The organism is Agromyces sp. P2_B3, from assembly GCF_056404815.1.
In genome coordinates, this window is record NZ_JBFUDH010000002.1 from 57,672 (window position 1) to 172,743 (window position 115,072).

Genomic DNA, 115,072 nt, shown 5'->3' on the forward strand with positions numbered 1-115,072 from the left:
GCGCCGTCGGCACCGGCACCCACGGATCGGGCGACGGCATCGGCTCGCTCGCCACCGCCGTGCGCGGCATCGGGTTCATCACGCCGAACGGCGAGTCCCGCACCCTCGTGCGCGGCGACGCCGACTTCGCCGGGGCCATCGTGCACCTCGGCGCCCTCGGCGTAGTCACGGGGCTCGAGCTCGACGTCGAGCCGACCTACGACGTCGCGCAGACCGTGTACGAGGCGCCCGCGTGGGATGCGATCCTCGCCGACCTCGACGCGGTGACCTCGCTCGGCACGAGCGTGAGCATCTTCACCCGGTGGTCGCGCACCGACGTCGCCGACCAGCTCTGGGTCAAGCAGCGCCTGCCGTTCGACGCGGATGCCGCGGAGCGGCGTCGTGCGGTCGTCGAACGACTCGGCGCCCACGCGGCGACCCAGGCGCGGCATCCGATCATCGGGCTGCCGGCCGACGCGTGCACGGAGCAGCTCGGGGCGCCGGGCCCGTGGTTCGAACGACTGCCGCACTTCAGGCTCGAGTTCACGCCGTCGGCGGGGGAGGAGCTGCAGTCGGAGTACCTCGTTCCGAGGGCCGATGCGGTGGCGGCGCTCGAGGCCGTGCGGGGCCTCGCCGACCGCATCGCGCCGCTGCTGCAGGTGTGCGAGGTGCGCACGGTCCGCGCCGACGACCTGTGGCTGAGCGGGGCGTACGGCACCGACGTGGTCGGCCTCCACTTCACGTGGGTGCGCGACGAGGCGGCGGTCACGGCCCTGCTGCCCGCGATCGAGGCGGCGCTCCCCAACACCGCTCGTCCCCACTGGGGCAAGGTGTTCACGCTGCCGGGCGACGAGGTGCGCCGCCGCTACCCCCGCTGGGACGACTTCGCCGCGCTGCGCGCCCGCTTCGACCCCGAGCGCCGTTTCGCCAACGCCTACCTGGAGCGACTCGGCCTCTGACTCAACGCGCGGACTGCTCCGGCACCTGCGCCTCGACGAGCTGCAGCACGCGGGCGGCGACGCTCACGGCGATCGCGGCGGGCTCCTTCGAGCGGATGCCCTCGATGCCGATCGGCGTGGACACGCGGGCGAGGTCCTCCTCGGTGACGCCCGCCGCGAGCAGCTGCCCCCGGAACCGCGCCCACTTCGACCGCGACCCGATGAGTCCGATCGAACCGATGCCCGGCGTGCGCAGCGCGGCTTCCACGATCGCGAGGTCCTCGACGTGATCGTGCGTCATGACGAGCACGTGTGCTCCGGTCGGCAGGTCGGCGAGCGCCGCCTCGGGCACGGGCAGGTGCCGGACGACGACGGTCGCGACCGCGTCGGCGAGCGGGCCCGAGCCGGTGCCGCCTGTGGCTCCAGCGCCACTGGAGCCGCCCGAGCCTCCCGCCGCGCCCAATCGCTCGGGCGCCAGCATCTCGGCTCGCGAGTCGACGAGGGTGAGCTCGATCGGCTGCCGCGCGAGGATGCGGGCGAGTTCGAGCCCGACGTGGCCGAGCCCGAACACGGCGACGGCCGGCACGACCGGCACGGGTTCCAGCAGCATGGTGACCTCTCCTCCGCAGCACTGCACGCCGTAGTCGGTGACGGCCTTGTCGCTCAGCGTGAGCGTGAGCAGCTCGGGCTCGGCGGCGGCGAAGCCATCGGCGAGCAGCTCGCGCGCCCGGTGCAGGGCGGTCTGCTCGAGGTTGCCGCCGCCGACCGTGCCGAACGCGGCATCCGCCGAGACCACCATCTTCGCCCCGCCGTTGCGCGGCGCGTGCCCGCGCACCATCGCGACCGTGACGAGCACCGCCGGCGTGCGCGAGGCGCGCAGTCGCTGCAGGGCGTCGACCCAGTCCACGCGGCCGCCTACGAGTCCGAGGGCACGAGGTGCCCGGTGGCACCGGATGCCGCACCGCCGGCGCGGGAGGAATGGGATCCGTCGCCCGCCATGTGGTCGACCGCGGCATCCGCTCGACGATCGCCCGCGGCATCCGCTCGCCCGTCGCCGACCGCAGCCGACCGCTGCACGCCGAGGATCGCCCGGTACGTCGTCTCGGGCGTCGCAGGCGATCCCAGTGCGACGCTGCGACCCGACGGCCCGAACGCGCCCACGGCCTCACGGATCGCCTCGCGCACGCTGAACGCCAGCATGAGCGGCGGCTCGCCGACCGCCTTCGAGCCGTAGACGACACCCTCCTCGGCGGCCTGCTCGAGCAGGTGCACGTTGAACTCGTCGGGCATCTCCGAGAAGCTCGGCAGCTTGTACGTGCTCGCCGACTGGGTGAGCAGCCGACCTCGGCCGGGGCCGTCGGACTCATCCCAGCGCAGCTCCTCGAGCGTGAGCCATCCGGCGCCCTGCACGAAGCCACCCTCGACCTGGCCGAGGTCGATGATCGGCGAGAGCGAGTCGCCGACGTCGTGCAGGATGTCGACCCGCAGCATCCGATGCGCGCCGGTGAAGCCGTCGACCTCGACCTCGGTCGCGGCCGCGCCGTAGGCGAAGTACTTGAACGGCTCGCCCTGCATGCGCTCGGTGTCCCAGTGCAGGCCGTCGGTGCGGTAGAAGCCCGCCGCCCAGAGCTGCACGCGCTGGTCGTACGCGGCCCGCACCACCTCGAGGAAGGTGAACCAGGGTCCCGATCCGCCGAGCCCCGACACCCGGCCCCGGGAGAACCGCACGTCGCGCTCGTCCACGCCGAGCATGCGGCCGGCGACGGCAGCGAGCCGGTGGCGGATCTGCTCGCACGCGTCCTTCACGGCACCGCCGTTGAGGTCGGCGCCCGACGACGCGGCGGTGGCCGAGGTGTTCGGCACCTTGTCGGTGCGGGTGGGCGCGAGCCGCACGGTCTCGAGGGGCACGCCGAGGGCTGTCGCGGCGACCTGCAGCATCTTCGTGTGCAGGCCCTGGCCCATCTCGGTGCCGCCGTGGTTCACGAGCACCGAGCCGTCCTTGTAGACGTGCACGAGTGCGCCGGCTTGGTTGTAGGCGGTGAGCGTGAACGAGATGCCGAACTTCACCGGCGTGATCGCGAGGGCACGCTTGACGTCGTCGTGCTCGGCGTTGAAGGCCGCGATCCGGGCGCGACGGGCGTCGAAGTCGCTGCTGACGTGCAGCTGCTCCCAGATCGCCCGCAGCCGCTCGGCGTGCCGCACGGGCTGTCCGTAGGGCGTGGTCTGCCCCGGTCGGTAGAGGTTCCGTTGCCTGAGGACGACTGGGTCGATGCCGAGCACCGGTGCCGCCCGGCCCAGCGCCTCCTCGACGACGAACATCCCCTGCGGACCGCCGAAGCCGCGGAACGCCGTCTGCGACGTCTTGTTCGTCTTCGCCACCCGGCCCTGCGCGACGAAGTTCGGGATCCAGTACGCGTTGTCGACGTGGCAGAGCGCCCGGCCCATGACCGGCTCCGACAGGTCGAGGCTCCAACCGCCGTCGGAGGTGAGCGTCGTGGCCAGCGCGAGGATGCGACCGTCGTCGTCGAAGCCAGCCTTCCATTCGATGTGGAACGGATGCCGCTTGCCGGTCATCGTGAGGTCCTGCGTGCGGTTCAGCCGAAGCCGCACCGTGCGACCGGTGAGCATCGCGCCGAGCGCCGCGATCGCCGCGAACCCGTGCGGCTGCATCTCCTTGCCACCGAAGCCGCCGCCCATGCGCAGCGCCTGCACGGTGACGCGATTGCTCGGCAGGCCGAGCACGTGCGCCACGATCTCCTGCGTCTCGCTCGGATGCTGCGTGCTGCAGTCGACGAAGACCTGCCCCTCGGAGTCGATGCGGGCGAGCGAGGCGTGCGTCTCGAGGTAGAAGTGCTCCTGCCCGCCGATCTCGATCACCCCGTCGAAGACGCGCGGGGCCGTGGCGAGCGCCGACTCGGGGTCGCCTCGGCGGATGGTGCGCGGGATGCCCTGGAACGAGCCGGCCTCGATCGCCTCGGGCACGGTGATGATCGACGGGAGCGGCTCGTACTCCACGCGCACGGCGGCGGCGCCGAGCCGGGCGGCCTCGGCGGTCTCGGCGAGCACCCACGCCAGCGCGTGGCCGTGGAACATCGCCTCGGCGGGGAACAGGGGCTCGTCCTCCTTGACGCCCGCGTCGTTCACGCCGGGCACGTCGGCGGCGGTGAGCACCCGCACCACGCCCGCCACGCCGAGCGCCGGCGCGACGTCGAGGGCGACCCGCGCGTGCGCCTGCTCGGACTGCACGGGCCAGGCGGTGAGCACGCTGCGATCGCGCGCCGCGAGGTCGTCGGTGTAGACGGCGTGGCCGGTGGCGTGCAGCGCCGCGCTCTCGTGCGGGGTCGGGCTGCCCACGACGGGCTCCGCGGGCCGCGTGGCGAGCTCGCTCATGCCGGCACCCCCTCGACGACGGGCGCGGCCGGATGCGACCGGTGCAGCTTCAGCAGCGCGGTGCCGAGCATGAGCGACCGGTACTCGGCGCTCGCCCGGTGGTCGGACATCGGGGTGCCCTCGCTCGCCAGTACGGATGCCGCGTCGCGGACGGTCTCGTCGTTCCACGGGCGCCCGGCGAGCGCCGCCTCGGTGGCGCGGGCGCGGAGCGGCGTCGTCGCGACTCCACCGAGCCCGATGCGCGCCGCCGTGACGGTGCCGTCGTCGTCGAGGTCGAGGGCGAAGGCCACCGCGACGCTCGAGATGTCGTCGAACCGCCGCTTCGCGATCTTGTGGAACGCGGTGAGGCCGGCGAGTGGGAGGGGGATCCGCACCGAGCGGATGAGCTCGCCGGGCCGGCGCACCGTCTGCCGGTAGCCGGTGAAGTAGTCCGCGAGGTCGACCTCGCGCTCGCCGTCGGCCGAGACGAGCACCACGACGGCCTCGAGCGCGAGCAGGGCCGGAGCCGTGTCGCCGATGGGGGAGGCGGTGCCGAGGTTGCCACCGATCGTCGCCCGGTTGCGGATGAGCGGTGACGCGAACTGCGGAAACAGGTCGGCGAGCAGCGGGACGCGCCCGTCGAGGCGGCGCTGCACCTCGGCAAGGGTGAGCGCGGCGCCGACCTCGATGCTCGCGTCGCCGACGGTGAAGGTGCGCAGCTCGGGCAGGCGCTCGATGGCGATGGTGAGCGGCGCCCGCCGGCCGCGGAGGTTCATGTCGACACCCCAGTCGGTGGTGCCCGCGACGACGGACGCGTCGGGTTGGTCGCCGAGCAGGGCCAGCGCCTCGTCGAGGGATGCCGGTCGCACGAAGCGTCCGTCATCGCCGTCGAGGCGCGTCGCCACGGCCTCGGGCGCGGGGCGCGAGCGGCGCTCGGCGAGCGGGTCGTCGGCATCGGGGGAGGCGAGCGCGTAGGCGGCATCCCGGATCGGCCGGTAGCCCGTGCAGCGACAGAGATTGCCGCTCAGCGCGTGCAGGTCGAAGCCGTTCGGGCCGTGATGGGCATCGGTGCGGCCCTCGACGGTGGCCGCGGCATCCGGTGCCTCGCCCTCGCCCTCGTGGCGGCCGCGGCGGTAGAACTCGGCCGCCATGCTGCACGCGAAGCCAGGGGTGCAGTACCCGCACTGCGAACCGCCCGCCGCGGCCAGGCCGGCCTGCACTGGGTGCGGGCGCTCGGGGGAGCCGAGCCCCTCGGCCGTGACGAGTTCTTGACCTGCGAGGGCCGCGACCGGCACCAGGCAGGCGTTCACCGCGGTCCACTCCGTGCCGCCGCGGTCGTCGTCGGTGGCCAGCAGCACGGCGCAGGCGCCGCACTCGCCCTCGGCGCACCCCTCCTTGCAGCCGGTGAGGCCGAGGCTGCGAAGCCAGTCCAAGGTGGTCGTCTGCGCGGCGATGCCCAGCAACGGGTGTCGCCGTCCGTTGACGGTCACGTCGATGTGATCCATGCACACTCCTTTGTCGGAGTCTACGCCGGGGACTTGCGCTCGATCCGGTGACGCCGGGCACGCATCTGCGCCAAGATGAGGGCAGCGCGAGGAGTATCGACCCGGAAGGGAGCGGCCGCCGCATGAGCATCGAGATCGCCCGTGACAGCGAGGTCCCGGGTGGCGAGGAGATCCTCACCGCCGAGGCGCTCGCATTCGTCGAGGAGCTGCACCTGCGCTTCGACTCCCGACGCCGCCAGCTCCTCGACGCACGCGCCGAGCGCCGGGACCGGATCGCCCGCGGGGAGTCGCTCGACTTCCTCCCCGAGACCGCCGAGACCCGCGCCGCAGACTGGCAGGTGCCGCCGCCGCCGCCGGCGCTCGCCGACCGCCGGGTCGAGATCACCGGTCCGGCGTCGCCGGCGAAGATGGCGATCAACGCCCTGAACTCCGGCGCGCGGGTGTGGCTCGCCGACCTCGAGGACGCGTCGAGCCCGACCTGGGCGAACGTGGTGGGGAGCGTGCGCAACCTCCGCGACGCGGCATCCGGAACCCTCGCGTACACCTCGCCCGAGGGCAAGGCCTACGCGCTGCGCGACGACATCCGGCGGCCCACCGTCGTCACCCGCCCGCGTGGCTGGCACCTGCCCGAGAAGCACGTGCTCGTCGACGGTGAGCGCGGCTCGGGCTCGCTCGTCGACTTCGGGCTGCACTACTTCCACACGGCGCGCCAGCTCGTCGACAACGGCGACGGACCGTTCTACTACCTGCCGAAGCTCGAGGGGCGGCTGGAGGCGAGACTCTGGAACGACGTGTTCGTCTACGCGCAGGAGGCGCTCGACCTGCCGCTCGGCACCATTCGGGCCACGGTGCTCATCGAGACGATCCCGGCGGCGTTCGAGATGGACGAGATCCTCTGGGAGCTGCGCGAGCACGTGTCGGGCCTGAACGCCGGCCGCTGGGACTACCTGTTCAGCATCATCAAGGTCTTCCGCGATGCCGGCCCCGAGTTCATCGTGCCCGACCGGGCCGACGTGCAGATGACCGCGCCGTTCATGCGCGCCTACACCGAGCTGCTCGTGCAGACCTGCCACCGGCGCGGTGCCGTCGCGATGGGCGGCATGGCGGCGTTCGTGCCGAACCGCGCCGACCCCGAGGCCACCGCCGTCGCCTTCGAGAAGGTGCGGGCCGACAAGACCCGCGAGGCGAACGACGGCTTCGACGGATCCTGGGTCGCGCATCCCGACCTCGTGCCCGTGTGCCTCGAGGTGTTCGACGCCGTGCTCGGCGACCGGCCCAACCAGCTCGACCGGCAGCGTCCCGAGGTCGACGTGTCGGCCGCCGAACTGCTCGACGTCGCCTCGACCGGCGGTGCCGTCACCGAGGCGGGCCTGCGCACGAACCTCTCGGTCGGCGTCGCCTACACGGCCGCCTGGCTCGCTGGCAGCGGTGCGGTCGCCCTGCACAGCCTGATGGAGGATGCGGCAACAGCGGAGATCTCGCGATCGCAGGTGTGGCAGCACCTCCGGCACGGCGTGGTGCTCGCCGACACCGGGCGCACGATGACGCCCGAGCTCGTGCGGGAGGTGTTCGATGAGGAGGTCGCGAAGCTCCGCGCCGAGACGACCCCCGAGCGGTTCGCCGCCTACACCGAGCCCGCCGCACGCCTCGTCGCCGAGCTCTGCCTCGCCGACGAGTACGTCGACTTCCTCACCCTCCCGGCCTACGAACTGCTGGAGTGAGCGTGCGCACCGCCCTCTCGGCCGTCACCCTCGCCGCGATCGACGCCCGGCTCGCCGCGACCGACCGGCTCCTCGCCACGGCCTATCCCGGCGACGACGGCTCCCGCCAGCCGGTGCACACCGTCTACGTGCCCGCCGACCGGTACACGCCCGAGCTCCCCGCGCTGTGGGGACGCGACGCGCTCGCCGCCGTCGACGGGGCCGGCGGGGTCGAGGCGGTCGCGGTCGCGGTCGGCCTCGACGACGCGACCGCCGCGGCCGTGGCCTCCGCGGTCGAGCAGAAGCTCGTGCTCGAACCCATCGAAGACCTCCGGGTCGACTTCGAGGACGGCTACGGCGACCGCGGCGACGACGTCGAGGACGCCGACGCGGTCCGCGCAGCGAAGCGCATCATCGCCGCCGAGGGCGCCGGGTTCGCCCCGCCGTTCGTCGGCATCCGGATCAAGTCGTTCGAGGCCGCGACGCGTGCCCGCGGCATCCGCACGCTCGACCTGTTCGTGACCGCCCTCCTGGAGCACGGCGGCCTGCCCGCCGGCCTCGCGCTCACGCTGCCGAAGGTCTCGACCGTCGCGCAGGTCGAGGCGATGGCGGATGCCGCGGCCGCCCTCGAACGCGCGCACGGGCTCTCCGACGGCAGGCTCCGGTTCGAGGTGCAGGTCGAGACCCCGCAGGTCGTGCTGGGCGCCGACGGACGGTCGCCGCTCGCCCAGCTCGCGACCGCCGTGCCCGGGCGCATCAGCGGTCTGCACTACGGCACCTACGACTACAGCGCTGCGCTCGGCATCGCGGCGAGGTACCAGTCGATGGAGCATCCCGCCGCCGACCTCGCGAAGGGCCTCATGCAGGTCGCCGTCGCCGGCACGGGCATCCGCCTCTCGGACGGCTCGACGAACGTGCTGCCCGTCGGCGCCCGCACGCAGGAGGCGTGGCGGCTGCACGCGCGGCTCGTGCGCCGCTCGCTCGAGCGCGGGTTCCCGCAGGGGTGGGACCTGCACCCGCACCAGCTGCCGACGCGGTTCATCGCCACCTACGCGTTCTACCGCGAGGGGTACGCCGAGGCATCCGCTCGCCTGAGCGACGCCGTGCGAGGCGGCGGTGGCGCCGGTGCCGGCGCGAGCGCTGAGGCAGCCGTGCTCGACGAGCCGGCGACGGTGCGCGCGCTCGCCGGGTTCGTGCTGCGGGGCGTGCGCTGCGGGGCGATCCTGCCCGGCGAGGTCGCAGCCGACATCGGCCTCGACGAGGCGGCGCTCGTCGCGCTCGCCCACCCCAGGCGAGCGACCCGCGCGACGAGCGCGACGAGCCCGACACGCCCGACGAGCACCACGAGCTGAGCGGATGCCGCGGCCCCCGCGGCGACGGACGAGGAGGTCCCATGAGCTACTACACCCCGCAGGGCGGGCTGCCCGAGCAGACCGAGCTGCTCACCGACCGCGCGATCGTGACGGAGGCGTACACCGTCATCCCGAAGGGCGTGCTGCGCGACATCGTCACGAGCAACCTGCCGGGGTTCACGAACACCCGCGCGTGGATCCTCGCCCGGCCGATCGCCGGATTCGCGACGACGTTCTCGCAGCTCATCGTCGAGATCGGACCGGGCGGCGGCGCCGACTGGCCCGAGCGGGAGGAGGGCGTCGAGGGCGTCGTGTTCGTGACCGCGGGCGAGCTCACGCTCGAGCTCGAGGGCGACCAGCACGTGCTCGAGGCGGGCGGCTACGCCTACCTCGCGCCGGGGGCGAGCTGGGCGATCGCCAACGAGGGCTCGGAGTTCACGAGCTTCCAGTGGATCCGAAAGGCCTACGAGCCGCTCGAGGGCCACGAGGTGACGTCGTTCGTCACGAGCGACGCCGACGTGCCGCCGCAGGAGATGCCCGGCACGAACGGCGCCTGGTCGACGACGCGGTTCGTCGACCCCGACGACCTCGCGCACGACATGCACGTGAACATCGTCACCTTCCAGCCGGGCGGGGTGATCCCCTTCGCCGAGACGCACGTCATGGAGCACGGGCTGTTCGTGCTCGAGGGCAAGGGCGTCTACCGCCTGAACGGCGACTGGGTCGAGGTCGAGGCGGGCGACTTCATGTGGCTGCGCGCGTTCTGCCCGCAGGCCTGCTACGCGGGTGGGCCCGGGCCGTTCCGATACCTCCTCTACAAGGACGTCAACCGGCAGGTGCGGCTGACCGGCCTCGCCGCCGGCCGCACGGCCAGCCGATGGGGATGAGCGAGCGGATGCCGCGGGCGGGCGCTGCGGCTTCCGGCCCCGTCGCGGCATCCGGGCCCCTCGATCTCGTGCTCGAAGGCGGGCGCGTGCTCGTGGACGGCGCGTTCGCACCCGCCGAGGTCGGGGTGCGCGACGGCCGGATCGTGGCCGTCGCCCCGCTCGGGGCGGGTCTCGGGCGGGACGCGGCGGAGGTGGTGCGGCTCTCCGATGACGAGGTGCTCATCCCCGGGCTCGTCGACACGCACGTGCACGTGAACGAGCCCGGCCGCACCGAATGGGAGGGCTTCACGTCGGCGACGCGGGCCGCCGCCGCCGGGGGAGTCACGACGATCGTCGACATGCCGCTGAACAGCATCCCGCCGACGACGTCGGTGGCAGCCCTGGCGACCAAGCGCGCGGCGGCGCGCGGACGCGTCTTCGTCGACGTCGGCTTCTGGGGCGGGGTCGTGCCCGGCAACCTCGCGGACCTCGAACCGCTCGTCGCGGAGGGCGTGTTCGGGTTCAAGTGCTTCCTCGTCGACTCGGGCGTCGACGAGTTCCCGCCCGTCTCGGCCGACGAGATGGAGGCGGCGATGCGCGTCGTCGCCGGAACCGGCTCGCTGCTCATCGTGCACGCCGAGGACGCCGCCGTGATCGGCGCCGCGGGGCGTGCGCTCCCGCACCCGCACAGCCGCGACTACGCCGACTTCCTCGCGTCGCGTCCCGCGACGGCCGAGCACGCCGCCATCGCCGCGGTCATCGAGGCGTCCGCGCGCACGGGCGCGCAGGCGCACATCCTCCACCTCAGCGCGGCGAGCGCGCTCGGGCTCATCGCCGAAGCCAAGGCCGACGGCGTGCCCCTCACCGTCGAGACGTGCCCGCACTACCTGACGCTCACGGCCGAGGAGGTGCCGGCGGGCGCCACCGCGTTCAAGTGCTGCCCGCCGATCCGGGATGCCGCGAACCAGGACGCGCTGTGGCGCGGACTCGAGCAGGGCGTCATCGACTTCATCGTCTCCGACCACTCGCCGGCGCCCGCCGAGCTGAAGTTCGCCGGCGACGGCGACTTCACCGAGGCGTGGGGCGGCATCGCGTCGCTGCAGCTCGGGCTCGGCCTCGTGTGGACGGAAGCCCGACGCCGCGGCATCCCGCTCGCCCGCGTCGTCGAGTGGATGTCGGCGGCGCCCGCGCGCCGGGTCGGCCTCGGGACGAAGGGCGCGATCGCCGAGGGCCGCGACGCCGACCTCGTGGTGTTCGCGCCCGACGAGCTGTACACCGTGGATGGCGCGGCGCTCGAGCACCGGCATCCGATCACGCCCTATGACGGACGCGAGCTGCACGGCGTCGTGCGGCGCACGTGGCTCGCGGGCTCGCCCGTCGACCGCACGGCTCCGCGTGGGCGACTGCTGCGGCGGGCAGAATCGGAGGGTGCAGGCGATGACGCTTGAGGAGTTCAACGCCGCCGATCGCGACGAGGCGATCGCGTGGCTGCGCCCGTGCGTCGACGTGTCACGCTGGTGCGCCGAGCTCGCCGACGGCCGGCCGTACGCGTCGGTCGAGGCGCTGCTCGACGCCGCCGCGGAGGCCGCCTCGCCGTTCACCGTGGCTGAGGTCGAGGGCGCGCTCGCGCACCACCCCCGAATCGGCGAGCGCCCGGCCGGCACCGGCGCCGAGGCGGCGATGTCACGCTCGGAGCAGTCCGGCGTCGACCCGGCCGACGCCCGGGTGGCGGACGAGCTCGCCGCCGGCAACCGCGCGTACGAGCAGAAGTTCGGACGGGTGTTCCTCATCCGGGCCGCCGGCCGCTCGGCATCCGACATCCTGGCCGCGCTCACCGAGCGGCTCGCGCACACCCCGGCCGAGGAGGAACCGGTCGTCGCCGACCAGTTGCGCCAGATCGCCGTGCTCCGACTGAAGGGACGTCTCGCATGACCACCTCCCGCATCACCACCCATGTGCTCGACTCGTCGACCGGCGTGCCCGCGCAGGGGATGCACGTCGAACTCGCCGGTCGCGAGGGCAACGGCTGGCGGCCGCTCGACGCCGGCATCACCGACGCCGACGGCCGCATCATGCGACTCGGCGGCGACGACCTGCCCGCGGGCGAGTACCGTCTGCGCTTCGACACCGGCGGATACTTCCGGGCTCGGAATGCGGTGACGTTCTACCCCGAGGCGATCATCACCTTCATCGTCACCGACGATGGCCGGCACGTCCATGTGCCGCTCCTGCTGAGCCCGTTCGCCTACTCCACCTACCGAGGGAGCTGAGCCATGACCGAGTCCCCGATCGTCCTCGGCGCCAACCAGTACGGCAAGGCGGAGGTGCGCGTCGTGAAGCTCATCCGCGACACCGCCCGGCATGAGATCGACGACCTGAACGTGACCTCCCAGCTGCGTGGCGACTTCACGGCGGCACACCTCGCCGGCGACAACGACCACGTCGTGCCGACCGACACGCAGAAGAACACGATCTTCGCATTCGCCCGTGACGGCATCGGGTCGCCGGAGTCGTTCCTGCTGCGGCTGGCCGACCACTTCGCCGGCTCCTTCGACTGGGTGACCGGCGGACGGTGGGAGGCCGAGCGCTTCGACTGGGAGCGCATCCGCACCGGCTCCGAAGAGCACGATCACGGGTTCGTGCGCTCGGGGCGCGAGGTGCGCACGGCGCTCGTCATCGCCGACGGCGCCGACCGCCACGTGCTCGGCGGCCTCAGGGGGCTGACGGTGCTGAAGAGCACGGACTCGGGCTTCGTCGGGTATCCGAAGGACCGTTACACGACGCTCCCCGAGACGACCGACCGCATCCTCGCGACCGAGGTCACCGCCCGGTGGCGCTACGGCACCGACGGAGGGGCCGCCCGGGCCGAGGTCGACTACGACGCGGTGTACGCCTCGGTGCGGGGCCAGCTGCTCGAGGCGTTCGCCGACGGCTACTCGCCCGGCCTGCAGGCGACCCTGTTCGAGATGGGCCGACGGGTGCTCGAGCGGCATCCCGAGATCGCCGAGATCCGTTTCTCGATGCCGAACAAGCACCACTTCCTCGTCGACCTCTCGCCGTTCGGGCTCGACAACCCCAACGAGGTGTTCTTCGCCGCCGACCGCCCGTACGGCCTGATCGAGGCGGCTGTGGTGCGCGAGGGCGTGGAGTCCCCGCCCGCCGCTTGGGACGGCGTCGCCGGGTTCTGCTGACCCGGCCCGCTGCCTCGCGGATGCCGCGGGCGGGCGGTGCGGCCCAGGACGACCCGTTCGGAATCCGTGTGATCCCGGGACGGTGCGGCATCGACTGGGCATCCCGCCCGCGATAGCGTCGGGGGATGCGGATCCTCCTCGTCGGCGCCGGAGGCGTCGGAGATGCCATCGCGAAGATCGCGGCTCGTCGCGACTTCTTCGAGCTCCTCGTCGTGAGCGACTACGACGAATCGCGGGCGGAGCGCACCGTGGAGTGGATCCGCGGGCGGCACGGCGACGAGGTGGCCGCCCGCTTCGCCACGACCAGGATCGACGCGAGCGACCCCGACGTCGTGGCATCCGTCGCCCGCGAGATGCGCGCCACGCACGTGATGAACGCGGTCGAGCCGAAGTTCGTACCGTCGATCTTCGCCGGCGCGCTGGCCGCCGGGGCCGACTACCTCGACATGGCGATGAGCCTGTCCGAGCCGCATCCGACCGACCCCTACGCGCAGACCGGGGTGAAGCTCGGCGACGACCAGTTCGCGCAGGCCCCCGACTGGCAGGCCGCCGGCCGGCTCGCGCTCGTCGGCATGGGCGTGGAGCCGGGCCTGTCCGACGTGTTCGCCCGGTACGCCGCCGATCACCTGTTCTCCGACATCGACGAGCTCGGCGTGCGCGACGGCGCGAACCTCGTCGTCACCGATGAGGAGGGCAACGAGATCTTCGCCCCGTCGTTCTCGATCTGGACGACGATCGAGGAGTGCCTGAATCCGCCCGTGATCTGGGAGGAGGACGGGGGCTGGTTCACAACACCGCCGTTCAGCGAGCCCGAGGTCTTCGAGTTCCCCGAGGGCATCGGCCCGGTCGAGTGCGTGAACGTCGAGCACGAGGAGGTGCTCCTTATGCCCCGCTGGGTCGACGCGAAGCGGGTCACGTTCAAGTACGGCCTCGGCGACGAGTTCATCACCGTGCTGAAGACCCTGCACCTGCTCGGCCTCGACTCGACGACGCCTGTGCGGGTGCGCTCGGCGAACGGCCCGGTCGAGGTCGCGCCGCGCGATGTGGTGGCGGCATCGCTGCCCGATCCGGCGACCATCGGCCCGCGCATGACCGGCAAGACCTGCGCCGGGCTGTGGGTCACGGGCACCGGCACCGACGGGAAGCCGCGCGAGGTGTACCTGTACCACGTGTCCGACAACGAGTGGACGATGGCCGAGTACGAGGCGCAGTGCGTGGTCTGGCAGACGGCCCTGAACCCGGTCATCGCGCTCGAGCTCCTCGCCAGCGGCGCCTGGACGGGCACCGGCGTGCTCGGCCCCGAGGCGTTCGACGCGGCGCCGTTCCTCGAGCTCATGGCCCGCCGCGAGTCCGACGGCGGCTACGGCCAGACGTGGGGCATGGAGGATCGGCTGGCGTGACCGTCACCGAGGCTGCGGCGGCTGAGGCCGACGCGATGGCGGATGCCGCGGATGCCCGCAGCGGCATCTGCACCCGTCCGGCGCGTCCCGACGAGCTCGACGGTGTGCTCGCCCGCTTCGAGGCGACCTGGGGGGAGGGTCGCGGACCCGACCGCTCGATCATCCAGGCCATCGATCACGCGGGCAACACCGTGCTCGTCGCCGTCGACCTCGGCCAGGGCGGTGCGGATGCCGCGGGCGCACCGCTCGGCGCGACGCTCGGGTTCCTCGGCTGGGCGGGCGGCCTGCACCTGCACTCCCACATGAACGCCGTCGATCCGGCGGCGCGCGGACGCGGCATCGGCGTCGCCCTCAAGCTCCGCCAGCGGGCGGTGTGCCTGTCGCACGGGGTCACCGAGATGCGCTGGACGTACGACCCGCTCATCCGCCGCAACGCCCGCCTCAATCTCGTGCGCCTCGGCGCCGAGGTCGTCGCGTTCCAGGCCGACTTCTACGGCGTGCTCGACGACGCGATCACGGGCCGTGACCGCAGCGACCGGTTCGAGGTGCGGTGGCGCCTGGACGCGCCGCGCACCGCGCGGGCGCTCGTCGGCGGCGCAGTTCCCGAGTGGCGTGCCGAGGGCGGCCTGCCGCTCGTGGCCGACTTCGAGGCGGTTCGCGCCGCCGACCCCGCCGCTGCGGCACGGCTCCGAGATGCATCCCGCGAGGCCTTCGCGGTGCTCGCGGCCGACCCGGGCCTGCGCGTGGACCTCGACGCGAACGGCGACTACGTCTTCACGCGCGACGACCCCGACCGGGAGGCATCATGAGCGACACGACGAGCGACACCCCCACCATCGAGCGCATCGAGCTGCATCGCCTCGAGGTGCCGCTCGTGCGTCCGTTCGAGACCTCGTTCGGCCGCGAGACCGTGCGCGAGGTGCTCCTTGTGCACGTCGCCACCGACGCCGGCGACGGCTGGGGGGAGTGCGTCGCCGGCCGCGACCCGTTCTACTCGGGCGAGTACGTCGACGGGGCGGCATCCGTCATCGAGCGCTACCTCGCACCGGCGCTGCTCCACCCCGGGGCCCGAACGCACGTCCACGCAGCGGCAGCGCAGACCGGACAGCGCGAGCCGACGGATGCCGCAGGCGCGGCCGCCCTCGACGGGCCGGGTCGGCGCGGGGCATCCGTGCCGCTGGCGGCATCCGTCGGCCCGACGCTCGCGTTCGTCGCGGGGCACCGGATGGCGAAGGGGGCGCTCGAGGCGGCCGTGCTCGACGCGGAGCTGCGCGCGCAGGGCCGCTCGATGGGCGAGCTGTTCGGTGCGACCCGCGACTGGGTCGACTGCGGCGTGTCGGTCGGCATCGCGCCGACCCTCGAGGAGCTGCTCGACGAGGTCACCGGCTACGTCGAGGAGGGCTACCGCCGCATCAAGCTCAAGATCAAGCCCGGCTGGGACCTCGTGCCCGTGGGAGCCGTGCGCGAGCTGCTCGGGCCGGCCGGGCTGCTGCAGGTCGACGCGAACACCGCCTACACTGTCGACGACATCCCCCTGCTGGCCGAGCTCGACGCGTTCGGCCTGCTGCTCATCGAGCAGCCGTTCGCCGAGGAGGACCTCGCCGCGCACGTGCGCCTCGCCGAGGCGTGCGAGACCCCCGTGTGCCTCGACGAGTCGATCCTCGACGTGACGACGGCCGTCGACGCGATCGATCGCGGGGCGACCAGCGTGGTGAACGTCAAGCCGGGTCGCATGGGCGGGTACCTCGAGGCACTGCGCGTGCACGACGCGTGCCGCGCGCTCGACGTGCCGGTGTGGTGCGGCGGCATGCTCGAGACGGGGATCGGTCGCGCGGCGAACGTCGCGCTCGCGGCCCTGCCGGGCTTCACCCTGCCGGGCGACACCTCGGCATCGGGCCGCTACTTCGCCGAGGACCTCACCGAGCCGTTCGTGCTCGGCGACCCCGACGGTGAGCATCGGGGTCAGCTGCGGGTGCCGGATGCCCCCGGCACGGGCGTGACCGTGCGCGAGGACCTCCTGCGCGACTGGGCGACGCGCGAGCCCGTGGTGCTCACCCCCTGACCTCAGCGGCTGCCGTCCACCCGCTGACGTGACCCGCGGCTCACCGCAGCGTGAGCGCGAGCTCGCCGATCGCCGCCGCCGACGCCGCCAGGCGCGGATCGTCGTCGATGGCGAACCACGTCGACGAGAGCGCGCACCAGGCGACGAGCCAGTCCGCCAGTCGTCCCGGCTCGAACCCCGTCGACGCCGCGACGACGCCGAACTGCCGCTCGAGCCGACCCGGGGCGAGTGCGCGTTCGTGCGACGGGTTGCAGAGCAGGTTGCAGACGTCGAACTCCGCGTCGCCCAGGAGCCCCTTGGGGTCGATGGCGAGCCAGCCGCGCTCGCCGAAGTCGAGCACGTTGCCGTGATGGAGGTCGCCGTGCAGCACGACCGGGTCGCGCGGGTCGGCGAGCAGCCGCCCGGCGATGTCGGCGCCGCGCCGATGGAAGGCGCCGAGTTCGCCGCCGTGCGAGAACAGGTGGCGGAACCAGGTCGGAAGGTCGAGCAGCTCGGGCGGGTCGTCGGCGTCCAGCACGTCGGCGGATGCCGCGTGGATGCGCCCTGCCGCGTCGCAGATGATCCGCGTGGCCTCGTCGTCGTGCCCCGACTCGACCATGGTGACGAGGTCACGCGGCCCCGTGGCCCGCTCGAGGAGCACCGCCGCGCCGTTGCGCTCGAGCACCCGGGCCACTCCATGCCCGTCGAGCGCGGCGAGCAGGTCGGCGCCTCGCACCTCCTCGTCGACGTGGGCGACCTTGAGCACGGCGGGCGTGCCGTCCTCCGTGCGCACGGGCGTGAGGGTGCTCGACGCCGTGGTGACGGGGTCGCCGTCGGGGCGCACGCGCCAGCGTCGCAACCACGCGGTCTCCCCGGCGTGTCCGGGGTCGACCGGCCCGAGGTCGCTCACGACCGGTTCCACTCCTTGCCGGCCCACGGGTCGTAATCGGCCTCGAGCGACTCCTGGTCCGGCCGCTTCGACTCGGGCACGTGCTGCAGGTTCACCCTGATGCGGTACCAGAGCGAGCTCGATCCGCGCATGCCGTCGACGAGCACGTCGGCCGGATCGAGCATCGGCACGACGTCGGGATGCTTCGCCTTCCACCGTTCGAGGGCCTCCATGGCCTCGGGCTTGGTCTTGGTGCGCGCGACCTCGATGAGCGGCATCGTCGATTGGCGCCGGCCCGACCCGTCCGACGACTTCGGCGGCTTCTCCGCGGGGCCGAGCTCCTCGGCGAGCCGCAGGAGGCCGTCGAGTCGTCCGACGGCGTCATCGATGCCCGCGGCAGGGTCGCCGCGTTCCGCGAAGCGCTGCAGCACGGTCGCCACGGTGAAGCGCTCGGGGTGGCTGTCGCGCACCTCATCCCAGTCGAGTGGGGTCGACACGCGCGCGTCGGGCAGCGGCCGGATCGAGTATGCCGAGGCGACGGTGCGGTCCTTCGCGTTCTGGTTGAAGTCGACGAACACGCTCTCGCCGCGCTCCTCCTTCCACCACCGCGCGGTCGCCAGTCCGGGCGCACGCAGCTCGGTCTCGCGGGCGAGGGTCTCGGCGGCGAGCCGCACCTCGCGGAAGGTCCACTCAGGTTCGATCCGCACGTTGATGTGCATGCCGCGCGACCCCGAGGTCTTCGGCCACCCCACGAGCCCGTGGTCGGCGAGCACCTCCCGCACGACCATCGCGACGTCGACGATCTGCGACCAGTCGACGCCCGGCATCGGGTCGAGGTCGACCCGCAACTCGTCGGGGCGCTCGAGGTCCTCGGCGCGCACCGGGTGCGGGTTGAGGTCGATGCAGCCGAGGTTCACGACCCACGCGAGCGCCGCGGCATCCCGCACCACGACCTCCTCGGCGGAGTTGCCGGACGCGTAGTGCAGAGTCGCCGTGTCGATCCAGTCGGGCCGTTTCTCGGGCGCGCGCTTCTGGAAGAACGCCTCCTGCGAGATGCCCTTCACGAAGCGCTTCAGCACCATCGGGCGCCCGGCCGCGCCACGCAGCGCGCCGTCGGCGACGCCCAGGTAGTAGCGGACCAGGTCGAGCTTGGTGAGCCCCGGCTCGGGGAACACCACCTTGTCGGGGCTGCTGATGCGCACCTCGCGACCATCGATCTCGAGGAGCTCGGCATCGTCCTTGGCGGGACTCACGCCTTCACCCTAGGACGGCCCGTCGCCGAATGGGAGGTGGCGTGCCGCCCTTGCCGCGAGATGACGCGAATCGACCTTCGCGGCACCGCCAAGGGTCGATTCGCGTCACCTCACGTCTCATCGCGTCACGATGCGCCCGAGGCGACGGATGCCGCGGCCGCCGCCGCGGCGAGCCCGTACCGTCGCGGCGTCTCGCCGATCACCGCGCGGAACTCCCGGGTCAGGTGCGCCTGGTCGGCGAAGCCAAGGTCGGCCGCGAGGTCGGCGAGTGCGGGAGCGCCGGGCGCGGCGAGCGCCGCAGCAGCCTCCTGCATGCGGTAGCGACGGATGAGCCACTTGGGCGTCAGGCCGAGCTGCTCGCGCACGAGCCGCTGCAGGGTGCGCAGGCCGAGTCCGCTCGCGCGGGCGAGGTCTTCGGCGCGCAGGATGCCGCGATCGTGCTCCGCGAGCTCGACGACGTGCCGCACGAGCCTGGCGTCCTCGCCGAGCATGAGGTGCTGTCGCGCGAGCCACCGCTCGAACGCCGCGACGCCCGCCGCGTCGTCGCCGGCCTCGAGGGCGACGCGCACGTCGTGGGCCAGCCCCGCGGCATCCGTCGCCCGCAGCTCGTCGAGTGGCACCGAGCCGCCGAGCAGCGCGCGCATCGGTCCGCGCGTCAGCAGCCGTGCGACCCCGGGCTGCAACAGGACCCCGAACGCCCAGCCCGCGCCCTCGAGCCGGCGATGCGAACGGCCCGCTTCGGGACCGTGCAGACCAGCGGCATCCGCTTCGATCACGAGGTTCGCCGAGGGGTAGTCGAGCACGCCCTGCTCGACGACCGCGCCGGATGGCAGCTGCCACCTGGGCACCCAGACGTGTCGCACCAGGTCGGCGAGGGTGGGGTCGACGACGTACCGGGCGAGTCGCACCGGGGCCCGCGCCTCGACCTGCGCATCGGCGTGCGCCGCGAGCGGGGCGATGCCCGGAGCGTCGGGCGTCGTCGCGAGCACGCCCTTGACGGCCGAGGCGCCCGCCCGGGATCGCCAGTACGCGTCGGACGTCGTCATGGGCCCAGTATCGCGGGCACCACCGATGTCGCGTTTCGACAAGCGTCTCGGATGCCGCTTGCGTAGCGTCGAGGGCATCGGAACCGTCCGTCCAGGGAGGACACCATGCAGGACTTCGAGATGACCATCTACATCAAGGCCGACCCGCTCGTCGTCTGGGAGGCGATCGTCGGCGACGAGGGCAGCCGCGCGGTGATGTTCGGCTCGGTGCTGCGCGGCGAGCTCGAGCCCGGCGGCACCTACGAGTACGTCGGCCCGGGCGAGGGCGGCACGGAAGTCGTGCACGTCTACGGCGACGTCCTCGAGGCCGACCCGGGCGTCGTGCTGCAGCTCACCGAGCACCCCGGACCCATCTATCGCGAGAACCATGCCGAGCTCACGAGCCGCATGACCTGGCGGCTCGAGCAGGCCGGCATCGGGCTCACGAGGCTGACCTTCACGAACGACGAGTGGAGCGAGGGGCATCCGGCGCAGGCCGAGACGGCCGAGACCTGGCCGCGCGTGCTCTCCAGCCTTAAGTCGTGGATCGAGACGGGCGAGGCCATCCCGATGACCTCCTGAGCGAGCGGATGCCGCGCCGCACCGTCGGCCCGCCTGGCCCCACCCGTCGCCCGCTCCCGCCCCTTTGAGATGACGCGAATCGACGTTCCCCGTGCGCACGAAGGACGATTCGCGTCATCTCACGCGCGGCGGGGCGGTGACGGGGCGCCCATCCGCAGTACCGTGAAGGCACCGGCGAGAGGATGACCATGCGGCGACTGCTCGACCTCAGGATCGTGCGCTGGGAGCTGAAGACCCTCTACATCGTGGTCGCGTGGATCGTCGGCTTCGTCGTGGCGGAGCTGCTCAGGACGCTCGGTGCCCCGGTCGTCGTCGTCGAGCTGGCGAACATCCTGACGACGTTCGCGCCGTTCGCGCTTGCGGTGCGGATCTTCCGCGGCAGGGATGAGCCGGTCGAGCCGCCCCGGGCGTGGTGGCGCATGACGGCGTGGCCGGCGCTGAGCCGCCGCCTCGGCATACTGTTCGCAGTCCTCGCGGCATTCGGCGTGCTGGTGCTCTTGCTCGCCGCTGCCGGGGTCGCGGTGTACCAGCCGACGGCCGACGGCGGGGTTGCAACGCTCGTCAGCGGTTGCGTCCAATTCGCGGTGCTTGCATTCCTCTACCTCAATTCGGCGATCCGGATGTCCCGGCTCGGCATCTCCAAGCCCGTGCCGTTGCGGTTCAAGGGGGGCCTGAACCTCTAGCGGCTCGACGCTGAGGTCGCCGCGACATCCGGTGCCGCGACCGACGGATGCCGCGGGCGACGCGTGGCTAGGATCGTGCCCATGGCCGACGACGCGGTGAAGCAAGCTCAGGAGGCGGCCGCCGCAGCGGCCGAGGCGGCCGAGGCCCTGCAGGCGCAGGCCCAGGAGGCGATCCGCAAGGCGGAGGAGGCCGCGGCGCTTGCCCAGGCGCTCGAGGCGCAGCAGCGGGCGACGGATGCCGCGGCCGCAGCCACCGCCGCCCAAGGCGAAGCCGCGGCCGCCCCAGCGCGCGCCGAGGCCGCCGCCGCGGCATCCGGCCCGCTCGACGCAGCCCAGGTCACCGCGATCCGTGACGGCTACGCGTTCGACGGCCCCGCCCTCGAGATGGGCGCGCTCGTGAACGGCGACGCGATGCCCGACGTGCCCGTGCGTATCCCGCTCGCGATGACGAACCGGCACGGGCTCGTCGCGGGCGCCACCGGAACGGGCAAGACCCGCACCCTGCAGGTGCTCGCCGAGCAGCTCGCCGCCCACGGCGTGGCGGTGTTCGCCGCCGACATCAAGGGTGACCTCTCGGGCATTGCGACCCCCGGCGTGGGCAACGAGAAGCTGCTCCGGCGCACCGCCGGCATCGGCCAGGCATGGGAGGCCGCCTCCTTCCCGGTCGAGTTCTTCTCGCTCGGCGGCATCGGCCGCGGCGTGCCGATCCGCGCCACGGTCGCCGGATTCGGCCCGCTGCTGCTCAGCAAGGTGCTCGGCCTCAACGACACGCAGGAGTCGAGCCTCGGACTCGTGTTCCACTACGCCGAGAACGCGGGCCTCGCGCTCCTCGATCTGGAAGACCTCCGCGCGGTGCTGCAGTACCTCACGAGCGACGAGGGCAAGGGCGAGCTCGAGGGCCTCGGCGGTCTCTCGAAGGCGACGGTCGGTGTCATCCTGCGCGAGCTGGTCGCGTTCGCCGAGGCCGGCGCCGACGCGTTCTTCGGCGAGCCCGAGATCGACACCGCCGAGTTCCTGCGCGTGGCATCCGACGGTCGTGGCATCGTGAGCCTGCTCGAGGTGCCGGGCGTCGCCGACCGCCCGGCGCTCTACTCGACCTTCCTCATGTGGCTGCTCGCCGACCTGTTCAACGACCTGCCCGAGGTCGGCGACCTCGACCAGCCCAAGCTCGTGTTCTTCTTCGACGAGGCGCACCTGCTGTTCGCCGACGCGTCGAAGGATTTCCTGCAGCAGGTCGTGCAGACGGTGCGTCTCATCCGCTCGAAGGGCGTCGGCGTGTTCTTCGTCACGCAGACCCCCAAGGACGTGCCCGCCGACGTGCTCGCCCAGCTCGGATCGCGGGTGCAGCATCAGCTGCGGGCGTTCACGCCCGACGACGCGAAGGCGTTGCGCGCGACCGTCTCGACCTACCCGAGGTCGGGCTACGACCTCGAGGAGGTGCTCACGACCCTCGGCACCGGCGAGGCGATCGTCACCGTCATGAACGAGAAGGGTGCGCCGAGCCCCGTCGCGTGGACGCGGCTCCGCGCTCCGCAGGCGCTGATGTCACCGTCGCCGGATGCCGCGATCGATGCCGCCATCGCCGCGTCGCCCCTGCAGGCGAAGTACGGCACCGCGATCGACCGGGAGTCCGCACATGAACTGCTCACCGCGAAGATGAACGCCGCCGCGGCCGCCGCGAAGGCCGCCGAGGATGCCGCGGCCAAGGCCAAGGCCGACGCCGAGTACGCCAAGCAGCAGGCCGCCATCGAGAAGCAGCGCGACAAGGAGCAGAAGGCGGCGCAGGCCGAGTACGACCGGCTCATGAAGCGCACCTCGAGCACCTCCCGCTCGCGATCCACCACGCGCTCGCGCTCCTCGGGCGGCGACTCGGTGCTCGAGCAGGTCCTCGGATCCAAGGCGACCCGCGACGTGCTCACGAGCGTCGTCGAGGGCATCTTCGGCACGCGGCGGCGGCGATGAGCGCAGAGCGAGCGGATGCCGCGACGGCCGCATCCGCGAATGACGCCGCTCCGCGGCATCCGTTCATCCGTCCCTATCGCCCGGGCGACCGCGACGCCGTCTTCGAGATCTGCCTGCGCACGGCCGCCGGCGGCGGGGACGCGACCGGCGTGTACTCCGACGACTCGCTCATGCCCGAGGTGTTCGCGTTGCCGTACGTGACCTACGACCCCGACCTCGCCTTCGTGGTCGACGACGGGCACGACGGACGCGCACTGGGCTACGTCATCGGCGTCGCCGACACCCGCGCCTTCGTCGAGTGGTGGACGCGCGAGTGGACGCCCGGGTTCCGCGAGCGGCATCCGTCACCAGGGGCCCCCACCGGACGCGAACCGGGCTTCACCGAGGCGCAGCTCATCGACGCCGGCACGAACCCCGACCGCATGCTCATCGCCGAGGTCGACGCGTATCCGGCGCACTTGCACATCGATCTGCTGCCCGTGTTGCAGGGGCAGGGACTCGGCCGCCGTCTCATCGACACGCTGCGCGACGCGCTCGCGGCTCGGGGTGTGCCGGCCGTGCACCTCGGCATGGACGCCGCCAACACGGCGGCGCGCGCGTTCTACGACCGGCTCGGATTCCACGAGCTGCCGTCGAGCCGTCCCGACGCACCGCTGCTCGGCATCGCGACCGATCGCGGTACGACCGACCGCGGTACCCCAGACCGCCGGGCGACCGACGGTCGCTCGGACGTCGACGAGGTCAGCGCGTGAGCGAGCGCCGCTCGAACCAGTAGAGGAGGTTCGGGTCGGTCTCCCGCAGCTCGGCGAGCGTGACCGGCTCGCTGCGCACGGATTCCTCGGTACCGAGGATCTCGGCCATCTGGTCCATCGTGGCCGAGTTCCAGAACCGCCCGCGCATGCGGAAGACGCCGCGCCCGTTCCGGCTGACGACGAACAGCTCGTGCGTGGTGTCGAGGCTGTTGGGCCGGTACAGCTCCACGCGGAGGATGCCCGAGATGTCGCGTGCCGCGACCGTGTAGGTGCCGCCGAAGAAGCCGCGCTCGACGATGCCGTACTCGCTCACCGAGGCCTGGGTGCGTTGGTAGGCGAGCCAGGCGATCGTGATGAGGGCGGCCGTCACGAGGCCGGTCCAGGCGACGATCGGCCACGTACCGCTCGGATCGAGGAGCCACAGCTCCGCCGCGAGCACCGGCAGTGCGAGTGCGGCGATCGGAAGCCCGATGCTCCGGGTGAGGGTGCGACGCGGCCTCAGGGTGAATACCCTGAGGCCGTCGCCCCTTACTGCCGTCGGCCGGATGGAGGAGCCCCCTGCGTCCCCACTCCTTGTGTCCATCGCCGCCGTTGACATCTCTCACATCATGTTCTTCAGGGCGCTTCGCCGCTATTCCGCATTAATGAGGACACGGCCGTCCGGAAACGACGAACGGCCCGATCTGCGAGGAGATCGGGCCGTTCGTGTTTGAGCGGAGGATGGGGGATTCGAACCCCCGAGGGCTTTCACCCAACACGCTTTCCAAGCGTGCGCCATAGGCCACTAGGCGAATCCTCCTGAGACTCCTCACGCACCCGCCAGAGCCCGGTTACCCTTGCTGCGTTTCCGCCCTGGGGGAGTTGGCCTGGATGGCGCCACGTGAGGAGCCGGAGACAGTCTACCCGAGCCGAGCCGAGGGAGTTGACCGCGGCCGGCCTCGAGCGGCGGCGGGCACCGCGCCGGCGAACAGGGCCACGCGGCATCCGGTGCATTCCCAGACGTCCGCCGAGGCCCGCCCAATAGGCTGGGGCGCGTGGCGCACCGCATCTACATCTGCTCCGCCGAGGGCAACACCGGCAAGTCCACGGTGGCGCTCGGCACGCTCGACACCCTGACGCGGCGGGCGACGCGCGTGGGCGTGTTCCGGCCGATCTCGCGGTCCACCGAGGAGCGCGACTACGTGCTCGACCTGCTGCTCGCGCACGAGGGCGTGGTGCCGCTCGAGTACGAGGACGCGATCGGCGTCTCGTACGACGAGGTGCACGCCGACCCCGACGCGGCGCTCGCCACGATCGTGCAGCGCTTCAAGGCCGTCGAGGACCGCTGCGACGCGGTCGTGGTGCTCGGGTCCGACTTCACGGATGTCGGGAGCCCGACCGAGCTCGCCTACAACGCCCGGATCGCGGCGAACCTCGCCGCTCCGGTGCTGCTCGTGCTCGGCGGCCGGGTCGGCGAGGGGCGCGCACGCTCCGAGCGACTCGGACACGCCGACGCACGCACGCCCGAGGAGCTCGCCCAGCTCACCGAACTCGCCATCGAGGAGCTCGGGCGCGAGCACGCGACGCTCCTCGGCGTCGTCGTCAATCGCGCCGACCCCGAGCAGCTCGACGTCATCGTGCAGCGCGTCGGCGCGGCCGCTCGGTGGGAGGTCGACGCGGTCTCGGGCGTCGAGACGTTGTCCGCGGCATCCGTCGCCGTGTGGGCCATCCCCGAGGACCCGTTCCTCGTCGCGCCCTCGATGCGCAGCATCATGGCCGCCGTCGACGGCGAGCTGTACGCCGGCGATCCCGACCTGCTCGACCGCGAGGCGCTCGGCGTGGTGGTCGCCGCGATGTCCATGGAGAACGTGCTCACGCGCCTCATCGAGGGATCGGTCGTGGTGGTGCCGGGCGATCGCAGCGAGGTGCTCCTCGGCGTGCTCACCGCGCACGCCTCGGCGACGTTCCCGTCGATCTCGGGCATCGTGCTGAACGGCGGCTTCCCGCTCTCCGACGCGGTCGAACGCCTCATCGATGGCCTGAAGGCGGGTCTGCCGATCATCCGCACGCAGCTCGGCAGCTACGACACGGCGCTCGCGATCACGCAGACGCGCGGCCGTCTCGCCGCAGAATCGCAGCGCAAGCGCGACACGGCGCTCTCGCTGTTCGAGAAGCACGTCGACGGGCACGCGCTGCTCGACCTGCTCGACGTCGCACGTCCCGAGGTCGTCACCCCGCTCATGTTCGAGTACGGACTGCTCGAACGCGCGCGCCGGGAGCGCAAGCACATCGTCCTGCCCGAGGGGTATGACGATCGCATCCTCCGCGCGGCCGCGACGCTGCTCGCCCGCGACGTCGCCGAACTCACGATCCTCGGCGAGGAGATCGAGATCCGCGCCCGCGCGATCGGGCTCGGCCTCGACATCTCCCGCGCCACGGTGCTCTCGAACCACGACCACGTGCTCGTCTACCGGTTCGCCGACGAGTACCAGCGCCGCCGGGCGCACAAGGGCGTCACGCTCGAGCAGGCGCGCGAGATCGTGCAGGACGTGTCGTACTTCGGCACCATGATGGTCGCGCTGGGGCTCGCCGACGGCATGGTGTCGGGCGCGGTGCACACGACGGCGCACACGATCCGCCCCGCGTTCGAGATCATCAAGACGAAGCCGGGCGTCGACGTGGTGTCGAGCGTGTTCCTCATGGCGCTCGCCGACCGGGTGCTCGTCTACGGCGACTGCGCCATCGTGCCGATGCCGACCGCCGAGCAGCTCGCCGACATCGCGATCTCGTCGGCGGCGACCGCCACGCAGTTCGGCATCGAGCCGCTCGTGGCCATGCTGTCGTACTCCACGGGCGAGTCGGGCACGGGCGTCGACGTCGACAAGGTGCGCCGCGCGACCGAGCTCGTGCGCGAGCGTGCGCCCGAGCTCGCGGTCGAGGGCCCCATCCAGTACGACGCGGCAGCCGACGCCGCGGTGGCACGCACGAAACTGCCCGAGTCGACGGTCGCGGGCCGGGCGACGGTGTTCATCTTCCCCGACCTCAACACGGGCAACAACACCTACAAGGCCGTGCAGCGCTCGTCTGGCGCGGTCGCCATCGGCCCGGTGCTGCAGGGGCTCAACAAGCCGATCAACGACCTCTCCCGGGGGGCCCTGGTGCAGGACATCGTGAACACCGTGGCGATCACGGCGATCCAGGCGGCGGATGCCTCGTGAGCATCGTCCTCGTCGTCAACTCGGGCTCCTCATCGATGAAGTACCAGCTGATCGACGTGGAGGCGGCCGAGCCACTGGCGAGCGGGCTCATCGAGCGGATCGGACAGGCCGACGGCCGGGCGACGCACACGGTGCGGCATCCGTCGTCGAGCGGTGCGCCGGCTGGGTCGGATGCCGCGGGCGGGCCGGATGCCGCTGACGAGACGTTCCGCGACGACGTCGCGGTGCCCGACCACGACGCCGCCTTCGCGTGGATGCTCGAGGCGTTCGCCGCGCACGGCCCGTCGCTGGAGGAGTACCCGCCCATCGCGGTGGGGCACCGGGTGGTGCAGGGCGGAGCGCGGTTCTTCGAGCCGACCGTGATCACCGAGCTCGTGAAGATCAACATCGACGAGCTGTCAGTGCTCGCCCCACTGCACAACCCGGCGAACCTCGCGGGCATCGTCGCGGCCGAGCGGGCGTTCCCCGACGTGCCGCACGTCGCCGTGTTCGACACGGCGTTCCACCAGACCATGCCGCCCGCCGCCTACACCTACGCCATCGACCGCGAGGTGGCGGCCAGGCATCGCATCCGCCGCTACGGGTTCCACGGCACCTCGCACCGGTTCGTGTCGCGGGCGACCGCCGAGTTCCTCGGGCGCCCCGTCGAGGACCTGCGCCTCATCGTGCTGCACCTCGGCAACGGCGCGTCCGCCTGCGCCGTCTCGGGCGGTCGCTCCGTGGAGACGAGCATGGGCATGACCCCGCTCGAGGGACTCGTCATGGGCACCCGCTCGGGCGACCTGGATCCTGCCATCCTGCTGCACCTCGAGCGCCGGGCCGGGCTCGATGCCGACGGGCTCGACGACCTGCTCAACAAGCGGAGCGGCATCCTCGGGCTCGGTGGGCACGGCGACATGCGCGACCTCGTGTCGGCGGCCGAGTCGGGCGACGAGGCGGCGACCCTCGCCCTGGAGGTGTACACGCACCGCATCCGCTCGTACGTCGGTGCCTACGCGGCGCAGCTCGGACGGGTCGACGCGATCGCCTTCACCGCGGGCGTGGGCGAGAACGCGCCCATCGTGCGGGAGTGGTCGCTCGCGGGCCTGGAAGGATTCGGCGTGGAGCTCGACCCCGAGCGCAATCGCGAGCGAGGAAGCGGCGCTCGCCGCATCTCGACGGATGCCTCGCGCACGGCCGTGCTCGTCGTGCCGACCGACGAGGAGCTCGAGATCGCGCGGCAGACGCTCGCCGTCGTCACCGCCTGACCATCGCAACCCCGGCTCTCGCCGCTGGGACTCGCCACCACTCCCGGTTGAGGACGCGAACGGGGCTTCCGGCCGACCTCATACGCCCCGATCGCGTCCTCAACCCGCGTCAGAGTTGCGCAAGAAGTATTGTGCAACGAGTCTTGCGGAGTTAGCATCGACGCATGAGCGACTCTGAGCATGCGCCCACCCCCGCGCCACGGGACGAGCACCGAGACCGGGTCATCCAGGTCCACGATCCCGGCCCCATGCGTGCGCTCGCGCACCCCCTGCGGCTGCGCATCTTGGGCCTCCTCCGCGTCGAGGGACCGCAGTCGGTCGGCGCGCTCGCGCAGGCCACCGGCGCGGCATCCGGCTCGGTGAGCTACCACCTCGCGACGCTCGCGAAGCACGGGTTCGTCGTGCCCGCACCCGAGTTCGAACGAGACGGCCGCGAGCGTTGGTGGAAGGCCGCGCACGAGATGACGACCTCCCAGTCGGCGGACTTCCTCGACGATCCCGATCGGCGCGAGGCCGACGAAGCCATGCGGCGAGCGGTGCTCGATCTCTACCACCGCGAACTGCTGCGGGCGCTCGACGCCGAACTCGACCTCGAGCCCGAGTGGGTTGCCGCGTCGGACTCGAGCGACGGCGGAGCGCAGCTCACGCTCGACGAGTTCCGCGAGCTCAACGCCGACCTCGAGGCGGTGCGCGACAAGTGGTGGGCGCGCGGCCGCGAGCCCCGCGAGGGCACCCGCGCGGTGCGGTGGATCACGCACACCTTCCCCCGGACGCTGTCATGACCGGGGCACGGCGCCGCGCGCCGCTGCTCGCGCTCTACACGGCCCAGTTCTTCTCGCTCGGCGGCAACGCGATCGCGCTCGTCGCCATCCCGATCATCGCCCTGACCCAGACCGGCTCGCCGCTCGCAGCGGGCGTGGCCGGCGTGTTCGCCACGGTCCCGCTCATCATCGGCGGCACGTTCGGCGGGGTGCTCGTCGACCGCTTCGGCTATCGCGTCTCGAGCATCGTCGCGGATGTGGCGAGCGCGCTCGCCATCATCGCGATCCCGTTGCTCAGCGCCACGGTCGGCCTCTCGTTCGGGGCGCTGCTCGCGCTGGTGTTCCTCGGTGGCCTCCTCGACCCGCCGGGTGACACCGCGAAGACCTCCCTCGTGCCCGACCTCGCGAAGCTGGCACGGATGCCGCTCGCCCGCGCCGCGGGAGCGCAATCGGCCGTGCAGCGCACGTCGACCATGGTCGGCGCGGGCATCGCGGGTGCCATGGTCGCGTTGTTCGGACCGGTTCCGGCGCTCATCGTGGACGCGGGCGGATTCGTCGTCTCGGCCGTGCTCGTCGCCTGCTTCGTGCCGCGCGCGGTGGCGGCGGCCGCCGCGGACGACGCTGCCGACGGCGACGGCGAGGGCGTGGGCGAGCCCACCAAGGGCGGGTTCGTCGTCGGCATCCGCTTCATCGCGAGGCATCCGCTGCTGCGCGCCATCGTGCTGCTCGTGACGCTCACGAACGCGATCGACGCCGCCGGCATGACGGTGCTGAAGCCGGTGTACGCCACGCGGGTGCTGCACGACCCGGCCGTGCTGGGCTTCATGGTCGGATGCTTCGCGGCGGGCGCGCTCACGGGCTCCGCGCTCTTCGGGGTCCTCGGCCACCGCTACTCGGGGCGGGTGATGTTCGCCACGTGCTTCGTGCTCGCCGGCACGCCGCCCTACCTGGCGATGGCGCTCGGTGCACCGCTGCCCGTGCTCCTGCCGGTGCTCGCGCTGTCGGGCCTGGCCGCCGGCGCCCTCAACCCGATGATGTCGACCGCGATGTACGGCGAGGTGCCCGACGGCATGCGCGCGCGGGTGTTCGGTGCCCTCACGGCGGGCGTTGCCGCGTCCATGCCGCTCGGGGCGCTGCTCGGCGGGCTCGCGGTCGAGCAGGTAGGGCTCGTGCCGACGCTCGCGACGTGCGCGGCGCTCTACCTCGTACTCGGCGGCAGCCCGCTCTTCATCCGCGGGTTCGCCGGGCTCAGTGCGGCGCGCGACCATGGGGTGGCAGAGGAGGAGACGAACGCCGGGGACGGCATCGACGACGACGCTGCGACGACGGGATCCGACATTCCCGAGGTTTCGTCGAGGTAACCTTCAGTCATCCATCAGGAAACCCTTGTCCCCGACCGCGACTTGGCTCTAGGTTGACATCGGGGGACGGGCTCGGGGGAGTCCGCCATTCGTCGACATGGGGGTTGATCGATGGAGCAGCAGACACGCGCCTGGGCGCGGATCGAGCGGGATCGCAGGAGCCGCGGCAGGCGGTTCCGGTTCCGCAGCACCGCGTTCCTGAGTGTCGTGGCCGTGCTGGCCGCGGGCGGTGTGCTGACCGCGACCGCAGCTCCGGGCGACACGTCGCACGCGGAGGGGCAGTTCCTCTCGGGCTCGCTGCTGGACTCGGTGGACCTCAGTGGCATCGTCGGCATCGACGGGGAGACCGCGACGAGCGACGGCGTCACGCCCGAGACGAACGCGCAGAACCTCGACCTCGGAGTGCTCGGCGTCGTGAACGTCGATGTCGGCGGAGGCATCCAGCTGCCCATCGACTTCGTCGACGCGGGCGTCGTCGGCCAGTACGCCAGCGCCTCGACGAATGGCTCGTCGCTCGGTGCGTCGGGCCTCATCTCCGACTCCGGGGCGATCGGCACCGGCGTCACCCCGGCGCCGGGCGTGGCGCCCGGGCCGCTCGGCTTCGACCTCGCGGACCTGTTGGGTGCGGAGTTCGCCGGCACGATCACCGACCTCGACCTCGAGGTGGGCGCGGTCAGTGCGAATGCGTCGGTGACGGCCGGTGGCACGCCCGTCGGGGACTACGAGATCGCCTCCGCGGTGGTGCAGGTCGACAGCCCGGTGATCGCGGGCATCACGGGGACGGTGAACGATGCGGTCGCCGTGCTTCAAGGCGACGTCGACGCGCTCGCCGGCCCCGGCGGATCACTCGTCAACGGGGTACTCGGTGCCGTCGACGACCTGCTCCTCGGCGTGGGCATCGGCAGCGCCACGGCCACCGTCGACGTCGACCTCGCCGCCGCAGTTGCGCCGATCCTCGCGGCGCCGCTCGACTCGGGCGGGGGCGTGGTCATCGATCTCGCCGCAGGCACTATCACGCTCGACCTCGACCAGCTCGTCGGTGGGCTCAACAGCCTGCCACCGAGCACCGAGCTGCTCTCGGCCGCCGTGCTGACCGAGGTGACCACCCAGGTCGCCGACCTCATCGACGGGCTCGTCGACGACCTCGGCACAGCGATCACGACCGCCCTCGAGAACGCCGCCGTTGCCGTCGAGGTGACGCTCACCGCACCCGTCCTCGGAACGCCCCTCGTGACCGTGACCGTCGACGGCACGCTCCTCGACGTCGTGGACGGCAACGCGGCGGTGGGAATCGACGCACTGGGTGTGCCGATCGTCGGTCTGACCGACGCCGTGATCCTCGCTGCGCTCGGCCCGATCGTCGACGCGGTCATCGACCCCGACACCGGGGCACTCGGCACGCTGCTCACGACGCTCACCGACGAGGTGGTCAATCCCGTGATCACTGCCCTGAACCCCGCGATCCTGCTGCTCGACACGGTCGTCTCGTTGCTCGCGAACGCGCAGGAGCCCGAGCCGCCGGTTGCCGGCGCCGTCTTCCAGGAGACCGCGCTGCGACTCACCCTCCTGCCGACCACCATCGTCCCCGAGCTGCTCGAATTGAACCTCGCGCGAGCCCTCGTGGGGCCGAACCTCGTGGCGCCCGTTCTCCTCTCGCTCACCCCCGACGAGGGTCCGACGGCGGGTGGCACGGTCGTCACCATCGACGGCACGGCGCTCGCTGGAGCGACGTCGGTCACGGTAGACGGGGCACCCGTGCTGTTCACTCAGGTCAGCGACACCGAGATCACGTTCACGACGACGCCGCACGCTGCGGGTTCGGTGGACGTGGTCGTGACCACGCCGGGGGGCGAAAGCGACCCACTGCCGTTCACGTTCGTGCCGGCTCCGGTGCTGACGGCGCTGACGCCCGATGAGGGTCCCGTCGCGGGCGGCACGCCCGTCACGATCACCGGCACCGACCTGGCCGGCGCGACCGAGGTGACCATCGACGGCGCATCCGTGCCGTTCGTCCAGGTGAGCGACACCGAGATCACGTTCACGACCCCGCCGCATGCTGCGGGTGCGGTCGACGTGGTCGTGACGACGCCGGGGGGCGAGAGTGACGCGCTGCCGTTCACGTACGTGCCGGCTCCCGCGCTGACCGCGCTCACGCCCGACGAGGGTCCGGTCGCCGGCGGCACGCCCGTGACGATCACCGGCACCGACCTGGCCGGCGCGACCGAGGTGACGATCGACGGGGCATCCGTGCCGTTCACGCAGGTGAGCGACACCGAGATCACGTTCACGACGCCGCCGCACGCCGTCGGGCCGGTCGACGTGGTGGTGACCACGCCCGGCGGGGACAGCAACGCGCTGCCGTTCACGTATGTGCCGGCACCGAGCCTGATCGCGCTGACGCCCGATGAGGGTCCGGCCGCGGGTGGCACGCTCGTGTCGATCACGGGTACGAACATCGGCGGTGCGACCGCCGTGACGATCGACGGGGCATCCGTGCCGTTCACCCAGGTGAGCGCCACCGAGGTCACGTTCGTGACGCCGCCGCACCTGCCCGGGCCGGTCGACGTGACTGTCACGACCCCCGGCGGGACGAGCGGGCCGCTCCCGTTCACGTTCGTGCCGGCCCCGGCGCTGACCGCGCTGACGCCCGATGAGGGTCCCGTCGCCGGCGGGACGCCGGTGACGATCACCGGGACCGATCTGGCCGGCGCGACGGCAGTGACGGTCGACGGGGCACCCGTGCTGTTCACGCAGGTCAGCGACACCGAGATCACGTTCACGACCTCGGCGCACGCTGCCGGTCCCGTCGACGTCATCGTGACCACACCCGGAGGGCCGAGCAACGCGCTGCCGTTCACGTACGTGCCGGCGCCCTCGTTGACGACGCTGACGCCCGACGAGGGGCCGACCGTCGGCGGCACGGTCGTGACGATCACCGGCACGGCGCTCGCCGAGGCGACGCAGGTGACGATCGACGGCGTCTCGGTGCCGTTCACCCAGGTGAGCGACACGGAGATCGCGTTCATCACGCCGCCGCACGCCGCGGGTCCGGTGGACGTGATCGTCACCACGCCCGGTGGCACGAGCAACCCGCTGCCGTTCACGTTCGTGCCGGCTCCGGCGCTGACCTCGCTGACGCCCGATGAGGGTCCGGTCGCCGGCGGCACGCCGGTCACGATTACGGGCACGAATCTCGCGGGTGCGACGGAGGTGACGGTCGACGGGGCATCCGTGCCGTTCACGCAGGTCAGCGACACCGAGATCACGTTCACCACCCCGCCGCACGCGGCCGGTCCGGTCGACGTGATCGTGGAGACGCCCGGCGGCCCGAGCAACGCGCTGCCGTTCACGTTCGTGCCGGCTCCGGTGCTGACGGCGCTCACGCCTGATGAGGGTCCGGTCGCCGGCGGCACGCCCGTGACGATCACCGGCACGGACCTGGCCGGCGCGACCGACGTGACCATCGACGGGGCATCCGTGCCGTTCATCCAGGTGAGCGACACCGAGATCACCTTCACCACGCCGGCTCACACCGCCGGCCCCGTGGACGTGGTCGTGACGACGCCGGGCGGCGACAGCAACGCGCTGCCGTTCACGTACGTGCCGGCTCCGGTGCTGACGGCGCTCACGCCGGCCGAAGGTCCGGAGACCGGCGGCACCGAGGTCACCATCACCGGCATCGACCTCGGCGGCGCGACCAGCGTCACGGTCGACGGCGAGGAGGTTGACTTCACCGTGGTGGATGACGCGACGATCACGATCGTGACGCCACCGCACGCCGCCGGCCCGGTCGACGTGGTCGTCACCACCCCCGGTGGAGCCTCGCCGCCGCTCGAGTTCGAGTACACGCCCGTCACCACCATCGACGGGATCGAACCGGGCACGGGACCGGAGGCGGGCGGCACGCAGGTGACCATCACCGGGCACTGCTTCGCCGGTGCGACCGCCGTGCTGTTCGGCGACGTGCCCGCGACGAGCTTCGAGGTCGTCGACGACACCACGATCATGGCCGTCGCACCCGCGGGAGTCGGGACGGTCGATGTGACAGTCGTCGGGTCCGAGGCGTGCGGCGACGGAACCGCCGAGGGCGGGTTCGTCTACACGCCCGTACCCAGCACCCCGCCTGCCGCCGCTCCCGGCGGCCAGACCGGAACCACGTCGGGCATCGCCTCGACCGGATTCGACCCGACCCCGTGGCTCGGGGGTGCGCTCGTCGTGCTCCTCGCGGGGGCGCTCATGCTGCTCAGTCGCCGTCGGGGGGCGCGCGGCTGAGCATGGCGGCTCCCGTCCGCGTCCGGCAGGGGACGCCGGCGGACGGGAGCCGCCCACTCGTGCGCCGGCGACACGGGCCCTCGCCCGGCGCGCGGCGCGGCGGGCGCGTCAGCCGGTCAGCCCAGGCGGCGAGCGCAGTCGATGCAGAGCGTCGCGGTCGGGCGGGCGTCGAGACGTGCCACGGTGATCCGCTTGCCGCAGTTCGCGCAGACGCCGTAGCTGCCGTCGGCGATGCGGGCGAGGGCGCGCTCGACGTCGGCGAGCTCGGCACGCACGTCGGCCAGCACGGCAGTGCGCTGCGACCACTCCTGCGTCATCGTCGGGCCTTCGGGGTCGTGCTCGTCGTCGGCCGAGGCATCCGACCTCGCGGTGCGCACCTCGCTCATGACGCCGTCGAACTCCGCGAGGCGCTCCTCGGCGTCGGCGCGTTCCGCGCGCAGCCTGCCTTCGAACCGTGCGAGCTGTGCCGGGGTCATCGTCGTCGCCGTCATCTCGCCCCCTTTCCGATCCCCGAATGCTACGCCTGCGGCATCCGGACGCCGTGTCAGACGCGGCAACTACGATTGAGGCGTGGTCACCGCCCTGTATCGCCGCTACCGGCCTGAGACGTTCGCCGAGATGATCGGCCAGTCGCAGGTGACCGAGCCCCTCATGACCGCGCTCCGCACCGATCGCGTGAATCACGCCTACCTCTTCAGCGGCCCGCGCGGCTGCGGCAAGACGACCTCGGCGCGCATCCTCGCCCGCTGCCTCAACTGCGCCGAGGGACCGACCGACGTGCCCTGCGGCGTGTGCGCGAGCTGCGTCGAGCTGGCGCGGGGCGGCAGCGGATCGCTCGACGTCGTCGAGATCGATGCGGCCAGCCACAACGGCGTCGACGACGCCCGCGACCTGCGCGAGCGCGCCGTGTTCGCACCGGCCCGCGACCGCTACAAGATCTTCATCCTCGACGAGGCCCACATGGTCACGCCGCAGGGCTTCAACGCCCTGCTCAAGCTCGTCGAGGAGCCGCCCGAGCACGTGAAGTTCATCTTCGCGACCACCGAGCCCGACAAGGTGCTCGGCACCATCCGCTCGCGCACGCACCACTACCCGTTCCGGCTGGTCCCGCCCGGCCCGATGCTCGAGTACGTACAGCAGCTCTGCACTGAAGAGGGCATCGAGGTCGCGCCGGGCGTGCTGCCCCTCGTCGTGCGCGCGGGCGGCGGCTCGCCGCGAGACACGCTGTCGCTGCTCGACCAGCTCATCGCCGGCTCAGAGGGCACCACCATCGACTACGAGCGCGCGGTGGCGCTGCTCGGCTACACGCACGGCGCGCTCCTCGACGAGGTCGTCGACGCGATCGGCGCGAAGGATGCGGCGGGTGCCTTCGCCGCAGCCGACCGGGTGGTGCAGACGGGTCAAGACCCGCGGCGCTTCGTCGAAGACCTGCTCGAGCGGCTCCGCGACCTCATCGTGGTCGCCGCATCGTCACCTGAGACGGCCGCCGCAGTGCTGCGCGGGGTGCCGGCCGACGAGCTCGCGCGCATGGCCGCGCAGGCGGCCGCGTTCGGCTCGGCCGAGCTCTCGCGGGTCGCCGACCTGGTCAACCAGACCCTCACCGAGATGACCGGCGCCACCTCGCCGCGCCTCCACCTCGAGCTGATGCTCGCGCGGGTGCTCGTGCCGTCGAGCGACGACTCCGAGCGCGGGGCACTGGCGCGGGTCGAGCGCCTCGAGCGTCGCATCGGGGTGACGGATGCCGCAGGCGACCGCTCTGCGGTCGATGCGCCGGTCGCCGTAGCTGAGCCCGCCCGCCCGCCCGCCGTCTCGTCGGCGCCCACACGCGTTCCGCCGTCCCCGCCCACGTCCAGAGCCGAGCCGGCTTCGGCGGCTGCTGCGTCGTCGTCCGACCGCGACGAGGCGGCAGCTCGGGGTCCGGCGGCGGAAGCGCCGGCCTCGGTCCCCGCCACCGCCGCATCCGCGGCACCAGCGTCCGACGCGCCGGTGGCGGCACCTGCCGGCTCCGGGGCACCCCCCGCAGCGGCATCCGCTGTTCCCGCGCCCGCACCGAAACCCGTCGGTCCGGTCACACTGCAGCAGATGCGCGACGCGTGGCCCGAGGTGCTCGCGTCCCTCCAGCGCACGAAGCGCAGCGCATGGATGGTGGCGTTCACCGCCCAGGTGCGCGAGTTCCGCGACGGCGAGGTGCTCGTACTCGCCTTCCCGAGCGAGCAGGATGTCGCCGGGTTCCGCGGCGGCCCACCGGGCCAGAGCGTGAGCGAGCTGCTTCGCCGTGCGATCAGCGACGTGCTGGGCGTCACGGTCAAGTTCGTCGCCAAGGTCGACGGCGCCACGCGCGGCGACGCGCCGGTCGACGCGTCGTCGTCGGCTCCGGAACCGTCGGCACCCGCACCCGCACCGGCACCGTCCGCCCCTGCTCCGTCGTCCGCACCCGAGGGCCGGTCCAAGGCACCCGTGGCCGGTCCCGTCGCCGCGTCGGGCGGCGCTGCCTCGTCCGGTGGCGCTCCCGCCTCGCGCGCCAGCGCTGCTCGCCCGAGCGCCGCGAAGGCGGCCCCTGCCGCGCCGAACGGCCCCGTCGACTCGTGGGCCACGGTCGCCATCCCGGCCGACGACCCAGTGGAGGCGCCCCGGCCCGCCGKCGCCACGAACGCTGCCGCGGGTGCCTCGTCCACGTCCGCAGCGACCCAGACCCAGGCCTCCGCCTCCGCGGCGCCCGTCGCAGGTCCGGTCGCCGTCGCCGTGGCCGAACGACCCGGCTCTGCCCCCGACTCGTTCGCCGACATCCCCGACGATGCCGACGCGCCGCCCGAAGACGAGGAGCCGCCGTTCGATCCGGGGCCGCCGCCCGAGATCGACCTCGAGCCCGTGGTGCCCGCGGTGCCCGACGCCGCCCCCGCGCGGCGTGCCCCCCGGAGCAACGCGGCGCGCGGGGCTTCGGCACCGCCGCCGAGCGACGGCATCCAGCGCTACGGCGAGGCCGTGGTGCGCGAGGTCCTCGGAGCGACGTTCCTCGAGGAGGTCGAGGCGCCCGCGCGCCCCGGCTTCGGGGAACGGGGGTAGCGCGTGTACGAGGGCATCGTCCAAGAACTCATCGACGAACTCGGTCGCCTCCCCGGCATCGGGCCGAAGTCGGCGCAGCGCATCGCGTTCCACATCGTGCAGACCGAGCACTTCGACGTGTCGAGGCTCGCCGAGATCCTGACGGAGGTGCGCGACAAGGTGCGCTTCTGCGAGATCTGCGGCAACGTCTCCGAGCAGGCCACCTGCTCCATCTGCCGCGACCCGCGGCGCGACCCCGCGCTGATCTGCGTGGTCGAGGAGGCGAAGGACGTCGTCGCGATCGAGCGCACCCGCGAGTTCCGGGGGCTCTACCACGTGCTCGGCGGAGCGATCAGCCCGATCGACGGCATCGGTCCCGACGAGCTGCGCATCCGCCAGCTCATGCAGCGGCTCGCCGACGGCACGGTCACCGAGGTCATCATCGCGACCGACCCGAACCTCGAGGGCGAGGCCACGGCGACCTACCTGAGCCGCCTGCTGACCACCCTCGAGATCCGGGTCACGCGCCTCGCGTCGGGCCTTCCCGTCGGCGGCGACCTCGAGTACGCCGACGAGGTCACGCTCGGTCGTGCGTTCGAGGGTCGTCGCGTCGTCGGCTGACGGCACCCGCGCGGTGGGCGGTGCGTACGTCGCCGCGCCGCGGCATCCGCCAAGCCCTTGACCGAACCCGCACCCGACCACTGGAATGGGTCGCATGGCCACCAAGGGTGAGGAATGGGTCGCGCAGTACGTCGCGGCATGGAAGTCGAACGACCCCGAGCAGATCGGCGCGTTGTTCACCGATGACGCGGTCTACCTGACCAGTCCCGACTCGGACGCGCGGCGCGGCCGCGAGGCGATCGTCGCCGGCTGGCTCGAGGACCTCGACGAGCCGGGGACGTGGACGTTCGACTGGAACGTGATCCACGAGGACGACGGGTTCGCCGTCGTGCAGGGCCGCACCGAGTATCCGGCCGAGCGCGACTACATCAACCTGTGGATCGTCCGGCTGGCCGACGACGGCCGCGCCACCGAGTTCACCGAGTGGTACATGCCCCGGCCGCACGAAGGCTGAGCTACCGCAGCACCTCGACGAGCACGACCCACGCCAACAGGATGGACGTGATCACGGCGAGGATCGAGCCGACGGCCACGAACGCGAGCCCGGCGGCGGCCGATCCCGTCACCAGGAGGACCCCGCCGGCGAGGAACCCGAGGAGCGGCAGCACGCCGACCGTCGCCTTCGCGAACCGCCCCCACGTCGAGGAGACCCGGTCCTTCGTGGCGAGCACCCGCATCGAGTGCACCTGGAACACGCCGGCGGCGACGGCGCCGACCAGCACCTCCGCGCCGTAGAGCTCGACCGGCTGGCCGGGAACGAGGCCGAACGCCCCGGCGACGATGGCCAGCACGAGCGTGGCCACCGAGGCGCCGGCCCGCGCCGGCAGCGTGGCCGACGACATGATCGTCGAGATGTTCACCGACATGGCGACGATCAGCAGGCCCGCGAGCGCCGCCGTGGCCCCGACCATGGCCACGTTGAAGTCCTTCCAGGGTTCCAGCGCCTCCGACATGACCGCACTCTATCGGCGGCCCGACCGCCGCCGTCACATTGCCGGGGCCGTATACGCGCCGCCGTATGATGGTGCTTCCGGCCGCCGCACGAACGATACCCGGCGCCAGCGACCACCCCCGGGAGACCACGTGAGCTTGATCGTGCAGAAGTTCGGCGGGTCGTCCGTCGCCGACGCGGAGAGCATCAAGCGGGTCGCCAAGCGCATCGTCGAGACCCGCAAGGCGGGCAACGACGTGGTGGTCGCCGTCTCCGCCATGGGCGACACGACCGACGAGCTCCTCGACCTCGCGACCGAGGTCACGCCGATCCCGGCGCCGCGCGAGCTCGACATGCTGCTGTCGGCGGGCGAGCGCATCTCGATGGCGCTGCTCGCGATGGCGATCAAGAGCATGGGGCACGAGGCGCGCTCCTTCACCGGCAGCCAGGCCGGCATGATCACGGATGCCACGCACGGCGCCGCCCGCATCGTCGACGTCACCCCGGTGCGCCTCCGCGAGGCGCTCGACGAGGGCGCGATCGTGATCGTCGCCGGCTTCCAGGGCTTCAGCCGCGAGTCGCGCGACATCACGACCCTCGGCCGGGGCGGCAGCGACACCACCGCCGTCGCGCTCGCCGCGGCGCTGAACGCCGACGTCTGCGAGATCTACACCGATGTCGACGGCGTGTTCACGTCCGATCCGCGCATCGTGAAGAAGGCCCGCAAGCTCGACCGCATCACGAGCGAGGAGATGCTCGAGCTTGCGGCATCCGGAGCCAAGGTGCTGCACATCAGGGCGGTCGAGTTCGCCCGGCGCCACGGCGTCACCCTGCACGTGCGTTCGTCGTTCAACAACAGCGAGGGGACGATCGTCTACGACCCCTCGCGTCTTCCCGAAGGAGCAGCAGTGGAAGAGTCCGTCATCGCGGGCGTCGCGGTCGACCTGACCGAGGCGAAGATCACCGTCGTCGGCGTGCCCGACGTGCCCGGTGTGGCCGCCAAGATCTTCAAGATCGTCGCGAACACCAACGCGAACGTCGACATGATCGTGCAGAACGTGTCGGCCGCGTCGACCGGGCGCACCGACATCTCGTTCACACTGCCGAAGTCCGACGGCGAGCGGGCACTCACCGCGCTGTCGAACTCGCAGGAGGCGATCGGCTTCAACTCGCTGCAGTACGACGACCAGATCGGCAAGCTCTCGCTCGTCGGCAACGCGATGCGGTCGGCCGCGGGCGTGTCGGCGCGGCTCTTCGAGGCCCTGTACGAGGCCGGGATCAACATCGAGATGATCTCCACGAGCGAGATCCGCATCTCGGTCGTGACGCGCGCCGACAGCGTCCACGCCGCCGCGCGTGCCGTGCACACGGCGTTCGAGCTCGACGGCGAGGACGACGCGGTCGTGCACGCCGGCACGGGTCGCTGACGCGGTTCGCCGGCAGCGGGCTCGGCTGCGACATCCGTCGATCACGGATGCCGCAGGGCACGACATCGTCGAAATCCACTCCCGCGGCGGGGGAATCCTGCCAACGTTCCGCTGACGGCGGACGGGGGTCGCACAGGCTGGGACAATGGAACAACGCTTCCCGTCGGCTTCGCCGAACGGATGATGGAGGAGACCACGTGGGCAACACCAACGCAGTGAACATCGGCGTCGTCGGCGCCACCGGCCAGGTCGGCGCCGTCGTGCGCCGCCTCCTCGAGGAGCGCGACTTCCCGGTCGCCTCGATCCGCTACTTCGCTTCGGCGCGGTCGGCGGGCTCGACGCTGCCGTGGAAGGGTCAGGACATCGTCATCGAGGATGCCTCGACGGCCGACCCGTCGGGCCTCGACATCGCGATCTTCTCCGCCGGCGCCACCCTCTCGAAGGCGCAGGCACCCCGCTTCGCCGCTGCCGGGGTCACCGTCATCGACAACTCCAGTGGCTGGCGCATGGACCCCGACGTGCCGCTCGTGGTCAGCGAGGTCAACCCGCACGCCATCGACGAGGCGCGCAAGGGCATCATCGCGAACCCGAACTGCACCACGATGGCCGCCATGCCCGTGCTGAAGGTGCTGCACGACGAGGCCGGCCTCGAGCGACTCATGGTGTCGACCTACCAGGCCGTGTCGGGCGCAGGGCTCGCCGGCGGCGAGGAGCTGCTCGAGCAGGCGCGTGCCGCCGTCGCGCAGGACGCCATCCAGCTCGTGCACGACGGCCGTGCCGTCGAGTTCCCCGAGGCGCAGAAGTTCCCGCGCACGATCGCCTTCGACGTCATCCCGCTCGCAGGGTCGATCGTCGACGACGGCGACCTCGAGACCGACGAGGAGAAGAAGCTCCGCAACGAGAGCCGCAAGATCCTCGAGCTGCCGGGTCTGCGCGTCGCGGGCACGTGCGTGCGCGTCCCCGTCTTCACGGGCCACTCGCTGTCGATCCACGCCGAGTTCGCCAACCCGATCACGCCCGAGCGCGCGACCGAGCTGCTGTCGGATGCCCCGGGCGTCGCGCTCTCCGACGTGCCCACGCCGCTGCAGGCCGCCGGCACCGACCCGAGCTACGTCGGCCGTATCCGGCAAGATCAGAGCGCGCCCGACGGCACCGGGCTCGTGCTCTTCGTCTCGAACGACAACCTCCGCAAGGGCGCGGCCCTGAACGCGGTGCAGATCGCAGAGCTGGTGGCGGCGAAGCTGCCCGTCGCCGTCTAGGCGGCGCGCCGCGGCATCCGCTCGCTCGCGGGTTCCGAACCACGGTCATGAAGCAGGGTGGCGAGCAGCGGCTGCGACGGATGCCGCGTGCGGCGTGCGCGGTCGCGGTGCTCGCCGGGGCGGCATCCGTCGTGCTGTTGGCTGCGTGCGGCGTGCCCGCCACGTCGACGCCCGGGCAGGCGGCGTCGCCGTCTTCCGGACAGGTCGTCGCCGCCTTCTACGGCGACTCGTACACCCGCGGCACGGGCGCGAGCTCACCCGAGCACCGGTGGTCGACGATCGTGGCCGCCGAGCGGGGGTGGTGGGAGTTCAACCCCAGCCTCGACGGGCTCGGGTTCGTGAACCACCGGGAGCCGACGCCGAACGGCGCGGGTGCCACGGGCGTGGACCTCGTCGACCAGATCGTCGGGCACGAGCCGGCGCCCGACCTGGTCATCGTCACGATGGGACTGAACGACAACTTCTCGATGCCGTCGCGGGCCGACGACATCCAGGCGGCGATCGGGGCCGACCTCGCGCGGCTCGCGGATGAGGTGCCCGAAGCGCGGCTCGTGGTCGTCGAGCCGTTCTGGTACACCGACGAGCGGCCCGACTCGGTCGAGCAGATCATCGGGTGGGTCGAGGCGGCCGCCGACGAGGTCGGTGCGGACTACATCGGGGGCGCGTCGCACTGGCTCGAGGGGCATCCCGAGTGGATGGCGGCCGACGGCATCCACCCGAACGACGACGGCTACATCGAGATCGCCCGCCGCATGGACGCGGAGCTCGAGCGCCTCGGGCTCTGAGGGCCGCGGCGCGATCTCGAGCCTCATCCGTCGAGGCGGGCCTGTCCGCCCTCGGAACGCATGAGAATCCGGATCGCGGCTCCCGTCGGGGCCTCAGGGGCAGGATTCTCATGCGTTTCGACTCCTCGGGGAAGGGGGCCCCGGGGCCGACGGTCGCGGCGCGCCGCTGTCGATCGCGCCTGTTCCGAGAATCCTCGAGGACCCAGACCTTGACGTTTCTGAGTTTTGTATACAGAATACGGAGGACGCAATTCCCGAGCCCGACTTCCGGGCCGGCCCCCCTGCAATGACGAAAGAGGTGCGGAATGCCCCGCGCGAACTCGAAGATGAGGCGCCTGCTCGCGGTCGGAGCCGCGAGCGCTGTGATGATCGGCCTGGCCGCGTGCAGTGGGGGAGGTGGTGCATCCGATGCGAACACGGTCGTCTGGTCGACGTGGGGCACCCCAGAGGAGCTGACCCGGTTCGAGGAGTTCAACGACGAGTTCATGAAGCGGCACCCCGACATCACCGTCGAGCTGCAGCCGGTCGCGAGCTACGCCGACTACCACTCCAAGCTGCTCGCCCAGCTCACGAGCAACACCGCCCCCGATGTCTTCTACATCGGCGACGACAAGATCGGCCAGTTCGTCGACGCGAAGGTGCTCGCGCCGCTCACGAAGCTCATGGAGTCCGACGCGAGCGAGACCAAGCCCGACGACTTCTTCCCGGGCCTCTTCGGCGCCGCCGAGCAGGACGGCGAGATCTTCGCCGCCCCGAACGACTCCAACCCCGACGTGCTCTGGTACGACACGCAGGCCCTCGCCGCCGCCGGGATCACCGAGGACCCGGCCACCCTCGCCGAGAACGGCGAGTGGACCACCGAGAAGTACCTCGAGATGAACGACAAGCTGGCTGCGGCCGGCCTCACGGGCTCGATGTTCTGGAACTACTGGGCCACGCACTACAGCTGGATCTCGTCGCAGGGCGGCACGGCCTACGACGAGTCGGGTGCGTTCGTCGGCAATGACGACGCCACCACGGTGGACGCGGTCGACACGCTCGGTCGCTACTTCCAGGACGGCACCTTCGTCGTGGCCGACTCGATGCCCGAGGGCGCCGGCGCCGACAGCGAGTTCGTGACCCACAAGGCGGGCTTCTTCTCGCAGGGCCGCTACACGATCGGCACCGTCGAGAGCGCCGGCGAGCAGGACAGCTACGACATCGTCCGCTGGCCCACGCCCGACGGGCAGCCCGCGCCGACCGGCGTCGCCACCTCGTACCTGGCGATCAACGGCAAGTCCAAGGCGAAGGATGCCGCGTTCACGTTCTGGACCGAGTTCCTCTCGGCCGAGGGCCAGGTCTTCCGCCTCCAGGGCGGCGGCAACGCGGTCCCGTCGATCAAGGGCGCCGACGAGGTCGTGCTCGAGGACGGCTACCCCGCCCACGCGCAGACCTTCCTGGACATGCGCGACATCGGCTTCGAGGACTACGCCGCCGAGGCGGTCGTACCCGGCCTCTCGACCGACGTGAGCGACCTGTTCCTCAAGCTCTACGAGGGCAAGTCCGACGCGCAGGGCACCCTCGACGCGGTCGCCGACCTGGTGGCCTCCAAGACGGGCGAGTGAGCGGCGAGATGACCGTCATCACGGGCGACGCGACCGCGACTCCGGTCGCGTCGCCCGCGCCTCCCGCACCATCCGCGCCTGGCGGGCTCCGCAGGGAGTCCGCCTGGCGGCGGCGCGACCGCCGCTGGGGCTACGCCTTCATCGCCCCGCAGGTCGTCGGTATGGCCCTGTTCGTGCTGCTGCCGTTCGTCGCCAGCCTCGTGCTCGCCTTCGCCTCGTGGGACGGGCTCACCGAGCTCACGTGGGTCGGCTTCGAGAACTTCACGGCGCAGATGCAGGACGAGCTCCTGCTCCGCTCGATCGTGAACACCCTGATCATCGCCGTCGTGACCGTGCCGATCGGCCTTGGCCTCGCCGTCGTCATCGCCGTCGTGCTCGAGAAGCTCAAGACCCGCACGCTCTACCTGATCCTCTTCTTCGCCCCCGTCGTCACCTCGACGGTCGCGGTCGCGATGATCTGGCAGCAGATGTTCCGCGTCGACGGCGTGCTCAGCGAGACGATCGCGAACGTCTTCGGCGTCGCCCCGCCCGACTGGCTCGGCGACCCCAAGCTCGCATTGCTGGCCGTGTGCATCGTGTCGATCTGGTCGGCGCTCGGCCTCAACGTCATCATCTTCCTCGCGGGGCTGCAGAACATCTCGCCCTCGGTGATCGAGGCGGCGCGCATCGACGGCGCCGGCGCCTGGCGGCTGTTCCGCAGCATCCGGATGCCGCTGCTGTCGCCGATCATCTTCTTCTCGTCGATCGTGGCGTTCATCTCATCGCTGCAGACGTTCGACACGGTCTACGTGCTCACGGCCGACGCGGGACCCGACAACGCCACCCGCACGATCGTGTACCACATCTACGATCTCGGCTTCGGTCGGTTCGAGTTCGGGCCGGCAAGCGCGGCATCCGTGATCCTGCTCGTGCTCACGCTCGTGATCACCGCGATCCAGTTCGGCGCCCAGAAGAAGTTCGTGCACTACGAGGATGACGCAGCATGAGCGCAGCAGAGATCGAGACCACCCTCGTCGGCCGTCCCGACCTCGAGCGGGCGTCGTCGCCGCGCTCGGGCATCGGGCGTCGCCGCGCCGGGTCCACTGCATTGCACGTGGCGCTCATCGTGGCGGGCGTCGCCATGGTGTTCCCGTTCGCGTGGATGCTCATCACGTCGTTCAAGACGCTGCCGCAGCTGCTGCAGGACCCGCGCAGCTTCTGGCCGGCGCCGTGGACGCTCGACAACTACATCGAGGCGTGGAACGCCGTGCCGTTCGCGCAGGCGTACATGAACAGCATCTACATCTGCGTGCTGGCGGTCGCCGGCACCCTGCTCACGGCGTCCATGGCCGGCTACGCGTTCGCACGTATCCGGTTCCGCGGCAGCCGGGTGATCTTCATCGTGTTCCTCGCGACGCAGATGATCCCGAAGCAGGTGACGCTGATCCCGTTCTACCTGCTGATGAGCCAGTTCGGCTGGGTCGACTCCCACCTCTCGCTCATCGTGCCGGCGATGCTCGTGAACCCGTTCGCGGTGTTCCTAATGCGGCAGTTCGTGCTGTCGCTGCCGAAGGAGCTCGAGGAAGCGGCCCTCGTCGACGGCGCCGGACGCTGGCGCGCGTTCTGGAGCATCATCCTGCCGAACCTCAAGCCGGGCCTCGGCGCCCTCAGCATCATCGTCGCGCTCGACGTGTGGAACAGCTTCCTCTTCCCGCTCGTGCTGCTGAACTCGCCCGACCTGTTCACCGTGCCGCTGCTGCTCTCGAGCTTCCGCGGGCAGTTCGGGTCGATCAACTACGGGCTCGTGATGGCGGCGTCGGCGCTGGCGACGATCCCGATGCTCATCGCGTTCGTCATCGGGCAGCGGCGCATCCTGAACAGCATGGCCGCGTCGGGCCTGGGCGGCCGATGACGGTGACGGATGCCGCGGCGCTGGCCGCGCTCGCCGGCGAGCACCTCGACCTGGTGCAGGCGCCGTTCACGCTGCCGCGCTCGCGCCTCCTCGTGTTCCGCGAGGGCGAGGGCGTGCGCGTGCACACGTCGGAGTACGAGCGGATGCTCGCCGAGTGCCGCGTGCTCGACGCGCTGGTGGTGCGCGGCTCCGACGGTGCTGCCCTGCCGATCACGCGGGTGCTGCCGCATCGCGTCGACTTCGGCGAAGGCGTCGTGACGCTGGGCTTCGCGGGGCCGGCCGCGCTCACCGTCGGCCCCGCCGAGACCGGCGCGGCCGGGGTCTCGATCGAGTGGACGACCCCCGACGGCGAGAGCGCGCACGTCGTGCTCGGCACGGATGCGACGGCGGTGCGATTCGGCGTGGCCGCCGACCGCCGCGTCGGCGCCGCGGCATCCGGAACCCACCTCGCCGACCTCGCGGAGAGCGAGGCGCTCTGGCTCGATTGGTTCGCGCGGTGCCCGCGGGTGCGCGACGACCTCCAGTCGATGACTGCGTTCTGCTGGTGGGTGCTCGGTGCCAACATCGTGGAACTGCCGGCCCTCGGGCGTGCGCGTGCGGTGGTGCCCTCGAAGATCGGCTACGTCGGGCTCTGGCAGTGGGACGCGTACTTCATCGCGGTCGGCCTCAGGCACGGCGACCCCGGGCTCGCGCGGGAGCAGCTCGAGCTCGCGTTCCGGTTCCCGAGCGCCGACGGCCAGCTGCCCGACGTCGTGCACGAGCACGGCGTGCTCGCAACGAGCGACGACCTGCCGCCGAGCGACCGGGAGAACCTCCGCAGGGCCGGCTCGGCGATCGCCGATCCCGAGGCGCCGGTTCCGCTCACGAAGCCGCCGCTCGCCGCGTGGGCGCTCGCGAAGGTACTGGAGGTCGAGCCGGCCGACGACTGGGCCCGGGAGCAGCTCGGGGTGATCCGCCGCTCACAGGACTGGTGGTTCGCGGCATCCGACCTCGACCACGACGGCATGCCCGAGTATGGGCATCCGTACTCCTCCGGCCTCGACGACAGCCCGATCTTCGACGGCCCTCTGCCGACGACCGCCCCCGACCTCGGGGCGTACCTTGTGCTCCAAGACCTCGAGCTCGCCAGGTTCGCGGAGCGGTTCGGCGACGCGGATGCCGCGGCGTACCGCTCACGCGCCGAGCGCACGCTCGGGCGACTGCTCGAGCTCTGGGACGACGAGCGCGGGATGTTCAACGCGCGGGCGGCCGGTGCAGAGGTCGCAAGCGACACCGTCGTGGGGCTGATGCCGCTGCTCACCGGGCGCCTGGCGGGCGACGTCGTCGACCGCCTCGTGGCGGCGCTGCAGGATCCGCGGCGATTCGGAGCGGCCTGGTCGGTGCCCACGGTGGCCGTCGGCGACCCCGACTTCTCGCCCGAGCGCATGTGGCGCGGCCCGGTCTGGGTGAACACGAACGCGCTCGTCATCGAGGGGCTGCGAGCGTCGGGGCATCCGGAGCTCGCGCGCGACCTCGCCGAGCAGACGGTGGCCCTCGTAGTCCGGGGCGGCGGCCCGCACGAGTACTTCAACCCGGTCACGGGCGAGAAGGCGCGAACGGCGACCACGGCGTTCGGCTGGTCGGCGGCACTGTTCGTCGACCTGGCGGTCGGCCTGTCCGCGTGATCGTCGGCAGTACGGCGCTGCGCGCCTCCTCGACCGGCGGTCAGGCGGTGAAGTACGTGCTCGAGGCGTTGTCGAGGATGCGGCGCATGCCGTTCATCCAGTTCGCCTTGAGCGCGGCGATCGCGCCGGCCACGTCGCCGTCGGCGAGGTGCTCGGCGATCTCGGCGTGCTCGGCGGCGACCCGCTCGACCATGACGTCGTTCGGCACGAGCAAGGACTCGTAGCGATGGAACGCGCCGCGCACGCTCGCGATCACATCGAGCAGCCGCCGGTTCGGGCACGCCGAGAGCATGATGCCGTGCCATTCGTCGTCCTTCGAGACGACCAGCGCGTGCTGCACGACCTCCTGGTCGAAGTCCGCGGCGAGCGCGGAGAGGCGCCGGCCGATCGCGCGCAGCTCGTCGATCGGGCTCAACTCGAGAGCGAGGCTCTCGAGCGTCGCCATGACGGGAGCGAGGTCCTCGAACTCCTGGGCGCTCAGCGGGACGAACCGGAACCCCTTGCCGTTCTCGCTCGCGATCTGGCCCTCGCTCTCGAGGGCGATCAGCGCCTCGCGCAGGGGGGTGCGGCTGACGCCGAGTTCTGCAGCGAGCTGCACCTCGTTGATGCCCTCGCCGGGCTGCACCTCGCCGGCGCGCATCCGCGCGAGCAGCTCCTCGCGAACCTGCGAGCGAAGGTTCTTGCGTTCGATCGCCATCTGTCCTCGTCCTCCGGGCCGCTCGGCCGTCGCGGCAAGCCTAGGGCTTGACCGGTTCAGGCAACCGGCATACTGTGTCTGTATACAGAATACATTCTGCAGGCAGTCGTGTACAGCCTTCCCAAGCTCAGAGAGGAGACGGCGTGGCCGACGACACCCCCCGAAGCATCCGCCTCGACGCCCTCGCCTACGGCGGCGACTACAACCCCGACCAGTGGTCGGAGGAGGTCTGGCTCGAGGACGCGCGCCTCATGCACGAGGCCGGAGTGAACCTCGTGAGCCTGCCGGTCTTCTCCTGGCCGCAGCTCGAGCCGCAGCCCGGCGTCTACGACTGGGGCTGGCTCGACCGGGTGATCGACGTGCTGTGGGAGGCCGGGGTCAGGATCGACCTCGCGACCGCGACCGCCACGCCGCCGTCGTGGCTCATCCGCAGCCACCCCGAGATGCTGCCGTGGAACGAGGACGGCCGGCGACTCGAGTTCGGGTCCCGGCAGGCGTACTGCCCGAGCTCGCCCGTGTGGCGCGAGCAGGTGGCACGGATGACGCGGGCGATGGCCGAACGCTACGGCGAGCACCCCGCACTCGCGCTCTGGCACGTGTCGAACGAGTACGGCGACCACGTGTCGCGCTGCTGGTGCCCCGAGTCATCCGCTCACTTCCGTCGCTGGCTCGAGGCGCGCTACGGCGACCTCGACGGGCTCAACGAGGCGTGGGGCGTGAAGGTGTGGGGGCAGCGGTACACCGCGTGGGAGCACATCGAGGCGCCGCGCCGGGCGACCGGGCCGGTGAACCCGACGCAGCTGCTCGACTTCGAGCGGTTCTCGTCAGACGCGCTGCTCGAGCTCTTCCAGCTCGAGATCGACGTGCTGCGCGAGGTCACCCCCGACATCGCGGTCACGACCAACTTCATGAGCCTCCTGCGCGACCTCGACTACTGGGACTTCGCCGCCGCCGAGGACCTCGTCACCGACGACGCCTACCCCGACCCCGCCGATCCCGACGCCCACGTGCCCGCCGCGCTCAACTACGGGCTGATGCGCTCGCTCAAGGGCGGGCGGCCGTGGCTGCTGCTCGAGCAGGCCGCGAGCGCGGTGAGCTGGCGCGACGTGAACGTGCCGAAGGCACCCGGCCGGATGCGCATCGACAGCCTCCAGGCCATCGCCCACGGCTCCGACGGCGCCATGTTCTTCCAGTGGCGACAGGCGAGGTACGGCCAGGAGAAGTTCCACTCGGCCATGCTCGGCCACCGCGGCGAGGCGTCCCGCACCTTCCAGGAGACCAAGGCGTTCGGCGCCGAACTGCAGCGACTCGCGGCCGTTCGCGGCACCCGCGTGCGCTCCCGGGTCGCCCTCGTCGTCGACTGGGACTCCTGGTGGGGGTCGTCGGCGGCCGAGTCGCTGCCGTCGCAGCGCCTGAACTGGCTCACGCAGGCGCGCGCCTGGCACGCGGCGCTCCACGTGCTCGGGCACCCCGTCGACACCGTGCGCGCCGTCGGTGCATTCGACGGCTACGACGTCGTGGTCGTCCCGAACCTCTACGTCGCGGATGCCGCGCAGGCGGCCGCGCTCGCCGACGTCGTCGCGCGGGGCGGCCAGCTCGTGGTCGGCCCGTTCTCGGGCGTCGTCGACGCCACCGAGACGGTGCACGACGGCGGCGCACCCGGGCCGCTCCGTTCGCTGCTCGGCGTCGAGATCGACGAGCCCTGGCCGATCCGCGACGGGCAGGCGGAGCGCGTCGACCTCGACGCCGTCGGGTTCGGCAACGTCGTCTGGAGCGAGTGGCTTGAGCCCCACGACGGCACCGAGGTACGCGCCCGGTACGCCACCGGAGAGCTCGCCGGCCGCGCCGCTGCGACCCGCCGCCCCTCTGCCGACGGCACGGGCGCCGCGTGGTACCTGAGCGCCGTGCTCGAGCCGGCGGGCATGATCGCCCTGTTCCGCGAGGTGCTCGCCGCGGCCGGCCTGCCGGTTCGGTCGCGCACCGACTCGGACCTCGAGGCCGTCACCCGTTCCGACGCGACGACCGACTACACGTTCGTGCTCAACCACGGCCACGGCGAGCTCACGGTCGACGTACCCGAGGGCGCCGAAGACCTGCTCACCGGCATCCGCACGACCGGCCGGCTCACCCTCGGCCGATTCGGCGCCGCCGTGCTCGCCGCGCCGCGCGCCGACGCGGCGCCCTTCATCACCCTGTCCGACACCACCGACTGAGGCACCCATGACCGATCCGTTCGTCCATCCGTACATCCCGAACACCGCGCCCGAGTCGAGGGCCGCGATGCTCGCAGCCGTCGGTGCGGCATCCGTCGACGAGTTCTACGCCGACGTGCCCGCCGACCTGCGGCTCGAGCGGCCGCTCGACCTGCCCGAGCCGCTCGTCGCCGAGCAGGACCTCGTGCGCCACGTCGAGGGCCTGCTCGCGAAGAACGTGTCGACGCGGCAGCGCCTGAGCTTCCTCGGCGCGGGCACCTACCACCACTACGTGCCGGCCGTCGTCGACGAGGTCATCGGTCGCAGCGAGTTCCTCACCGCGTACGCCGGCGAGCCCTACGAGGACCACGGCCGCTTCCAGGCGCTGTTCCAGTACCAGTCGCTCATGGCCGAGCTGCTCGCGATGGACGTCGTGAACGTGCCGACCTACGACGGCTACCAGGCCACCGCGACCGCGCTCTCGATGGCCGGGCGGATGTCGGGACGCCGTCGCATCCTCGTCGCGAGCGACGTGCTGCCCGCGAAGCTCTCGAAGGTGCGCGACTTCGTGCGCGTGCACCTCGACCTCGAGTTCGTGCCCACCGTCGACGGCGTCGCGGATGTCGCGGGGCTGGCGGCACGGCTCGGCGACGACGTCGCCGCGGTGTGGGTCGAGACCCCGAGTCACACGGGCGCGCTCGAGGCGCGGCTGCGCGAGATCGCCGACGACGCCCACGCCGTGGGTGCCGTGCTCGTGGTCGGCACCGACCCGATCGGCTACGGCGTGCTCACCCCGCCGGCGGAGCAGGGCGCCGACATCGTCTGCGGCGACATCCAGTCGATCGGCCTGCACCAGTGGTTCGGCGGCGCGCACGGCGGCTTCATCGCCGTGCACGACGACCCGCGCTTCATCATGGAGATGCCCTCGCGGCTCTTCGGCCTGGCCACCACCGACGTGCCCGGCGAGTACGGGTTCGGCGACGTCGCCTACGACCGCACGTCGTTCGCGCACCGCGAGGAGGGCAAGGAGTGGGTCGGCACGGCTGCCGCCCTCTGGGGCATCGCCGCCGGCGTCTACCTCGCGCTCATGGGACCGCAGGGCATGCGCGACCTCGGCGAGGTGCTGCTCGCCCGCACGCGCTACGCGCAGCTCCGACTCGCCGCGATCCCGGGCGTGAGGCTCGGCGACGACGCCGCGCACCTGCGCGAGTTCACGATCGACGTGTCGGGCGCGGGCGTCGCCGCGGCGGGCGTGGTCGATGCCCTCCGCATGCAGGGCATCGAGCCCGGCGTGGTGGTCGCCGAGCACCGCCTCCTCGTCTGCGTCACCGAGATGACGAGCCAGTCCGACATCGACCGGCTGGCGTCGGCGCTCGCCGAGTTCCTGAGCGGAGCGGGTCTCGGTACGCGCTCCGCTGGTCTCGATACGGATTCCGTCCGACTCGACCCGAGCCTCGACCGGCGGGAGAGCAGCAGCGAAGCATCCGTCAACGCCGAGTCCGCCCCGATCCTCGAGGAGCAGCGCGCATGAGCCTTCCCGTCGCCCCCAAGCCCGCCGTCCGCCGCTTCCACCAGGCGCGGTGGGATGAGCCGATCATCTTCGAGCTCTCCACGCCGGGCGAACGCGGCGTGCTCGTGTCGGCCGTCGAGCCGGGCGTGCGTGAGGCCGTCGGCGACGCCGTCGCCGCGCTTCCGGCCGGCCTTCGCCGTGCTGCGCCGCCCGCCCTTCCCGAGCTCGGGCAGATGCGCGTGCTGAAGCACTACCTGCGCCTGTCGCAGGAGAACCTCGGTGCCGACCTGAACGTCGACATCGGCCAGGGCACGTGCACCATGAAGTACGCCCCGAAGGTGAACGACCAGCTCGTCGGCACGCCGGCCCTCACCGCCATGCACCCGCTGCAGGACCCGGCCGACGCGCAGGGCGTGCTCGAGATCGTCTGGACCACCGAGCGCATGCTCGCCGAGATCTCCGGCATGGACGAGGTGTCGCTGCACACGCAGGGGGGCTCGGCCGCGATCTGGTCGAACATCGCCATGATCCGCGCGTTCCACGAGGCGAACGGGGAGGGGGAGCAGCGCCGCGAGGTCATCACCACGATCTTCAGCCACCCCTCGAACGCCGCGGCGGCGAAGGCGGCCGGTTACGACGTGATCACCCTCCACCCCGACGCCGACGGCTACCCCGACCTCGCCGCGCTGCGGCAGGCGCTGTCGCCGCGCACCGCCGCCATCATGGTGACGAACCCCGAGGACACGGGCATCTACAACCCCGCGATCCGCGAGTGGGTGGATGCCGCGCACGCCGTCGGAGCGCTCGCCTCCTACGACCAGGCCAACGCCAACGGCATCCTCGGCATCACGCGCGCCCGCGACGCCGGCTTCGACGTCTGCCACTTCAACCTGCACAAGACGTTCGGCACCCCGCACGGCTGCGGCGGGCCCGGGGCCGGTGCGAACGCGGTGAGCGCGGCGCTCGCCCCGTTCCTGCCCGGGTCGCGGGTGGTGCGCGACGGTGACCGCTTCCTCGTGCACGAGCAGGACGAGCGGTCGATCGGCGCCGTCGGGCCGTTCTTCGGGGTGATCCCGAACATCGTGCGCGCCTACGCCTGGCTGATGGCGCTCGGCGCGCCCGGGCTGCGCGCCGTCGCCGAGACCGCGGTGCTGAACAACAACTACCTCATGAAGAAGGTGCTCGAGATCCCCGGCGCGTCCGCGCCGTACGCGGTCGGCCGCCGCCGCATCGAGCAGGTGCGGTACTCGTGGCAGGAACTCTTCGAGGACACCGGCGTCACGTCGGAGGAGATCGGCGTGCGCGCGAGCGACTTCGGCATGCACTACTGGACGAGCCACCACCCCTACGTCGTGCCGCAGCCGTTCACGCTCGAGCCGACGGAGTCCTACTCGATGGCCGAGCTCGACGAGTATGCGGGGGTGCTCGCCGAGATCGCCCGCGAGGCGCGCGAGGAGGCCGAGACGGTGCGCACCGCGCCGCACCGCCAGAGCGTGCACCACACCCACCACGACGACCTCGACGACCCCGACCGCTGGGCCATCACGTGGCGGGCGTACCGTCGCAAGTACTTCGCCGAGACCGCCGCCTGAGCATGCTCGGACTCGTCGTCAATCCCATCGCCGGTGTCGGCGGGCCCGCGGGCCTCGCCGGCAGCGACGGTGCCGTCGTGCAGCGGCGCGCCGGCGAGCGCGGCGCGGCACCACGGGCGGCGGAGCGCGCACTCGTGGCGCTCTCAGTCGTGGCCGCCGCCCGGCCGGGTGCCCGCGTGCTCACGGCGGCCGGCGGGATGGGCGAGGACGTCGTGCGCGAGGCCGGCCTCGAGCCGGTGGTCGTGTTCCGCGCGGACGCCCCGACGAGCGCCGCCGACACCTCGGCCGCCGCGCGGGCCATCGCCGACGCGGGAGCCTCGCTCGTGCTGTTCGCCGGCGGCGACGGCACCGCGCGCGACGTCGCGGTCTCGTTCGCGACGGAGGTGCCGGCCCTCGGCATCCCGGCCGGCGTGAAGATGTACTCGCCCGTCTTCGGCGTGAGCCCGCAGGCGTCCGGCGGGCTCGCCGCGGCATGGCTCGCCGCCGACGACGGCCGCGGGTTCCCCGTCCGGGAGCTCGAGGTGCTCGACGTCGACGAGGACGCGATGCGGCATGCCCGCGTCGAGCCACGGCTCTTCGGTGAGCTGGCCGTGCCGCATCGCCAAGGTCGGACGCAAGCGCGCAAGGCGGCGACCCCCGCTGGCGAGCAGGCGGCCGTGCTCGGCGCGGCCCGGGGTGCGGCATCCGCCATGCGCCCCGGCGTGCGCTACCTGCTCGGGCCGGGCGGCACGATGGCGGCCCTCGCACAGGAGCTCGGAGTCGCGAAGACGCCGCTCGGCGTCGACGTCGTGCTCGACGGCCGGGTCGTGCGTGCCGGCGCCTCCGAGGCGGAGCTCCTCGATGAGGTGCGCCACGGGCCCGCCAAGGCGGTCGTCACGGTGATCGGCGGCCAGGGCTTCTTGCTCGGGCGCGGCAACCAGCAGCTCTCCGCGCGCGTGCTGCGCGCCCTCGGCGACGACCCGCTCATCGTGGTCGCGCCCGAGCAGAAGCTCATCGACCTCGGCGGACGGGCCCTGCTCGTCGACACGGGCGACGCCGACGTGGACGCGGCGCTCGCCGGGTACGTCCGTGTCGTCACGGGTCCTTCCGCCAGCAGCATCTATCCAGTCCACGCACCAGAACACGAAGGAGAAGGCCATGCGCCTTGAGAACAAGCAGGCCATCGTCACCGGCGGCGCCGGTGGGATCGGACGTGCCACGTCCCTCGCGCTCGCCGCGGAGGGGGCATCCGTCGCCGTCGTGGACCTGAACGCCGAGGCCGCTGAAGTCGTCGCGGCCGAGATCCGGGAGGCCGGCGGGGTCGCCATCGCCATCGCGGCGGACGTTGCGAGCGAGGCCGACATCGAGCGGGTCGTCGCCACGACGGTCGCCGAGCTCGGCGGCGTGGACGTCGTCTTCAACAACGCGGGGATCATCCGCCGAACGACCGCCGTCGAGACCTCGGTCGAGGAGTGGGACCGGGTGTTCGGGGTGAACGTGCGGTCGATCTTCCTCATGTGCAAGCACGTCGTGCCGATCATGGCCGCCGCGGGCGGCGGATCGATCGTCAACACCGGCTCCGGCTGGGGCCTCAAGGGCGGTGGCCGGGCGATCTCGTACTGCGCGTCGAAGGGCGCGGTCGTGAACATGACCCGCGCGCTCGCGATCGACCACGGCCCGCAGGGCATCCGCGTCAACTCGGTGAACCCGGGCGATGTGAACACGGGCATGCTCCGCGACGAGGCGCGCCAGTTGTCGCAGGACGCCGACGCGTTCCTCGCCGAGGCTGCCGACCGACCCCTGCAGCGCATGGGCGAGCCGCGCGAGATCGCCGCGGCCGTCGTTTGGCTCGCAAGCGACGAGTCGAGCTACGTCACCGGGTCGGCGCTCGTCGTCGACGGCGGCGGCATCGCCTGACCTCCTTGGCATTCACTCGAATACGCAGGATGAGCAGGCCCCCGGCCTCGGATCGACGCTCGCGAGGCCGCTCATCCTGCGTATTCGGTGGGCCCCGCCGCTCAGTCCTGCGGGATCGCCGCCACCACGTCGATCTCGACGAGGATGTTCGCCAGCCGCGAGCCGACCGTGGTGCGCACCGGGTAGGGCTCGGTGAAGAACTCGGCGTACGCGACGTTGTACTCCGCGAAGTCGGCGAGGTCCTCGAGGTGCGCGGTCACCTTCACGACGTCGTCGAAGGTGAGGCCGTACTCGGCGAGCACCGCGCCGATGTTGCGCAGCACCTGCCGGGTCTGCTCGGCGGCACCGCCCTCGACGACCTGGCCGGTCGCCGGGTCCTGCGGGCCGAATCCGGCCGTGTAGAGGAAGCCGTTGGCGACCACGCCGTGGCTGTAGGGCCCGGCGGGCTTCGGGGCGTTCGAGAGCGTGACGGCAGTCTTGGACATGGTTCCTCCGGTATTCGGTTCGTTGTGGTGCGTGCGGTGCGTGCGATGCGTGTGGTGCGTGTGGTGCGGTTGGGTTCGGTTCGGTTCGGTTTCGGTTCGGTGGTTGGTCGGGGTTTCGGTGACGGATGCCGCAGGCGCGCGCCCGCGGCATCCGCTCACCCGATCTCGTCGGCGATCGCGTCGGCGGCCTCCCGCAGGGCGGGCAGGAACGTCTGCAGGCGTTCGAGGTCGGCGACCATCCGCACCGCGCTCACGGAGATCGCGCCGACGACGCCCAGCGAGCTGCGGATCGGCACGGCGATGCAGTTCACGAACGGCTCGAACTCGCGGTCGTCGACGGCCCAGCCGCGCTCGGCCACGACGGCGAGCTCGCGGTCGAGCCGCTCGCGCGTGGTGATCGTGTGCTCGGTGTGGCGCTCCCAGGTCACGCCGCCGAGCACCGCGTCGCGGCCGGCCGCGTCGAGGTTCGCGAGGATGGCCTTGCCGACCGCGGAGCTGTATGGGATCACGGCCTTGCCGACGCGCGAGTACATGCGCACGCCCGCCTCGTCCTCGGCCTTGTCGACGTAGACGATCGAGCGGTCCATGAGCGCCGCGAGGTGCACGGTGTTGCCGGTGCGTCGGTGGAGGCGCCGCACGTGCTCGGCGCCGGCGTCGCGCAGGTCGAGCGAGTCGAGCGCCTGCCGCGAGAGCGCGGCGAGGCGGGTGCCGAGGGCGTACCGGCCGCTGCCTCGGCGGCGCACCCAGCCGACCTCCTCGAGCGACTGCAGTTCGCGGAACATCGTCGACCGGTGCAGCCCGAACGACTCGGCGAGCTCGGCGACGGTGCGCGGGTCGGCGGCGATGGCGTCGATGATGCGGGCGGCGCGGGTCACGCTCTGCGACATGTCAGGCCTCCTCTGGGTACGACGACTGGTGCGATCTGCGGATGCCGCGGCCGGGCGTCGCTCCGGTGAGCTCGCCGCCCGCAAGCACGGGCACGCCGGCGACGAGCACGTCGTCGATGCCCTCCGCGAGCGCGAGGGGTGCGTCGTAGGTGGCGCGGTCGCGCACGCGGGCGGGGTCGACGAGCACGAGGTCGGCGATCCAGCCCGGGCGGATGCGCCCACGGCGGCCGAGCCCGAACCGGTCGACGGCGCGCGTGGAGACGAGAGCCGCGGCATCCGCCCAGCCGAGCACCTGCTCGTCGATGACGAGTGAGCGCAGGTAGCGCGCGAACGAGCCGCGTGCCCGCGGATGCGGATGCGCCCCGACGAAGATGCCGTCGGAGCCGCCGAGCGCCCGAGGGTGGGCGAGGATCGACGCGAGCTCGGCGGGGGAGCGCTCGCCGCGCACCGCCATGACCACGTTCACCTCGAGCCGCGACGCCAGCAGCACGTCGAGGGCGAAGACGGCCGGCGTGGAGCCTGCGCGTCGGGCGGCCTCGGCGAGCGTCAGCCCGTGCGCCCAGGCGTACTCGGGCGCGCCGACGTGCGCGAGCGTGAGCATGGCGGGCCAGTCGGGGCCGAGGCTCGGGTAGTCGACGATCGTCGGGAACCAGTCGCGCAGCAGCGCCGCGCGCTCGTCGGGGTCGGCCAGGACGGCCAGCACCTCGGCGGTCGGCCGCACGGTGAGGTACGCGGGCAGGATGGGCATCGCCAGGATCGAGCAGCCTCGCGTGTAGGGATACGCGTCGAAGGTCGCGTCGACGCCGGATGCCGCGAGCTCGCGCAGGAGCTCGTGCACGATCGGCGGCTCGGCGTGGAAGTGCGACACGTGCACCGGGACGCCCGCGTGCCGGGCGATCGCGGCCGCCTCGTCGGTGCCGGCGCGCGAGTTCGCCTCGTACCCGCCGCGCAGGTGCGAGACGTACACGCCGCCGGCCGCCGCGACCGGCTCGGCGAGGGCGGCGAGCTCGGCGGTGCGCGCGAAGACCCCCGGAACGTAGTCGAGGCCGGTCGAGAGGCCGAGGGCGCCCGCCGCGAGGGCGTCGGCCACGAGCGTGCGCATCTCGTCGAGTTGCGCCGGCGACGCGGCATCCGTCGACCGCCCGCACACCTCGTGGCGCACCGTGCCCGCGGGCACGAGGTAGCCGGCGTTCAGGGGCGTCGTGCCGTCGTAGGCGGCGAGCAGCGCGCCGACCCCGCCACCCCGGTAGCTCGGGTGCCGGCCGTTGATCGCGGCGAAGTACTCGCCCGCGTAGGCGCCGTCGCCGGGGGCGTAGGAGACGCCGTCCTGCCCGCCGATCACCGTCGTGACGCCCTGCCGAAGCAGTCCGAGCTGCACGTCGGCGTCGAAGAGGAGCCCGTCGGCGTGGGCGTGCGCATCGACGAAGCCGGGCATGAGCAGGCGCCCGGCGCCGTCGATGACCGTGTCCACGCCGCCGGCGCCCGCGGTCGACGTCGTTCCGGATGCCTCGATGCGAGCGATGCGGCCGGCCTCGACGACCACGTCGACGGTCGCGTCCGGCGCGCCGAAGCCGAAGCCGTCGGCGTCGACCGGGCGCACCTCGCGGATCAGGATCGTCATCGGCCGGACTCAGAAGAACGTGCGCACGAGGTCGACGACACGGGTGCTGCCTGCGTGGTCCACCACCGGCAGCCAGCGGCGCTTGTCGAAGGCCGTGCAGGGATGCGAGAGGCCGAGCGACACCACGTCGCCGACGTCGACCGGCAGCGCGGCATCCGACCGGAGGAACGCGTGCTGGTCGTTGACGGCCGTGACGGATGCCCCGGCGAGCGGCTCCTCCTCAGCCCCGAGCGAGGGCGCGACCCCGAACGGCACGGGCAGGCCCTCGTCGTAGGGGAAGTCGCGCTTGCCGCCGTCGAGCAGGGCGAGGCCCGGCTCGGGATGCGAGACGACCCGAGCGTAGCCGCGCATGGCCGGTGCGAGGGCGGGCCGTCCGGCCGCCGCACGGCCCGCGTCGAGCGGTGAGATGCCGTGGTAGAACCCGTCGTCGTGCAGCAGCGAGGCGCCCGAGCGGAGGATCCATCGCGTGCGGCGGTCGGCCGCGGCATCCGCCTCGATCGCCGGCCCGAACGCCTCGGCGACCAGGTCGAGGTACGCGCTGCCGCCCGCTGTCACGATGAGCGCGTCGGCGCCCGCGTCACCCGACTCGGCCACGATGCGCTGCACGACCCGGTGCAGCTCGACGAGGTCGGCGAGGTAGTCGCGCACGGCCGCGAGCGCCCGGGCCGACCGATCGTGCCCGAGGCTGCCCTCGTACCCGGCGACGCCGGCGAGGCGCAGCACCGGCGACGCGGCGACGCGACGGGCGACCGCCTCGGCGGCGTCGAGGGAGCGAGCGCCGGTGCGGCCCCCCGGGGCGCCGAGCTCGACGAGCACGTCGACCGGCCGGGCCGGCGAGATGCCGGACGCCGCGAGGCCGCGTTCCATGGCCTCGACCGTGTCGGGCGAGTCGACCCAGCACGCGAACGCGAACGCCGGGTCGTCGAGCTCGCCCGCGACGAACGCGAGGGCGTCGGGAGCCACCAGGGCGTTGGCGAGCATGACGGCGGAGATGCCGAACGCGCGAGCGGTGCGCACCTGCCCGGGCGTCGCGAGGGTGAGCCCCGTCGCGCCCGCGTCGAGCTGCAGTCGCCAGAGCGCGGGCGCCATGGTGGTCTTGCCGTGCGGCATGAGCTCCATGCCGTGCGCCGTGGCCCACGCCTGGATGGTGTCCGCGTTGCGGCGCAATGCCCGGGCGTCGAGCACCGTGACCGGCGTCCAGAACTCCTCGAGGCGCGGTTCGGTGGCGAGGAAGTCGCGCACCGTGAGACCCGCGGCCCGCCGGGGGAGCCCGGTATCGCTCGCGGCGAGCACCTCGTCGCCGAGGTCGTCGATTCCACGCGGCATCCGCATTCCTCTCCCACACGTTGCACATGTTGCAACCGGCTTGCATCATATCTGCACACCGGCAACGATGACCACGTGAACGACGATGACCGCGCGAATCCCGCACCCGAGGTCCTCGCCGTCGGGGAGACGATGGCGCTCGTGGCGCCATCCTCAGCCGAGTCCCTCGAGACGGCCCTCGACTTCCACATCGACGCGGGCGGAGCCGAGGCGAACGTGGCCTCGCACCTCGCCGCGCTGGGGCGGGCGGCCGCCTGGGCGGGCGCCGTGGGTGACGACGCGCTCGGCCGCCGGCTCGTGCGGCAGCTCGCGGGGCGCGGCGTCGACACCCGGTGGGTGACGGTGGACGCGGGCGCACCGACCGGCCTGTACGTCAAGGACCCGGGCCGAGGCGTCGGCTATTACCGTGCCGGCTCGGCGGCGTCCCGGCTCGGCCCGGGCGACGTGTCGGCGCTTCCGCTCGACCGGGTGCGGCTCCTCCACCTCAGCGGCATCACGCCCGCGCTCTCCGCGTCATGCGATGCGCTCGTCGGCGCGTTGTTCGACGCCGCCGCCGAGCACGGCGTCCCGGTCAGCTTCGACGTCAACCATCGCGCGGCGCTCTGGCCGTCGACGGATGTCGCGGCGCGGCGCCTGCACGATCTCGCCGCTCGCGCCACCGTCGCGTTCGTGGGGCGCGACGAGGCCGAGGCCCTCTGGGGTGTGTCACGCATCGACCAGGTGCGCGCGTTGCTGCCCGAGCCGCCCGTGCTCGTGGTGAAGGACGGCGAGGTCGGCGCCACGGAGTTCGCCCGCCGCGACGACGGTGGGGATGACGTCGTCCACGTGCCGGCGCTCACCGTCGAGCTCGTCGAGCCGGTCGGGGCGGGCGACGCCTTCGCGGCCGGGTACCTGCACGCCTGGCTCGACGGTGCGGCATCCACCGACCGTCTCGTTGCCGGACACGCGCGAGCCGTGCTCGTGCTCGCCGACACGGCCGACTTCCCCAGGAGCCCACGAGAGGACCGAGCATGACCAGCAGCGCCGGCGCCGACGTCACGAACGCCGAATTCGACCGGATTCTCGCCGGGCGCCCGCTCATGGCGATCTTCCGCGGGCTCGGCGTCGACCGCAGCATCGAGCTCGCCCGCCGGGCGTGGGAGCTCGGCATCGAGGCGGTGGAATTGCCCATCCAGTCCGAGGCTGACGTGGACGCGCTCGCCGCGGTCGCGGAGGCCGGCCGTGCCGAGGGGCGGCTCGTGGGAGCGGGCACCGTGGTGTCGACGCGTCACGTCGAGCTCGCGGCATCCGCCGGCGCCGCCTTCACCGTCAGCCCCGGCCTCGACGCCGACGTCGTCCGTGCGTCGGCCGCGGCCGGACTCCCGCCCCTGCCCGGCGTCGCGACGCCCACCGAGGTGCAGGCCGCCATGGCGCTCGGGCTGACATGGCTGAAGGCGTTCCCGGCGTCGCTGCTCGGGCCTGCATGGTTCCGCGCGATGGCCGGCCCGTTCCCCGCCGCGCGTTTCGTGGCGACCGGTGGCATGGACGCCCGGAACGCCGCGGCATTCCTCGAGGCCGGTGTGCGCACGGTCGCGGTCGGCTCCGCGCTGGAGGACCCGGCCCAGTTGCCGGCGTTGGCAGCGTTGCTGCGGCGCTGAGGCCCCGGCTGACGGGCGTCAGGCCCCGTCCGGCCCGGACGTCAGGCCGTCCGCCCCGAGCGTGCGCTGCGCCGCGACGTCCTGGTGCGCCAGGCGCCGCAGGGCGAGCAGCACGGGCTCGTAGAGGGCGGTGCCGAGCACGGTGTACTCGACGGCCGCGTGCGGTTCGGACGGCATCTGCTCGAGGTCGAATTCCGCGAGCTCCCGAAGCTGGCGGCCGTATTCGAGCAGTCGCGGCTCGCTCAGCGGCATCCCCGCGTCCTCGGTCGCGGTGAGGGCCGCCTCGAGCTGGGCGACCGCCGCGAACCCGGGATCGTAGACCTGCCCGAGCGCCTCGAGGGCGGCGCGTGCGCGTGGATAGGGATCGGGGTCGTCGACGGATGCCGCCTCGACGGCCGGAGGCAGCGCACTCACCGCGCTCCCGAGCGTCTGGTAGAGGTCGTCGCCCGGGTCGTCGATGAGCTCGAGGATCGTGCGTGCCTGCTGCACGCTGAGCCCGACAGGTCCGGTCAACGCGCGGATCAGCCGGAGGCGGCGCACGTGCGCGTCGTCGTAGGCGGCCTGCGTGGCCGAGGTGGAGCGCCCCGGTTGGAGGAGGCCCTCGCGCAGGTAGAACTTGATCGTCGCGACGGGCAGCCCCGAGGCACCGGCGAGTTCCGAGATCCGCATGCCGACTCCTTGCACTGGATAGTTCAACTCTCTAGTATTGGAGAGTACAACTATCCAATCATGCACCAGCCAGGAAGGACCACGCCATGCCGGCCCCGAACGACCTCATCCTCATCGGCATCCTGCTGCTCGCGCTCGTCACCGTCGAGAGCGGCGGCTACTTCCTCACGCGCGTGGTGCGCGGCCATGTTTCGGCCAACCGCCTGCAGGGCAACTTCTACCGGGCCGGGCACGCCCATGCGGCCGTGCTGCTCGTGCTCTCGATGGTGATCCTCTCAGTGATCTCGTACGCCGCACTCGACGGGTTCTGGATGCAGCTCGCACGTCTCGGCGTGCCCATCGCGGCGATCCTCATGCCCGCGGGCTTCTTCCTCTCAGTGCTCGGCCGTGATCCCCAGCGGCCGAACCGGCTCATCGTGCTGCTCTGGGTCGGCGTCATCTCGTTGACGGCCGCGCTCATCACCGCCGGGATCGGGCTCATCATGGGCGGCGTCGCGGCGCTCTGAGCGGCTCGCTGAGCGGCGCTTCGGGCCGGGCCTGCCGCCGGGGAGTAGCGTCGGCGCCATGGCCATTCCCCAGCGCTTCTCCCTCGTGACCCTCGGCGTCTACGACGTCGACGCGGCCACCGCGTTCTACCGTCGCCTCGGATGGCGTCAGTCGACGCACTCGGCCGACGGCATCACGTTCTTCCGCACGCCAGGGCCCATCATCGCCCTCTGGACGAGCCCCCAGCTCGCGGTCGACGGCGGTCTCGCGACCGAGGCCGACGCGCCCTCGGCGCCCGGGTTCCGGGGCGTCTCGCTGTCGATCAACCTCGACAGCCGCGACGAGGTCGACGTGGCGCTCGACGAGTGGCTGGCGGCAGGCGGCGAGGTCTCCAAGCCCGCCGAGGCGACCGAATGGGGCGGCTACAGCGGCTACGGTCGCGACCCCGACGGCAACCTGTGGGAGTTCGCGCACAACCCGTTCTGGCCCCTCGACGACCACGGCATGCCGCAGCTCGACGGCGGCGAGGTCGGGTGACGGGGCGTCGCTCGCCGGGGGATGTCACCCGGTCAGGGGCACCTTCGCAGCGCACCTAGACTGGAATCCGTGAATTCAGAGGAAACCGTCGACGTCGTGCTGATCGGCGGGGGCATCATGAGCGCGACGCTCGGCTCCCTGATCTCCCAGTTGGAGCCCGACTGGAGCATCCGCGTCTACGAGCGACTCGGCGAGGTCGCGCAGGAGTCCTCGAACGCGTGGAACAACGCCGGCACCGGCCACGCCGCGCTCTGCGAGCTGAACTACATGCCCGAGGGCGCCGACGGAACCGTCGACGCGAGCAAGGCCGTGTCGATCAACGAGCAGTTCCAGATCAGCCGGCAATACTGGGCGCACCTCGTCTCCACCGGCGCGCTGCCCGAGCCGCACAACTTCATCAACTCCACGCCGCACATGACGTTCGTGAAGGGCGCGGCGAACATCGACTACCTCCGCCGCCGGGTCGAGGCGCTGAAGGACCAGCCGCTGTTCCCCGACATGGAGTTCACCGAGGACCTCGAGCGCATCGCCGAGTGGACCCCGCTCCTCGCCAAGAAGCGCAACCCGAAGCAGAAGGTGGCCGCGACGCGCATCGCCGCCGGCACCGACGTCGACTTCGGCGCCCTCACGAAGTTCCTCTTCGAGGACATCTCGCGCCGCGGGGCGTCCATCCAGACGAACCACCAGGTCACCTGGCTCAAGCGCCAGAAGGACGGCACGTGGAAGCTGCGCGTGCGGCACACGGTCGGCCAGACGCCCAAGGTCGTGAACGCGAGGTTCGTGTTCGTGGGCGCCGGCGGCGGCGCCCTCGCCCTGCTGCAGCACTCGGGCATCGAGGAGATCAAGGGCTTCGGGGGCTTCCCGATCTCGGGCCAGTTCCTGCGCACCACGAATCCCAAGGTCGTGGCCCAGCACCAGGCGAAGGTCTACGGCAAGGCGGCCGTGGGTGCGCCGCCCATGTCGGTCCCGCACCTCGACACCCGGGTGGTCGACGGCGAGACGGCGCTGCTGTTCGGCCCGTATGCGGGCTTCACCCCGAAGTTCCTGAAGACGAGCACCTGGTTCGACCTGCCGTTCTCGATCCGCCTGCACAACCTCGGCCCGATGCTCCAGGTCGGGCTCAAGAACTTCGACCTCGTGAAGTACCTCGTCTCCGAGCTGCTCGCCTCCCGCTCGAAGAAGATGGCCGCGCTGCGTGAGTTCATGCCCACGGCGAAGGACGCCGACTGGGAGCTCATCACGGCCGGGCAGCGCGTGCAGGTCATGAAGAAGGACCCGAAGCAGGGCGGCATCCTGCAGTTCGGCACCGAGATCATCACGGGCGCCGACGGCACCATCGCCGGCCTGCTCGGCGCGTCGCCGGGCGCCTCGACGGCCGCGCCGATCATGCTCGACGTGCTCTCGCGGTGCTTCCCCGCGCGCATGGAGGCGTGGGAGCCGAAGCTGCGCGAGATGATCCCGAGCTACGGCACGAAGCTCTCGACCGATCCGGCGGCCGCCGAGGCGTCGCTCGCCGAGACCGCGAAGGTGCTCGACCTCACCGCGTAGCCGCCACGAGACATCGCTTGCCATCCGCCGGCGGCGTCTGTTATCGTCGACCCCGCTATGAAGTGAGCACATCCCATCGTCCCGCGCCTGAGGCGCCGTAGACACCGGGTGTGCACGCTGAGCTGATCGCGACAGTGTCGCGCGCGCACCCCTCATGACGGCGAATGCCCGGCGGGACTTCCTCTCCGCTCCCGGGTCGACGCCCGCGCCATCGTGCCGCGTGTGCGCCGGTCGGTGCATCGTCCGCGCGCGTCCGCCGTCGGCGGCGTCGCGCGTCGACCCGGGAGCCTTCGCGAACGGACGTTCCCGCATGGCTGTACACCTCTCACACTCCCTCCACCTGCACGCCGACGGGCTGTCGGCGTCCTACGGCGGCCGCCGCGTCTTCACCGACCTCGGCTTCGCAGCCCCGCCCGGGCAGCGGCTCGGCCTGATCGGCGAGAACGGCGTGGGCAAGTCCACGCTGCTCCGCCTCATCGCCGGCGTCGACGGGCGCTCGGATGCCGCATCCGCCGCGCTCGACGACGCCGACGTCTCGGGGCGGCTCACCCGTCCCGTTCGCACGGGACTCCTCCGCCAGGAGCTGCCGTTCCGCCCCGACCAGAGCCTCCGCGACGTGATCGAGGTCGCCCTCGCCGAGGTGCGGGCCATGGAACGCGAGCTCGACGAGGCCGCCGCGGCACTCGCCGCCGAGGGCGCGTCCGAGGCTGCCGTCGTCGCGGCATCCGCCCGCTACTCGACGGCACTCGACGCGGCCGAGCGCGCCGACGTGTGGTCGGTCGAGTCCCGTCGCGACGAGGTCCTGGACGGGCTCGGCGTCTCGGGCATCAGGCTCGATCGCCGGATCGACGAGGTCTCGGGCGGCCAGCGCAGCAGGTTCGCGCTCGCGGCGCTGCTGTTGTCATCACCCGACGCGCTGCTGCTCGACGAGCCGACCAACCACCTCGACGACGACGCCGCCACCTACCTCGAGGACCGGCTCCGCGGCTGGCGCGGGCCGGTGCTCTTCGCGAGCCACGACCGCGAGTTCCTCGATCGCGTGGCGACGGCGTTGCTCGACCTCGACCCCGGACGGGCGGGCGCGCTGCAGCTCGCCGCGTCGGGCGCCACGGCCGGAGCCTCGCGCGACGAGGTGCTCGCGGCATCCGGCGGCACCGTCTTCGGCGGCGGCTTCAGCGAGTACCTGTCGGTGAAGGCCGAGGAGCGCGAACGCTGGCAGCGCCAGTACGACGACGAACAGGAGGAGCTGCGCCGGCTGCGGCTGGCGGCGAACGACGCGGCGCGGAACGTCTCGCACGGGCGGGCGGCGACCGACAACGACAAGTTCATCACCAAGTTCAAGCGCGCCAACGTGGAGCAGACGGTGTCGCGACGCGTGCGGAACGTCGAGCAGCGGCTCGTCACGCTGGAGCGGGAGCAGGTGCGCAAGCCGCCCGCGCTGCTCGAGTTCGCCGGCATCCCGTCGGGCTCGCACGCGCTCGAGGAGCCGTCGGGGCTGCTGCTCCAGCTCTCCGACGTGTCGGTGGCCGGCCGGCTGGAGGTCGAGTCGCTGCAGGTCGCGCCGCTGACGCGGCTGCTGGTGACCGGCGCGATCGGCGCGGGCAAGTCGACGCTGCTCGGCGTGCTCGCCGGCACGCTGGCGGTCGACGCCGGTACCGTGCACCGGCGCAGGGGGCTGCGGGTGCAGCTGCTCGAGCAGGACGTGCGGTTCGCCGATCCGGATGCCACGCCGCGGCGCTCGTACGAGCGGGTGCTCGGCGCGCGCCGGGCCGAGCAGGTGCCGCTGACGAGCCTCGGGCTCATCGCGGCGCGGGACGCGGACCGCCCGGTCGGCGCGCTCTCCGTGGGGCAGCAGCGCCGGCTCGCTCTCGCGCTCGTCATCGCCCGGCCGCCGCACGTGTTCCTGCTCGACGAGCCGACGAACCACCTGTCGCTCGGGCTCGCCACCGACCTCGAGGCGGCCCTGGGGTCGTACCCGGGCGCAGTTGTGATCGCGAGCCACGACCGATGGCTGCGGCGGCGATGGTCGGCGGAGCGGCTCCAGCTCGTCTCGGGGCGGTTGGTGGATGAGGCGGCGGTGCGGTCGTGAGCTGACGAGCGGATGCCGCGGCGGCGGCCGGAGACGAGGCGCGCCGCGGCATCCACTTGCCTCGGATTCGAACATGTGTTCGAATAGCACCATGCGGTGGAGCGGGCAGGAACTCGGAGTCGAGCAGGGCGATGCCCTACCGGGGCTCGCGAAGCTCAACAACCTCGTGCGCTCGGTGCAGACGCCCGAGTTCGCCGGCATCACGTTCCACGAGGTGCTCGCGAAGTCGGCGCTCAACAAGGTGCCGGGCCAGTCGATGATGCCATTCGGCTGGACGATCAACCCCTACCGGGGCTGCTCGCATGCGTGCACATACTGCTTCGCCCGCCCCACCCACACCTACCTCGACCTCGACGCGGGCGACGACTTCGACCGCCAGATCATCGTCAAGGTGAACGTCGCCGAGGTGCTGCGACCCGAGCTCGCGAGGGCGTCGTGGCGGCACGAACCCGTGGCCCTCGGCACCAACACCGACCCCTATCAGCGAGCGGAAGGGCGTTACGCGCTGATGCCAGGCATCATCGACGCGCTCACCGAGAGCGGCACGCCGTTCAGCATCCTGACGAAGGGAACGCTCCTGCGGCGCGACCTGCCGCAGCTGGCCGAGGCCGCGAAACGGGTGCCGGTCGACCTCGCCATGTCGATCGCCGTCTACGACCACGAGCTCCAGCAGTCGGTCGAACCCGGCACGCCGAGCACGAAGGCGCGGCTCGCCACCGTGACCGCGGTGCGCGACGCCGGCCTCGACTGCGCCGTCTTCATGATGCCGATCCTGCCGTACCTCACCGATACCCGGGCGCATCTCGACGAGGCGCTGCGGCAGGCCAAGGCCGCCGGTGCGTCGAGCGTGCTCTACACCGCGCTGCACCTGAAGCCCGGCGTGAAGCCGTGGTTCATGCAGTGGCTGGAACAGGAGCATCCCGAACTCGTGCCGCGTTACCGCTCCATGTACTACGGCAACAACACGTATGCCCCGAAGGCGTACCGTCGGTGGCTCGGCGAACGGATGCGGCCCCTGATCAGGGCTCACGGCCTCGAGCGCGGTCGCGAGGACCCGGTCACCGGCGGTGTGCGATCGGCGGCACTGGCCGAGCGGGGCGTGCCCGTGCCGGCCACGCGCGCGTCATCGCGGCTGCCCGACTCGCTCAGCCTCCCGCCCGACCCCGACGCGCTCTTCTGAGGCAGACGCGCACCCTGTGAGCCGCCACCGCACTGCGCCGCCGCTCGAACGACGGGCTCGGTGACTGCGGAGGGCTGCCCGCGCCTGCGATAATCCGCTTGAGACCGCCTCGAACCCGATCGACGGCGGCCGCGAGCGAAGGACCACCATGACCCTTGGGTTGCCCGCGCACCTGGCGCGAGATTCCCTGAGTCGGGCGCTCGCACACGCCGGGCACTGCGCGGCATGGGTGTGCCTGGGGGTCGGCATCGCCATCGGCGTCCTCAGCGCGACGACCGGTGGCGAGACCGCCGGCTGGACGAGCGCCGTCCTGCTTGGCGTGATGGCCGCGCTGCTCGTGCTGGTCGCACGCGTGCCGACGGTGACCACGACCCTGCTGTACCTCATCACGGGTACCGCGGTCGTACTGGCCCTCGCGGTGCTCGTGATGGCCCCCGAGTACCGCTTCGAGTCGACGAACAACGTGATCCTGGCCCTGCCCCGCGTGGCGCTCGTCCTCGTCGGCGGTGCGGGCGTCGGTTCCGTGCTGGGCATCACCTGGGCCGTGCTCGGATACGGGCTCGGCGAGGCCGCTGCGTTCCTCGGCGCGGCGATCGACGGGGCCGACTGGGTTCCGAACGTGGCCGCGGCCGCGGCACTGGGCATCGTCGTGGTCGCGCGCAGCTTCGACGGGATCAGCCGGCGATGGGACGCGCGTCGCGAGACCGGGCTGCACCGCGCGAGCCAGCAGACCCGAGAGCTCGCCATCCGCCATGACTACGAGCTCCGGGCGACCGCGCGACTGCACGACACGGCGCTCAGCCACCTGGTCGCGATCGCGTCCGCGGGCTCGGGACCGGTCGATGACCGCCTGCGCGATGGCATCCGGCAGGACCTCGGCCTCATCGTCGGCCGCGACTGGGCCGTCGATCACGGTGCGGCGTCGGCGGACGACACGGGGCGGGCGGGTGCCGGCGACCCCGCGGCCGACGGAGCAGGCCGGTCGGGGGTGACCGCACCATCGCTCGAGCAGGCGCTCGTGTCGGCGGCGAACGCGGGGCTCGACCTGCACGTCACCGGCGACTTCGCGGTGCTGGGCCTCCTGGGTCCGGCGCGGCTGGCCGCCCTCGACGCGGCCGTCGCCCAATGCCTCATCAACGTCGCGCGGCACGCGGGCGTCACGGAGGCGGAGCTGGCCATCGGCCTCGGCGGCGGCGAGGTGACGGTCGCCGTCATGGACAGCGGTGTCGGATTCGATGAGGCCGAGGTGCCCGAGGACCGCATCGGCCTGCGCACATCGATCCGCGCCAGGGTCGAGCAGGAGGGCGGCAACGTGCGCCTCTGGTCGACGAGGAACGTCGGCACCACCGTGGTGCTCGCCGTGCCCGAGGGTGGCGAATGAGCCGGATGCGACTCACGCAGCAGGAGGCGGACCCGATCGGCGGCATCACTGCCGCCCCGCTCGTCGTGGTCGGCGCGGGGCTCACCGTCACGACGTCCGTCGTGTTGACGGTCGCGCACTGGTCGGAGGTCGGCTCGCCGTGGGCGGCATTCCTCGCCGTCGCGCTCGTCGCCACCGCCGGCGGGTGCGCGGCCTTTCTCGCGGCTCCGGGCCGGGCGCCGTTCCGCACGGAATCGCTGTGGCTGGTCGTGGCGCTCGCTCTTGGGGGCGCCATCGCCGAGTACCTGTCGACCATCGGTGCCAACCGGTTCCTCTACGACGACTTCGGTCCGGTCGTCGTCGGCATGCTCATCCTGTCGCTGGCGCCGTTCTGCACCTGGCTCTCGCTGCTCTTCAGTGGCGTGGTCGCGACGGCGGTGCTCTCGATCCTCATCATCGGGTCGCCTGCGACCACCGTGATCGCCGCGCCCGTCGTGACGCTCGTCGCCGTGGAGTCGGCGTCCGTGCTCGCGCTGACCGCGGCGGCGGCCGGCTACTCGTGGGCGATCGTCGCCGTGACGCTCGCCTGGCAGCGGGAGGCGAACCGCGCCGCACTCCAGCGCGACGGAGAGCTGCGGGCGGGCATCGCGCGGTCCGTGCAGCAGAGCCGCGTCTCGGTGCTCGGCCGCGAGGTGCTGCCCTTCCTCGCCGGAGTGATGACGGCGGATCGCATCTCGGTCGCCGACGCCGACCGGGCAAGGGAGCTCGCCGAGGCCCTGCGGCGCGCGCTCAAGGCCGGCATCGAGTCGACGTGGCTCGACGACCTCGCCGCCACGATCCGGATGTCGCGCGGCATTCCCGTGTCGGTCGACGACCCCACCGGGGCATCCGATGATCTCGCCGACGACCAGCGCTCGGCGTTGACGGCGCTGCTCACCTGGCTCAGCGAAGGGAGCCGCTCTGCGGGCATCCGGGTGTCGATCGAGCTCGAGGTGTCGCGCCGTCGCCTCGTCATCACCTCGGCGAACGGGGCGACGGCGCCTTCGCGGCGTGAGCTCGACCGGTTCATCGCCGTCGCCCGTGCGGTGTCGATGCGAGCGGAAGCGCTCGTGACGCGCGAGAATGTCAGGGTGGAGTTGAGTCATGTTCCCGGCTGAGGCCGGCTCGCCCCTGGGGCAGGGTGCGGATGCGCCCACCACGCGGGTGCGACTGGCACTGCTCGACGACCACGGGCTGATCGTCGACAGCTTGGCGACCTGGTTCACCGACCACGCGCCCGACTTCGAGGTGGTCGTGCGGGCGACGGCCTGGATGGACCTCATCCGCGACCCCGCGTTCCCCGTCGACCTCGTGCTCATGGACCTGCAGCTCGGCGACACCGTCTCGATCGAGTCGCGCATCCGCGCCTGCCTCGCGGCCGGCGCCAAGGTCGTCGTGGTGAGCGGCGTCGACGATGACGCGTCGCGCGATCGCTGCATCGCGGCGGGCGCTGCCGCGTTCGCCTCGAAGACCCTTCCTGCGGAGCAGCTCGTCGAACTCGCCCGGAGCGTCATCCGGGGCGACCGCGGTCACCGACGGCCGGCATCGGCCGACGGTGGGCGTGCAGCGGATGCCGCGGCGAAGCCGGCCGTCGATGACGCGGGCGCGGCGCATCTCAGCGCCGCCGAGGAGCGGGCGCTCCGCCTCTATGCGCAGGGCTACAGCACCGCAGAGGTCGCCGCCCGGATGGACGTCGGCTACGAGACCGCGAAGACCTACCTGCGGCGGGTGCGCGAGAAGTATGCGCGCGCCGGGCGTCCGGCGAGCCGCAAATCGGAGTTGATCCGCCGGGCGGCGGAGGACGGGCTGCTCGAGTAGATGGCGAAACTGTACTTCCGCTATGGGGCGATGAACTCCGGCAAGTCGACGGCGTTGCTCCAGGCGGCGTTCAACTACGAGGAGCGCGGGCACCGGGTGCTGTTGGCCAAGCCCTCGGTCGACACGAAGGGCGATCGCAGCATCGTGTCGCGGCTCGGCGTGGTGCGTGAGGTGGACTTCACGATCGGGCCCGAAGACGACGTGCTCGACCGGTTCCAGCAGCACCGCACTCGCGTGATCGAGGCGCACGGTCGCGACGTGAGCTGCCTGCTCGTCGACGAGGCGCAGTTCCTCGCGGCGGAGCAGGTCGACGACCTGCTGCGCATCGCCCTCATGGACTCGATCCCGGTGCTCGCCTACGGCATCCGCACCGACTTCCAGACGACGGCGTTCCCCGGGAGCCGCCGACTGCTCGAGGTCGCGCACAGCCTCGAGGAACTGAAGACGATCTGCCGCTGCGGCCGCAAGGCGATCTTCAACGCCCGCCGCATCGGCGGGGTGTTCGTGTTCGACGGCGACCAGGTCGCGATCGACGGCGAGGACGTGACCTACGAGTCGCTCTGCGGCGTCTGCTACCTGGAGGAGAGCGGCGGCGTGCTCAACGGCCGCCACTGACCCGCGCATGAGCGGCCGCGCGCGCCTCAACCGAGTGGACGGGGTCGACGCCGCCCGGGGGTTCGCGCTGATCGGCATGTTCGTGGCGCACGTGGCACCCGCCGTGGCATCCGTCGACGCGGCCGCGCTCATCGCGATCGCCGACGAACGGCCTCGCCTGCTGTTCGCCCTCACGGCGGGCATCGGGCTGGGCTTCATCTCGGGAGGCACGCGCCCCATCGCCGAGGACCGCGGGGAACTGCGCCGCCAGATCGCGGTGCGGGCGGTGATCCTGATCGCGCTCGGGATGCTGATCTGGGCGACGCTGCATCCACTCGTCTACATCATCCTCGACGTCTACGGCGTCGCATTCCTGCTCATGCTGCCGCTGCTCTTCCTGCCGCCCCGAGGAGCGCTCGCGCTCGGCATCGGCCTGCTCATCGTGACGCCGGCGCTCGCCGAGCTCGGCACGCGTACGGCGCTCGCCGAAGCGGTGCGGCAGACGCCGTTGCGCTTCCTCTCGGACTGGATCGTCGGCGGCGCCTATCCCGTGATCGTCTGGGTGCCGGTGATGCTGATCGGCCTGGCGCTCGCGCGTATGGACCTGACCTCGCCCCGGGTCATCGGCACGACGGCGCTCGTCGGCGCGGCCGCGGCATCCGTGTTCCTGCCGATCGCCTCGCGGCTGCCCCCGCCCGAGTTGGTCGGCGAGGCGGGCTGGTCGGTGCCGCTCCGCGCCTCCCTCGAGACCCTCGGCAACGTCGGAGTCGGCGCCCTGGTCGTGGCGGCGCTGCTCACCCTCACGGCGCTCGCCCGGCCAGCGGTGCGCCGGGTGGCCGGCGCAGCGCTCTCGCCGGTGACCGCGATGGGGTCGATGCCGCTCAGTATCTACACGATCCACCTCGTCGTGATCTCGCTCGCGATCCGCGTGGAGGACGGCATCCCGACCGACGACTCGTGGCCACTGCTCATCGGCCTCATCGTCGGGTCCATGGTGTTCGCGTGGCTCTGGCGCCGGTACCTCGGGCGCGGGCCGCTCGAACGCCTGCTCCGACGCGCGAGCGGTCGCGATCGAGCGGATGCCGCGGGCGCGACCTCTGTGGTCTGAGCCGTGCCCCATTTCGGGGGGCATCTCCCGGTGTCCTCTGAAAGGAGGACAGGATCGGGGGTACCGTGACCGAAGGCCCGCCCCGGTGCGGCGGGCCCGCCCGCCGCCGACCCGAACGGCGAGTCGGGCGTGGAGGTGAGCATGACGCTCGCGCGCGGTGGGCCCGGGCCCGACCGACGATGGATCGCCCATGTGATCGTCTGGCCGACGCTGGCGCTTGCGCTCATCGGCGGAGGTTTCGCGGCCTGGTCGGTGTACGACGACGCCACGTCGGTGCGCAGCGACCTCGAAGCGGCCCGCGCCGCCGTCGCGGACCTCCGACAGGCCGCCGACGATCGAAGGTTCGACGAGCTCCAGCCGATCGCCGACCGCCTCTCGTCATCATCCGGACGGGCGGTCGCACCGACCAGCACGCCGCTGTGGCGCACCGCCGAGTCCGTGCCGGTCGTGGGCGAGAACCTCCGCGCCGTGCGCGTGATCGCCGAGGGAGTCGACGAGGCGTCGAGGAAGATCGTCGACCCGGCGGTCGATCTCGTGAGCACCTTTGAACTGCAGCGCGATCCCGAGACCGGCGGGTTCGACCTGGCGCCGCTGCGCCGGGCGACCGAGCTCGTCGCGACCGCTGAGGTAACCGTCAGCGAGTTGCACGAGCGCGTGCGATCGATCGACGCCGATGCGACGATCGGACCCGTCTCCGAGGCCGTCGACGAGTTCGACGAGATGCTCGGAACCGCGGAGGAGACGATCCCGCAAGTGGGCGGTGCACTCGCGGGCGTCGGCGCGATGCTGGCGATCGACGGACAGAAGGATGTCGTACTCGCATTCCTCAACAACGCCGAGGCCACGGCGCTCGGCGGCGGTCCGGCAGCCCAGACGCTCCTCTCCGTGCACAACGGCACGGTCGACGTCGTCCGTCAGGTCTCGAGCCGGGACTTCCCGACGGCCATCCCGGTCGAGGTACCGGTCGGCGAGGGCGCCACGCAGCTGTACGACTCGATCTTCCTCGACAGCATCAACCTGTCGACGAGCCGGCCGGACTTCCCGACCGCTGCGCAGATCATCTCCGCCAACTGGCAGCGTACGTACGGCATCGCACCCGACGCCGTCGTGTCGCTCGATCCGATCGCCCTGTCTCGCCTGCTCGAGGTGATCGGTCCGGTCGCGCTGCCCGACGGGGCACAGTTGACGAGCGACAACGCGGTGTCCACGCTTCTCAACCAGGCGTACTTCCGGTATCCCGAGGGCGTGGACTCGGACGCATACTTCGCGGCCGTGGCATCCGCGGTGTTCGCGCGCGTCATGTCGGCCGACTACGACGTCTGGGCGATGGGGCAGGCCCTCATCGACTCCGCCGACCAGGGGACGCTCATGATGTGGAGCGCCGACCCGACGACGCAGGCCCTTCTCGACGGGACGCGCCTGCAGGGAGTGCTGCCCACGACCAACGAGGGCGCCACCGTCGTCGGGGTCTACTTCCGCGACCGCTCGGTGTCCAAGATCGACTACTACCTGCACACCCAGGCGACCGTCACGACTGATGCCTGCGCGCCGCGCGCCCCCAGCTACACCGTCGAAGTACGTTTGACCTTCGACATCCCCGACGACGTTCGACTCCCCGACTACGTCGACAGCAGCCTGTACGACTTCTATCGCACCGAGGTGTTCCTCTACGGTCCCGTCGGCGCCGCGACCACCGCCATGGAGGTGCCCGAGGCCGGCCTCGCAGCGAGGACCGGCCCGTCGGTCACCGACCTCGCTCGTCCCGCGGAGAAGGTCACGATCGACATGGTGGACGGGCAGAGTGCTCTGGTGCGCGCCACCTTCGCCGGTGCGCCGGGAACCTATGGCGACACGGAGGTCCGCACCACGCCGATGATCAATCCGACCGCGGTGACGCTCCGCGAGGCCCCGTGTGGCTGAGCAGGGCTTCGAACGGTCAAACCGACGTGCCCCGGTCATGCACCAGAATGGTCTGACCCGACGGAAGGGGCCTTCCATGCGCATCTCGGTGATCGGCTGCGGCTACCTCGGCGCCGTGCACGCCTCGGCGATGGCCGAGCTCGGCCACGAGGTCGTCGGCATCGACCTCGACGAGCGGAAGATCGCGCAGCTCGCCGCGGCACGCCCGCCGTTCTTCGAGCCCGGCCTGCCCGAGATCCTGCGATCGGCCACGGCCACCGGCCGGCTGCGATTCAGCACCGACATCGCGGATGCCGAAAGTGCCGAGGTGCACTTCGTCGCCGTTGGGACCCCCCAGACCGCGGGCTCGAACGCCGCCGACCTTTCGCACGTGGACGCGGCGTTCGAGTCGCTGCTGCCGCACCTCGCCGACGGCGCGCTCGTGGTCGGCAAGAGCACCGTGCCCGTGGGCACCGCGGCACGTCTCGCCCAACTGATCGCCGAGGCGGCCCCGCACGCAAGCCTCGCGTGGAATCCCGAGTTCCTGCGCGAGGGATACGCCGTCAAGGACACGCTCCAGCCCGATCGGCTGGTCTACGGCGTGGCTGACGGCGACGAGCACGCGGCATCCGTGCTCGATCACGTCTACCGGGCCGCGATCGAGGCGGGCACGCCCCGGATCGTGACCGACTACGCCACCGCCGAGCTCGTGAAGGTCGCCGCCAATGCGTTCCTCGCCACGAAGATCAGCTTCATCAACGCGATGTCCGAGATCGCCGACGCGACCGGGGCCGACGTCACCGCGCTGGCCGACGCGATCGGCCACGACGCGCGCATCGGACGGCGGTTCCTCAATGCCGGGGTCGGCTTCGGCGGCGGCTGCCTGCCGAAGGACATCCGTGCGTTCACCGCCCGGGCCGAGGAGCTCGGCCGCGGCGAGTCGCTCGCCTTCCTGCGCGAGGTGGACGCGATCAACCTGCGCCAGCGCCAGCGTGTGGTCGACCTCGCCGTCGACGCGCTCGGCGGCTCCGTGCACCGCAAGCGGGTCGCGGTGCTCGGCGTCTCCTTCAAGCCCGAGTCCGACGACGTGCGCGACTCGCCGGCGCTCGACGTCGCCGTGCAGCTGCGCGGGCTCGGAGCCGAGGTGGTCGCCACCGATCCCGAGGGCGTCGAGAACGCCCGCGCGCGGCACCCGCAGCTCGACTACACCACCTCGACCCGCGAGGCACTGCGCGGCGCCGACCTCGTCGTGCTCGTCACGGAGTGGCGCGAGTACCGGGCGCTCGACCCGGTCGAGACCGGGAGGCTCGTCGCGCAGCGACGCATCATCGACGGGCGCAACGTGCTCGACGCCGCCGCGTGGCGCGCCGCCGGGTGGCAGGTGCACGGACTCGGCCGGCCCTGACATGCCCCGACCGATCGAGGGCTACGCCGTCATCGGCGACTGCCGCACCGCCGCACTCGTCGGCGACGACGGATCGATCGACTGGCTCTGCGCCCCGCGCTTCGATTCGGCCTCGGTCTTCGGGGCGCTCCTCGGCGACGAGGAGCAGGGCGCGTGGCTGCTACGGCCGGCGGATGCCGCGGCGGTCGCGTCGCGACACTACGAGACCGACACCTTCACGCTCGTGACCCTTTGGAGCACCGATCAGGGCGTTGTCGAGGTGATCGACCTCATGCCGCTCGGGAACGGCACGGCCGACGGCGACGGGCGACGTACCGACGTGATCCGCAGAGTGCGCGGCATCAGCGGACGCGTGCCGATGATGCAGGAGCTGCGGGTGCGGTTCGACTACGCGGCCACGCTGCCATGGGTGCGGCAGGTGGGCACGGTCGACGCCCCCGAGCTGCTCGCCGTGGCCGGCCCCGACGCGCTCGTGGTGCGCGGGCCGCGCCTGACCGCGACGGGGCACGCGCATCGCGCCGCCTTCGACGTGCGCCCGGGTGAGACGGTCGACCTGCAGCTCACCTGGTTCGCCGCGCACCTGCCGGTGCCCGCGCCGGTCGACGTCGACGCGGCGATCGCCGCGACCGCGTCCTGGTGGCGCGAATGGGTGAGCGCCTGCATCGAGCCGGGGGCGTACGACGACGAGGTGCGGCGCTCGCTGCTCGTGCTGCGCCTGCTGACCCACCGGGACACCGGCGGCATCGTGGCGGCGGCGACCACGAGCCTGCCCGAGGACTTCGGCGGCGAACGCAACTGGGACTACCGCTACGTGTGGCTGCGGGATGCGGCGCTGACCCTCGAGTCGCTCATCCACCACGGGTTCACGCACGAGGCGGAGGCGTGGCGGCAGTGGCTGCTCCGTGCGATCGCGGGCGATCCCGCCGACCTGCAGATCATGTACGGCCTCGCCGGCGAGCGACGGCTGCCCGAATGGGTGGTGCCCTCCCTGCCAGGGTACGAGGGCAGCGCGCCCGTGCGCGCCGGCAACGCGGCATCCGAGCAGTACCAGGCCGACGTCTTCGGCGAGGTGATGATCGCGCTCGACGTCACCAGGCATTCGGGCGCCGACGACGACGACTTCTCCTGGTCGCTGCAGCTGGCGCTGCTCGCCGAGGCGGAGCGCCAGCTCGACCGGCCCGACGCGGGGATCTGGGAGATCCGCGGGCCCGAGCGCCACTTCACGCATTCCCGAGTCATGCTCTGGGCGGCGTTCGACCGGGCCGTCTGCGCCGTGGAGCACGACGGTCGCACCGGGCCGGTCGACCGCTGGCGCGACATCCGCGACGCCCTCGCCAAAGGGATCGAGCGCGGCGGATTCGACGCGGCGCTCGGCAGCTACGTGCAGTTCGAGGGCACGACCGAGGTGGACGCCGCCCTCCTGCAGCTCGCCCAGGTCGGGTATGTGTCCTACGACGATCCGCGGATGCTGGGCACGGTCGCGCGCATCGAGGAGATGCTGATCCGCGACGGCCTCGTCTGCAGGTACCGCACCGAGATGGAGATCGACGGCGTCCCCGGCGACGAGAGCACGTTCATCGCGTGCTCGTTCTGGCTCGTCGAGCAGTACGCCCACTCCGGCCGGCTCGACGACGCGACCGCGCTCATGGACCGCCTGCTCGCCCGCGCGGGCGACGTCGGACTCCTCGCAGAGCAGGCCGAGCCGCGAACCGCGCGGCAGGCGGGCAACACCCCCCAGGCGCTCTCGCACCTCGCGCTCGTGCGTGCCGCCGACGCCATCGCGCACGCGCGGGGCGTCGCCGCTCCCGGGGCCAGTGCCGGCGTCGCGCGCGGTGCGAAGGGCTGAGCGGCGGTCGTCAGGGGGCGGCGGATGCCTCGGCCGAGGGTTTCGCCGATGGGCCGGTCGAGGCCGCGGTCGGCGTCATCGATCTCGCCACGGCGACGGCGACGAGGCATCCGATCGCCGTACCGACGGAGTTGGCGATGACATCGGACACGGTCGCGTACCGCGAGGGGATCGCGAGCTGCACCAGCTCGATGACCACGCTCGACGCGAACCCGATGGCGATCACCAGGACCGGGCGGAGGCGCGGGTAGGCGACCGTCGCGAGCAGCCCGAACGGCAGGAACAGCACGATGTTGGCCGTGAACTCGAGCACGATGTACGCGGGATCGACCGGGATGCCGAGCTTTCCGGCCTGCAGTGCCAGCCATCCGACGACCCCCGTGAGGCGCCCCGCCTCGCGCGCGGGCAGGAACACGATGAGCGCCAGCACCACGGCGTAGGCCGGGAACAGCCACCGCGCGGCCGCCACGACCCGCCGCGGCATCCGACTCGTGTGCATGCAGTCAGGGTACGCGAGGCACGAGAATGACCCGCGTTCGTAATCCCAGCTTCATGCGGGCTGGTTACAGTCGCGACATGGGGAGAACACCGATGAAAGCCGTCATTCCTGCCGCAGGCCTCGGCACCAGGTTCCTGCCGGCCACGAAAGCCATGCCGAAGGAGATGCTTCCGGTCGTCGACAAGCCGGCGATCCAGTACGTGGTGGAGGAGGCCGTCGCCGCCGGGATCGACGACATCCTGGTGATCATCGGCCGCAACAAGAACGCCCTCGCCAACCACTTCGACCGGGTCACCGAGCTCGAGCAGACGCTGGAGCAGAAAGGCGACCAGACCAAGCTCGACCGGGTCATGCACTCGAGCAGCTTGGCGGACATCCACTTCGTGCGGCAGGGCGACCCGCTCGGCTTGGGGCATGCCGTACTCCGGGCGCGCAAGCACATCGGCGACGAGACCTTCGCGGTGCTGCTGGGCGACGACCTGATCGACGAGCGCGATGTGCTGCTCACCAAGATGATCGAGGAGAGCGCAGCGCGGGGCGCGACGGTGATCGCCCTGATGGAGGTCGATCCCGACCAGATCCACATGTACGGCGCCGCCGCGGTCGAGCCGACCGACGAGGCCGACGTCGTCAGGGTGACGGGCCTCGTCGAGAAGCCGGCCGCCGCGGACGCGCCCTCGAACCTCGCCGTCATCGGGCGCTACGTGTTGCGGCCCGAGGTCTTCGACGTGCTGGAGGAGACCCCGCCGGGCAAGGGCGGCGAGATCCAGCTGACCGACGCCCTGCAGGTGCTCGCGGCCGACGAGTCCATCGCGGGCGGCGTCTACGGCGTCGTGTTCCGCGGCCGCCGGTACGACACCGGCGACCGCCTCGACTACCTCAAGTCCGTGATGCAGCTCGCGCTGGATCGCGAGGACCTCGGTCCCGACCTGGCGCTCTGGCTGAAGTCGGTCGCCGCCACGCTGCCATGAACCGCCCGCAGCTCATCGCGTTCGACCTCGATGACACGCTGGCGCCGTCGAAGAGCCGCATCGAGCCCGAGATGGCGGCCGCGCTCACGAGGCTGCTCGAGCACACGGAGGTGTGCATCATCTCTGGCGGCGACTTCTCGCAGTTCCGCAGGCAGGTCGTCGACGCCCTCGACGTGCACGGCGCGGAGCTCGGGCGGCTGCACCTCATGCCGACGTGCGGCACGCGGTACCTGCGGTTCGCCGACGGCGACTGGCGCCAGCTGTACGCCGAGGACCTCACCGCCGACGAGGCGGGCCGGGCGACGTCGTCCCTCGAGCGGCGGTCGGCTGAGCTCGGCTTCGACGAGGGCCCCGCGTGGGGACCGCGCATCGAGCACCGCGGATCCCAGGTCACCTTCTCGGCGCTCGGTCAGGCCGCACCCGTCGACGCCAAGCGGCTGTGGGATCCGACCGGCGCGAAGAAGGCCGCGCTCCGGGCCGCGGTGCAGGCCGACCTGCCCGACCTCGAGGTGCGCTCGGGCGGCTCGACGTCGATCGACATCACCCGCAAGGGCGTCGACAAGGCCTACGGCATCCGCAAGCTCATCGACGCGACGGGGATCCCCGCGTCGTCGATGCTGTTCGTCGGCGACCGCCTCGACCCCGACGGCAACGACTTCCCGGTCATCGCGACCGGGGTGCCGTGCCGGGCGGTCGGAGGATGGCGCGACACGCTCGTGGTCATCGACGAGGTGATCGCGGGCGCCCGTGACGTCCACGTCGTGTGAACCCGTGAACCGAAGGAAAGGGGGAGTCCTCATGTTCGACACCATCAAGAAGCCGCTGCGGGGACCGGTCCGGCGCGCGAAGCGGGGCTGGCTGATGTACTCGGAGTTCCTGCGCGACTACCGCAGGTATCGCGACTCGGCCGCGCCCGTGGACGACGCGGTGACGCCGGTCGTCTCCGGCGTCAACCTCGAGGCGCAGCTCACGAAGGACTACCACCGGGTGGAGAAGGGGCTGAGCCTGCGCCGCCCCAAGCAGCCCTTCGGGGCGGCGGTGGAGCACCGCCTGTCGATGCTCATCCCCGTCGCAGGCGCCCAGGAGGCGGATGCCGCGTACCTGCGCTTCGCCGAGGACGCCAAGGGAGCGCTGCTCACCTGGAACGACGGCGGCGCAGTGGACGACGACGTGAGTCCGCCGGCCCTGCCGGCACCGCTCTTCGGCGCCGTCGAACTCGACCGGTTCTTCGCCACCAGGCACAGCGTGCGCGACTTCGACGAGACCCGCCCCGTCGAGCCCGCCACGATCGAGGAGGCGGTGCGCCTCGCGACCTACACGCCGTCGGTGTGCAACCGGCAGGCCGGCCGGGTGCACGCCTTCAGCGGCGCGGAGGACGCCGCACGCATCCTCGCCCACCAGAACGGCAACGGCGGCTTCCGCGACCAGGTGCGCAGTGTCCTCGTGGTCACCGTCGAGCGCGGCCTCTTCGCCGGGGCCGCAGAGCGCAACCAGCGTTGGATCGACGGCGGCCTCTTCGCGATGACCCTCGTCTGGGCGTTGCACGGCCTCGGTGTGAGCTCGTGCATGCTCAACTGGTCGATGACGAACGACCGCACCGACGCGCTGCGCCAGGCGGCGGGCATCCCCGACAGCGAGGACGTGATCTGCATGATCGCGATCGGCTACCCGCCCGAAACGGGCTTCCGGGTGGCTCGCTCGCCCCGTCGCCCCGTCTCGCAGGTGCTCACGACGCACGAGTGAGGCGGATGCCGCGGCACGCGGATGCCCCGGGGTGGAGCACACCCCGGGGCATCCTTGTGTCTGGGCTCAGACCGACCGAGGCTCGCTGCGCGCTCGGGCCGACCGAACCGCTCAGGGCCGGCCGAGCCCCTTGTAGGTCCACCCGGCCTCGCGCCAGGCCTTGGCGTCGAGGCAGTTGCGCCCGTCGATCACGGACCGCACGCCCACGAGCTCGCCGGCCCAGACCGGGTCCAGGTGGCGGTACTCGTTCCACTCCGTCACGAGCACGACGAGGTCCGCCCCGTCGAGGACCGCGCTCAGGTCGTCGCTGAACTCGAGCTGCGGGTGCAGCCGCTTCGAGTTCTCGATGGCCTCGGGGTCGATCGCGACCACGTCGGCGCCGAGACCGCGCAGGCGCACCGCCACGTCGATGGCGGGGGAGTCCCGGATGTCGTCCGAGAACGGCTTGAACGCGAGGCCCAGCACCGCCACCTTCTTGCCGAGCGGCTCGCCGCCGAGCGCATCGACCGCGAGCTCCACGACCCGGTGCCGGCGCCGCAGGTTGATCGCGTCGACCTCCTTGAGGAAGGCGACCGATTCGCCGCGTCCGATCTCCTCGGCGCGCGCCGTGAACGCGCGGATGTCCTTCGGCAGGCAGCCGCCGCCGAACCCGACTCCCGCGCCCAGGAACTTGCGGCCGATACGCGCGTCGAACCCGATCGCGTCGGCGAGCTGGGTGACGTCGGCGCCGGTGACCTCGGCGATCTCCGCCATGGCGTTGATGAACGAGATCTTCGTGGCGAGGAATGCGTTCGCCGACACCTTGACGAGCTCGGCGGTCGCGTAGTCCGTGACGATCAGGGGGGTGTCCGCGGCGAGCGCCGTCGCGTACACCTCCGAGAGCATGCGCTCGGCCGTCGCGGCCGCATCGGGATCCGTCGGTACCCCGTACACGAGGCGATCCGGACTGATCGTGTCCTTCACGGCGAATCCCTCTCGAAGGAACTCGGGATTCCAGGCGAGCGTCGCGCCCGTGCCGCTGTCGGCGATGAGGCCCGCCAGGCGCTCCGCCGTGCCGACCGGCACCGTCGACTTCCCGACGATGAGGTCGCCGGATGCCGCGTGCTCGAGGATGCCCTCGACGGCCGCGTCGACGTAGCTGAGGTCCGCCGAGTACGAGCCCTTCAGCTGCGGCGTGCCGACGGCGATGAAGTGCACCGTCGCGCCCGCGGCATCCGCCATGTCGGTCGAGAACGTGAGACGCCCTGAGGCGACCGCGGAGCGGAGCAGTTCGGGGAGTCCCGGCTCGAAGAACGGCGCTTCACCCACGGCGAGCCGCGCGATCTTCGCCTCGTCGACGTCGATTCCCACCACCTCGTGGCCGAGTTCGGCCATGCTCGCAGCGTGCACGGCACCGAGGTATCCGCATCCGATCACTGAAACTCTCACGTAGTCGCCTCTCGTCAGAGTGGGGCCACCGTTGGATGCCCCACCAGCCCTGTCCCAGTTCTAGCAAGCGCCCTGCGGGCGCTTGTTTCCACGCGGTTACAAGTCGGTGACTTCCCGACGAACCCTGTGATCGGGTCGTTCGGGCGCGCACGAAGACGGGTCGACCGCACCGCTCGATGCGCTCGACCCGCCGCGGCGCGGGTCAGTACCAGCCCTCGAAGGTGGTGATCATGTCCTTCGAACTCCAGCCCGGAACCGTGTGTCCGTAGGGGTGCCACTGCACGATCACCTCGGCCGCCACGGGGCGGGCCATGTCGGCCAGCGCCACGCCGTGGGCGGCGGGCGGCACCAGGGGGTCGGCCGCCGAGACCAGGGTCTTCAGCCGGGCGCCGGTCCACGAGGACTGCGGAAGACGCGCGGGATTCGTGGCCACGGCCGCGGCACGGTCGAACTTGTAGGTCGTGCGCACGCGGTCATCGCGGTCGTACAGGTCCTCCATGTCGTAGGCCGCGTTCGCGAGGTACATGCCCCGAAGCGCCGGGATGAGCTTCGTCCCGTAGCTGTAGGTCATGAGTGGCCCGCCGCCCGAGTTGGCGCGAAGGAAGCTCAAGCCGACCTTCCAGACGGCGGTCACGTATGCCGTGGCGTTCTTCTGGTACTGGATCGCCGCCTCCGTGGTCCACAGGCTGCCGCCGTAGTCGGGGCAGATCACCACCGCGCCCCGCTCAGCGGCCAGCTCGCCGCTGTAGAGGTGCGCGCCGTCGAGGGACGTGTGCGTGCTGCCGTTCGAGTGGAACACCCACAGCACGCCGACGGCCGTCTTGGACTTCGGCACGGCGGTGTGCGGCACGAACAGCCGCGCCACGTCGCCCGAGATCGAGACGTCGATGCACTCGTAGGGCAGCTTCGCGTCGCGCGTGTAGCGCGTCGCCGTGCGGCTGATCTCGCCGGGAAGGGTCGGAATGGGCGACGCGGCCTGCGCCGCCGTGGACCACCCGCCGCCCGCGGCGAGGACCCCCGCCGCCGACCCGATGAGGAGCTGGCGTCGAGACCAGCCGCCGCCCTCGCGGCCCCCCTGCTCGTGAGTCATGTTCGTGCTGCCCCTTCCCATGTCCACGCCCGAAACGCTCGCCGGCGAGTGCGGGTAACCGCTTCCGTCAGCGTATTCCGCGGGGGCGGCCGACTCACCGGGCACGGCCCGAAGTTAACCCGCCCGTAACGGGACTTCGGGAGGGAGTATTGACGCCGCCACCGCACATGGGACAGCATCGAAACCAGCCCAACTGGGGGGCCAGACGAGGACGAACCCTACCGTCCGAGTTCTCACGGTCGTGCGACGACCGGTTCGTGTCGCCGTGCCGGCATGGGGAGTTCGCCGAGGGGGGCGGACGAGGTCTCGGCCTCGCGGGGGAATGGGAACCAACGCTTCGGGGGAGGCAACGTGCCCAGTATTCGCATCACCGCACCGACCGAGGGACGACGCGTCACCGGCACCGTCCTGGTCTCCGCCGAGGTGACCGGCGGGACGAAGGTGTCGAACGTCCGCATCATCATCGGGCCGCCGCAATACGGCACCCGCACGGCCACCGCGTCGGGCGGTGCGTACGTGTACCGCTGGGACACGACGAAGAAGCTGGTCGACGGGGTCACCCCCCGCCCGAGCGACTCGGCGTTCTGGATCACCGCGCGGGCCACCGTCGACGGCGTCGAGATCGTCGCTCCGTATGTGGGCGTCATCACCGCCAACACGCCGCGTCCCGAGGCCGATGCCGTCACGGGCGGGTGGCGGTCCGACCTGGCCTGGGCGGCGCAGTACGGCGGCACCTTCACGCAGTGGAAGTCCAGCCACTACGCGACGATCGGCTCGGCGTACGCCCGGCTCGAGGACGACCCGATCCACGGCAGCCGCCGCCGGGTGATCAAGGCCGCAGTGCCCAACCGTGCGAAGAGCGATCCCGACCAGACGTCGGGCACCGTCCGGTTCCAGTCGTCGAGCCGGCAGAACCTCAGGGAGGGCGACGAGTTCTGCGTGGGTTTCGCCTACATGCCCTCGGCGAGCTTCCCCTCGGTCTACCCGGCGAACGACCCGGCCAACCCGAACGGCCCGGCGGGCACCGCGTACATCGCCCTGTTCCAGCTCTACGGGCCGCCGTACCTGCAGGGTTCGCCGTTCGTCATCCACGCGAACCGCGATGACGTCAAGCAGCCGATCGACGAGTTCGCGATCCGCGGCAACGAGCTCAACGCCGGCGACCCGTGGCCGTTCCTCTCAGGGCCCTACAACCGCGGGAGGTGGACGGACGTCGTCTTCAAGATGCGCCTGTCCACGTCGATCGAGCACGGCTGGGTGGAGACCTACGTCAACCAGGGCCAGTCCGACCGGGTGCAGAGCGTGCCCTTCGTGAACGGCCTGCGGCGGGTGCCGCGCGTGCTGCTGAGGCCGGACTCCCAGGGGTTCCGGACGGACATGCAGATCTATCGCGTCGCCGACAAGTTCGACTGGGTGACGGTGTGGCACACCGGCCACCGGATCGCCCGCACCGTGGAGGAGGCGGACCCGCGGTCCTACGACCTGCGGTGACCCGCACGACAGGCTGACCGGCACGACAGGCTGACCGGCACGAGAGACTGACTGACCGGCACGACAGATGGGGGTGCACACGATGGATGTTCGACGCGGGGGATGGATGCCGGCGATGGCGGGGCCCGACGGGGCAGCCGCGCGTCTTGAGGGGGCGGCTGCCCCACCCGGGGTCAGCCGACGGACGGTGCTGGCACTCGGCGCGGCGGCGCTCGCCGTGCCGATCGTGGCCGATGCGGCCCGCACCGGTTCACGCCTGGCAGCCACCCCTGGCGTCGCCGTGGCGGCGGCCGGCGGTTCCGCAGCTGCCGGGGTGATCGCGGAGGCCGAGGGGGCGGCCGGGATGCGGCTGGACGGCAGCCCGTGGATGGCGCCCAGCGCCTTCGGCTGGAGCGCGCTCTTCGCCTCGTGGCTCCTGCGCGACCACGGGGTTCCGGCGATCGCGTCGCCGCTCGAACTGTTCGCGCACCACCGCATCGCCGGAAGGACGCACGTCCGCCCCGAGCCCGGATCCCTCGTCTTCTACAGCCCGGGTGGGGACGCGGAGATCAACCATGTCGGCATCGTCACCTCGATGCGCGGCGGGGCGGCCCAGACCATCGAGGGCGACGTGCCGGGCGAACTCCCGTCGGAGCTCACGTTCGTTCGGCGGTTCTCGGAACCCTGGTCCGATCGCGTCGTCTTCGCGACGCCCGACTACCGCACGGGCGGGGGACGCCGTCGATGACACCGAATGAGAAGGGCGGATTAAGAACAGGTTAAACCGGGCATACCTCGCTTGTGCCGCCCATCGGCCGATCGCAGGATGGGGGACACCGGAACACATCGACAACGTCGTCGTCGAACATCACGCACCATGCGAAGGGGACGACATGACGACGATGTTGGTGGCGACGAGCGGCGGCCATCTGACGCAGCTGCACCTGCTGCGGCCTCGAATCGCCCAGGGCGACGACGTCGTCTGGGTGACGGATGCCACGGCGCAGAGCGCCTCGCTCCTCGCAGGGGAGCGCGTCATCACCCTGCCGAACCGCGCACCGCGCGACTACCTCGGCATCCTGAACGACTTCCACGCCCTGCGTCCCCGGTTCCGTGCTGAGCAGGTCGCACGCGTCTACAGCACCGGAGCGCAGATGGCGATCTCGGCCATGCTCGCGGCGAAGGTCGCACGGGTGCCGTTCTCGTACATCGAGAGCGGAACCCGGGTCCGAGAGCTGTCGGCCACCGGCCGGCTCCTCGATCGCGTGCCGGGCGTGAAGCGATACGTGCAGTACCCGTTCGCCGAGAACGACCGCTGGGCCTACGCCATCTCGGTCTTCGAGGGCTTCGAGGTCGTTCCGGTGGTGCCCGAGACCGGTTCAACGCCGCGGGTCGTCGTGAGCGTGGGCGGCAACGCCCACTACGGGTTCGAGCGCCTGATCCGGCGACTCCACGCCGTGCTCCCGCCCGAGTGGTCGGTGCTCTGGCAGGTCGGGCCGTCGGATGTCTCCGACCTGGGAATCGAGACGGTGCGGAGCCTCCCCGCCGAGCGGCTGAAGGAGGAGATCGCCGAGGCGGATCTCGTCATCTCGCACGCGGGCACGGGCTCCATCCTCACCGCACTGAGCCTCGGGAAGCGACCGATCGTCGTGCCACGACGCGCGGCGCACGGCGAGCACGTCGACGGCCACCAGGACGACCTGGCGGCCTACGTCGATCGCGCGGGGCTGGCGCTCGTGCGCGAAGCCGACGAGATCACGATCGAGGATCTCGAGGAGAACCGTCGGTGGGCTGTGAAGCGTGCAGCCGACCTCGCCCCCGTCGCACTCGCCTGAGGCCCCGCCATGCGCGTGCTGCACGTGACCGAAGCGCTCGGCGGAGGAGTCCAGAGCGCCATCGTCAATTACGTCCGGGGGGTGCCCGAGGCGGAGCACTCCCTCTTCTCGCGAGCCCGTGACGGTCAGGGAACCCATGGGCTGCCCGATGCGATCGCGCACGAGGGCTACCGTGGTGGCCTCGTCGGGTTCTTCACGCGCATGCGGCAGAAGGTGCGCGAGGAGTCGCCCGACGTCATCCACCTGCACTCGAGTGTCGGCGGAGCCGCGCGCGCGGTGCTCGGTTCGGGACCCGGCATCGTCTACTCGCCGCACTGCTACGCCCTCGAGCGAACGGATGTCTCGGCGCCCGAGCGCTGGTCGTACGAGGCCATCGAGCGCCTGCTCGCCCGGCGCCGGCAGGTCATCGTGGCAGTGAGCCCGCGGGAGGCGGAGCTGAGCCTGCGACTCAATCGCCGCAACCCGGTCGAGGTCGCCCACAACCCGACGCCGTTCGCCCACGTCACACGTGCTGCAGCCGACCGCGACATCGTGGTGATGGTCGGCCGCCTCTCACCGCAGAAGGCCCCCGAGCGCTTCGCCGCGGTCGCGCGGCTCGCCCACCGCGGCACGTTCGTGTGGATCGGCGACGGCGACGCTGACAGTCGCGCGGAGCTCGAGTCGGCCGGGGTGCAGGTCACCGGTTGGCTGCCTCCCGAGGAGGTCCAGGCCTGGCTGCGCAGGGCGGCGCTGTACCTGCACACGGCGGCTTGGGAGGGCGGTCCGGTCTCGACGATCGAAGCAGCCGCCCTCGACGTCCCGGTGCTCGCACGGAGCATCCCCAGCATGGCGTCGCTCGGATACGCGCTCGCCGGCGGGACAGATGCGGAGATGGCGGCGTCGGTCGACGCGTTCTTCGACGACGAGTCCTATCGGGACGAGGTCGCGCAGGCCGGGCGCTACGTGGTGCGCAATTCGAGCCACGACGCGATGTCGGCGTCACTGCGCGCCGCGTACGACCTGGCGAGGACGCAGACGGCGTCGAGCGGCGCCGTTGGAGAGACCGTGGGCCTGCGCCGCTGACCCCTCGTGGCGTCAGTGCAGGACGGGACCGCGGTCGTGTCCGCTCGCGTTCGGCGAGGCTGCGGCCAGGCCGGGCTCACGCACGCCGCCCTCCTGGGCGTCGGCACGGCGCACGACGCGACCGATCAGCAGTGCGACGATCACGGCCACGGCGATCCAGGCGGCGACGACGGCGACGATGGTGATGGCGATGGGATCCATCCTGGCTCCTCCTCGAGTCCAAGAGATACCCAACGGCCCACGATCGGCCGGTGGTGAGGCTCATGGTACTCGAATCGGGCCGCGGCACGAGGATGGGTGTGCACAGGGCCCCACCGGCGAGGGGACGCCGTCAGTAGGCGTCAGTAGGCGCCGTCGCTGGCGACGACCGCGCGGAGCGTCTTCCAGAGGATGATCAGGTCGCCCGTGGTGGTCCAGTTCTCGACGTAGAACAGGTCGAGTCGCACGGTCTCGTCCCAGTCGAGGTTGGAGCGCCCGCTGACCTGCCACAGGCCGGTGATGCCCGGCTTGACCAAGAACCGCCGGTGCACGTGCTCGGCGTACTGCTCGACCTCTCGGGGCAGCGGCGGCCGCGGACCGACGATCGACATGCTGCCGAAGAACACGTTGAACAGCTGCGGCAGTTCGTCGAGGCTGTAACGCCGGAGGATCTTCCCGATCGGGGTCACCCGCGGGTCGTCCCGCATCTTGAACATGATCGAGTTGCCCGCCTCGCCCTCATGGCGCGCCAGTTCGGCGAGACGATCCTCGGCGTCCTCGTACATCGAGCGGAACTTCAGCATCTCGAACTCCTCACCGCGAAGTCCGATGCGCTTCTGCCGGAAGATGACCGTGCCGGGCGTGCTCAAGCGGATGACCATGGCGATGCCGATGAGCACCGGCGACAGCACGGCGATCAGCAGCCCGGAGCCGACGAAGTCGAACACGCGCTTGGCGTGGAGCTTGCCTCCGTCGTACCGCGGCGTCTCGACGTGGATGAGGGGGAGCCCCGCGACCGGCCTGGTGTGCAGTCGCGGACCGCCGATGTCCGTGAGGCTCGGCGCGACGATGAGGTGCTGCCTGCCCGGCTCGAGCGACCAGCTCAGCTCCCGGACCCGCTCGCGCGACAGCTCGTTCGAGCTCGTGATCACGACCGTGTCGGCGTCGACGGCCTCGAGGGCCTCGTTCAGCCGATCGAGCGAGCCCGAGACGGGGATGTCCGTACCGGGGATCACCCCGGCGACGAGGCCGTTCGACGTGCAGGCGCCCACGACGCGGAGGCCCGCCTGCGGCGACCGGGCGAGGTCGCGCGCGGTAGCCGCGATCGACTCCTGAGATCCGACGAGCAGCACACGGCTCGACATCTGACCGACGCGACGACGACGCGCGAGCCATTGGCGCCAGGTCCATCGGCTCGCGAGCAGGCCGACGAGGCCGAGGGGAAGCGCGAGGAGCAGGAAGCCGCGGAGGCCGTCGAACGCGAGCACGTAGACGAGGAGGCCGAGCGCGCACACCATCAGGATCGTGATGTGCAGCACCCGGCGGTATTCGAGTGCGCCCGAACCCACGACCCGCGGCGAACGGCTGCCCACGATCGACAGCGCGAGCGACCACATGACGATCAGCAGCACGCCGAACACCACGGCGGCCGGTATGCCGACGAACTCCGCGGTCGCGAACTGCCTCGGTACCCCACCGAGCAGCAGTGCGCCGAAGACGCACACGGTGATGACAAGAAGATCGGTGGAGACGAGCATCCGGCCGTAGCGCTGTTCCCAGCTCGCCGACCGCGTCCCCCTCGAACTCCTCGCCATCTCGGTCTGAATGGCTTGAGTCAAGAGTTTCTCCCCCTCGATTGCTCATCAATGTAGAGAGGCGGGCGGGCGCAGTACTAGATCGCGTAGCCGGAATTTACATACTCGTCACGTGGGCTCAACCCGACCGGGTGAAGATGGAGGGGCACCCAGAGGGGTGCCTTGGAGCAGTGTGGCTTCCTCCGCGCACAGGCAGACCGGGACGAGATCCCGGGCCCGACCGGTAAGGAACCAATGACCCGATCCACCCGCTTCGCAGACGCCTCGGCACCGCCCGGGACGAGGACTCCCGCCCGCCGGCGGACCCCGTCGCGCGTCGTGGCGAGCCTCGTCGCGGTCGCCCTCACGGTGATGTTCGCGGGATGCGCGAGTGCAGCCGGCCAGGAACGGGCACCGACACCCGCCCGCAGCGCCGACATCGAGATCGTCGAGGCGCTCCCGTACTGGAGCGACGGTGACGCCACGCTCATGGCCGATGCCTGCCTGCCGGTGACCGAGGCGCCCGTCGCCGCCGTCATCCTGTTGCACGGCGGGGGCTTCACCGAGGGGGACCGCGTCGGCGGCGGCATGCGCGCACTCTGCGAGCTCATGGCGCACAGCGGCATGGCCGGCATCTCGATCGACTACCGGCTTGCGCCCGACTACGTCTTCCCCAGCCAGCTCGACGACGTCGCCCATGCCGTCGAATGGCTCCGCGCGCCCGAACAGGTCGAGCGATTCGGCCTCGATCCGGCGAAGATCGGCCTGCTCGGCAGCTCGGCCGGAGCCATCCTCGCGCAGACCTACGCGACCTCCGGCACCGGGCCGACCGACGAGGGCAGCCGGGTGAGCGCCGTCGTGTCCCTGTCAGGGGTGTCGCTCCTGACCGAGGCGGCGCTCCAACTCGGCGTCCCCAGCCCCGAAGCCGCCGCGATGGCGCTCAACTACCTCGGCTGCACCGACCCCACGGCCGCCAAGTGCCCGCAGGCGGCGACCGCGTCTGCCCTGCTCAACGTCGATCCCTCCGACCCGCCGATGTTCCTGGTGAACGGGTCGGCCGAGCTCGTCCCGGTCGAGCAGGCCGAGGCGATGCGCGACACGCTCGAGGCGGCCGGGATCCCCGTCGAGTTGACCATCGGAGCGCATGCCGGCCACGGCGTCCAGCTGCTGACCAGTGAAGTTCGTTCCCGCCTCGTCGAGTTCCTCGCCGAGCACCTGTAGAAAGGCGAACGCCATGTCCGTAACGTCCCAGAATCACGCGGGAACCAGCACCCTGATCGAACCGTCCTCGCTCCTGCTCACGACCGCATCGTCCCCGGTCGCGGGTCGCGGGAGCGTGAACGACGAGTTTCGACCCACCGAGCCGAACGGAGGCCGAGGAGTGGAATTCACCGAGGTCGTGCGCACGATCGGCAGGAACTGGGTCCTCATCGTCGTCACGGTGCTCGCCGCGTCCGTCATCGGCTGGTTCGTCGCGTCGACCAGCGCGCCGACGTACACCGCCGAGAGCAAGGTGATGCTGAGCGCGGTGACGGTCACGGCCGCCCCGCAGGAACAGGTGCAGGGCAACAACCTGGTCATCCAGCAGATGGGCACCTACACGGCGCTCGTCTCCACTCCGCTCGTGCTCCAGCCCACGATCGACCAGCTGGCACTCGACAGCACCCCGGTCGAACTCGCCGAGGACATCAGCGCGACGCCGGTGGAGGGGACCGCCATCCTCACGATCACCGCGGAGGGCGAGGACGCCGCGAGTGCGGCGGCGCTCGCCGACGCCCTCGCAGCCAACTTCGTGGCGGTCATCAGCGATCCGGCCGCCGGCGTCGGCGTCCCCGGCACGATCGCCGGGCGCGTCGTGCAGCAGGCCGAGCCGCCGGAGGATCCGAGCAGCCTGCCTCCGATCGTCATCGTCGCCATCGCCTTCGCCGCCGGGCTCGTGCTCGCGCTGCTGCTCGTCGTGCTCCGCGAGGTCTCGAACACCCGTGTGCGCAACGGCCGGGACCTCAGGAGGGCGACGGGTGCGAACGTGCTCGGCACCATCCCACGCGTACGAGGCCGCGCACGCGCGTCCATCCGGACGGCCATGGAGCGCAAGGGATTCGGTGAAGCCGTCCGGCTCGTCCGCCTCCAGCTCAAGCACCTGCTCGCCGGACCGCAGCCCGTGGTCGCCTTCACGTCGCCTGCGGGCCGCGAGGGCAAGACCACGGTCGCCGCGAGCGTCGCGCTCGCCCTCGCCGAGGACGGCACACGGGTGACGCTCATCGATGCCAACCTCCGCGCCCCGCGGCTCGCATCGCTCTTCGACATCTCCGCCGAGGGCGGGCTCGATGCCGTGCTCATGGGCTCGGCGCCGGTCGCGGCCGTGGAGCTGGCCACCGTCGCGCCCGGGCTCGACGTGCTCCCGGCCGGCAAGGTGGGCGCCGGCTCCAGCGAACTGCTGGGATCCGCCCGGATGCACGAGCTCGTGCGTGCACTGTCGAAGCAGTGCGACATCGTGATCCTCGATGCCGGATCGGCGGGAGAAGTGGCCGACGCCAGTGAGCTCGCGGCCGTCGCGACCGGATTCGTGATGGTGGTGCGGGCCGGGAGGACCCGTGCATCGCGGCTCCGCAACGCGGAGGCGAACGTGCGCGGCGTCGACAGCACCCTGTTCGGCGTGGTGTTCGACGACGTCCCCACGTCCGGCCCCGACGCGCGCGCCTGAGCGAGACGCGACGGTGAACCCGCTGGGGGAGCGAACGTGAGAACCGATGCATCGTCCTGGCTGTCGCCGGGTGTCCGCACGACGGCATGGTCCGTCGCCGGGGTGGGTGCCGCGGCGGTGATCGCGGCGCTCGGCTGGATCGACCCCGTGATCCCGTTCGCGGTGGTCGCGGGGCTCGTCCTGCTCGTCGTGGCGGTGTTCCTCCCGAAGCTGTTCGCGCTGCTGGCCGTCGTGACCATCGTCTTGACCAGCCCGATCCAATCGGCGCTCGGGGCTGCGGGCAGCTACGCGGACGAAGCGGTCGTGCTCCTCGCATTCGCGAGCTTCAGCACGCGGCGGTTCGTGACGGACCGGCGTCTCGTGTACCTGCCGGGCCTGCCGTGGTTCGGCCTCTTCATCGCCATGGGCGTACTCAGCGGCGTCGCCAACCACGTCGCCTTCGGCACCATGAGCGAGGCGATGCTCCTCATCCTGAAGGGCCTGATCTTCGCCTTCGCGCTCGCCCAGCTGCGGTGGACCGTGCGCGACCTCCAGTTCCTCGCCAAGATCGGAGCGGTCGCGGTCATCTTCTTCGCGTTGACCGGCGTGATCAACCTCGTGGCACCCGGAGTCTGGTCGTCGCTGATCTCCGGAGACGCACCGGTCACCGCGGTCATGGGGGTGCCGGCGCTGAGCGGACCCTTCCAGCATCCGGCCGCCTTCAGCCGATTCTGCGCGGTGCTGGCCATCGCGCTCATCTCCTACGGGCTCATCGTGCGGGCATCCGTGGGGAACGCGATCCTGCTGCTCGTCACCGGCGGGCTGGCGGTGCTCACGTTCCAGGTCAAGACGATCATCGGCCTGGGGGCGACGTTGGGCCTCCTCCTGCTGCGATACGGACGCCCCGTCATGTGGGTGGCCGTCCTCTGCGTGGTGCCCCTCATCGGGGTCGTCATCGTGCCGCCGCTCTACGAGCTGATCGCCGGCGACTTCGAGGTCTACGTCGTGCAGGATTCAGCGCGCTCGGCACTGACGCTCGGTTCCCTGTCGGTCGCGGCCCACTACTTCCCGCTCGGCGCGGGCTTCGGCAGGTACGGGAGCTACACGGCCGGCTCGACGTATTCGCCCGAGTACGTCGACCTCGGGTTCACCCACATCTACGGGCTGGGGCGCGGGGACGCCGGGATGTTCCTGAACGACACGCAATGGCCGGCCATCCTGGGCGAGAGCGGATGGCTCGGCGCCGCGTTCTTCGCCGCGGGGATCGTCGCGATCTTCGTCTCGCTCTGCAGGCCGACCTCGGCCGCAGAACCGACGCTGGTCAAGTGGCTGCGGGTGACGGGCATCGGCTGGCTGCTGGTGCTCCTGATCGAGTCCGTGGCGGCACCGGTGTTCGTGTCGGCACCCTCCTACCCGTTCGTCTTCGCGGCGGCCGGCATGATCGCCTCCTTGCGCGACAGCGCTCGCTTCCCCGAACTCCGCCTTCCTCGATCGGCCGCGATCCCGAAGCAGACGGCGGTTCGCAGTGCGGCGCTCGTCGAGTGAGCGCGGCCGATCGTGACCGCCGCATCGCCGCCCCGGCTGCACTACCTCGACGGGCTCCGGGCGTCGCTCATGGTGCTCGGCATCCCCTACCACTCGGCGCTCGCGTTCTCGGGGCTGCCCTGGCTCGTTGGCGCTGACGTACCCTCGCCACTCCTCATCGCGTTCGCAGAGTTCCTCCACATCTGGCGGATGCCCACGTTCTTCATCGTGGCCGGCTTCTTCGCGCTCATGGTCGTCCGCAGGCGGGGTGCCCGTCGTTGGTACGCCGGACGACTGCAGCGACTCGGGATCCCGCTCCTCTTCGGCATCGTGGTGCTCAGCCCCATCCAGTGGGCCATCATCGCGGCATCCCGCGGCGCCAGTGGTCGCTCGATCTGGGACTTCATGGTCGCGCAGTGGTCGCACCCCGGCTCCTACTGGACGATGCACCTCTGGTTCCTGGTCGTGCTGCTCATCTACTCGGGCGTGCTCGCGCTGCTCTTCGCGCCGCCGATCCGCCGGCACGTCGCTCGAGCGACGGCCACGATCACCGGCCGCCTGGCGGGCTGGCGGTTCGGCCTCCTCGCCTACCTCGCCGCGTCGTCGGCGATCGTGGTCCTCGGCCTCGCGGTGTGGACGGCCGGTGGCATCGCGGGCCTGCTCTCGAACCTCGTCTCCCGCAATCTCGTGATCTATGCACCGGCCTTCCTCACCGGTCTCGTCCTCGCCTTCCGCCCCGCGTACCTGGAGCGGTTCATGCAGCTCCGGAGGACGCCCCTGCTCGTCCTCGGCCTCGCCACCGCGGCCTACTTCATCGGCATGGCGCTGGCCGGGGCATCCGATGCACCCGCGGCGCTCGTGACCCAGGCCGTTCTCTGGCCCGTCGCCGGGCTCGTCTGGGCCGCGCTCGCGTTCAAGGTGGCGACGCGGGTCTTCCGCGAGCGGTCGCGCATCGTCGATTGGCTGGTCGACTCGTCACTCGTCGTCTACCTCGTGCACCAGCCGCTCGTGCTGGGCTTCGCGCTCCTCTTCATCGGTGCGGGAGTTCCCTCGCTCGTCGGCTTCGTCCTCACCGTGATCCTGACGGCGCTGGTCGCCGGTATCGTCTACGAGCTCGTCAACTGCGTGCCCGTGCTGCGCTTCCTGATGACCGGAACCGCCGCACCGGGAACCGGTCTGCTCAGCGGCCCGAGGCCGATCAGCAGCCGGGTGCGGCCAGGGCCTTGACGAACGCAGCGCTCTGGTAGAGGTACTGGTGCACCCAGCTGCCCAGTCCCGACGGCTGGTCGGAGACGGCCCGCATGGTCAGCTCACCGTCGAAGCACCGGTCGATGATCATGCGAGCACGCGACACGTGCGGGGTCATCGTGATGACGATGGCACTGTCCCAGCCCTGCTCCTGTGCCGTCTCGGCCAGGAGCCGGGCCTCGCCCTGCGTGGTGGCGGGGTCGGGCGCCCGGCACAGCACGTCGCCGCCCGGAAGGTTGCACGCGCTGAATCGGCCACGCGACGGCGTGCCCTCGGCGAGGGCGTCGCCGGGCATCGAGATCAGCATCTCGTCGGCCGCGCCCGTCTCGATGAGCTCTCGCGCGAGTGCGATCCGTGCGGGCGTCGGCGGGCCGATCACGTAGACCACGTCGGCCTGGGCCGGCACCGCATCGACCGTCGGGAAGACGTACAGGGGAAGCCCGACCAGGATGAACGCGACGACGAGCGCCCCGACGGTGATGGCCGCCGCGCCGACGGCACGGCGGAGGCGCCTCGCGGCGGTCCGGGGGCGGGCGGTCTCAGCTGCCGCGACGGGCTCAGCGGCCTCAGCGGTCGAGGGCGTCACGCCACAGCCGCTCGAGTCGGGGGTAGAGCGCCGAGGCCGAGTAGTGCTCGGCGAAGGTCCGCTGTGCACGTTCCACCACGCGGCGCCGCGTCGGCTCCGACGTCATCACGCTCGCGAGCGCCCTGCGCAGGGACTCGACGTCGCCCGCGGGCACGAGGATCCCGGATCCGTCGCCGAGCACCGCGGGAATGCCGCCGACATCGGTGGCGATCACGCAGGCATCCCGGGCCATCGCCTCGAGGATGAACATCGGCATGGCCTCGTCACGCGACGGCAGCACGGCGACCGCCGCCGAGTCGAGCAGGGCGAGGAGCTCGGCGTGCGGGAGCGAGCCGAACACGGTGGCATGCGGGAGGTCGCCCGGCACGAGCTCGGGTTCGGCGACCGGGCCCGCGATCTCGAGGTGCCAGGTGCCGTCGGGCTCGAGCGCCCGCCAGGCGTCGACGAGCACGTCGACGCCCTTCCTCGTCGACACCTTGCCGCCGAAGACGATCCGCGGATGCTTCTCCGCGGCGGGTGCGGACGCCACCGCATTGGGTACGATCTCGATCCGTTCCTCGGGGATGAAGCCGGCGACGGCGGCGCGGGTCGCCTCGCTCAGCACGAAGACCCGCGAGGCGGAGCGAAGCACCGGGCCGACGCGTTCGGGATTCGCGTTCGCGTAGTCGACGAAGCTGCTTCCGTGGAGGTGGGCGATGGTGGCGAAGCCGCGGCGGCTGGCCAAGCGGAGCAGGTATCCTTCGCGCACGAAGGAGCCCCCCTGCGAGAGGTGCACCACGACGAGGTTCCGCTCGGGGTCTCGAAGCTTCCGCACCGCCATGACGGCGCGCAGGAAGAGCAGGTACGCCCTGAGGCCGCGGCTCCCGTCACGCGACGGGATCACGCGGATGTCGAAGGACTCGAAGTCCCAGGCGGTGTAGGCGTTGACGACCTGGGTCATGCCGCCGGCCACCTCGCCGCGCCGACCGACGTGCCAGGCCACCAGGTCGTGCCCGAGGATCGTGGAGCTGCGGTCCCCGGCCATCAGCGCGCCTCCGCCAGAACGGGCGTCCGGTCGTCGTCGGTCAGGAGCCGGGCGAGCTCGCTGCGCACCGTCTCCAGGTCGGCCTTGGCCGTGGCCAGCGCCGCCATCATCTCCGCCCGGCGGGAGAGCACGTCGCCGAGACGCACCTCGATGCCGGCCGCATCCATGCCGTCGGTGGCCACCGACACGTCCTGGATGCCGGCCGCCTGGAAGTGCCGGTCGATCTTGTCCGACCGGTCGACGAGGAGCGCGATCGGAACCGCGCCCTCGGTGTACGCGGCGATGAGCACGTGCATGCGGTCGCTGATCGCGAGCGCCGTCCTGCGATACGTCTCGCGGAGCGCGAGCTCCTGGGCCTCGTGATCCGTCCCGTCCCAGTCCTGCAGCTCCGCGCCGAGTCGATCGGCGAGCCAGATCGATCGGGGGCTGTCGGGGAGCACCTGGGTGGCGACGACGATGCGCAGGCCGTTCGCGTCGGCGAACGAGCGGATGCCCCTGATCCATTCCGCCGTGGGAAGGGGGCGGTCGACGCGCATCGACACGACGATGGTGTCCCTGGTGCCGGGGTGGTCGAAGTCGTCGGGACCCTCGGCGAAGGCGAGGTCGGGCATGAGCTCGCCGCGTCCGAGGTACTCGACGGTCTTCACGTCCCGCCATGCCGTCAACTGGGAGAGCATGATCGACGGGGTGATCAGGAGCCTCGGCAGGGGCGCGAAGTTCCGCGAGCCGGCTCCGATCCTGGCGACCCGCCCGCCTCGTGCCCGCATCAGGCCCGCCATGGGCAGCATGCTCAGGTGTTCCTTCATGCCGACGAGGGTGAGCTGGATCTCGCCGGGCTTGAACACGTACGACCCGTCGCCCCGGGCGGCCGATCGCAGTCCGGCGCGATACCAGCTTCCGAACGAGCGGTAGACGACGTCATCGTCCCCGACGCCGAGCGCGGTCGCGTAGCCGTCGGGAGATGGACCCACGTAGACGTGGAGCCGGCCGAGCGGCCGCAGCCACGCGATGAGCTGGCGACGCAGGATGATGTCGCCGATGTTCTCGTACTGCCCGACCCCCGGGACGAAGATCTGCGCCTGGCTCATGCTCGTTCTCCACTCGTGCGGCTCGCGTCGGAGCGTTCTGCGGTCACGGTCTGGTCGCGGACGCTGGTCCATCGGCGCGCGGCCGACTCGATGACGCCGCGGTCCAGGTCATCGACCTCGGCGCCCCTGCCGATGTCGAGATCGTTCAGCATGCCGGCGATCTGCTGCTGGTGATCGTCCACGTGCTCGCCGCGGCGCTTTCGTCGCACCACCGCGAGCGGGTAGATCCCGAGGTCGATGAGCCCCAGGATCGTTCCCACTCCGGCGTGGGTGATGACGACGTCCGCGTCCCGCGCGTAGGCCTCGAACTCGGCCGCGTCGACGAAGGACCGCACCGTTCCGGGGAGGTCGCGTCGGGGCGGCGTGCTCCCCAACTGCCACACCGTGTCCTCATTCGCGATGCCCAGGTCGAGGATGCGGTCGACGAGCGCATCGAACGCGAAACCCTTGATCGTGCCGAGCGTGATGAAGATCTTCAGCGGGCGCCGCGTGTCGACCGTCCGCCGGCCGCTCACGTAGTCGTTCAGTACGCTCGGATGCACCTTCCAACGCCCGTTCGACCAGGTCGCGTGCTGGGTCCGCATCTCGGCGAGCCGCGACATCGCGAGGACCCGCCCGGAGAGCGATGGTCCGTCGACTCGGGAGACGCTCTCGATGTACAGGGCCGGCATGCCGGCCAGGCGAGCGGCCGGGAGGGCGGCGAGCGCGAGCGCGGAGCCCGTGCTCACCGCCGCGTCGAAGCGCTGGCCCTTGAGTTCGGATGAGATGCGTCGCCACGCCGCGTAGAGCGCGACGTAGTCGCGCGGCCCGACGTACGGCACGTGGAGCACGTTCCGGCCCGCGAGCAGCGACTTCTCCTGCAGCGAGTCGAACGTGACCCAGAGGGACTCGTCGGACGCGCCGAGCCCCGGCGCCAGCCGCACCAGTTGGGCGAGGTGGCCGCCCGTCGACGCCGCGAGCAGCAGCCGTCGCTCGGTGGTCGGGGCCAGTTCGAGTGTCCTAGGCATGCGTCCCCCCTTCCCGGCGGGAGGCCGACGCACGAACCGGTCGGATGCCGCGACTCACGTCAGGTCGCGCGCCGCCCTGCGGACGTCGCCAGATGGGTCGGTGGAACGAGCCGATGCGCGGGGCAGCGACGGCGGGACCAGCAGCCAGCGAGCACGTTGCGTGAGGCGTGCGAGCAGCAGCGACATGAGCACGGTGAACGCGACGAGCGCGAACTGCACCACGACGTTGACCGGTCGTGGCCAATCCGGGTACAGCAGCCCGATCAGGCCCGTGACCGGCACGATGATGTACAGGTGGAACAGGTAGATCTGCAGGCTCTGCTTGCCGAGCGGGCTGACGAACCGCAGTGGTCGCAATCGGACGAGGTACTTCGAGGCGAAGATCCCGACCGCGACCGCCGACACCTGGCCGGCCAGCACCACGAGCGGCACGAACCGCAGGTGCAGGACGACGAGCGCGCCGCATGAGACCACGAACGCGAGGATCGCTCCGAGCAGCGCCACCGACCCCGCACGGTCGATCAGCGCGTTGATCTGCTTCGCGTACACCGTCCCCGCCACGAAGAAGACCGCGAGCGCCAGGATGCGATTCCATCCGATGTTCTGCGCGGAGAGGAGCCCGGTCGTCACGAGCGTCGACACCAGCGCGAGCCCGCCCACCTGCAGCCAGCGGGGAACGCGTCGCAGCAGCCACGCCAGCAGCGTGAAGAGGAAGAGCGCGTACATGAACCAGTAGCTGCTGCTCGGCCAGACCAGGATGAGCGCGAGGCTCAGGGGATTCGTCGCCGAGAGCTCTCCGAGCTCCCCGTTGATTCCGGGGACCACCAGGTAGAACACCGCCCGGATGACCGACCAGAGGATGTAGATGTAGAGGATCGGCCACAGTCTCCGACGCCAGGTCTGGCCGAATGTCCACGTGGAGGTCCGGAAGTTCATCAGGCCGGCGATGAGGAAGAACACCGGCATCGCGTAGAGCTCGCCGACCGCCTTCAGCACGCCGACCGTTCCGCCAACGCCCACGTGTGAGAGGTAGAGGGCCGAGTGGTAGTACACGACCATCAGGATCGCGACGCCCTTGGCGAAGTCGACCCAGGCCTTCCGGCCGATGTTCCCGCGTTCGTAGATGGGTTGGGGAGTCTTTGAGCTCATCGTCTCGTCCAATCACGGGGAGACGGCCGCCCCGACTGCACAGGCCGGGTGCCTGGCCACTCCATCGGGTCTGCCGAGTCCCCATCGAAGTCGCCCCCAGGGTCCGGCAGTGATTGCAGTTCTCACGGTAGTGACGCGGTCTTACCGGCGTGAGTCGGCTGTGTAAACACTGGCTGCACGCCAGGCGTGCCGACGGGATGCGCGCCACGGTCATGCACCTCCGCGACGGATCCCGACCCGGAACGCCGGCATGCTCACGCGTGCCGCGGTCAGGAGGGCGAACCGCTTGAAGTCCCGTTTGCGCACCGTCGACCAGAGCACCGGTGCCGTGAGCGACTTCCTGATCTCACGGACGAGGCGTCCGGACTCGTCGGTTCCGTACGCCGGTGACGCGGCGTCCTTCATCCGGGAGAGCACGTCGAAGCGCGCCGTGTAGTAGCGGAAGTCCGGGCTCTCGAGGAGCGCAGGGTCCAGGCTCGCCGCCGTGGCGCGCACCACCGACGAGACCGTCGCCAGCGACTCGGCGCGACGGCTGCCCGATCGGATGATGGACCCCTGTCTCAGCTTGTACGTGTAGACGTCCACGTCGATCAGCGCGACGACGCCCGCATGCGCGATGGCCTGGGCCACCATCGCCTGGTCGGAATGCTGGCGCGAGCGGGTGAAGTCGATCGTGCCGAGCAGGTCACGCCGGAACAGCTTGTTCCAGAGATGCCCGGTGATGTCGCCGCGGAGGAACCCGAGGAACGCCGACCTGGCGCCGAGCTCCCTCGGAGCGCCGAGGGCGCCGACCGGCTTCCGCGTCCCGTCGACGAGCAGGTACTCCGCTCCCGCGCAGACGAGATCGGCACGGTGCCGGCGGGCAGCGGCGACGAGGGTCACCAGCGCATCGGCGGGCCAGTCGTCGTCGGCGTCCACGAACCAGACGAACTCGCCCCGAGCCTCGCGCACGCCTCGCTCGCGGGCGGCGGCGACGCCCTCGTTCAGGGACTGCAGCAGGTACCGGACGCGAGGATGCGAACCGGCGAACTCGCGACCGATCGTCCCCGTGGCATCCGTCGACGCATCGTCGATGACGATGACCTCGAACGACGGATGCGTCTGCTCGACCAGCCGCCGCAGCGCCGTCTCGAGGTAGTCCTCGACGTTGAACGCCGGAACGATGATGGTCGCGTCCACCGTCGAGCCGTCCTCGGGTTTCGAGTCGGTCATTCGATCCTCCGGATGAGTCGGGCGGGGACACCGCCGTAGACGGAATCGGCCTCGCAGTCCTTGCTGACGACGGCGCCCGCCGCGATCACCGCGCCGCGACCGATCGTCACGCCGCCGAGCACCGTGACACCCGCCCCGATCCAGCTGCCGTCGCCGACGACGATCGGCGCTGAGACGTTCGAGCCCGCGCGTGCGTTCGACGGGCCGATCTCATGGCTCGTGGGGAGCAGCTGCACGCTCGGCCCGATCGACACGCCGTCGCCGATGGTGATGGGTGCGCCCGACCCGATCAGGACGTTGGCGTTGAGGAACACGCGCTCGCCGACGACGAGGTGGTCCACGCCGCCGAGGAACTTGATGTACGGATAGACGCGGACCGAGCGGGCCATGCGCACGCCGAAGGCCGACAGGATGCGTCGACGCGAACGGGGTCCCCACACGGCCATGCCGCCGATGGAACTCGCGAGCGCACCTCGTGCCGTGCCCGCCACGTCAGCTCACCCCCTCGACGACCGGGTGCCCGGTGCGGAGTCCTTCGACGTTCCGCCGGGCGAGCTCTTTCACGCGGGGCAGCGCATCGGCGATGGAGCGCCTCGCTGGGGAGTCGGCACCGATCGTCGCGTCGATCGCGGCCACGACGTCGACGCCGAATCCCGCGCGGGGAACGACGCACAGCTCTGGCGCGCCGATGAGCGCCATCAGCCCCTCGACCTTGCCCTGCGTCGCGAGCGTGATGGCCGGCTTTCCGCTCCACAGCGTCATGATCGCCAGGTGCATGCGACCGGTGATCGTGATGGAGGCGACGGAGGTCAGGCCGCGGATCTGCGCCGGAGTGAGAAGCTCGCGGACGAACGTCACGTCCTCGGCGCCGACCCGCTCGTACACCGACTGGCAGGCGACGAGGTCGTCGCCCTTCGGCCTGGACACGTGGGGGAGGAGGATCACGTGGTGCCCGGTCGCGCGAAGGTGCCCGATGATCAGCTCGAACTCCTCATCCTGGCTGAAGGTGCGGGAGATCAGGCCGCTGACGTTCACGAGCGCGATCGGCTTCGTGACGCCGGCCACGAACGAGGTCGATGACGTGTCGACGGTCTCTGCGGCGAACACGATGTCGGCCGTCTCGCGGATGTTCCGGACGCCGTCGGCGGCGGCGCGGCGCGCGGAGACCGGATCCCGCAGCATCGGGACGACGCCGTTCGTGCTCGCCGACACGAGCGCCCGTCGGGCGGCGACCCGGGCGCTGCCGTTCCAGCTGAACCCGACGATTCGGGTGTCGATGCCCAGCGCGGTGACCGCTGCCGCCACGTTCGACCGGTTCACGGATGCGCGAAGGCTGTACCGGCCGTCCATGATGTCGGCCCCGATGACCGAGAGGCTGGCCGCCCCGGCGACCGTTCGTGCGAATCGTTCCAGCTCCGGTCGGCGTGCCGCGCCTCGGCCGTACACGAGCTCGGGCAGCACGAGCACGACGACGCGTTCGGCCAGCGCCGGCGGCACCGCCACGCTGTCGGCCGAGCTCGTGACGGCGACGACCGGCCCCGAGGTGGACTCCACGAACGCCTCGAACAGCGCCTGGTCTCCGATGTTGCCACCGCCGGGTGCAGTGATCACGACATGCGGGCCAGCCGGGTCGCCGCCGCGCGTTCCCGCCCATCGGGCGACGTTCCTCCGGTCGCTGCGCGCCCCGACGCCGGTGGCGAGCACCGCCTCATCGAACGTTCGCCGGATCTTGCGGACAACGCGACGAATCATGATTCTCCTCCTTGTGTGGCGGCATCCGGGCCCGCGCCTCGCGAACGCGCGAAGTACCGGCGGGCGCCGGCGAGTGCGATGAGATCTCGGCGGAAGGTCGGCCAGACGAGCGCGAGCAGTGAGAGCGCGACGACCAGTGCCGCCAGTCCGACCGCCAGGCGGACGACGTAGGCGTCCTCGGGCAACGCGACGGTCGATGCGAACGACGCACCCGCGGCGATGCCGAAGACGACGAGCGACCGCAGCCCGTTGCGGAACAACTGCCCGGCCGGGGCATCCGACACCCTGGAGATCCAGATCAACGCGACCGGCCACGACAGCGCCAGCGACACGGTGTAGGCGATCGCGACGCCGTAGACGCCCCAGGCCGACCCGATGACGATGAGCACCACCATCGCGGGACGGGTCGCGAGCGCGTACAGGAAGTTGGAACGCGCGAGGCCCTTGGCGAGGAACACCCAGTACGCCGCGTAGTTCGCGGCTTGGAAGAAGCCGGCGACGAGCAGGATCTGGAAGATCGGCGTCGCATCGACCCACTGGTCGCCCAGGGCCACGGCGATGACCGAACCGGCCTGCGCGCCGAGGTACGCGAACGCCACCCCGATGATCGTGAGCATCGCCACCTGGCCGAAGCTGATGAACGCCGCGAACCGCTCCCGCTGGTCCTGGAGGCGGGACAGCACCGGGAGCGCGACGCGCGTGGACGGAGCGTTGATCTGCAGCAGCGGCAGCATCATCAGCTGGAACGCCCGGTTGTACAGGCCGAGGTCGACGGGCCCGAATCGGGCGCCGATGACGACGCTGTCGGCGTTTCGGGCGGCGTATCCGAGCAGCTGGGAGCCGAAGAGGCTCGCCCCGAAGCCGATGAAGGAACGGATCGACTCACCACGATGGATCCATCCCGGGATCCAGCGCGCGAAGGCCACGAGCAGCACGACGGTGAGCCCGGCCTGCACGACCTGCTGCGCGACGAGCGCCCAGTACCCGAACCCCAGGACCGCCAGCACGATGCCGCTGGCGACGCCCGCCGCCTGCCCGCCGATCTCTGCGAGCGACAGCCGGAAGAACGAGAGGTTGCGATTGAGGTCGGCGCGGTACTGCGTCGAGATGCCGTTGAGGAGGAACGTCACCGAGAGCACCGCGGTGATGCTCTGCAGTCGCGGATCGTCGTAGAGGCCCGCGATGAGTCCCGATGTCGCGAGGACGGTCAGCGACAGCAGGAGGCCGATCGCGGTGTTCGTCCAGAACAGGTTGTCGCGCTGGTGCAGGGAGAGCGTCTTCGCCTGCACGGCCGCCGCGGACAGCCCGAAGTCGCGGAAGATCTCCGCCACCCCCACGATGGCCGTGACCATGGCGACGAGACCGTAGTCGGCCGGCGTCAGCAGGCGCGCGAGGATGACGATCCCGCACAGCTGGATCAGCACGCGGACCAGTTGCCCGCTGAGCGTCACGGCGGCGCCGCGGGAGGCGGATGCGCCCAGGCTCGGCGACATGCCGACCCGTCTCAGCGCACCCGCGTGCGGCGCGACTCGCGCGCCTGCACGTAGGCACGGTGGTGGAGCTCGCCGACGTGCTTCCAGTCGCGATCGCTCAGGGCCGGTTCGGACTCGTGCGATCGCGACGCCACGTCCTGCAACGCACTCGTGAGGATCTCGTGCGTGAGCTCTCCCTCGTACTGGATGATCCACTCCTCGCCGACCTCGTCGCGAAGCGCCTGGTTCGTGGGCGAGGCCGGGACCAGCACCGGACGTCCGAGCGAGAGGGCGACGAGGACGACGCCCGAGTTGTGCATCTTCTCCCGGTAGGGCAGCACGACCAGCGACGACGAGGTGATCTCCTCGACGAGCTCCTCGTCGCTGACGAAGCGGAGGAGCGCCGTGATCCGCTCGTCGCCGGCCATCGCCGCCTCGACGATCTCGGCCTGGCCCGCGTGGGGGTCGCCGACGATCCGCAGCTGGAGCGTCGGGTCGTCGATCTCGCGGAACGCGTCCATGAGCACGTCGACGCCCTTGTACGGACGGATGATGCCGAAGTACAGCACCCGGCCCGGCAGCGCCTCGCGATGCGGATACTTCGCGAACTGGTCCTTGTAGTGCCCGTGCAGGATGGTGACGGCATCCATTCCAGAGGGCAGCTCCGTCGTCGGATTCAGGCGGATGGCGAGCGTGATCGCATGGCGCAGTCGACGGAGCGACCGCGATTCGGCAGGAGAACCCTGCTCGTGTGGGTCGACGTTGTGCGCCGTCCAGACGATGGGCGTGCCCGTCAGCCTGGCGCGGAGGATCAGCGCATCGAGCATCCGGCGCTTGAGCAGGCGACGGGCGGGTTTCCGGTCCCTGATGAGCAGCTCCGGCCAGTGCACGTGGAACACGTCGTAGGAGCCGGTGAGCGCGGTGCGCCACGAGAAGAACTTGATCGACACGTGGTCGCTCGCGCCATCGACCATGTGGTCGACGTACTTCGTCGTCCCGTCAGGCGCTCGGAGGCTGTGCAGCACGACCAGATCGGGCCCGTCGGTGGACGAGGGTGCGGCGAGGCCGGGTCCGTCGAGGGTGCGGGTGAGATCAGGAGAGGTCATGCGCGGCGGCTCCAGGTTCGAGGTTTCCGGACGGGAACCACGCTGATCCTCTGCCGTCACGATATAACGGCGGGTCGCGCTGGAGGCGGGGAGTTGCGCAGATCGACACCCACATGTAACCGGCTCGAAACGCAACGGCAAGGGGGTGTCCGTGTGGCGGAGGAACGCGAAATCCCCCCTCCGATGGAGGGGGGATTTCGTCGGGATCTGCGATGAGAGTTGGTCGGGGTGACAGGATTTGAACCTGCGACCTCGTCGTCCCGAACGACGCGCGCTACCAAGCTGCGCCACACCCCGGTCGGCCCTCGCGGGCCTCCACAAGGATAGCGGATAAAACCGGGACGACCGACCACGCTCGGTCGCGGCATCCGTCGGCCGATTCAGGCCACGGGAACCAGCCGCAGCACCGTCGCCTCGGGCGGGCAGGCGAACCGGACCGGTGCGTAGATCGACGTGCCGAGGCCCGCCGAGACGTTCAGGAACGCGGAGCGCAGGCCGTGGCGCCAGGTGCTGAGGCCCTTCGCCTGGTGCCTGGGGATGTCGCAGTTCGTGACGAGCGCCCCGAAGCCGGGCATGCAGACCTGCCCGCCGTGCGTGTGGCCGGCGAGGATCAGCTGTGCACCGTGGTTCACGAATGAGTTCAGGACCCGCTGGTAGGGCGCGTGGGTCACGCCGACGGTCACGGTCGAGCGGCGTGCACGGGCGGATGCCGCGTCGGGCCAGGTCTCGTCGCCGAGCGGGTCCTCGGCACGAAGCTCGTCGATCGCCGCGGTGATGAGGTCGAGGCGGTCCCAGCCGCGGTGGGGGTCGTCCACGCCGAAGAACTCGAAGTGCGTCCCGCGCAGGTCGAGGCTCGCGGCGGTGTTGTCGAGGTCCTGCCACCCGAGCTCGGCGAAGTAGGCGTGGAGCGCGTCGGTGTCGAGCCGCTTCGATCGCCTGGAACGCCCCGACGGGCCGCCGAAGTACATGAACGGGTTCTTCAGCTGGGGCCCGAAGTAGTCGTTGGACCCGTTGACGAAGACACCCGGGATGCCGGCGAACGCGTCGAACGCGCGACGGATGCCGTCGAGGCCACGCTCGTGACCGAGGTTGTCACCCGTGTCCACGATCAGGTCGGGCTGCAGCCGGGCGAGCGACGCCACCCAGGCCTGCTTGTCACGTTGCCAGGGCGCCATGTGCAGGTCGGAGAGATGCAGGACCGTGATGGGCTCCGCGCCGGCCGGCAGCACCGGCACCTCGACCTGTCGAAGGGTCCACCTGGTGCGCTCGACGAGCGAGCCCCAGGCGAGCGCGGCAGCGCCCGCTGCACCGATCGCGAGTGCGATCCGCGCAGCGAGCCGAGGCGCGGCGCCGGTCAACCCTGGCCCGGGGTTCCGCCGCCGTTGCCGCCCGTCCCGCCGTCGCTGAAGGTCACGGTGACCTCGTCACCGCGCTTCACCGGGCTGTTGGGCGCCGGACTCTGACTCGTGACCGTGCCGGTCGGGTTCCCGCCGCCGCCCTTCATGCGCAGGCCGGCCGCATCGAGCGCCGCCTTCGCCTGCAGGGCGTTCATGCCCGTGAGATCGGGCACGGTCGACCCCTGGCCGTTGCTCGTGAAGACGCGGATCGTCGATCCCTTGCCCGCCTGTCCTGCGGGGTCGGTTCCCGAGACCTGGCCGGCCGGAAGGCTCGAGTCCTGCTGCCCGCCGTCCTCGAAGACGAACCCGGCGGCTTCGATCGCCTGCTTCGCGGCGTCGAGCGAGAGGCCGGCGACCTGCGGCACGTCGACGAGGACCTGCTTGAAGGCACTCGCATCGGGCTCGGTGAAGTCGTCGCCTCCGTACTTCTCGTCAGCCAACTGCATGATGTTCTTCCACATCCGGTGGCGGGCTGTCGCGGCCGCTCCGCTGTCGAAACTGACATTCCGCAGGTTCGTACGGTTGTCCCCGCCGGTGACGTTGCCAACCCAGACGGCGGTCGCGACCTTCGTGCTCGACCCGATCATCCACGTGTCGAACGCGTTGTCGGTCGTACCCGTCTTGCCGATGTGGGAGATTCCGCTGCCCGTGTTCGACGCGGTTGCCGTGCCGTCGCCCGAGAACGTCTGCTGCATGGCGTATTCCATGGCATGGGCGACCTCGGGCGTCACGGACTGCGAGCAGGTCGAAGCCGGCGGTGGGACCTCACTGCCGTCAGCCCTGACGATACGGTCGATCGCGATCGGCGTGCAGGTGAGACCGCTGTTCGCGATGCCGGCGAAGGCGGCCGCCATCGTGACCGGAGCGACCTCCTGGGTGCCGAGGACGTCGGAAGGGTTCATCCCGAGATCATTGCCGTCGGCGCGATGCACGCCGAACGCCTGAGCGGTCTGCTTCAGCTTGCAGAGGTCGAGTTGGGAGGCCATGGCGACGAAGCTGGAGTTGACCGACCACTTCGTCGCGTCCACCGCATTGTTCGCCACTCGGCCGTCATCGTTCCTGGGATTCCACGGTTGACCGAGCGTGAAGGTGCCGCCCTCGCAACTGTTCGTGAACGTCGAGAAGGGGCGTCGGCTGCCGTTGAACGTCTCGCGAAGCGAATGACCCTCATTGAGCCATTCGGCCAGCGTGAACACCTTGTAGGTGGAACCGGGCTGGAACCCGCTGGAGCCGCCGTACGTGGAATCGGTGCTGTAGTTGATGGAGGTGTACTCCGGGCTCGACGCGGCGACGTCCGGGTCCTCTGTGAACTTCTTGTTCTGCGCCATGGCGAGAATACGACCGGTGCCGGGCTGGACGGTCACCGCCACCGACCCGACGTCGAACCGCGGGTCTGCGAACGGCACATTCTCGGCCATGGCCGCTTCCGCGCGGAGTTGGAGGTCGAGGTCGAGGGAGGTGTACACCTGCAGACCGCCCTGCTGGAGCATGGTCGCGCCCTCGTTCTCCTCGGTAGCGGGATCGTCGAAGTTGTTGAGGATCACATTCTTCACGTAGTCGCAGAAGTACGCGCTGCCACCCGCGGTCACGCAACCGGTGCTGGGCTCCTGAATGACGGGAGCCACTGGCGTGGCGACCGCCGCGTCGTAATCTTCCTGCGTGATCTTCTTCTCCTTCAGCATCTGGCTGAGGATGTAGTCGCGCCGCTCCTTGTTATCCGCGTATGGCACGGGCTGCCCATCTACGAGGGTGGCAGCGCCGTTGGTCTCGCTCTCGGGGTAGTCGAGGCGGAACTTCTCGGGGTTGTTCACGATCGCGATGAGGCTCGCCGCTTCGGGAAGCGTGAGTTCGGCTGCGTGCTTGCCCCCGAAGTAGTACTGCGCCGCCGACTCGATGCCGTAGACGCGGCCGCCGAAGGCCGCGATGTTCAGGTAGCCCTTGAGGATGTCGTCCTTCGAGAACTTCTTCTCGAGCGAGATGGCGTAGCGCATCTCTTTGAGCTTGCGCTCGGGAGAGGTCTCCGTGGCCGCCTCGTAGGCAGCATCCTTCTCTTCCTCGGTCTTCGCCTCACGGACGCCGTTGTTGATCAGCACGTTCTTCACGTACTGCTGCGTGATCGACGAGCCACCCTGGGTCTCACCGCCGATGACGTATTCGTTGAGGGCGGCGCGGAGCGTGCCCTGGATGTCGATGCCGCCATGCTCGTAGAACCTCGGGTCCTCACCGGCGACCGCGGCGTCCTTCACGTACTGGCTGATCTGGTCCCACGCGACCTCTTCGCGGTTCTCGTCGAAGAACGAGGCGAGGTGCACCGGCGAACCGTCTGCCTGCACGGCGTAGATGTCCGTCTTCTCGGACAGGTCGTCGATCTCGAGGTACCCCGGAAGGTTCTCGAACATGGAGATGCCGTTGTTCGCGGCCATGCCGGTCACGGCGAGGGCGGGAGTCACGGCTGCCGTCACGAGGATGCCGGCGAGAGCGCTCAGGCCGAGGAATCCGAGGACCCCGGCGCCGACGTCGCTCATCGTACGTTTTTGGGCAGACATATAGTGGAGCTTAACGGAGAAGGCTGGCAAAACCCGCTATGCGGGCGGCGCTGCGCTGTCGTGCGCCGACACGCCGCACTCCGCGAGATCGGCCGTTCCATCGGCGAGAACGACGGGCCGATCGACCACATCGCAGTCGCAGACGAGAGACGAGGAACCCCGCATGCAGGCCTGGGAGTACATCACCACCCCGCTGCTCATCCACAACACCGCGGCGATCCTGAACAACTGGGGCTCCGAGGGCTGGGAGCTCGTGCAGGTCGTGCAGGGCCCCGAGGGCGGGCTCGTCGCGTACCTCAAGCGCCCGGTCGGCGGCGAGTCGTCGTCCGCCGCGTCCGCCGGCGCGGCTGCGGCCGCCCAGGCCGCCAAGCAGTTCGAGGGCGAGGCCTGATGGCCGCCGTCGAGGCGCGTCTCGCCGAGCTCGGCATCGAGCTCCCCGAGGTCGCTCCGCCCGTCGCGGCGTACGTGCCCGCGGTGGTCAGCGGCTCGTACGTCTACACCTCTGGCCAGCTGCCCTTCGTCGCGGGCAGCCTCCCTGCCACCGGCAAGGTGGGGGACGGACACGGTCTCGTTCCCGCCGACGACGCCAAGGGATATGCCCGCACGTGCATCCTCAACGCGCTCGCCGCCGTACGCGCCGAGATCGGGTCGCTCGACCGCGTCATCCGCATCGTGAAGCTCGTCGGCTTCGTCGCCTCCGACCCGTCGTTCACGGGCCAGCCGGCGGTCGTCAACGGTGCCTCCGAGCTGCTCGGCGAGGTGTTCGGCGAGGCCGGCCGCCACGCGCGTTCCGCGGTCGGCGTCGCGGTACTGCCACTCGACGCGCCGGTCGAGATCGAGCTGGTCGTGGAGTTCGCGTAGCAACCGGCGCAGCGCAGCACACGCCGGGCGCGACGCCCGCACGGTGACGAAGACGACGGATGCCGCGTCGGGAGCGATCCCGCCGCGGCATCCGTCGTTCTGCTACTTGACCTGCTCGGTGATCGCCGTCATGACCGACGTGTCGGCGAGGGTGGTGGTGTCGCCCACCTGACGGCCCTCGGCGAGATCGCGCAGCAGGCGCCGCATGATCTTGCCCGACCGCGTCTTCGGCAGTTCGTTGACGATGAAGACCTGTCGGGGGCGGGCGATCGCGCCGATCTGCGTGGCGACGTGACGGCGTAGCTCTTCGGCGGCCTCGCTGACGTCGGTGACGTGCTCGACCTGGCTGGCCTTGAGGATGACGAAGGCCACGACGGCCTGTCCGGTCGTCTCATCGGACGCACCGACGACGGCGGCCTCGGCCGTCCACGGGTGTGCCACGAGCGACGACTCGATCTCGGCCGTCGACAGGCGGTGGCCCGACACGTTCATGACGTCGTCCACCCGGCCGAGCAGCCAGATGTCGCCGTCCTCGTCGCGGCGGGCGCCGTCGCCGGCGAAGTACTTGTCGCCGAACTTCTCCCAGTAGGTCTCCTTGAACCGCTCGGGATCGCCCCAGATGCCGCGCAGCATCGACGGCCACGGCTCGGTGACGACGAGGAGTCCACCGCCTTCGCCCTCGACCGGTGTGCCGTCGTCGCTCAGGATGTCGATGGAGATGCCGGGGATCGCCACCTGCGCGCTGCCCGGCTTGAGGTCGGTGATGCCGGGCAGGGCCGAGATCATGATCGCGCCGGTCTCGGTCTGCCACCAGGTGTCGACGACGGGAATGGAGCCGCCGCCGATCACGTGCCGGTACCAGATCCACGCCTCGGGGTTGATCGGCTCGCCGACCGATCCGAGCAGGCGCAGCGAGCGCAGGTTGAACTCGTGGGGGATCTGCCGCCCCAGCTTCATGAACGAGCGGATGGCCGTGGGCGCCGTGTAGAGGATGGAGACCTTGTACTTCTCGACGATCTCCCACCAGCGGCCGGGATGGGGGGTGTCGGGCGTACCCTCGTACAGCACCTGGGTGGCGCCGTTCGCGAGCGGACCGTAGACGACATAGGAGTGCCCGGTGATCCAGCCGACGTCGGCCGTGCACCAGTACACGTCGGTTTCGGGGTGCAGGTCGAAGACGTTCCTGTGGGTGAACGCCGTCTGCGTGAGGTAGCCGCCCGAGGTGTGCAGGATGCCCTTCGGCTTCCCCGTGGTGCCCGAGGTGTAGAGGATGAAGAGCGGATGCTCCGCACCGAACGCGCGCGCCGCGTGCTCGCTCGAGGCCTCGGTCACCGTCTCGTGCCACCAGTGGTCGCGCGACGCATCCCATTCGACGTCGTTCTCCCCGCGGCGGACGACGAGGACGTTGCGCACCGTGCCGCCTTCGGCCTTCGCCAGTGCCTCGTCGACGACGGGCTTGAGCGGGAACACCTTGCCCTTGCGGTAGCCGCCGTCGGCGGTGATGACGAGGGATGCCTCGGCGTCGTCGATGCGCGAGGCGAGGCTGTCGGCGCTGAACCCGCCGAACACCACCGAGTGCACCGCTCCGATGCGCGCCACCGCGAGCATCGCGACGACGGCTTCGGGGATCATCGGCAGGTAGATGGCGACGCGGTCGCCCTCGCCGACGCCGAGGTCGGTGAGGACGTTGGCTGCTCGCTTCACCTCGTCGGTGAGCTGCGCGTAGGTGACGTCCCGGCTGTCGCCGGGCTCACCCTCCCAGTGGAGGGCCACCCGGTCGCCGTTGCCGGCGTCGACGTGCCGGTCGAGGCAGTTGACGGCGACGTTCAGCTCGCCGTCGTCGAACCACTTCGCGAACGGCGGGTTCGACCAGTCGAGCGTGCGGGTGAAGGGCTTCTCCCATTGGAGGAGTTCGCGGGCCTGATGCGCCCAGAACGCGAGCCGATCGTCGTCGGCCTCCTGGTAGAGACGGGCATCGGCGATGGCTTGGGCGGCGAATTCAGGGCTCGGGCGGAAGCGCCTGATCTCCTCGAGTGCGTGGTCGATCTGAACGGTCATGGTTCTCCGGTCGCTCCTTCGCGATTGCGTGCATCGGTTGGGTCGCCTGCCCCACCAGCACCATACCGCCCGGCTCGGACGGGGCTGTAACAGGTCGGTCACACCGGGTCGCATGCTCTTCCGAGCAGCCGTGAGAGCGGTTACTGTGCCTTTGCGCAGAGAAAACTGTACGTCCGCACAAATGAGGACAAAAAATGCTTGCGCATCGTTTCGGAAGCCCTACACTGAATACCGCCCGAACACTCGTTTCGTGGCCTGCAGCGCTCGCGATTCCCCCCAATCCTTGCGCTGCCGAGGCGGCACCTGTTCCCCCCAATGGGTGCCGCCCCCTTTCGTTAACGGCGCTGCTCGACTAGCGCGAACGGCTCGAGTTCTCCTCCACAAGGGTGTGGAGGAGGCTCGATCCCCACCATGGCCCGAGCGGATGCCGCGTGCCGCACGCGGCTTCGTACGCTCGGCGCATGTCCATCCCCTTCGTCGCCACCCCCTCATGGGAACGACCTCAGGCGCAGCCAGCCGGCGCGCTCCAGCTGACCCGTGCGGCATCGACCGCGGCGTCGCCTCGCGCGCACGCCGCGGCTGAGGTCGCCACGAAGGCATCGGGCATCCTGCCGGCCGCAGACCTCGGGTCGTCGGAGGGGGAGTCGTCCTTCGAGCCGGCCGCGAGCGGCGACCTCGACGACCTCGGACCGTTGGCGCCCTTCGCGGCATCCGGCCCCGTGACCGACCTCTTCGTGAACGGCGAACGCGGGCTCTGGATCGACCGGGGAGCCGGTCCCGAGCACGAGCCGGCGTGGTCCGCCGACGAGGCCGAGGTCCGCGCACTGGCCGTGCGGCTCATCGCGCGAGGAGGGCGGCACATCGACGAGGCCACGCCCGCCGTCGACGTGCGACTCGGCCGGGGCATCCGGGTGCACGCGGTGCTGCCGCCCGTTTCCTCCGACGGCACGGTCATCTCGGTGCGCGTGCCGCGCGCTTCGGGCTTCCAGCTGGCCGCGCTGACGCGCGCGGGCATGATGGATGCCGCGCAGGAGCGCGTGCTACGCGATGCGATCGCCGCACGACGCAATCTCCTCGTGACCGGGGCCGGCGGCACGGGAAAGACCACGCTGCTCGCGGCCCTCCTCGGCGAGGCGTCGCCGCGCGAGCGCATCGTCCTCATCGAGGACGTCGCCGAGCTCAACATCAGCCACCCGCATGTCGTCGCGCTCGAGGCCCGACAGGCCAACCTCGAGGGGGCTGGCCGACTCGGTCTCGACGTCCTCCTGCGTGAGGCCCTTCGCATGCGTCCCGATCGGCTGGTGGTGGGGGAGTGTCGCGGCGCAGAACTGCGCGAACTCCTCGCCGCCCTCAACACCGGGCACGACGGCGGTGCGGGCACCCTGCACGCCAACTCCCTGGCGGACGTGCCGGCACGCCTCGAGGCGCTCGGCTCCACGGCTGGGCTCGCGCCCGACGCCGTCGCGAGGCAGACGGTCAGCGCCTTCGACCTCGTCCTGCACCTCGATCGCGCCGGAGGTCGACGACGGCTCGCCGAGATCGGCCGCTTCGAGCTCCGCGATGGTCGGCTGGAGGCGGTCGCGCTGTGAGCGGGCGATCGTCTCCGGGCCGCGGGTTCGCCTCTGGCGCGACGCGTCCCCTCGTGTCGGGGTTCCGGCGCCGACGGGTCGACCCGGCGGCCACTGTCGACGCGATCGCCGTGGTCGCCGAGCGGCTCGCCGTGCTGCTCTCTGCGGGCGTTCCGGCGGGCGGTGCGTGGGCCAACGTGGGGGTGAGCGGCTCGCGGCATGAACGGCTCGGGGCGGAGTCCGACGATGACGCGGTGCGCTCGGCAGCGGCCACGGCGGCGGCCTCGGGCGAGCCGGTGTCGCCGGCCATCGTCGCGGCGCTGAACGAGCGACGCGATGCGTCTCCCCAGTGGGCCGTGCTCGCGGCGGCGTGGCAGGTGGCGAGCGACTCCGGTGCGCCGCTCGCCTCCAGCCTTCGCGACCTCGCCGCGGCGCTCCGAGACGAGGCTCAATCTCGCCGCGACGTTCGGTCTGCGCTCGCCGGTCCACTCGCGAGCGCGCGCCTCGTCGTGACGCTGCCGGTGCTCGCCGCCCTGTTCGGCGCCTCGCTCGGGTTCGACACCGTCTCCGTGCTGTTCGGCAACCCCCTCGGGGTGGCCTGTGTCGTCATCGGCACGGCGCTGCTCTGGGCGGGGCACCGGTGGAGCGCCGCGCTCGCCCGTCGCGCGACGCCAGATCGTCACGAGTCGGGTCTGGAGCTCGAGCTTCTCGCCATCGCCATGTCGGGCGGCGCCTCGGTCGAACGAGCGCGCAGCCTCGTCGGCACCTCACTCGACGAGGTCGGCATCCCGAGCGACCGAGGGTCGTCGGTCGACGACGTGATCGCGCTGGCTGCCCGCGCCGGCGCTCCGGTGGCCGACCTCCTTCGCGCCGAGGCCGGGCGACTCCGCCGAGTGGCCCGCGCCGACGGCGCTGCCCGGGCGGCCGCCCTCGGCGTGCGGCTGATGCAGC

98 protein-coding genes, 2 tRNA genes and 1 other RNA gene (2 of these 101 only partly in view) are annotated in these 115,072 nt (G+C 71.4%); 65 read left to right on the top strand and 36 right to left on the bottom strand.

The window, feature by feature from the left end; translation table 11 throughout:
- Nucleotides 1-938, top strand: the 3' portion of a protein-coding gene (locus tag AC1DZA_RS03185; protein ID WP_476771669.1) for a D-arabinono-1,4-lactone oxidase. The gene continues 322 nt to the left of window position 1, outside the view; the window shows 938 of its 1,260 coding nt (coding positions 323-1,260); its start codon lies beyond the left edge, outside the window; it ends in the stop codon at nt 936-938.
- Nucleotide 939: 1 nt separating this feature from the next.
- Here AC1DZA_RS03185 and xdhC read toward each other — a convergent pair whose 3' ends face one another.
- The 3 genes from xdhC to AC1DZA_RS03200 are packed head-to-tail and all read right to left on the bottom strand — an operon-like array spanning nt 940 to nt 5,791.
- Nucleotides 940-1,824: a xanthine dehydrogenase accessory protein XdhC gene (gene xdhC, locus AC1DZA_RS03190; RefSeq protein WP_476771670.1), complete on the bottom strand. Its 885-nt coding sequence runs from the start codon at nt 1,822-1,824 to the stop codon at nt 940-942.
- 8 nt (nt 1,825-1,832) lie between these two features.
- Complete coding sequence (xdhB, locus tag AC1DZA_RS03195) at nt 1,833-4,307, bottom strand: xanthine dehydrogenase molybdopterin binding subunit (RefSeq protein WP_476771671.1); 2,475 nt, start codon at nt 4,305-4,307, stop codon at nt 1,833-1,835.
- Nucleotides 4,304-5,791: a xanthine dehydrogenase small subunit gene (locus AC1DZA_RS03200; protein ID WP_476771672.1), complete on the bottom strand. Its 1,488-nt coding sequence runs from the start codon at nt 5,789-5,791 to the stop codon at nt 4,304-4,306. The genes xdhB and AC1DZA_RS03200 overlap by 4 nt, the downstream gene beginning before the upstream one ends.
- Before the next feature lie 122 nt (nt 5,792-5,913).
- On the opposite strand from AC1DZA_RS03200, the gene aceB reads away from it, so the two are divergent.
- From aceB to menC, 10 genes are all read left to right on the top strand, one after another.
- Nucleotides 5,914-7,512, top strand: a complete 1,599-nt coding sequence (gene aceB / locus AC1DZA_RS03205) for a malate synthase A (RefSeq protein WP_476771673.1) — start codon at nt 5,914-5,916, stop codon at nt 7,510-7,512.
- 2 nt (nt 7,513-7,514) lie between these two features.
- Nucleotides 7,515-8,843, top strand: coding sequence for a DUF6986 family protein (locus AC1DZA_RS03210; RefSeq protein WP_476772004.1), 1,329 nt, complete (start codon nt 7,515-7,517; stop codon nt 8,841-8,843).
- A gap of 41 nt (nt 8,844-8,884) precedes the next feature.
- Nucleotides 8,885-9,730, top strand: a complete 846-nt coding sequence (locus tag AC1DZA_RS03215; RefSeq protein WP_309973667.1) for a bifunctional allantoicase/(S)-ureidoglycine aminohydrolase — start codon at nt 8,885-8,887, stop codon at nt 9,728-9,730.
- An 8-nt stretch (nt 9,731-9,738) separates the two neighbouring features.
- Nucleotides 9,739-11,157, top strand: coding sequence for an allantoinase AllB (gene allB, locus AC1DZA_RS03220; protein WP_476772005.1), 1,419 nt, complete (start codon nt 9,739-9,741; stop codon nt 11,155-11,157).
- Nucleotides 11,147-11,641 (top strand): 2-oxo-4-hydroxy-4-carboxy-5-ureidoimidazoline decarboxylase, encoded by a 495-nt coding sequence (uraD, locus tag AC1DZA_RS03225; protein ID WP_476771674.1) that lies wholly within the window; start codon nt 11,147-11,149, stop codon nt 11,639-11,641. The genes allB and uraD overlap by 11 nt, the downstream gene beginning before the upstream one ends.
- Entirely contained in the window at nt 11,638-11,979 is a 342-nt protein-coding gene (gene uraH / locus AC1DZA_RS03230; RefSeq protein ID WP_476771675.1) for a hydroxyisourate hydrolase, read from the top strand. Before uraD ends, uraH begins: the two co-directional genes overlap by 4 nt.
- A gap of 3 nt (nt 11,980-11,982) precedes the next feature.
- Entirely contained in the window at nt 11,983-12,900 is a 918-nt protein-coding gene (gene pucL, locus AC1DZA_RS03235) for a factor-independent urate hydroxylase (RefSeq protein ID WP_476771676.1), read from the top strand.
- A 125-nt stretch (nt 12,901-13,025) separates the two neighbouring features.
- Nucleotides 13,026-14,300 (top strand): saccharopine dehydrogenase family protein, encoded by a 1,275-nt coding sequence (locus AC1DZA_RS03240; RefSeq protein ID WP_476771677.1) that lies wholly within the window; start codon nt 13,026-13,028, stop codon nt 14,298-14,300.
- Complete coding sequence (locus tag AC1DZA_RS03245; RefSeq protein WP_476771678.1) at nt 14,297-15,109, top strand: hypothetical protein; 813 nt, start codon at nt 14,297-14,299, stop codon at nt 15,107-15,109. Before AC1DZA_RS03240 ends, AC1DZA_RS03245 begins: the two co-directional genes overlap by 4 nt.
- On the top strand, nt 15,106-16,362 hold the full coding sequence (gene menC / locus AC1DZA_RS03250) for an o-succinylbenzoate synthase (protein ID WP_476771679.1): 1,257 nt from the start codon (nt 15,106-15,108) through the stop codon (nt 16,360-16,362). Before AC1DZA_RS03245 ends, menC begins: the two co-directional genes overlap by 4 nt.
- A gap of 40 nt (nt 16,363-16,402) precedes the next feature.
- Here the strand turns inward: menC and AC1DZA_RS03255 are convergent, their stop codons facing one another.
- From AC1DZA_RS03255 to AC1DZA_RS03265, 3 genes are all read right to left on the bottom strand, one after another.
- Nucleotides 16,403-17,251, bottom strand: coding sequence for an aminoglycoside phosphotransferase family protein (locus tag AC1DZA_RS03255; RefSeq protein ID WP_476771680.1), 849 nt, complete (start codon nt 17,249-17,251; stop codon nt 16,403-16,405).
- Nucleotides 17,248-18,483 (bottom strand): non-homologous end-joining DNA ligase, encoded by a 1,236-nt coding sequence (gene ligD, locus AC1DZA_RS03260; RefSeq protein WP_476771681.1) that lies wholly within the window; start codon nt 18,481-18,483, stop codon nt 17,248-17,250. Before ligD ends, AC1DZA_RS03255 begins: the two co-directional genes overlap by 4 nt.
- A gap of 125 nt (nt 18,484-18,608) precedes the next feature.
- Entirely contained in the window at nt 18,609-19,529 is a 921-nt protein-coding gene (locus AC1DZA_RS03265) for an AraC family transcriptional regulator (RefSeq protein WP_476771682.1), read from the bottom strand.
- A gap of 105 nt (nt 19,530-19,634) precedes the next feature.
- Between AC1DZA_RS03265 and AC1DZA_RS03270 the strand changes: the two genes are divergently transcribed.
- From AC1DZA_RS03270 to AC1DZA_RS03285, 4 genes are all read left to right on the top strand, one after another.
- Nucleotides 19,635-20,090 carry an SRPBCC domain-containing protein gene (locus tag AC1DZA_RS03270; RefSeq protein ID WP_476763387.1) on the top strand — a complete coding sequence of 152 codons (456 nt, stop codon included), beginning with the start codon at nt 19,635-19,637 and terminating at the stop codon, nt 20,088-20,090.
- A 188-nt stretch (nt 20,091-20,278) separates the two neighbouring features.
- Complete coding sequence (locus AC1DZA_RS03275; protein WP_476771683.1) at nt 20,279-20,773, top strand: hypothetical protein; 495 nt, start codon at nt 20,279-20,281, stop codon at nt 20,771-20,773.
- A gap of 81 nt (nt 20,774-20,854) precedes the next feature.
- The gene (locus tag AC1DZA_RS03280; RefSeq protein ID WP_476771684.1) at nt 20,855-22,735 is read left to right on the top strand and encodes a helicase HerA-like domain-containing protein; all 1,881 of its coding nucleotides are present in this window, start codon (nt 20,855-20,857) and stop codon (nt 22,733-22,735) included.
- Complete coding sequence (locus AC1DZA_RS03285) at nt 22,732-23,487, top strand: GNAT family N-acetyltransferase (protein WP_476771685.1); 756 nt, start codon at nt 22,732-22,734, stop codon at nt 23,485-23,487. Before AC1DZA_RS03280 ends, AC1DZA_RS03285 begins: the two co-directional genes overlap by 4 nt.
- On the opposite strand, the gene AC1DZA_RS03290 is transcribed toward AC1DZA_RS03285, so the two are convergent.
- The 3 genes from AC1DZA_RS03290 to ffs form a co-directional block, all read right to left on the bottom strand.
- Entirely contained in the window at nt 23,477-24,070 is a 594-nt protein-coding gene (locus AC1DZA_RS03290) for a hypothetical protein (RefSeq protein ID WP_476771686.1), read from the bottom strand. The genes AC1DZA_RS03285 and AC1DZA_RS03290 overlap by 11 nt on opposite strands.
- Nucleotides 24,071-24,201: 131 nt before the next feature.
- A tRNA-Ser gene (locus AC1DZA_RS03295) sits at nt 24,202-24,286 on the bottom strand.
- Nucleotides 24,284-24,380: signal recognition particle sRNA small type (gene ffs, locus AC1DZA_RS03300), an RNA gene on the bottom strand. The genes AC1DZA_RS03295 and ffs overlap by 3 nt, the downstream gene beginning before the upstream one ends.
- A 141-nt stretch (nt 24,381-24,521) precedes the next feature.
- Here ffs and pta point away from each other — a divergent pair.
- The 5 genes from pta (at nt 24,522) to AC1DZA_RS03325 (ending at nt 34,325) form a co-directional block, all read left to right on the top strand.
- On the top strand, nt 24,522-26,684 hold the full coding sequence (pta, locus tag AC1DZA_RS03305) for a phosphate acetyltransferase (protein WP_476771687.1): 2,163 nt from the start codon (nt 24,522-24,524) through the stop codon (nt 26,682-26,684).
- The gene (locus AC1DZA_RS03310; RefSeq protein ID WP_476771688.1) at nt 26,681-27,931 is read left to right on the top strand and encodes an acetate/propionate family kinase; all 1,251 of its coding nucleotides are present in this window, start codon (nt 26,681-26,683) and stop codon (nt 27,929-27,931) included. The genes pta and AC1DZA_RS03310 overlap by 4 nt, the downstream gene beginning before the upstream one ends.
- Before the next feature lie 164 nt (nt 27,932-28,095).
- The gene (locus AC1DZA_RS03315) at nt 28,096-28,713 is read left to right on the top strand and encodes a helix-turn-helix domain-containing protein (RefSeq protein WP_476771689.1); all 618 of its coding nucleotides are present in this window, start codon (nt 28,096-28,098) and stop codon (nt 28,711-28,713) included.
- Entirely contained in the window at nt 28,710-30,053 is a 1,344-nt protein-coding gene (locus tag AC1DZA_RS03320; RefSeq protein ID WP_476771690.1) for an MFS transporter, read from the top strand. The genes AC1DZA_RS03315 and AC1DZA_RS03320 overlap by 4 nt, the downstream gene beginning before the upstream one ends.
- Before the next feature lie 111 nt (nt 30,054-30,164).
- The gene (locus AC1DZA_RS03325) at nt 30,165-34,325 is read left to right on the top strand and encodes an IPT/TIG domain-containing protein (RefSeq protein ID WP_476771691.1); all 4,161 of its coding nucleotides are present in this window, start codon (nt 30,165-30,167) and stop codon (nt 34,323-34,325) included.
- A 116-nt stretch (nt 34,326-34,441) separates the two neighbouring features.
- On the opposite strand, the gene AC1DZA_RS03330 is transcribed toward AC1DZA_RS03325, so the two are convergent.
- Nucleotides 34,442-34,816: a TraR/DksA family transcriptional regulator gene (locus AC1DZA_RS03330; RefSeq protein ID WP_476763779.1), complete on the bottom strand. Its 375-nt coding sequence runs from the start codon at nt 34,814-34,816 to the stop codon at nt 34,442-34,444.
- Between the two features lie 79 nt (nt 34,817-34,895).
- Between AC1DZA_RS03330 and AC1DZA_RS03335 the strand changes: the two genes are divergently transcribed.
- From AC1DZA_RS03335 to AC1DZA_RS03345, 3 genes are all read left to right on the top strand, one after another.
- On the top strand, nt 34,896-37,388 hold the full coding sequence (locus AC1DZA_RS03335; RefSeq protein WP_476771692.1) for a DNA polymerase III subunit gamma and tau: 2,493 nt from the start codon (nt 34,896-34,898) through the stop codon (nt 37,386-37,388).
- 3 nt (nt 37,389-37,391) lie between these two features.
- On the top strand, nt 37,392-37,988 hold the full coding sequence (gene recR, locus AC1DZA_RS03340) for a recombination mediator RecR (RefSeq protein WP_309973619.1): 597 nt from the start codon (nt 37,392-37,394) through the stop codon (nt 37,986-37,988).
- A 94-nt stretch (nt 37,989-38,082) separates the two neighbouring features.
- The gene (locus AC1DZA_RS03345; RefSeq protein ID WP_476771693.1) at nt 38,083-38,442 is read left to right on the top strand and encodes a nuclear transport factor 2 family protein; all 360 of its coding nucleotides are present in this window, start codon (nt 38,083-38,085) and stop codon (nt 38,440-38,442) included.
- A 1-nt stretch (nt 38,443) separates the two neighbouring features.
- Here the strand turns inward: AC1DZA_RS03345 and AC1DZA_RS03350 are convergent, their stop codons facing one another.
- Nucleotides 38,444-38,941, bottom strand: a complete 498-nt coding sequence (locus AC1DZA_RS03350; RefSeq protein ID WP_476771694.1) for a hypothetical protein — start codon at nt 38,939-38,941, stop codon at nt 38,444-38,446.
- 130 nt (nt 38,942-39,071) lie between these two features.
- On the opposite strand from AC1DZA_RS03350, the gene AC1DZA_RS03355 reads away from it, so the two are divergent.
- The 7 genes from AC1DZA_RS03355 (at nt 39,072) to AC1DZA_RS03385 (ending at nt 47,549) form a co-directional block, all read left to right on the top strand.
- Complete coding sequence (locus tag AC1DZA_RS03355; protein ID WP_476771695.1) at nt 39,072-40,346, top strand: aspartate kinase; 1,275 nt, start codon at nt 39,072-39,074, stop codon at nt 40,344-40,346.
- A gap of 197 nt (nt 40,347-40,543) precedes the next feature.
- Entirely contained in the window at nt 40,544-41,605 is a 1,062-nt protein-coding gene (locus AC1DZA_RS03360) for an aspartate-semialdehyde dehydrogenase (RefSeq protein ID WP_476762299.1), read from the top strand.
- Between the two features lie 47 nt (nt 41,606-41,652).
- Entirely contained in the window at nt 41,653-42,390 is a 738-nt protein-coding gene (locus AC1DZA_RS03365; RefSeq protein ID WP_476771696.1) for an SGNH/GDSL hydrolase family protein, read from the top strand.
- Between the two features lie 305 nt (nt 42,391-42,695).
- Nucleotides 42,696-43,994 (top strand): ABC transporter substrate-binding protein, encoded by a 1,299-nt coding sequence (locus AC1DZA_RS03370; RefSeq protein WP_476762297.1) that lies wholly within the window; start codon nt 42,696-42,698, stop codon nt 43,992-43,994.
- The gene (locus AC1DZA_RS03375; RefSeq protein ID WP_476762296.1) at nt 43,991-44,980 is read left to right on the top strand and encodes a carbohydrate ABC transporter permease; all 990 of its coding nucleotides are present in this window, start codon (nt 43,991-43,993) and stop codon (nt 44,978-44,980) included. The genes AC1DZA_RS03370 and AC1DZA_RS03375 overlap by 4 nt, the downstream gene beginning before the upstream one ends.
- Nucleotides 44,977-45,885 (top strand): carbohydrate ABC transporter permease, encoded by a 909-nt coding sequence (locus tag AC1DZA_RS03380; protein ID WP_476771697.1) that lies wholly within the window; start codon nt 44,977-44,979, stop codon nt 45,883-45,885. The genes AC1DZA_RS03375 and AC1DZA_RS03380 overlap by 4 nt, the downstream gene beginning before the upstream one ends.
- Nucleotides 45,882-47,549, top strand: coding sequence for an amylo-alpha-1,6-glucosidase (locus AC1DZA_RS03385; RefSeq protein ID WP_476771698.1), 1,668 nt, complete (start codon nt 45,882-45,884; stop codon nt 47,547-47,549). The genes AC1DZA_RS03380 and AC1DZA_RS03385 overlap by 4 nt, the downstream gene beginning before the upstream one ends.
- A gap of 40 nt (nt 47,550-47,589) precedes the next feature.
- Here the strand turns inward: AC1DZA_RS03385 and AC1DZA_RS03390 are convergent, their stop codons facing one another.
- The gene (locus tag AC1DZA_RS03390; RefSeq protein WP_476771699.1) at nt 47,590-48,246 is read right to left on the bottom strand and encodes a GntR family transcriptional regulator; all 657 of its coding nucleotides are present in this window, start codon (nt 48,244-48,246) and stop codon (nt 47,590-47,592) included.
- Nucleotides 48,247-48,389: 143 nt separating this feature from the next.
- On the opposite strand from AC1DZA_RS03390, the gene AC1DZA_RS03395 reads away from it, so the two are divergent.
- The 5 genes from AC1DZA_RS03395 to AC1DZA_RS03415 are packed head-to-tail and all read left to right on the top strand — an operon-like array spanning nt 48,390 to nt 55,436.
- Nucleotides 48,390-50,459, top strand: coding sequence for a beta-galactosidase (locus tag AC1DZA_RS03395; protein ID WP_476771700.1), 2,070 nt, complete (start codon nt 48,390-48,392; stop codon nt 50,457-50,459).
- 7 nt (nt 50,460-50,466) lie between these two features.
- Nucleotides 50,467-51,969 (top strand): aminomethyl-transferring glycine dehydrogenase subunit GcvPA, encoded by a 1,503-nt coding sequence (gcvPA, locus tag AC1DZA_RS03400; RefSeq protein ID WP_476771701.1) that lies wholly within the window; start codon nt 50,467-50,469, stop codon nt 51,967-51,969.
- Complete coding sequence (gene gcvPB / locus AC1DZA_RS03405) at nt 51,966-53,540, top strand: aminomethyl-transferring glycine dehydrogenase subunit GcvPB (protein WP_476771702.1); 1,575 nt, start codon at nt 51,966-51,968, stop codon at nt 53,538-53,540. Before gcvPA ends, gcvPB begins: the two co-directional genes overlap by 4 nt.
- A gap of 2 nt (nt 53,541-53,542) precedes the next feature.
- On the top strand, nt 53,543-54,688 hold the full coding sequence (locus AC1DZA_RS03410) for an ATP-NAD kinase family protein (RefSeq protein ID WP_476771703.1): 1,146 nt from the start codon (nt 53,543-53,545) through the stop codon (nt 54,686-54,688).
- Entirely contained in the window at nt 54,678-55,436 is a 759-nt protein-coding gene (locus AC1DZA_RS03415; RefSeq protein ID WP_476771704.1) for an SDR family NAD(P)-dependent oxidoreductase, read from the top strand. The genes AC1DZA_RS03410 and AC1DZA_RS03415 overlap by 11 nt, the downstream gene beginning before the upstream one ends.
- A gap of 101 nt (nt 55,437-55,537) precedes the next feature.
- Here the strand turns inward: AC1DZA_RS03415 and AC1DZA_RS03420 are convergent, their stop codons facing one another.
- From AC1DZA_RS03420 to AC1DZA_RS03435, 4 genes are all read right to left on the bottom strand, one after another.
- A complete protein-coding gene (locus tag AC1DZA_RS03420) occupies nt 55,538-55,921 on the bottom strand; it encodes a RidA family protein (protein ID WP_476761773.1) in 384 nt (127 codons plus the stop codon).
- Between the two features lie 155 nt (nt 55,922-56,076).
- Nucleotides 56,077-56,808 (bottom strand): IclR family transcriptional regulator, encoded by a 732-nt coding sequence (locus AC1DZA_RS03425; RefSeq protein WP_476771705.1) that lies wholly within the window; start codon nt 56,806-56,808, stop codon nt 56,077-56,079.
- Between the two features lies 1 nt (nt 56,809).
- Nucleotides 56,810-58,429 (bottom strand): N-acyl-D-amino-acid deacylase family protein, encoded by a 1,620-nt coding sequence (locus tag AC1DZA_RS03430; protein WP_476771706.1) that lies wholly within the window; start codon nt 58,427-58,429, stop codon nt 56,810-56,812.
- Nucleotides 58,430-58,438: 9 nt separating this feature from the next.
- The gene (locus AC1DZA_RS03435) at nt 58,439-59,755 is read right to left on the bottom strand and encodes a type III PLP-dependent enzyme domain-containing protein (RefSeq protein ID WP_476771707.1); all 1,317 of its coding nucleotides are present in this window, start codon (nt 59,753-59,755) and stop codon (nt 58,439-58,441) included.
- 75 nt (nt 59,756-59,830) lie between these two features.
- Between AC1DZA_RS03435 and AC1DZA_RS03440 the strand changes: the two genes are divergently transcribed.
- On the top strand, nt 59,831-60,769 hold the full coding sequence (locus AC1DZA_RS03440; protein WP_476771708.1) for a sugar kinase: 939 nt from the start codon (nt 59,831-59,833) through the stop codon (nt 60,767-60,769).
- The gene (locus AC1DZA_RS03445) at nt 60,766-61,392 is read left to right on the top strand and encodes a bifunctional 4-hydroxy-2-oxoglutarate aldolase/2-dehydro-3-deoxy-phosphogluconate aldolase (RefSeq protein WP_476771709.1); all 627 of its coding nucleotides are present in this window, start codon (nt 60,766-60,768) and stop codon (nt 61,390-61,392) included. Before AC1DZA_RS03440 ends, AC1DZA_RS03445 begins: the two co-directional genes overlap by 4 nt.
- Nucleotides 61,393-61,410: 18 nt before the next feature.
- Here AC1DZA_RS03445 and AC1DZA_RS03450 read toward each other — a convergent pair whose 3' ends face one another.
- Nucleotides 61,411-62,061 carry a MerR family transcriptional regulator gene (locus AC1DZA_RS03450; protein ID WP_476761767.1) on the bottom strand — a complete coding sequence of 217 codons (651 nt, stop codon included), beginning with the start codon at nt 62,059-62,061 and terminating at the stop codon, nt 61,411-61,413.
- Between the two features lie 86 nt (nt 62,062-62,147).
- Here AC1DZA_RS03450 and AC1DZA_RS03455 point away from each other — a divergent pair, with 86 nt between their 5' ends.
- The 13 genes from AC1DZA_RS03455 (at nt 62,148) to AC1DZA_RS03515 (ending at nt 77,970) form a co-directional block, all read left to right on the top strand.
- Entirely contained in the window at nt 62,148-62,567 is a 420-nt protein-coding gene (locus AC1DZA_RS03455) for a hypothetical protein (RefSeq protein WP_476771710.1), read from the top strand.
- A 58-nt stretch (nt 62,568-62,625) separates the two neighbouring features.
- On the top strand, nt 62,626-63,084 hold the full coding sequence (locus tag AC1DZA_RS03460) for a VOC family protein (protein ID WP_476771711.1): 459 nt from the start codon (nt 62,626-62,628) through the stop codon (nt 63,082-63,084).
- Nucleotides 63,085-63,105: 21 nt separating this feature from the next.
- Nucleotides 63,106-64,632: a malate:quinone oxidoreductase gene (locus AC1DZA_RS03465; protein ID WP_476771712.1), complete on the top strand. Its 1,527-nt coding sequence runs from the start codon at nt 63,106-63,108 to the stop codon at nt 64,630-64,632.
- A 310-nt stretch (nt 64,633-64,942) separates the two neighbouring features.
- Nucleotides 64,943-66,721, top strand: a complete 1,779-nt coding sequence (locus tag AC1DZA_RS03470) for an ABC-F family ATP-binding cassette domain-containing protein (protein ID WP_476771713.1) — start codon at nt 64,943-64,945, stop codon at nt 66,719-66,721.
- 91 nt (nt 66,722-66,812) lie between these two features.
- Nucleotides 66,813-67,901, top strand: coding sequence for an Rv2578c family radical SAM protein (locus tag AC1DZA_RS03475; RefSeq protein ID WP_476771714.1), 1,089 nt, complete (start codon nt 66,813-66,815; stop codon nt 67,899-67,901).
- 148 nt (nt 67,902-68,049) lie between these two features.
- Complete coding sequence (locus AC1DZA_RS03480) at nt 68,050-69,282, top strand: sensor histidine kinase (protein WP_476771715.1); 1,233 nt, start codon at nt 68,050-68,052, stop codon at nt 69,280-69,282.
- Between the two features lie 5 nt (nt 69,283-69,287).
- Nucleotides 69,288-70,418, top strand: coding sequence for a hypothetical protein (locus tag AC1DZA_RS03485; RefSeq protein ID WP_476771716.1), 1,131 nt, complete (start codon nt 69,288-69,290; stop codon nt 70,416-70,418).
- Complete coding sequence (locus AC1DZA_RS03490; RefSeq protein WP_476771717.1) at nt 70,405-71,118, top strand: helix-turn-helix transcriptional regulator; 714 nt, start codon at nt 70,405-70,407, stop codon at nt 71,116-71,118. The genes AC1DZA_RS03485 and AC1DZA_RS03490 overlap by 14 nt, the downstream gene beginning before the upstream one ends.
- Nucleotides 71,119-71,733 (top strand): thymidine kinase, encoded by a 615-nt coding sequence (locus AC1DZA_RS03495; protein WP_476760708.1) that lies wholly within the window; start codon nt 71,119-71,121, stop codon nt 71,731-71,733.
- A gap of 7 nt (nt 71,734-71,740) precedes the next feature.
- Entirely contained in the window at nt 71,741-72,820 is a 1,080-nt protein-coding gene (locus AC1DZA_RS03500; RefSeq protein ID WP_476771718.1) for a heparan-alpha-glucosaminide N-acetyltransferase domain-containing protein, read from the top strand.
- A 141-nt stretch (nt 72,821-72,961) separates the two neighbouring features.
- Nucleotides 72,962-74,740 carry a DUF4012 domain-containing protein gene (locus tag AC1DZA_RS03505; protein ID WP_476771719.1) on the top strand — a complete coding sequence of 593 codons (1,779 nt, stop codon included), beginning with the start codon at nt 72,962-72,964 and terminating at the stop codon, nt 74,738-74,740.
- A 76-nt stretch (nt 74,741-74,816) separates the two neighbouring features.
- The gene (locus AC1DZA_RS03510; RefSeq protein ID WP_476771720.1) at nt 74,817-76,124 is read left to right on the top strand and encodes a UDP-glucose dehydrogenase family protein; all 1,308 of its coding nucleotides are present in this window, start codon (nt 74,817-74,819) and stop codon (nt 76,122-76,124) included.
- Between the two features lies 1 nt (nt 76,125).
- Nucleotides 76,126-77,970, top strand: a complete 1,845-nt coding sequence (locus tag AC1DZA_RS03515; RefSeq protein WP_476771721.1) for a glycoside hydrolase family 15 protein — start codon at nt 76,126-76,128, stop codon at nt 77,968-77,970.
- Between the two features lie 10 nt (nt 77,971-77,980).
- On the opposite strand, the gene AC1DZA_RS03520 is transcribed toward AC1DZA_RS03515, so the two are convergent.
- Nucleotides 77,981-78,469, bottom strand: coding sequence for a VanZ family protein (locus tag AC1DZA_RS03520; RefSeq protein ID WP_476771722.1), 489 nt, complete (start codon nt 78,467-78,469; stop codon nt 77,981-77,983).
- Between the two features lie 77 nt (nt 78,470-78,546).
- On the opposite strand from AC1DZA_RS03520, the gene galU reads away from it, so the two are divergent.
- Genes galU through AC1DZA_RS03535 form a run of 3 tightly spaced genes read left to right on the top strand, consistent with a single transcriptional unit; the run spans nt 78,547 to nt 81,183 of the window.
- Entirely contained in the window at nt 78,547-79,440 is an 894-nt protein-coding gene (gene galU / locus AC1DZA_RS03525; protein WP_476760702.1) for a UTP--glucose-1-phosphate uridylyltransferase GalU, read from the top strand.
- Nucleotides 79,437-80,207: an HAD-IIB family hydrolase gene (locus tag AC1DZA_RS03530; RefSeq protein WP_476771723.1), complete on the top strand. Its 771-nt coding sequence runs from the start codon at nt 79,437-79,439 to the stop codon at nt 80,205-80,207. The genes galU and AC1DZA_RS03530 overlap by 4 nt, the downstream gene beginning before the upstream one ends.
- A 31-nt stretch (nt 80,208-80,238) precedes the next feature.
- Nucleotides 80,239-81,183, top strand: coding sequence for a nitroreductase family protein (locus AC1DZA_RS03535; protein ID WP_476771724.1), 945 nt, complete (start codon nt 80,239-80,241; stop codon nt 81,181-81,183).
- Nucleotides 81,184-81,294: 111 nt separating this feature from the next.
- On the opposite strand, the gene AC1DZA_RS03540 is transcribed toward AC1DZA_RS03535, so the two are convergent.
- Both AC1DZA_RS03540 and AC1DZA_RS03545 read right to left on the bottom strand, forming a co-directional pair.
- Nucleotides 81,295-82,611, bottom strand: coding sequence for a UDP-glucose dehydrogenase family protein (locus AC1DZA_RS03540; RefSeq protein WP_309973507.1), 1,317 nt, complete (start codon nt 82,609-82,611; stop codon nt 81,295-81,297).
- 202 nt (nt 82,612-82,813) lie between these two features.
- Nucleotides 82,814-83,701 carry a hypothetical protein gene (locus AC1DZA_RS03545; protein ID WP_309973505.1) on the bottom strand — a complete coding sequence of 296 codons (888 nt, stop codon included), beginning with the start codon at nt 83,699-83,701 and terminating at the stop codon, nt 82,814-82,816.
- Nucleotides 83,702-84,052: 351 nt separating this feature from the next.
- Between AC1DZA_RS03545 and AC1DZA_RS03550 the strand changes: the two genes are divergently transcribed.
- From AC1DZA_RS03550 to AC1DZA_RS03565, 4 genes are all read left to right on the top strand, one after another.
- Nucleotides 84,053-85,192, top strand: a complete 1,140-nt coding sequence (locus AC1DZA_RS03550; RefSeq protein ID WP_476771725.1) for an Ig-like domain-containing protein — start codon at nt 84,053-84,055, stop codon at nt 85,190-85,192.
- A gap of 187 nt (nt 85,193-85,379) precedes the next feature.
- Nucleotides 85,380-85,919, top strand: coding sequence for a CHAP domain-containing protein (locus AC1DZA_RS03555; RefSeq protein WP_476771726.1), 540 nt, complete (start codon nt 85,380-85,382; stop codon nt 85,917-85,919).
- A gap of 145 nt (nt 85,920-86,064) precedes the next feature.
- On the top strand, nt 86,065-87,006 hold the full coding sequence (locus AC1DZA_RS03560) for a glycosyltransferase (RefSeq protein ID WP_309973499.1): 942 nt from the start codon (nt 86,065-86,067) through the stop codon (nt 87,004-87,006).
- Between the two features lie 9 nt (nt 87,007-87,015).
- A complete protein-coding gene (locus tag AC1DZA_RS03565) occupies nt 87,016-88,068 on the top strand; it encodes a glycosyltransferase (protein ID WP_476771727.1) in 1,053 nt (350 codons plus the stop codon).
- Nucleotides 88,069-88,080: 12 nt separating this feature from the next.
- Here the strand turns inward: AC1DZA_RS03565 and AC1DZA_RS03570 are convergent, their stop codons facing one another.
- Both AC1DZA_RS03570 and AC1DZA_RS03575 read right to left on the bottom strand, forming a co-directional pair.
- On the bottom strand, nt 88,081-88,269 hold the full coding sequence (locus AC1DZA_RS03570) for a hypothetical protein (protein ID WP_476771728.1): 189 nt from the start codon (nt 88,267-88,269) through the stop codon (nt 88,081-88,083).
- 140 nt (nt 88,270-88,409) lie between these two features.
- A complete protein-coding gene (locus AC1DZA_RS03575) occupies nt 88,410-89,885 on the bottom strand; it encodes a sugar transferase (RefSeq protein WP_476771729.1) in 1,476 nt (491 codons plus the stop codon).
- A gap of 210 nt (nt 89,886-90,095) precedes the next feature.
- On the opposite strand from AC1DZA_RS03575, the gene AC1DZA_RS03580 reads away from it, so the two are divergent.
- The 4 genes from AC1DZA_RS03580 to AC1DZA_RS03595 all read left to right on the top strand — a co-directional run bounded on the left by AC1DZA_RS03580 (nt 90,096) and on the right by AC1DZA_RS03595 (nt 95,274).
- Nucleotides 90,096-91,061 (top strand): alpha/beta hydrolase, encoded by a 966-nt coding sequence (locus tag AC1DZA_RS03580; RefSeq protein ID WP_476771730.1) that lies wholly within the window; start codon nt 90,096-90,098, stop codon nt 91,059-91,061.
- 160 nt (nt 91,062-91,221) lie between these two features.
- On the top strand, nt 91,222-92,544 hold the full coding sequence (locus tag AC1DZA_RS03585; RefSeq protein WP_476771731.1) for a tyrosine-protein kinase domain-containing protein: 1,323 nt from the start codon (nt 91,222-91,224) through the stop codon (nt 92,542-92,544).
- Between the two features lie 36 nt (nt 92,545-92,580).
- Nucleotides 92,581-94,068, top strand: a complete 1,488-nt coding sequence (locus tag AC1DZA_RS03590) for a hypothetical protein (RefSeq protein ID WP_476771732.1) — start codon at nt 92,581-92,583, stop codon at nt 94,066-94,068.
- Nucleotides 94,069-94,080: 12 nt separating this feature from the next.
- The gene (locus AC1DZA_RS03595; protein WP_476771733.1) at nt 94,081-95,274 is read left to right on the top strand and encodes an acyltransferase family protein; all 1,194 of its coding nucleotides are present in this window, start codon (nt 94,081-94,083) and stop codon (nt 95,272-95,274) included.
- On the opposite strand, the gene AC1DZA_RS03600 is transcribed toward AC1DZA_RS03595, so the two are convergent.
- The 13 genes from AC1DZA_RS03600 to AC1DZA_RS03660 all read right to left on the bottom strand — a co-directional run bounded on the left by AC1DZA_RS03600 (nt 95,246) and on the right by AC1DZA_RS03660 (nt 109,613).
- The gene (locus tag AC1DZA_RS03600) at nt 95,246-95,881 is read right to left on the bottom strand and encodes a YdcF family protein (protein ID WP_476771734.1); all 636 of its coding nucleotides are present in this window, start codon (nt 95,879-95,881) and stop codon (nt 95,246-95,248) included. The genes AC1DZA_RS03595 and AC1DZA_RS03600 overlap by 29 nt on opposite strands.
- Nucleotides 95,862-96,905, bottom strand: a complete 1,044-nt coding sequence (locus AC1DZA_RS03605; protein ID WP_476771735.1) for a glycosyltransferase family 4 protein — start codon at nt 96,903-96,905, stop codon at nt 95,862-95,864. The genes AC1DZA_RS03600 and AC1DZA_RS03605 overlap by 20 nt, the downstream gene beginning before the upstream one ends.
- Nucleotides 96,905-97,993 (bottom strand): polysaccharide pyruvyl transferase family protein, encoded by a 1,089-nt coding sequence (locus AC1DZA_RS03610; protein WP_476771736.1) that lies wholly within the window; start codon nt 97,991-97,993, stop codon nt 96,905-96,907. Before AC1DZA_RS03610 ends, AC1DZA_RS03605 begins: the two co-directional genes overlap by 1 nt.
- Nucleotides 97,990-99,000 carry a glycosyltransferase gene (locus AC1DZA_RS03615; protein WP_476771737.1) on the bottom strand — a complete coding sequence of 337 codons (1,011 nt, stop codon included), beginning with the start codon at nt 98,998-99,000 and terminating at the stop codon, nt 97,990-97,992. Before AC1DZA_RS03615 ends, AC1DZA_RS03610 begins: the two co-directional genes overlap by 4 nt.
- A 54-nt stretch (nt 99,001-99,054) precedes the next feature.
- On the bottom strand, nt 99,055-100,149 hold the full coding sequence (locus tag AC1DZA_RS03620; protein ID WP_476771738.1) for an acyltransferase family protein: 1,095 nt from the start codon (nt 100,147-100,149) through the stop codon (nt 99,055-99,057).
- Between the two features lie 210 nt (nt 100,150-100,359).
- Nucleotides 100,360-101,361, bottom strand: coding sequence for a glycosyltransferase family 2 protein (locus AC1DZA_RS03625; protein ID WP_476771739.1), 1,002 nt, complete (start codon nt 101,359-101,361; stop codon nt 100,360-100,362).
- Complete coding sequence (locus AC1DZA_RS03630) at nt 101,358-101,807, bottom strand: acyltransferase (protein ID WP_476771740.1); 450 nt, start codon at nt 101,805-101,807, stop codon at nt 101,358-101,360. The genes AC1DZA_RS03625 and AC1DZA_RS03630 overlap by 4 nt, the downstream gene beginning before the upstream one ends.
- Nucleotides 101,808-101,853: 46 nt before the next feature.
- The gene (locus AC1DZA_RS03635; RefSeq protein WP_476771741.1) at nt 101,854-103,113 is read right to left on the bottom strand and encodes a polysaccharide pyruvyl transferase family protein; all 1,260 of its coding nucleotides are present in this window, start codon (nt 103,111-103,113) and stop codon (nt 101,854-101,856) included.
- Nucleotides 103,110-104,606, bottom strand: coding sequence for a lipopolysaccharide biosynthesis protein (locus AC1DZA_RS03640; RefSeq protein WP_476771742.1), 1,497 nt, complete (start codon nt 104,604-104,606; stop codon nt 103,110-103,112). The genes AC1DZA_RS03635 and AC1DZA_RS03640 overlap by 4 nt, the downstream gene beginning before the upstream one ends.
- 11 nt (nt 104,607-104,617) lie before the next feature.
- Nucleotides 104,618-105,691 (bottom strand): glycosyltransferase, encoded by a 1,074-nt coding sequence (locus AC1DZA_RS03645; protein ID WP_476771743.1) that lies wholly within the window; start codon nt 105,689-105,691, stop codon nt 104,618-104,620.
- Between the two features lie 220 nt (nt 105,692-105,911).
- Nucleotides 105,912-105,988, bottom strand: a tRNA-Pro gene (locus tag AC1DZA_RS03650).
- A gap of 83 nt (nt 105,989-106,071) precedes the next feature.
- Nucleotides 106,072-107,049, bottom strand: coding sequence for a metallophosphoesterase (locus tag AC1DZA_RS03655; RefSeq protein WP_476771744.1), 978 nt, complete (start codon nt 107,047-107,049; stop codon nt 106,072-106,074).
- Entirely contained in the window at nt 107,046-109,613 is a 2,568-nt protein-coding gene (locus AC1DZA_RS03660) for a transglycosylase domain-containing protein (RefSeq protein WP_476771745.1), read from the bottom strand. Before AC1DZA_RS03660 ends, AC1DZA_RS03655 begins: the two co-directional genes overlap by 4 nt.
- A gap of 184 nt (nt 109,614-109,797) precedes the next feature.
- Here AC1DZA_RS03660 and AC1DZA_RS03665 point away from each other — a divergent pair, with 184 nt between their 5' ends.
- Together AC1DZA_RS03665 and AC1DZA_RS03670 are read left to right on the top strand one after the other, a co-directional pair.
- Complete coding sequence (locus AC1DZA_RS03665) at nt 109,798-110,025, top strand: DUF4177 domain-containing protein (RefSeq protein WP_476771746.1); 228 nt, start codon at nt 109,798-109,800, stop codon at nt 110,023-110,025.
- Nucleotides 110,025-110,495, top strand: coding sequence for a RidA family protein (locus tag AC1DZA_RS03670; RefSeq protein ID WP_476761571.1), 471 nt, complete (start codon nt 110,025-110,027; stop codon nt 110,493-110,495). Before AC1DZA_RS03665 ends, AC1DZA_RS03670 begins: the two co-directional genes overlap by 1 nt.
- Before the next feature lie 102 nt (nt 110,496-110,597).
- On the opposite strand, the gene acs is transcribed toward AC1DZA_RS03670, so the two are convergent.
- Entirely contained in the window at nt 110,598-112,553 is a 1,956-nt protein-coding gene (gene acs, locus AC1DZA_RS03675; protein WP_476761570.1) for an acetate--CoA ligase, read from the bottom strand.
- Between the two features lie 461 nt (nt 112,554-113,014).
- On the opposite strand from acs, the gene AC1DZA_RS03680 reads away from it, so the two are divergent.
- A complete protein-coding gene (locus AC1DZA_RS03680) occupies nt 113,015-114,142 on the top strand; it encodes a TadA family conjugal transfer-associated ATPase (RefSeq protein WP_476771747.1) in 1,128 nt (375 codons plus the stop codon).
- A protein-coding gene (locus AC1DZA_RS03685; RefSeq protein ID WP_476771748.1) for a type II secretion system F family protein crosses the window boundary here: on the top strand, nt 114,139-115,072 show its 5' portion. The gene runs 95 nt beyond the window's last position; only the first 934 of its 1,029 coding nucleotides appear in the window; it begins with the start codon at nt 114,139-114,141; its stop codon lies beyond the right edge, outside the window. Before AC1DZA_RS03680 ends, AC1DZA_RS03685 begins: the two co-directional genes overlap by 4 nt.

Coding starts and splice junctions, on each gene's coding strand:
- AC1DZA_RS03485 (WP_476771716.1), top strand. CDS start 69,288: ATGCGACTCACGCAGCAGGAGGCGGACCCGATCGGCGGCATCACTGCC.
- AC1DZA_RS03680 (WP_476771747.1), top strand. CDS start 113,015: ATGTCCATCCCCTTCGTCGCCACCCCCTCATGGGAACGACCTCAGGCG.
- AC1DZA_RS03365 (WP_476771696.1), top strand. CDS start 41,653: ATGAAGCAGGGTGGCGAGCAGCGGCTGCGACGGATGCCGCGTGCGGCG.
- AC1DZA_RS03620 (WP_476771738.1), bottom strand. CDS start 100,149: ATGAGCTCAAAGACTCCCCAACCCATCTACGAACGCGGGAACATCGGC.
- AC1DZA_RS03445 (WP_476771709.1), top strand. CDS start 60,766: ATGACCAGCAGCGCCGGCGCCGACGTCACGAACGCCGAATTCGACCGG.
- AC1DZA_RS03215 (WP_309973667.1), top strand. CDS start 8,885: ATGAGCTACTACACCCCGCAGGGCGGGCTGCCCGAGCAGACCGAGCTG.
- AC1DZA_RS03615 (WP_476771737.1), bottom strand. CDS start 99,000: ATGCCTAGGACACTCGAACTGGCCCCGACCACCGAGCGACGGCTGCTG.
- AC1DZA_RS03535 (WP_476771724.1), top strand. CDS start 80,239: ATGTTCGACACCATCAAGAAGCCGCTGCGGGGACCGGTCCGGCGCGCG.
- AC1DZA_RS03455 (WP_476771710.1), top strand. CDS start 62,148: ATGCCGGCCCCGAACGACCTCATCCTCATCGGCATCCTGCTGCTCGCG.
- AC1DZA_RS03425 (WP_476771705.1), bottom strand. CDS start 56,808: ATGTCGCAGAGCGTGACCCGCGCCGCCCGCATCATCGACGCCATCGCC.
- AC1DZA_RS03610 (WP_476771736.1), bottom strand. CDS start 97,993: ATGAGCCAGGCGCAGATCTTCGTCCCGGGGGTCGGGCAGTACGAGAAC.
- AC1DZA_RS03430 (WP_476771706.1), bottom strand. CDS start 58,429: ATGACGATCCTGATCCGCGAGGTGCGCCCGGTCGACGCCGACGGCTTC.
- AC1DZA_RS03660 (WP_476771745.1), bottom strand. CDS start 109,613: ATGAGCGACGTCGGCGCCGGGGTCCTCGGATTCCTCGGCCTGAGCGCT.
- menC (WP_476771679.1), top strand. CDS start 15,106: ATGAGCGACACGACGAGCGACACCCCCACCATCGAGCGCATCGAGCTG.
- AC1DZA_RS03380 (WP_476771697.1), top strand. CDS start 44,977: ATGAGCGCAGCAGAGATCGAGACCACCCTCGTCGGCCGTCCCGACCTC.
- AC1DZA_RS03325 (WP_476771691.1), top strand. CDS start 30,165: ATGGAGCAGCAGACACGCGCCTGGGCGCGGATCGAGCGGGATCGCAGG.
- AC1DZA_RS03390 (WP_476771699.1), bottom strand. CDS start 48,246: ATGGCGATCGAACGCAAGAACCTTCGCTCGCAGGTTCGCGAGGAGCTG.
- allB (WP_476772005.1), top strand. CDS start 9,739: ATGCCGCGGGCGGGCGCTGCGGCTTCCGGCCCCGTCGCGGCATCCGGG.
- AC1DZA_RS03640 (WP_476771742.1), bottom strand. CDS start 104,606: ATGTCGCCGAGCCTGGGCGCATCCGCCTCCCGCGGCGCCGCCGTGACG.
- AC1DZA_RS03285 (WP_476771685.1), top strand. CDS start 22,732: ATGAGCGCAGAGCGAGCGGATGCCGCGACGGCCGCATCCGCGAATGAC.
- AC1DZA_RS03345 (WP_476771693.1), top strand. CDS start 38,083: ATGGCCACCAAGGGTGAGGAATGGGTCGCGCAGTACGTCGCGGCATGG.
- AC1DZA_RS03470 (WP_476771713.1), top strand. CDS start 64,943: ATGGCTGTACACCTCTCACACTCCCTCCACCTGCACGCCGACGGGCTG.
- galU (WP_476760702.1), top strand. CDS start 78,547: ATGGGGAGAACACCGATGAAAGCCGTCATTCCTGCCGCAGGCCTCGGC.
- AC1DZA_RS03480 (WP_476771715.1), top strand. CDS start 68,050: ATGACCCTTGGGTTGCCCGCGCACCTGGCGCGAGATTCCCTGAGTCGG.
- AC1DZA_RS03450 (WP_476761767.1), bottom strand. CDS start 62,061: ATGCGGATCTCGGAACTCGCCGGTGCCTCGGGGCTGCCCGTCGCGACG.
- AC1DZA_RS03500 (WP_476771718.1), top strand. CDS start 71,741: ATGAGCGGCCGCGCGCGCCTCAACCGAGTGGACGGGGTCGACGCCGCC.
- AC1DZA_RS03495 (WP_476760708.1), top strand. CDS start 71,119: ATGGCGAAACTGTACTTCCGCTATGGGGCGATGAACTCCGGCAAGTCG.
- AC1DZA_RS03460 (WP_476771711.1), top strand. CDS start 62,626: ATGGCCATTCCCCAGCGCTTCTCCCTCGTGACCCTCGGCGTCTACGAC.
- AC1DZA_RS03545 (WP_309973505.1), bottom strand. CDS start 83,701: ATGACTCACGAGCAGGGGGGCCGCGAGGGCGGCGGCTGGTCTCGACGC.
- xdhB (WP_476771671.1), bottom strand. CDS start 4,307: ATGAGCGAGCTCGCCACGCGGCCCGCGGAGCCCGTCGTGGGCAGCCCG.
- AC1DZA_RS03275 (WP_476771683.1), top strand. CDS start 20,279: ATGCGGCGACTGCTCGACCTCAGGATCGTGCGCTGGGAGCTGAAGACC.
- AC1DZA_RS03530 (WP_476771723.1), top strand. CDS start 79,437: ATGAACCGCCCGCAGCTCATCGCGTTCGACCTCGATGACACGCTGGCG.
- AC1DZA_RS03315 (WP_476771689.1), top strand. CDS start 28,096: ATGAGCGACTCTGAGCATGCGCCCACCCCCGCGCCACGGGACGAGCAC.
- AC1DZA_RS03560 (WP_309973499.1), top strand. CDS start 86,065: ATGACGACGATGTTGGTGGCGACGAGCGGCGGCCATCTGACGCAGCTG.
- uraH (WP_476771675.1), top strand. CDS start 11,638: ATGACCACCTCCCGCATCACCACCCATGTGCTCGACTCGTCGACCGGC.
- AC1DZA_RS03580 (WP_476771730.1), top strand. CDS start 90,096: ATGACCCGATCCACCCGCTTCGCAGACGCCTCGGCACCGCCCGGGACG.
- AC1DZA_RS03415 (WP_476771704.1), top strand. CDS start 54,678: ATGCGCCTTGAGAACAAGCAGGCCATCGTCACCGGCGGCGCCGGTGGG.
- gcvPB (WP_476771702.1), top strand. CDS start 51,966: ATGAGCCTTCCCGTCGCCCCCAAGCCCGCCGTCCGCCGCTTCCACCAG.
- uraD (WP_476771674.1), top strand. CDS start 11,147: ATGACGCTTGAGGAGTTCAACGCCGCCGATCGCGACGAGGCGATCGCG.
- AC1DZA_RS03265 (WP_476771682.1), bottom strand. CDS start 19,529: ATGACGACGTCCGACGCGTACTGGCGATCCCGGGCGGGCGCCTCGGCC.
- AC1DZA_RS03565 (WP_476771727.1), top strand. CDS start 87,016: ATGCGCGTGCTGCACGTGACCGAAGCGCTCGGCGGAGGAGTCCAGAGC.
- AC1DZA_RS03475 (WP_476771714.1), top strand. CDS start 66,813: ATGCGGTGGAGCGGGCAGGAACTCGGAGTCGAGCAGGGCGATGCCCTA.
- AC1DZA_RS03330 (WP_476763779.1), bottom strand. CDS start 34,816: ATGACGGCGACGACGATGACCCCGGCACAGCTCGCACGGTTCGAAGGC.
- AC1DZA_RS03635 (WP_476771741.1), bottom strand. CDS start 103,113: ATGATTCGTCGCGTTGTCCGCAAGATCCGGCGAACGTTCGATGAGGCG.
- AC1DZA_RS03320 (WP_476771690.1), top strand. CDS start 28,710: ATGACCGGGGCACGGCGCCGCGCGCCGCTGCTCGCGCTCTACACGGCC.
- AC1DZA_RS03520 (WP_476771722.1), bottom strand. CDS start 78,469: ATGCACACGAGTCGGATGCCGCGGCGGGTCGTGGCGGCCGCGCGGTGG.
- acs (WP_476761570.1), bottom strand. CDS start 112,553: ATGACCGTTCAGATCGACCACGCACTCGAGGAGATCAGGCGCTTCCGC.
- AC1DZA_RS03515 (WP_476771721.1), top strand. CDS start 76,126: ATGCCCCGACCGATCGAGGGCTACGCCGTCATCGGCGACTGCCGCACC.
- AC1DZA_RS03350 (WP_476771694.1), bottom strand. CDS start 38,941: ATGTCGGAGGCGCTGGAACCCTGGAAGGACTTCAACGTGGCCATGGTC.
- AC1DZA_RS03465 (WP_476771712.1), top strand. CDS start 63,106: ATGTCACCCGGTCAGGGGCACCTTCGCAGCGCACCTAGACTGGAATCC.
- aceB (WP_476771673.1), top strand. CDS start 5,914: ATGAGCATCGAGATCGCCCGTGACAGCGAGGTCCCGGGTGGCGAGGAG.
- gcvPA (WP_476771701.1), top strand. CDS start 50,467: ATGACCGATCCGTTCGTCCATCCGTACATCCCGAACACCGCGCCCGAG.
- AC1DZA_RS03370 (WP_476762297.1), top strand. CDS start 42,696: ATGCCCCGCGCGAACTCGAAGATGAGGCGCCTGCTCGCGGTCGGAGCC.
- AC1DZA_RS03670 (WP_476761571.1), top strand. CDS start 110,025: ATGGCCGCCGTCGAGGCGCGTCTCGCCGAGCTCGGCATCGAGCTCCCC.
- AC1DZA_RS03630 (WP_476771740.1), bottom strand. CDS start 101,807: ATGGCCGTGTGGGGACCCCGTTCGCGTCGACGCATCCTGTCGGCCTTC.
- AC1DZA_RS03200 (WP_476771672.1), bottom strand. CDS start 5,791: ATGGATCACATCGACGTGACCGTCAACGGACGGCGACACCCGTTGCTG.
- AC1DZA_RS03280 (WP_476771684.1), top strand. CDS start 20,855: ATGGCCGACGACGCGGTGAAGCAAGCTCAGGAGGCGGCCGCCGCAGCG.
- AC1DZA_RS03435 (WP_476771707.1), bottom strand. CDS start 59,755: ATGCCGCGTGGAATCGACGACCTCGGCGACGAGGTGCTCGCCGCGAGC.
- AC1DZA_RS03240 (WP_476771677.1), top strand. CDS start 13,026: ATGCGGATCCTCCTCGTCGGCGCCGGAGGCGTCGGAGATGCCATCGCG.
- AC1DZA_RS03505 (WP_476771719.1), top strand. CDS start 72,962: ATGACGCTCGCGCGCGGTGGGCCCGGGCCCGACCGACGATGGATCGCC.
- AC1DZA_RS03625 (WP_476771739.1), bottom strand. CDS start 101,361: ATGACCGACTCGAAACCCGAGGACGGCTCGACGGTGGACGCGACCATC.
- AC1DZA_RS03420 (WP_476761773.1), bottom strand. CDS start 55,921: ATGTCCAAGACTGCCGTCACGCTCTCGAACGCCCCGAAGCCCGCCGGG.
- AC1DZA_RS03490 (WP_476771717.1), top strand. CDS start 70,405: ATGTTCCCGGCTGAGGCCGGCTCGCCCCTGGGGCAGGGTGCGGATGCG.
- AC1DZA_RS03570 (WP_476771728.1), bottom strand. CDS start 88,269: ATGGATCCCATCGCCATCACCATCGTCGCCGTCGTCGCCGCCTGGATC.
- AC1DZA_RS03510 (WP_476771720.1), top strand. CDS start 74,817: ATGCGCATCTCGGTGATCGGCTGCGGCTACCTCGGCGCCGTGCACGCC.
- AC1DZA_RS03410 (WP_476771703.1), top strand. CDS start 53,543: ATGCTCGGACTCGTCGTCAATCCCATCGCCGGTGTCGGCGGGCCCGCG.
- AC1DZA_RS03385 (WP_476771698.1), top strand. CDS start 45,882: ATGACGGTGACGGATGCCGCGGCGCTGGCCGCGCTCGCCGGCGAGCAC.
- AC1DZA_RS03645 (WP_476771743.1), bottom strand. CDS start 105,691: ATGACCTCTCCTGATCTCACCCGCACCCTCGACGGACCCGGCCTCGCC.
- AC1DZA_RS03605 (WP_476771735.1), bottom strand. CDS start 96,905: ATGGCCGGGGACCGCAGCTCCACGATCCTCGGGCACGACCTGGTGGCC.
- AC1DZA_RS03665 (WP_476771746.1), top strand. CDS start 109,798: ATGCAGGCCTGGGAGTACATCACCACCCCGCTGCTCATCCACAACACC.
- AC1DZA_RS03270 (WP_476763387.1), top strand. CDS start 19,635: ATGCAGGACTTCGAGATGACCATCTACATCAAGGCCGACCCGCTCGTC.
- AC1DZA_RS03290 (WP_476771686.1), bottom strand. CDS start 24,070: ATGGACACAAGGAGTGGGGACGCAGGGGGCTCCTCCATCCGGCCGACG.
- pucL (WP_476771676.1), top strand. CDS start 11,983: ATGACCGAGTCCCCGATCGTCCTCGGCGCCAACCAGTACGGCAAGGCG.